The sequence below is a fragment of the Rhodoferax sp. GT1R46 genome (assembly GCF_056521285.1).
Window position 1 is genome coordinate 1 of sequence record NZ_JBWMBC010000005.1, and the last position, 113,133, is coordinate 113,133.

Genomic DNA, 113,133 nt, shown 5'->3' on the forward strand with positions numbered 1-113,133 from the left:
GCCGGCCAGCACCGGGTAATTGAATGACTGAAGTGTGCACGTGTCCACCTTATTGAAGTGGACACCATGCTCCCAACTATTGCCGCCTCCAACAAGATGGGTTTGCCGCGCGCTTACCCAACATCCACGCCCGGGAATACCAGCTCTATCTGCCCAGCAAAGAAGAGTTGCAGCAAAAGCTGGCTGAATGGGCGGGGATTGAGGGCGAAATCGGGCTGTAGCCCCCGTGGAATATGCGCAAGCAGCTATCAAAAATGTAGCAATTTGGCACACCTCTCGAAATCCCAGCGGCCTCTACTCACTCTCAGCCGGGGTCATGGTCCCCGGCAGCTCGGCAATCCCACGATGGCGGCAAAGTTTTGCGGCAATGCGCCAGCTCGATGCGCGTGGCCGACTTGCCCGAAGCCGTCTCTTCATAAATCGTGATGCAGCCGGAACGGGTCAGGGCATCACGTTGCAAGTCCAGATTCTGGTCATCGGTGGAGACACGGGCATATCCAATGCGTTTACTCATACGTTTAACTAACTTTGATTTGTAGATAAGTTAGTTTACACATTTGAGCCAAAAAATGGGCTTTTAAAGCCCATTTTTCAAATGTCAACAAAACGACCGTTTGTGCACCATCCCAAGAGTATTTCGCTTTAGGGATTCCACCGCCCTTGCCATATTACGGGCCAAAGGCTGGTGTGTCAGGTTCACAGCGAAATGTCAAGGTTGCTGAGGTGCAACGAATAGCCGGAATACCCATCACAGTATCAGATGTAATCTCAACAGGCATCTCCTTTCTTCCTGCACAGAATTTGAGTGCTTCATCGCGCAGATGATTTAATACAGAGCTTGGGTTTCCAATCGCGCATGCATCACTCAATTTGGTGAGCTGATATTCATTTTTGCCAACAACTGAAAATTTAGTACTAGCGCAACCAGATAAAATAAAAGCAGTAGCTATTGTTATTAAAAATACTTTTGGCATTATTTATCTCGCGTAGTAATAAAATTGTTAACTTTTAAGTGAATAATTTGCAGACAGCATAAGCAGATTTTAATTTGCACTTAATTCGAGCCAGAAGAGACTGTTTTTAAACCAAACCAGATTTCTGACATCGAGTTCAAGCCATCATTACTTGCTGCACGTACCTGATGTTGCAAGTTCTAGCTTTGCAACTGCAACTTTACCTTGCTCTTCTGGAATCAATTCAAGGCCGGCTCCACCAACTAATAAACCCATCTTGATGTATTGTCTAATAAAGTAGTTCTTACCAGCATCAACCATCAGAGAAAGATTATTTGGAGAGAACTCTGACTCCGTAGAAATCTCATACTCTTTGCCACCCGCAACTTCTGTATAGAAGAAAACATCAGGCGCAGATTCGCCAACACATTTTCCATCTAAAAAAATGTCCTTTTTCAGAGCCTTACCAACAAAACTATCGCGATAAGTATAAAGACCTGAATTGCCAGGTGCCGGTTGTGCAAACTGATGCGCCTTCGCAGAAGCCTCTCTACTTTCCATTTTCACAGATGCACACCCTGTGAATAAAGCAGAAATTAAAATAATAAACGCAATTTTTTCATCATCCATCCCTAAGAAAAATATAAAACAAAAACACTTTTAGTAGCGTTTTTCAAACGCTGGTAACACTTATGACGTTGTTTCGAAATCATCCCCTGTAGATTCAGGCTATGACGGTGTTTCTCGAAATAGAGGTTTTTTTAACCACGCCAAAAATTGTGATTATTAAGCATATTAATATTTAATAGAAAATGAATTTTGCCCTAAAACTGCTGCTTCGCTATATGGTTTTAGTGTGTTGTTTTGGTCAATTATATAGTATTGGCTAGACCGGCCATTTACTGCAGAAACGTTGCTTGATGATATTATCTTAACAAGTGCGGTTGTGGCAGTATCTTTCTCAATGGAGTAAGTTACAGTATTACTGATTGACGGAGAAGAACAGGAAATGCTTACTGAAGGATAGCAGCCATTTTGCGAAAACCAAGTGCCACTATCACCAACTTTTACACTATTAGGCAAATTAAAAAATGCATTGACGTCTGTTAAATACCATGCATCGCCTCCTGTATTACTGTATCCAGTTCCACTGGATTGAAAGTGAGCATATGTATTACTGATGTTATTAGTGGCAAAAATATCACCGGCAAACACCCTTATCGCAGTACCATTAATATTTATATCATAAATAATTTTAATATTGCTATCGTGCGTTGCATTTGCTGTTTGTGTATAGTAGTAAAAATAAGATCCGGCTCCGCTAAATATTTGATCATTATATATTTGAGAGGGATTGCTCTCATTTGTTATTGTATATTGAGCAGTCCCAGTATATTTAACCCCATTTACAGTCGTTGAAACGACACCGTTAAATGTTTGCTGACCTAAAGTTGTGAAATATTTAGAAACGGCTTGATTTAAATTAAACGACAATGTAGAAGCAATAGGGCCTGATGCGGCTGGCGCCTCGCCACCGCCACCGCCACCGCAAGCGGTCAGCACTGCTGCCGTGATTACAGACAAGCTCATAGCTTTGATACGAAAAATCATTCTTATTCCCATTGGTTATGCCATCGAACGTGTTCGCCTCCCCAGGCTACATCGAGTGATACGCAAGGGAATTATCAATCATGAAAATCTAAAGAATATTGAACAATGCAAAACTCAGTCCCGCAATGGATCGGTTGCACGCTTTGTTTAACATAATGCCCTGTTCGATCAAGTACCCGCCAAACGGGTGGATCGCGGCCAACTGTCCACTGTTTGCATTCAGCTTCATGGCTTCACTGACCGTCTGCGGGAGCAAAAATCCCGCTGCCACAGTCCCCGCCTGAGCCAGCAACTTATTGCGCTCATCTTTCCCTAGCTTTTCGGCCAGGTCCAGAGCCGACTGTTTATGGTCGTTGGTCATTTGACCCATAGTGGCCAGGTCCAAGTGACCCTTACCGAGTCCTTGTATCGCCTGGGCTGATATCTGGTCTTTGAGTGCTTCTACCAAAAGGCCATTTTTTGAATTTGAAAGGGTCATGGGGGATTACTGTTTTGCGAGCTTGGGTGCGGAGACGGAATATTGTCAAGTACGCTTACTTTGACACGTTGGAAGAGGCATCAAATCTCCTTGATGACAGTGACCACACTTTTTCCGTCAATGTCCACCAATTGCCTGCGGCCCTCAGGGTATGGTTCTGACTCGTCCATGCCGCCGCGAGCCCGTAAATCGGCGAAAAACTTATCCGCTGTTGGCAATGCAGCACAGTAGCTTTCGGCCAGCCTCTCAAAGTACACCTCCTGTTCTTCGGTACTCAGAGCGTCAGGGCTAATGAGGGCATGAAGTGCCCACTCGACTGAATTGGTGGTCATGGTGCGTCCAGGTTAGTGCAGGATTCTGTTTTCCATGCCTGTTACCTCAGAACAGGGGCAAATTGTCCGATCAGTTGAGTGTTCATTTGAATGTCTCCTTGAGTTATTGTTGGGTTTGGAACATCTCTTGCATGGCCTGTAGCTGCTCAGAAAAGAACGTCCGCATGACACATGACAGGAACTGTTTACGTTCGAGCTGGTAGTAGTCGGCCAGCGGGTTCACGGCACTCAAAGGGAGAACGAATACACCTGATTCAACCTGACCGACAGCCTCACCTGTCACCGCCGGGTGCTGCGAGGACAAAGATCCTCCCGACTCCTGGATTCGTTGGCGTTGCTCCTTCAAAAACGTTGCAAAGGCCGATGGCGTTGAGGTACCGGCGAGATCCGTCTTTGTTTGTCCTGCAAAGACAGTGGGTTTGAAGCCGCGACGCTCCATAAGCCATTTGCGCGCCGACTCGCTGTCCACCGCGCTTGAGTCTTCGGAGCACACCATGTGGCCGGCGCTGACCGCGTTGCGTACTGTGCGGACATCGACATCTGCCAAGAAGGCAATCTTCTCGATCATGATCGGATCGCCAGATTCGAGGCTGTGACGTCCGTCAGCTTGCCAAATAAGACGGTTCCAGGCCGGTGACAACGGGCACGGGCACGTCGTACCAGAGCAGATAGTCGTCGTCGAGTTTTTGTTCAAGCCGCTCGCCCAGGCGTCTTTCGCCCGAGGTCATGCGCGACACACAGGCGCCAAGCGCCGGCATGAGGGTAGCCATCGTGTTTATCCCGTCCCTGAGATTATTTTGTGGGCCATTATGGGCCCCGGCAGCGGGCATCTGGAGCGCCCGCGACTGCATGACGTTTTGGCGCTACAGCGGCTTGAGTACAAAGCCGATGACCAGCCCCTTTTCCGTTACCGTGATGTTGCCGGGCTGCATGCCCAGGCCATCGGCCACCACCAGGTCTTGCGGGCGCAGCTGGTGCAGCACCACCTCTTGTAATGACTGCTTGGCCAGGGCGGGCCCGTAGACGTTGAGCAGCTCGGAGGCTGCAGGTTGCAGGTCGTTGATGTGCAGGTTTTGAAACTTCAGCTGATACGCGCGGATGGTTTGGTCGCTGGGCTCGTAGCGCAGGGCAAAGTCCACATCAAACGTGCCCGCGTGGCTGCGCTGCAGCGCCGGGCCCGTGGCTTCCAGAGCCATCTCGGCACGCACGCGGTTTTCAGCGGGCAGCAGGCGCAAATGCGGCGCGTGCACGTCCAGCACCAGCAGCCCCGCCACCGGGTAGCGCAGCGGAAAACGCTCTGCCACCACCCGCTGCAACTGCTCTGCCGAAACGGTGTAGTTGGGCTGGGCGTGGGCCGCCGACAGCGCCAGCGCACCGAGCAGCAGGCTGAAGAGCACGCGCAGAAACAGCAGGCGGGGCCACTTGGGGGTGATGACAACAGTGACAAGGTGGTTCATGGTCACACTCCAACGAGCTTGCGCCGCAGCGCACGGCCAGCGTCATTGCCAAAGTGGCTCAACAGGGCCCACAGCGGGCTGAAGTTGGGGTTTGGCAGCTTGCCAGCACCCAGGCGCTCAATCTGATGGTAGTACCAACCGGCCTGGCACTGGTTGTTCAGCGCGCGCAGGCTGGCGGATGAGCTGTTGGGCCCCCAATAGCCGCGCCCCAGTACCAGTGTGTCTTCTGGCACCGGCAGGCGCTGCAGCGTGCCGGCAAACATGTGCTGGGGAAAGTCGGGCTGCAGACAAAACGGGCGGGCCAGGCCGATCATGTCGGTGTGGCCACCGGCCAGCGCGTCGTCCATACCCGCCAGGGTGCGAAACCCTCCGGTCACCATGATGGGCATTTTGGCCACGGCTTTGATGAACTTGGCGTACTCCAGAAACATGGCTTCGCGCTCGCGGGTGCTTTCGCGAATTTCACCCTCCTGATGCGACTTGAAAAACTCCAGCTGCTCGTAGGTGCCGCCGGACACTTCCAGCAGGTCAACGCCTGCGTCGTTGAGCCAGCGCACCACCTCCACGCTGTCATCCAGGGTGAAGCCCCCTTTGACAAAGTCGGACGAGTTGAGCTTGACGGAGATGGGAAAGTGCGGGCCCACTTTGGCGCGCACGGCCTGCACCACTTGCAGCAGCAGGCGGGCTCGGTCTGCGAGCGTGCGGCCCCAGTGGTCAGTCCGCTGGTTGGTGCGGCCCGACAAAAACTGTGACAGCAGGTAGCCGTGTGCCGCGTGGATTTGAACGCCATCAAAACCCGCCTCTTGCAACACGCCCGCAGTGGTGGCAAAGCGCTGGATGATGTCCTGAATATCGGCCTCGTTTGCCGCGCGCGGCTTGCCAAAGTTGCCTGCAATGCGCAGTTGCACGGCCGAGGGCGCCAGCGGTGTGAGGTTGACCATGCGCGGGCACTGCCGCCCGGGGTGGCTGATTTGTGCCCATAGCTGGCTGCCACCGTCATGCACCGCCTGCGCCCAGTTGCGCAGTTGCGCGATGCCAGAGGCGTCTTGCACGACCACGTTGCCAGCGCGCTCCAGGTAGCGCGCATCCACCATGATGTTGCCGGTCAACAAGACAGCTGCTCCGCCACGGGCCCAGGTGCCGTACAGCCGGTTGTGGGCCGCAGTGGCGTGGCCCCTGGCGCTTGCAAGGCCTTCGGTCATGGCCGCTTTGCAGATGCGGTTGGCTACATGGTGGCCGCAGGGTAGAACCAGCGCTTGTTTGATCATGCGGCCTATTTAACCAAAAACGCGCCCCTGTGCCAATGCGCCCAACCGTGCGGTGATGGCAAAGAACTCGGCCACCGTCTCGTCAATGATTTGCTGCGCGGTTTTGATGGAGTCAATCAGGCCCACGGTTTGCCCAGCCAGCGCGGGCGCGGCTTCCATGTCGCCACCAAAGTACACGCCCAGAATGCCCTGCAAGGCATCGGCGGGCATGACGCCCTCTTCATAAATGCTCTGGGTGCGTGCCGACTTGAGCGAGCGTATGCACGGCGATGATTTTTTGTTCAGCACCAGCGTGCCAGTTTCTTTGGCTTGCACGATGGCGTTTTTGTAGTTGTCGTGCACCGGGCTTTCGGTGCAGCTCACAAAACGCGTCCCCATTTGCACGGCCTCGGCACCCAGAGCAAAAGCGGCCGCCATGCCACGGCCATCGCAAATGCCGCCTGCGGCAATCAGCGGCACGTCCGTCCGTGCGCGAATGGCCTGCAGCAGCACCAGGGTGGATACCTCTTCGGGGTTCTTGAAACCCCCGCCCTCGGCGCCCTCCACCACCAGGCCATCAATGCCCGCGTCCACACACTTGAGCGCTGCGTCCACAGTGGGCACCGCGTGGTAGACGATGATGCCCGCGTCCTGCAAGGGCTTGACGAACTTGGCGGGGCTGCCCGCAGAGGTGGTGACGAATTTCACACCCGAGTCGCACACGAAGCGGAGCATGGCGTCGTCCTTCAAAAACCGAATCGGCAGGTTGACGCCAAACGGCAGGCCCAGTGCGCTCATCTTGGTGATTTCGGCCTGGCAGTTGGCGGTCTCGCCCGACGAGGTTTCAATAATGCCCAAGCCCCCGGCGCGCGACACGGCCGATGCCAGCTGCGTGCGCGCTATCCAGCCCATGGGGGCCTGGAGGATGGGGTATTTGGCGCCAGTGTGGGCGAGTACGCGGTTCATGGGCATCCTGTCAGTTAGCTTGTTAGGGCCGCAATTATTGCCAACGGGCTGGGGCGCTGTGTGTCGCACGGGTTACGCAGCGCGGCACGTGAACGGCGTGTTGTCACCCGGTCGGACTCTATGATCAATTTTTGAACCGACGGAGAGACTTCGATGCACAGCAATTTTGACGGCAAGGTGGTGTTGGTAACCGGTGGCGGCGGTGGCATTGGGCGCGCCAGCGCGTTGGCGTTTGCCAAGGCCGGCGCACGCGTAGCCGTGGTGGACCGCGATGTGGCAGCGGGCACCGAGACAACCCGGCTCATTGAAACCACCGGGGCACAGGCGCTGTTCATACAGACCGATGTCACGCAGGCCGCACAGGTGGAGGCGATGGTGGCGCAGGTGGTGGCGCACTTTGGCCGGCTGGACTGCGCCTTCAACAATGCTGGCATTGAAGAAGAGCACATGCGGCTGGCCGACTGCGCAGAGGACACCTTTGACCGCATCATGGCGGTCAACGTCAAGGGCGTGTGGCTGTGCCTTAAATACGAGCTGGCGCAAATGCTCAAGCAAGGCGGCGGCTCCATTGTCAACACGGCATCGGTGGCGGGTTTGGTGGGCGCGCCCAAGATGGCGGCCTATAGCGCCAGCAAGCATGCGGTGCTGGGCCTGACCAAATCGGCAGCGGTGGAATACGGGCGCAAGAACATTCGCGTCAACGCGGTGTGCCCCGGCGTCATTCGCACCGCCATGTTTGACCGTGCCATGCAAGCCGACCCCAAGGTGGGACCGGCCGTTGCGCAACTGCACCCCATTGGCCGCATTGGCGAGGCCGATGAAGTGGCGGCTGTGGTGCTTTGGCTGAGCTCGGACGCGGCCTCGTTTGTAACCGGCCATGCCCACACGGTGGATGGCGGCATGACTTCCGTTTAGCGAAGTAGAGCGGGGTTGTTGCATTGCCCGCATTACATTTCTTTACAGGCGATGTTGTAGTTGGCAGTCAACTGGCGCAAGCCGGCCCTCGTTGAGGATGGGTATCAACAACCAACCGAAAGACGACTCCATGAACTTCAAGACTTTGACCACTACTGCTCTGATCGCCGGCATTTTCTCCATGGGCGCTTTTGCCCAGACCGCTGCGCCTGCAGCGCCCGCCACGCCAGCAGCACCCGTCGTCAAGTCCGCTGTTGTAGCTGCCGACAAGGCTGCTGTAAAAGCCGACAAGGAAAAGATGTCTACCGACAAAGCTGCCAACGCAGCGCCAGCCGTCATCAAGGCTGATAAGGAAAAGCTGAAGGCTGACCGCGCACAGGCCAAGAAGGACCGCGCTGCCGCCAAGAAAGCCAAGATGGTGAAGCCAGCTGCCATACCGGCAACGCCTGCTACACCAGCGGTTGCTCCAGCCAAGTAATTACTGGCCACCATGACAAAAGCCCCGCCCGGGCATCCTGGGCGGGGCTTTTGTTCGCAAGGACTTAAGCGCGATGCGCACTCACGGAAATCGGTTCAATAGTGCGGAGGCAGCTCTTCGCTGGCGCGGCTGAAGCCGGCGCTGGCGCCATCCGGCATTTGCTGGCGTAACTGGCCTACCTCGCGAATCAGCATGGCAATTTCTTCTTGCTGGCGCACGATGATCTGGTTGAGTTGATCCAGCAAGTCTTCGGTGAAACTGGCCTTGATTTCCAGATCGGTCAGGCGCTGGTCGGTGTTGTTTGGTTTTTCCATGCGCTCTATTGGACACGATCAGCAGCCGCATTGCTTTGAATCGGCCGCCGCGTAGATTTACACCATCCCGCTTGCGCAATAATGGTTTTCAAAATGAAAGAGGCCATGGACGTTCAGAACACATTGGATCTGGATGAAGCGCATATTGCTGTTGGCGTGGGTTATCCACAGCGCTGCCGGCTCGACAAAGGCCGTCATTTGGGCATGCTTGATCTCCGCCGTTGCGCTGTCCACCGTCGGTATTGGCTACCGCTACCGACTCAGCATCTCCCGCAATCAAGACCCCATTTTCTGGACCTGGGCACAGATCGCCTGCGCAGGCATGCTCGGCCTGACGTGGGGTTCATCGGTCTGGTTCACCTGGGTTGAAGGTCAGTTCCTGTACTACCTGACCGACCTGATTATTCTTGTGGGTGTATCGGGCATCTGCATGATGATCATGTCGCCCGTGCGCTCAGCCACGTTTTTCTTTTCTATGGGCATGCTGCTACCTCCTTTGGTGCAACTGGCCGTCGTCAACAACCCGATTGGGCCGCAGGTCTTCATTGGCTGGATCGTCATGTTTTTCGTGCAGGTATGGTCCGCCCGGACGTTGGAGCAGGAGCTTTTTCGTGAACTCGACCACTCGGTGCGCAATTCCATGCTGGTCACGTTACTGACACGGGCGCGTGGCGACCTCAACCAGACCAATAGAGAGGTCAAGGCGAAGAATGAGGAGCTGAAATCGGCCATGGAGCGCCTGAATGAACTGGTGACCCGGGACCAGCTCACCGGCGCCTTCAGCCGCCGGTATATTTTTGATCAGTTGGCGCATATGGTCTCGATCAAGGCCCGCCACGATGTCCCGGTCTGCCTGGTCATGTTTGATCTGGACCACTTCAAATCAGTGAACGACCACTATGGTCACCCGGTGGGCAGCAGTTTTGCTGGCCGACCGGCTACGGGACGCACTTTCCAAGACTTTTATTACCGAAGGTCTTCACCAAATCTTCCTGCCAGCTTCTTTTGGCGTAGCCGAATTGAGGCACGGTGAAGATGTAGCGGCCTGGTTTCGGCGGGTGGATGCAGCGCTCTACGAGGCAAAAGCACAAGGACGCAACGCGGTTGTGTCGGCGAAATAGCTACAGGTGCGCCTCGCTCACCGAATTTTCCAGCTCGGTAAAAGCCTCTGAAACGTACTCGCCCAGGCGTTCCAGGTGGGGCAGCTCATCGGTGGCAATCAGGCCAAAGAACAGCTCACCGGCATAACTGAACAGCGTGATGTTGAGCAGGTTGCTGGGCGGCAGCGTGCTGATGGGGTGCATTTCTTCCATGCGGGCGCCCTTGATGTACAGGTATTCCTTGGGACCGGGCACGTTGGAGACCAGGGTGTTGCCCATGGGGGGCATCTTGTTGCTCAGCTTCAGAATCTCGGCAATCTGCGCCACCAGCCCGGTGATGATGGTGTACGACTCAATGGCTTCGGGCGGCACGCTGTCCACCATGGTGCGCACATTGCGCAGGGAATACCCGATGTTGCGCAGGCGCACGTAGGGGTCGTCTGTGGGCGGCGACAGTTCTACCTGGATGATGCCGATCTTGTTGCCCGCCGTTTTCTCGCCCTCTTTGCGCAGGTTTACCGGCATCTGGATGGTGATGGGCTTGCGCAGTTCAACCCCCTGGTCTTTCAGGTAACGGCGCAGCGCACCGTCCAGGCAGGTGAGTGCGATGTGGTTGAGAGTAGACCGGGTACTGGCCCGGATTTTGTTCACCCGTTCCATGGACACAGCAGCCGTGGCAAATTGCCGCCCGGAAGTAACCTGGCCTGTCAGCGGTGTTTTGGCGCTGGAGACAAACGGCAGTGCAATGGCATTTTTGGTGAGCTTGATGCTTTCCAGAAACAGCATGGCGCCCAGGCGCCCAATACCCAGAAACCGCCGGCCGTTGCCCGTGATTTCTTTCCACGCGATCTGCATCAACTCCTGGTTGCGTGAGGTACGGTGACTGCCGTGGCCACTGTGCTTGAGCGTCCACACCGGAGTCAGCTCCAGGGCGTCGGGCGACGGGCTCAGGCCATCGGCCGTCCAGCGCGCCATGGTGACGCCGTCGGCATAAGCGTGGTGCATCTTCTGGTAGAGCGCAAAGCGTCCCTCGGTCAGCCCGTCGATCACATGCACTTCCCACAGCGGGCGCGTGCGGTCGAGCATGGGCGTGTGCAGCTTAGAGACAAAGTCGTACAGGGCTTTGCGGTCGTTGTGGCCGGCCTCCAGCTTGTGAAAAAACACGTGCTGTTCCAGATCAACCACCACATCCTGCCATTGCGGTCTGGAGGTCAGCGAGAAATGGATGATGCGGTTGAACGGCGGCTTCACATCGGTGAAGGTCAAATACTCGCGGTACAGGTTTTTGGCAAAGGCGGCCGTTGATTTGGGCGGGCGTTTGCAGATCAGGAGCCCGCCCACGTGCTTGGGGCTGGCTTCGGATTCGGCAATAAAAAAACCGAGATCCAGCAGGGACAATTTGCTCATGAGAAGGGGCGCCTTTCGCAGCACGGGTAGGTGCCGATCGTTGTCAATCCGGATAATTATTTTTTTCTGCAACCTGCAATGTAGGGGATGCAACGCAAATGGTCAAAACAGGGCGCGCCAAATAGATTGCTTGCCGCAACCGGGCTCAGGCATAGAGCCCATGCAAATACCACCGGGCCGTGTTTTGCGCTCCCTGTTTTGCCTGCCCACCCAGCCGCTCCTGGTACACCCACACCAGGCCCGCCTGCGCGCTGCGCGCCACAAAGTAGTCGCGCAGCGCGCAGGCGGCATCGCCGTCCAGCCAGCCGGATTCCAGCCGCTGCGGCCCGGCCAGCAGGGTGAGCGGCCCCTGGTACTGCGGGCTACCTTGGTGCACTGCCAGACGCAGAGGGGTGGCGAGCAGCCAGGTGGGATACAAGGCAAATTCCTGCGCATCCTTCACGTCATTCAGGCCACCAGCCCTCGTGGATAGTGCGCGAGCAGCTCCTGATTTCATAGCATTTTTTACGCCCAGAGTTTCTGCGGCTGCCGTCCAGCGCTGCATGCATTCGGGCCGGTGGTCCGCATGGGGCGTGGCACCCAGCACCTGCTGCACACCCAGACGCGCGCTCAGGCGCTCCAGCAACTGGTGCAGGCTGTCGCCATGGCGCTGGTCATCGTGCAAGAGGCTCAGGCTTTCCCCCGCCAGGGGCTGCGTTTGCACGGTACGCAGCCGCAGATGCAGCACGGGGGCGGGTAGCGTGACGCGCGCCAGCTGCTCGCCCAGCAGGCGCTGCAGGTGCTGCATGTCCTGTGTGGGCTCGGCGGTGCGCAGGATCAGGCGGCCCTGCGCACCACCGGTGTGGTGGGCATCCACATGCTGGGCGTTGGAGCGCCGGGCGTCCAGTTCCCACAACAACTCGAGAGCCAGCACGCCCCGCTGGCGGGCTTGCAGCCATACCTGCAGTTGCGCCAGCAGACGGCGCGCACCAAACAGCAGAGCCGGGGCCGACTCCACGCTGGCCGCCAGCTCCAGCGGTGCGTCAAACACCTGCGGCAGGGTCAGCCACGGATAGACCTCTGGCCGTAGGCCATAGGCCCGGTCCAGCGCATCAATCAACCCCGCGCCAAAGCGGCGCGCCAGACCTCCCCGCGGCAACGCGCGCAGCTGCCCCCAGTTGCGCATGCCCAGGCGCGCCAGCGTGGGCAGGTGCGGGCGGGCGGCGGCCAGGGTGTGCAGGGGCAAGGCATCGGGCGGGATGGCATTTTTGTCACCCTTCGCATCACACCCCAGGCGCCCTATTGCTATCAAAGATGTAGCGCCTTGCGCATATTCCACGGGGGCTAGAAGCCCATTTGTCTTGAACAGGTGCGCCAGCAGCGCAGTACGGCCACCAAACAGGCGCTCGCTGGCAGACACTTCCAGCACCAGTGCCGCGTCCACGCGCGCCACCAGAGGGGTGAACTGCAAAGCCCACCACGCCCAGGCGGTGGGGGCGTCTGCCAGTGCACCGTCTTCAGTTGACGGCTGCAGTGCGATCCAGTGCATGGCGTCCTCCTGCACCGTAGCCGGTGCGCAGGCTGCTGGCCGCCAGCAGCCTTGCAAGGCGCATGGGGCGGGCTGCCATGCGCAGGGGCTGCGCCAGGGGTGGGCCGCGCCGCTTGAGTACCTGCACTTCCAGTGCATCCGGCACCTCTTTGGCAGGTGACACCCACAGGCGCAACACCGCGGGGGATGACTCGTGTTGCGCCTGCTCCGGGCGCAACACAAACAGCAGCTTGGCGTACTCGGCGGCGGCCATTTGCAGGCGACGCAACTGGTCGGGGCGCGTCTGCGGCAGCCAGGCCAGCACAGCATCTACATCGGCACAGCGAAGCGCCTGCTCGGTAGACCACAGGCGCTGGGGCGCATCCTGGGCCATAACCCACAGCAGCCGGTTCAAGTTCAGGCCTTGTGCACCCAAGGCCGGTCCAAAGGGCACATGCGGTGCGCCCACCAGCACCACTGCCCCCGTGCCGCTGCGGGCCAAAGCCGGCAAGAGCAAGCGCCATTCGCTGTGCACCCCGGGCATTTGGAGGATCTCGGTCAGCGCCCCCAGCGGCCAGCCGCCGCCAGGCAACTGCGCGTCCAGCAGGGCGTCCCCCGTGGCCAAAATTCGGCCTGGCGCACCCGCCAGCGCGTCCGCATGCCAGACGTCGGCATGGACGCTTGCCAGGGAGAGAATGCGCGCAGAGGTAGACATGGCAAGGGGTTTTGCAAAATACTGTATTTTTTAACAGTATACGCCTCCATCGTCAATTTCCCTGATGCAATCCTGATACGGCTGGTGGTACGCTGACCGCACCATGAACGCTACCTCCACGTCAAACGACACCCAAACACCCCTGCGGAGTTGGGCCACGGTGGCCTTGCTGCTGACGGCGGCAACCGTTGGCGGATTTCTGCTGGACCACCACGTCTCGCTCACCAGCCAGGCCATGGTGTATGTGCTGGCAGTCGTCCTTGCGTCGTACCGCCTGCGCTGGCTGGCCTCGGTGGTCTGTGCGGTGGGCGCCGTAACGGCATTCAACTTCTTTTTTGTTCCACCACGCTGGACCTTTGAAGTCGACAGCCAAGAGCATCTGATTGCCCTGTTCACGATGCTGCTGGTCGCACTGGTGATCAGTAACCTGGCAGCCTCCCTTCGGCGCGAAACGAAAACAGCACACCGCAACGAGCAACGGGCTCGCCAACTGCAGGCATTGGCCACCGACCTGTCAGGCGCCACCACCGCTCACGAAGTGCAGGCACTGGGGCAGAACGCTCTGGACAGTGCCTTCACCGGGCCTTCCGTTCTGGCCTTGCGTCAACCCGACGGCACGCTGGATCTGGCACCCGGGTTGGCCACCACCCTGGACGACGGCATGCAATGCTGCATGCGTGAAGCCGCTGTGCTCGGCCCCGGAACCGGGCGCTGGCCTGGCCTGAACGCCTGGTATGTACCGCTGGGCGACAAGGGCCAGATGCACGGGGCCGCCTGCATCCAGAATGGTCTGGCGGCCGATGCCGATGGGCGGGAGCACGCCCAGGCGCTGTGCGCTTTGCTGGCACAGGCGCTGTGGCGCCTGCGCCTGACGGCATCGATGCTAGCAGCCGAAAATGAGTCCCACCGACAACAGGTGCAAAGCACGTTTCTGGCCGCTATTTCACACGACTTGCGCACGCCGCTGGCGGCGGTGGTCGGCGCTGCCTCGTCACTGCAAACGCAGCGCGACAAACTCAGCGCCGCCGACCAGGACCGCTTGCTGGGCAGCATCGTCAGCGAGGCGACCTACCTCTCCACCGTGACCGAAAACACCCTGCAGTTGGTGCAGCTGACCAATGCGTCGCAGCCGATCCAACGCGGCTGGGAGTCCATGGAAGAAATCGTGGGAGCCGTTCTGGCCCGTGTGCGGCTGCGGGACTCTGCCCGGCGTATCAAATCCAGAGTACCTGAGGGCTTGCCGCTGATCAAGGCCGACCCGGTTTTGCTGGCGCAGCTGATCGGCAACCTGCTGGACAACGCGCTCAAGTACAGCGCTGACGCAATTGAGCTGGTCGTGAGCACCACCGCCCAGGAGATGCAGGTGTCTGTCAAAGACCGTGGCGAGGCGATTCCCGAAGAAAAATACCAGGCGATATTTGAGCCCTACTCCCGCAATGACCAGTCTGGCCAGCGCGGTGCCGGGCTGGGCTTGGCTCTGTGCCGGGCGATCGCCTGCGCGCATGGCGGCAGCCTGACGGTCAGGCGGCGTACCGGAGGCGGAAACCGCTTCACCGTGACACTACCCATTGATCCCCACCAGCCGCAAGGAGTGCCTCAATGACCTTGCGCATTCTCGTGGTGGAGGACGACCGTGAAATCAGGGCAGTGATGCAATCATCCCTCTCAGTCGAGGGTTTTGAGGTGCAGACTGCCGTGTCATTGAGCGAGGCGCGGGCCATGCTGAAGCATGCGTTGCCCGATGTCATGGTGCTGGACCTGGGTTTGCCCGATGGCGATGGCGTCGAGCTGGTGCAGGAGGTGCGCAAGCACCATGCGCTGCCCATTCTGGTGGTGTCTGCCCGCCACCAGGAAGCCCAAAAGATCCAACTGCTGGATGCAGGGGCCGACGACTATCTGACAAAGCCCTTCAGTGTGAGCGAACTGCTGGCCCGCATCCGGGTGGCGCTTCGCCACCGGGGCACGGCGCTGGCTGCTGCGGTCACGGTGCACGAACTGGACGATTTGAACGTAGACCTGGCCTTGCGGGTGGTGAAACGCAATGGCGAAACCCTGCACCTGACGCCCACTGAATTCAACCTGCTTGCGCGACTGGTGCGCAGTGCAGGCCGCGTGGTCACGCACCGGCAATTGCTGACCGACGTGTGGGGGCCCGAGTTCACCGAGCACACGCATTATTTGCGGCTTTACATGGGGCAGCTGCGCGCCAAGATTGAGCGTGACCCGGCGGAGCCCCGCCATTTGCTGACAGAGACCGGCGTGGGTTACCGCCTGGCAGTTACCTAACCTGCGCGCTGGATGCTGCAGCCCCTTATGCGTTCCTGATACGCGGGCTGCGACAGTGGAGTCCTGTTTACTGCGAATGAAATGCCATGACCAAAGCGTCCAATCGGGAAAGTCTTGCCGCCCTCACACTGGGTGCGCTGGGGGTGGTGTATGGAGATATCGGCACCAGCCCGCTGTACACCATGAAAGAAATTTTCAGCCCCGCGACGGGAATTCCGCTGGACGCCACCCACCTGATTGGCGCGGTGTCCGTCATCTTCTGGGGGCTGATGATGGTGGTCACGCTGAAGTACGTGCTGCTGATCCTGCGGGCCGACAACCGGGGTGAAGGCGGCATCATGGCGCTGACCGCACTGGCCGCTAAAGCCGCGGGCAACACGCCCCAGAAACGGATCATCCTGTTGCTGATTGGCGTGTTTGGCGCGGCCCTTTTTTATGGCGACAGCGTGATTACCCCAGCCATCTCGGTACTCAGCGCAGTCGAGGGTCTGGAGGTGGTAACGCCCGCCTTCAAGCCCTATGTGCTGCCGATCTGTGCCGCCGTGCTGGTGGGACTGTTTGCGATGCAGCGCTTTGGCACAGGGCTGGTGGGCAAGCTGTTTGGCCCCGTGATCGTGTTGTGGTTTGGCGTGCTGGCGGTAACGGGCGTGATGGAGATTGCCCAGCAGCCCGCCATTCTGGCCGCCCTTAACCCGCTGAATGCGATCGCATTTTTAAGCGGCCAGGGCTGGCACATGTTCGTGGCCGTCGGGGCCATCGTGCTGGCGTTTACCGGCGCCGAAGCGCTTTACGCCGACATGGGCCACTTTGGCAAACGCCCCATTCAATACGCGTGGGTCGGCATGGTGCTGCCGGCGCTGGCCATCCACTACATGGGCCAGGGTGCGCTGCTGATGCGGGATCCGGCTGCGCTGGAGAACCCGTTCTACCGCATGTTCCCCTCGGCCTGGCTGATGCCCGCCGTGGTGCTGGCCACGCTGGCCACGGTGATTGCATCGCAGGCGGTTATCTCGGGCGCCTATTCCATGACCAAGCAGGCCATGCAACTCGGGCTGCTGCCGCGCATGCAGGTGCACTACACCTCAGCCAAAGAGGCGGGGCAAATTTACATGCCCGAGGTGAACTGGTTGCTGCTGGGCGCGGTGCTGCTGGCCGTGTTTGGTTTTGGCAGTTCATCGGCCATGGCCTCGGCTTACGGTATTGCGGTGACGGTGACGATGCTCATCACCACACTGCTGACCTTCTTTGTGATTCGCCATGGCTGGCATTACCCGCTGCCCGTGGCGATTGCGGCTACCAGCGTCTTCATGGCGCTGGATCTGTTGCTGGTGGTGTCGTGCTCCATCAAGTTCTTTCAGGGGGGCTGGTTCCCGCTGGTGCTGGGCTTTGGCATCTTCATCACCATGGCGACCTGGCGCCGTGGTCGCGAACTGCTGATCGAGAGCATTCGCCATGACGACCCGCAGCTCTTGCCCTTTGTCGCCGCGCTATCGGGCGACACGGTGCACCGCGTGTCCCGCACGGCGGTGTATGCCGTGGCCAACCCCGACACCGTGCCGCAGGCCTTGATGCACAACCTCAAACACAACCAGGTGCTGCACGAGCGCAATGTGATTCTCACCGTGGTTTTTCACGATGTGCCGTGGATACCCTTTGCCGAGCGCGTAACGGTGCAAGCCCTGGTGCCAGGATTCTGGAAAGTGCAAGTCAACTACGGCTTCAAAAACACGCCGGATATTCCCAAGGCACTGGAGCTGTGCAAGGCCAAAGGCTTGTCGATCAACCTGTTTGAAACCTCGTACTTTTTGAGCCGCGAAATTGTGGTTCCGACCAAAGGGGCTGGCATGGCGCGTTGGCGCGAAGCCCTGTTTGCGCTGATGTCCCGCAACGCTGGGAGCGTGGCGAATTTCTTCAGGCTGCCCAACAACTGCGTCATTGAGCTGGGCACGCGCGTTCAGATATGAGCGCCTGGCACACAGTGCCTGCGCAGCCTCTAAACAGCAACCCTTAAACCGCAGCCAGCGCCTGCTCCAAATCTTCCAGCAGGTCGTCGATGTGCTCGATACCGATCGACAGGCGCACCATGTTTTCGCTCACGCCGGCCTTGGCCAGTTCAGCAGGATTGAGCTGGCGGTGCGTGGTCGATGCCGGGTGCGTCGCGAGCGATTTGGCATCACCAATATTTACCAGGCGCAGGAACAAGTCCAGCGCATCAAGGAAACGCGCACCGGCGGCACGCGGGTCGGCTTCGCTGGTTTTGAGGCCAAACGACAAAATGCCCGAGGCCTTGCCGCCCATCTGGCGCTGCACCAGTGCGTGGTCGGGGTGGTCGGGCAGGCCGGCGTAACGTACCCATTCGACCTTGTCGTGCCCTTGCAAAAATTTCGCCAAAGCCAGCGTGTTTTCACAGATACGGTCCATGCGCAGGGGCAGGGTCTCGATGCCCTGCAGGGTGAGCCACGCGTTGAACGGCGACAGCGCCGCTCCCATGTTGCGCAGCGGCACCACGCGCGCACGGCCAATGTAGGCGGCCGCGCCCAGCGCTTCGGTGTAGACCACGCCGTGGTAGCTCACGTCGGGCTCGTTCAGGCGTTTGAAGCGTGCCTTGTGTTCGGCCCAGGGAAACTTTCCGCTGTCAACAATAATGCCACCCAGGCTGTTGCCGTGGCCGTTCATGTATTTGGTCAGGGCGTGCACCACGATGTCGGCACCGTGCTCGAAAGGGCGGCACAGGTAAGGGCTGGGCACGGTGTTGTCCACGATCAGCGGCACGCCATGGTCGTGCGCCACTTTGGCCAGCGCGGCGATGTCGGTGACGTTGCCCAGCGGGTTGCCAATGGATTCGCAAAACACCGCCTTGGTGCGCGCGTCGATCAGTGCGGCAAAACTGGCCGGGTCGCGCGGGTCGGCAAAGCGCACCTCGATGCCCTGCTGCGGGAAGGTGTGGGCAAACAGGTTGTAGGTGCCGCCATACAGGGTGCTGGCCGAGACGATGTTGTCGCCCGTCTCGGCAATGGTCTGGATGGCAGCCGTGATGGCCGCCATGCCCGAAGCCATGGCCACTGCAGCAATGCCGCCCTCCAATGCCGCCACGCGTTGCTCCAGCACATCGTTGGTCGGGTTGGTGATGCGGGTGTAGATGTTGCCCGCCACCTTCAGGTCGAACAGGTCAGCGCCGTGCTGGGCGCTGTCAAAGGCGTAAGCCGTTGTCTGGTACAGCGGCACAGCGGCGGACTTGGTGGTGGGCTCGGGTTTGTAACCAGCGTGGACGGCAAGGGTTTCGATGCGCATGGGTTTCCTAAGGTGGGTTTAAAAGTCAAAGCGCCAGCGTGTGCTGGCATCGTGCGCATTGTCGCGCGGATGGGTACCGCGCCCAACGACGCTTTCGCTATATCGTTATGAAGAGTAGGCTTGCTTTAATTTTGCTAGCCCCTCACTTCGCCATCGAACAATGCCCCCCGCTAGCGGCTTGGCCGGAGCCAGCGGCGATCAGCGGCGGCTCGTTGCGCAGGTCCACCGGGGAAGATGCTGAAAAATCCCAGGCCAGGAAGGCCAGCAGAATGAGCCAGAAAATGGCTCGCAGACGTTGGGTCGTGGTGGTCATAGCGCGTCTCCTGTCAAAACCCGTAGCGGCGACGCAATCGCACGCCCACCAAGGTGCCGCCAAAGGCCATCGGCATCCAAATCCAGCCGTGCAGGCTGCCGGTAGAAATACCGCTGAGCATGGCGCCCACGTTGCAGCCAAAAGCCAGGCGCGAACTGTAGCCCAACAGGAAACCAGCGATCAGCCCAATCGCCCACTGCTGCGCGGTGAGTGGCTGGCCGGTCGGCGGTGACTTGGCAGACACCCAGAGCGCCCCGGCCAAAATGCCAACGTTGGTGATCGTAGTGACATCCATCAGCACGGTTTGCGTCAGGCGCTGCGCGTTGCCGGCCTGGCTCCAGAAGGCGTTGGCCGTCGGGTCAAAGACACCCAGTGCTACCGAGACCTTGGCAGCCCACAGCCCAAAGCCATAGACCACACCCCAAGGCTGGCCGGCCAGCAGCAGATTGAGCGTGGCCAGCACCGCCAGCGCCACCGCGCCCCACACCCAACGCTTTTCAAGCCACTGCCGCCCCGCACCTACCCAGGCGCGCACTGCCAACAGCGCCAACGCCAGCAACACCAACGTCAGCGCCAGCGCACCACCGGTGCCCAACTGCGCAGGCAGGCTGACCGGCTCGATCTGGCCCAGGGCCAGCCAGCTATCCAGGTGCGCCGAACCCAGAAAACTGCCCAACGCAAACAGCGGCAATATGCCCATATTGAGCGGCACCCCCAGCCCGGCCTTGTACAGCGTGCCCGAGCCACAGCCGTCGGCAATCTGCATCGTCAGGCCAAACACAAAGGCGCCCACCAGCAGGCTCACGCTCGGTGGGCCCAGAGCAGCCTGCAGTTCAGAAAAATGCCCCAGCAGCGGCAGCGCGGCCAGACTGGCCAGCGCCAGTAACAGTACCTGCCCGGTCACGCCGCGCGGGTCGCGCTGCTCGATCAGCTGGCGCCAGCCGGTGGTAAAGCCAAAGCGCGCGCCCGCCAGCGCCGCGCCCATGCCCATGCCCACCAGCAACAGCACCGCTTGGCGCACCGATACGGACAGTACGAGAAAGATAAAAAAGGCGGCCACCAGGGCCGCCAGAGGGAGTCGCTTCATGGCGTCAGTTGAGCGCCTTGGCGGTCCAGATTTTCGCCTCCATCAGCAACTGCTGCGCCCGATTCGGCGCGTTGGCAATCGGAAGGCCATTGGGGTCTTGCGACCAAGCAGTCATCGAGCCGGGGTAGAGCTTGACCTTCTTCTGGCCCAGCACTTCTGACATGGCAAACCAGTTGGTAGCGGCCCAGTGGCCGGTGTTGCAGAACGATACGGTCTCTTTGCCAGGGTCCAACTGGCTTGATGCCGCGACCTGCTTGGCCTGCTCAGCGCCCATAAAGGTGGCGCTGCCGGGGGCAAACCACTTGTCGTGCTGAAGGTTCACCGCATCCGGCAGCGTGCCGGCCACCTTGGCCGTCGGGGCGCGGGTTTCGCCATTGAAGAAGGCTGCGGGTCGGGCGTCTATCAGCACCGCATCTTTGGCTTTCACATGCTGGGCCACTTCTTCGGTGCTGGCGATGAGCGACTCGTCCAGCTGCGGCTGAAAGCTGCTGGCCGCAATTTTCACCGCCTCGTTGTTCTGCGCCAGTTGGGCGTCAGACCACGCTTTCACGCCGCCGTTCAGCACGGACAGGTCTTTGAGGCCCAACACCTTCAGCGTCCAGTACACGCGTGCGCTGGACCCGAAATCAGTGGCATCGGCGCCGCTGGAGACCACCACCGCGTGTGTGGCGGGGGTCAGGCCCAGGGCTTGCACCAACGTCGTCAGCTTGGGCAAGGCAAGTAGCTCGCCCGGGTTGGCAGCCGGCCCACGCCATTGCGCATAGGGTGCGCTGACCGCACCGGGGATGTGGCCTGCGGCGTACGACTTGGGATCGCGGATATCAATCACCCGCAGGTTCGGGTCCGTCAAGCGGGCCTGCAGCTCTTTGGGCGTCAACAGAGGCTGGGCAGCAAAGGCGCTAGCGGTCGTGACGGCGGCGGCTAAGCCCAAACACAGAACGGTGATAAGGGTTTTAAGACGTTGCATGGTCGCTCCAGATAAACAATGGATGCGATTCTGAACGGCCGCTTCATATAAGGAAACGATTCTTTCGTCACATGCTTATACCGAAATCGACACATGCACCGGCGCCAGGATTCTGAAAAGTGCAGGGGGGGGGGTTCCGGCTTCAAACACACCCCGGACATTCCACAAGGTAGCGGCATGGCCCGTTGGCACGAAGCCCTGCTTGCGCTTGTGCACCTTAATGCAGGAACCGTGGCAGGCTTCTTCCGGTTACCGAACAGCCGTCTGGCTGAACGGGGAACGAGGATTCAGATTTGACCACCTGACACAACGCGGCGGCCTGGTGATACACCTTGTAACAATAGTGAAGGTCCGCTTTGCATTCGCAAACCTAGAATGAAATTTCACAAGCCCATGGCTTGCTTCACAAGGATTGCTCCATGTTCTTCAGAACAACCGCCACTGCACTGGCCGTATCTGGTCTCAGTTTTTTCATGAGCGCATCGGGTCAAGCGCAAACTGCCGTGAGCACCGCGCCAGCCACACAAAGCACTGCAACACCCACGTCGTCCCGGCTAACGGCCGACTACACCGTATTTGCGGGCTCAACCAGCAATGCAACCGCACTGGTTAACGGCATGCGCGATGGCACCAGCGTCACTTTGACCGCCAACCCCACCACCACAGGCGCTACCCCACCTCCCGCCACATTCACCCCCGTGACGGGCAAACTGGGCAACGGCGAAATCAATATAGCGTTGTCGCTGGCCAAGGCCGACTTGGCCAAGCAAGGCATCACCAACCCCACGCCAGCCCAGCTCGCGGCGGCGCTCAATGGAGGAACCATGACTACGGCAACCACCACCGTGTCCATGAAAGGCATCCTGGCGCAACGCGAATCGGGCATGGGCTGGGGACAAATTGCCAACGCCATGGGCGTCAAACTGGGATCACTGGTCAGTGCATCCAAGACCGACAAGGCCGGCAAGAAGCCAGACGATGACGCCGGCAGCCAGGCCAGCAACAAAAACAAAGGTCGGGAAGACGCCAATGAATCGCATAACAGCAAGATGACAGGAGCGGGAGAGCACGCAGGCGGCAATGGTTCCGGCTCAGGCGGCGGCGGTAGCCATGGTGGTGGTGGTGGTGGTGGTGGTAAAAAGTAAGCTATGAAATCATCTTCACCAACATCCATCCGGCGCTCTTGGGCGCTGCCATTACTGATCAGCGTGACCTGCGTTTGCAGTGCGGCATGGGCAGAAAAGCCGGAGTGGGCCGGCAACGGACACGGTAACGGCAAGAAAGAGCAACCGCAGGACACGCGCACCGCAGAGATTCAGATTGGTGCCTATTTTGCAGACCACCAGCGCGTGGCGGTATCCAGTTACTACGATACCCAGCGCACGGCTAAAAAATGCCCGCCCGGTCTTGCCAAGAAAAACAACGGCTGCCTCCCTCCTGGCCAGGCCAAAAAATGGCACATGGGCCAAGCTTTGCCGGGCGATGTGGTGTTTTACCCGGTACCCAATGAGGTCATCGTGCGCATTGGCGTGCCGCCGCAGGGCTACCGCTATGTCCGGGTCGCCAATGACATTTTGCTGATGGCCATTGGCTCGCGAATGGTTGTGGACGCCATTGAAGACTTGATGCGCCCCTGAGCCAACGCCCGATCGGATCGGGCGTTTGGTCTTTCAATGGTGCACGATGGTTTGCCCAATTTCGGGCCAGCGGCGGCGGATGTAAACCCAGGCCACCAAGCCTATGCACATCATCAACACGGATGCTGCGGCCAGCGCCACGGTAGAGTGCATGACGAGTGGTGAGATCACACCCGCCACAATGCCGTTGGCCGTGGACCCCACGAACATCTGAAGACTTGATGCCATGCCACGCCGGTCCGGGTGCAGATCCAGCACCAGCAGCGTCACCACGGGCACCATCAGTGCCCAGCCAAACGCAAATACGCAAATGGGCAGCAAGGCCCAGCCCACCTGCGCCTTGAACAACAGATTGGCAACCAGGTTGATGATCCCAATCGTCAGCATAATCATGAAACCATAGCGAATTTGCTGCTTGGGTGCCATTTTGCCTGCCAGGCGACCACTGAGCATGGCGCCTCCCATGATTCCGATGATGGTCAGACAAAAGAACCAGAAAAACTGCTGAGGGACCAGGCCCAGGTGCTCCCCCAGGAATACCGGGGCGCTCAACACGTACAGGAACATGCCGTTGAACGGAATACCGCTGGCCAGCGCGAGCAATAAAAATCGGGGGTCCGACCCCAACTGCCAGTACCCGGCCATGAGGTTTTTAACGTGAAATTGCTGGCGCTGGGTGACATGCAGGGTCTCTGGCAGCAGCCGGTAGTTGGCCACCCACAAGGCCACACCCACCGCAGTGAGAAACCAGAAAATGCCATGCCAGCTGACGTGTACCAGCATCCAGCCGCCCACCATGGGCGCAATGGCAGGAGCCACGCCAAAAAAGATGGTGACCTGGCTCATCACCTTTTGTGCCTGGGAAGGGGGAAACATGTCACGAATCACCGCGCGGGACACCACAATACCGGCTCCCGTGGACAGGCCTTGCACCGCCCTGAAAAAAATCAGTTGCCCGATGCTTTGCGACAGGGCACAGCCAGCGGACGCGACCGTGAACGCGGCCAAGCCCCACAGCACGACAGGGCGGCGGCCAAAGCTGTCGGAAATAGCCCCATGAAAAAGGGCCATGAAGGCAAATCCAAACAGGTAGGCCGACAGCGTTTGCTGCATCTGCACTGGCGTGGCGTTCAGCGACTGGGCAATGCCCGCAAAAGCGGGTAAATACGTGTCAATGGAGAACGGCCCCAACATGCCCAGCAGGGCCAGGAGAATGGCAAAGGCCCACTGCGGGGCGTGCCAGAGTTTGTGTGCGTCCGGGTTCATGAACCTATTGGACCATGGACACGATCCCCATAGCGCGCGCCGGGTCGCCCAAGCGCACGACTCAACCCCTCATTGGCTCTGCCATTTCAGTCGCACAAACAGGCGCGCGCCAAACAAATTGAGTAGCAACCCAGCCATCAGCAACGCGCCACCAGCAAAGTGCACCGGTTTGAGCGCCTCGCCGAAGGCGAACCAGCCCGTGGTGAGCCCCACCAGTGGCACCAGTAAGGTGAAGGGGGCCACCCGGTTGGCCGGGTAGCGCGCGAGCAGGCCGGTCCATACCCCATAGCCAAATAACGTCGCCGCCCACGCCAGGTAGGCGACGGCGGCAAAGGCGTGCCAGCTGAAATGCTGTAGCGCGTTTGCAATGGCTGCAGGACCCTCCAGCCATGCCGACAACAGCAGCAGGGGAATCGGCGGCACCAGACTGGCCCACACCACAAATGCGAGTTGATTCATGGGCCCATATCGGCCTACCGCACGGGTCACGATATTGCCACTGGCCCACATGACCGCCGCCGCTACGGTCAGCATGAAGCCCGCCAATGGCATCGACAGGCCATGTGCACTGCCAATCAACACCAAGCCCACTGCGGCCAGCATCAATCCTGCAAGCTGGTTGGCGTGCCAGCGTTCTTTCAGGAAGAACGCGGCAAACAGCATGGTAAAGACGGCCTGCGACTGCAGCACGAGTGACGCCAGCCCTGTGGGCATACCCACATGAATGGCCGAGAACAACAGGGAAAACTGCCCCACCGAAATCGTCAGCCCATAGATGACATACAGACGCAGCGGCACCTTGGGAGCCCGAAAAAACAGCAGTGCCGGAAATGCAGCCAGCATGAAACGCAAGGCGGCCAACAGCAGCGGCGGAACGTCGGCGACCCCCACTTTGATGACAGCAAAGTTGACGCCCCAAACCAAAATAACAAAAATGGCAAGAAATAGGTCTTTGTTCCGCAAAGCCGCGTTTTGTGTATGCATGTGTTCGATCTTACGGGCAGCCCTATGGAATACTTGCAGCTTCATTTTCAAAGGAGTTACGGCATGAAGAAGCAATCCCTCTCGTTGGCTTGCACCCTGGTTGTTGCGGCACTCACCACACTGGCACCCAGCGCATGGGCCGTGACGGCACCGGCGGCAAAATCCCAGCTTGCGGCGGACAACAAAGCGGCAATGGCGCGTTATGAATCCGACAAGAAACTCTGCAATGACGAGCCCTCATCCAGTGGCCGCCTGCAATGCCGCCGCGATGCCAAAACAGAATATGACAAGGCCATGGCCGAAGCCAAAGCCCGCATGACAGCCGCAAGCAAGCCCGCCCCAGCGCTGGCACCCTGCGCGGACTGCGGCAAGGTCGTCGCGGTATCGATCACTGAAAAAGAAGGTGAAGGCAGCGCGGTTGGCATGATTGCTGGCGGCATTGGCGGCGCCTTGCTGGGCAATCAGGTTGGCGGTGGCCTTGGCAAAGACCTTGCGACCCTGGCTGGTGCGGCTGGCGGTGCTTATGCGGGCAAGATGATTGAAGGCAAGATCAAAACCCACAAAGTGTGGACCGTGAGCATTCAGCGCACCAACGGCGACAAGGAAAATTTTGACTTCGACAAGGACCCAGGCTTCAGCGTGGGTGATGCAGTGAAGAAGTCGGGCGACTCGATCGTTCGCCAGTAACGGGGTGCATCGTTCCCGCTGAATCGTTTTTTGAACCGGATTGGCGATCCGGGGCAGAGCCGTTCCAGGTCGCATCCACCGGACAGACGGCCAACCGATGGGACTCGCGGGACTATGGTCTTGCTGGAAATCACCGAAAGGCGAATGGATTCACAGCTACACGCTGTTGACAATCAATGCCGACGCACACCCTTTGATGCGCCTGTTTCACAAGCCAGACGCCATGTTACGGGCGTCCACGCCGCGGCGCTGCATCATGTCGGCACTCATGGCTCGCAACGCAGTGTCCGAAAGCGTTGCTTGCGCCGCCGGATAGACGATGCCTTCTTCGTCCTGAATGTGCTGGCCGTAGAGCGCCGCAAAACAGCCGAGTGCCGTCGTTTGTTCTGATGACAACGGCACCCACTGTGCCGCTGGCCCATCGGCAATGACCAGCAATACACACCGGGCAAGAGCCCAAGCAGACTCCATCTGCTGATGGTCCCGCATGAGCTTTCGGACCAGCGCATGCACCGTGGTGTCAGACCCCCTGAGCAAGGGAGGGAAAACATGCAATTCTTCATCCTGGTGGTGCAAGGGTGCAGCCAGATCAAAGTAGCGCATGACGTCGCGCGCGGCCTGGCGGGCATCGGCATCCTGACCATGGTCGATCAAGTGCAACTGCAAACGCACCATCAGGTCCAGAGTGCGCTGAACCCGCTCATGGCAGGCCACCAGCATTTCAAAAGGAGATTCAAGGCCGACCGCAGGCGCACGGTGTCCTGGCAGAGTCGGCATCATCACAGCTGCATCAGCCGATGTTGACGGCGTGACCCTGAACGTCAAACGGAATGTAGGCGCCAATGTTGCCCTGCTTGATGGCCTCCACCATGTGCTCCAGCGCCTTACCGGCTTCTTCACTGGTGGGGGGCTCGCCGGGCGCGCCCGACATGGCGGCTGCAAATACCATGCCCCATCGCTGACCCAACAGGCTGGCTTCCTTCACCAGATCGGCAAACGAATCCAGCTCTTGCGGGCTTTTGTCCACACACATGCGGGGGACCAACGCTCCGCCCTCGCCCGCTTCAAAGCCTGCACGCTGCTCAGGGGTGCTGTCCTCGGGCAACTCCACACCGGCAAACACAAACAGCAGGCGCTGGGGCAAAGGCTGGTAGCGGGCGGACTGCAAAAGCTCGTCAAAACTTGAAATGTTCATCGCGGTATTCCAGTAAAAAATTAAACCCCGTCCTGCGCATTCGCAAGGGGCGCGAGAGTGCCAACATAGTCAGCCGTTGCGGGCCGCAATCGTCCGTTCTTGCGTGACTGCACAGTGCCCATACTCACAAAACACAGCGCATGTTCACCTTCAGTCAAATTGAACAGGGTGCGCAGCCGGGCCGACTTCAGGGCCTTGCCACTGGTCAACGCCGAGCCATAGCCCAACGCCGTGGCCATCAGCAACATGTTTTGCACGGCGCAACCGGCGGAGACAATGCGTTCGTGCAGGTCCACATCGGGGTCGCCGCGCTGGCCGTCCACCACCACCAGCATGAGCAGCGGTGCACGGTGGGCTTTTTCCTGCGCCTGCGCAACCTGGTCGGGCGTGGCATCCGCATCACGCTCCAGCAGCGCGGCGCCAAACACATCGGCCAGCCGCACGCGTGCGTCAACAGGCACCAGCACAAAGCGCCAAGGCAAAATTTGCCCGTGGTCGGGCGCCGAAGCGGCCGCGCCGAGAATCAGATGGAGCGCGCTGGCATCGGGGCCGGGCTCCATCAGCCGCTTGGGCAGGATGGTTTGACGCGACCGCATCAGTTCAGCCGCCAGAGTGGCAAGTTCGTTATTGGGCATCACCCCTCCACTTCAGCCAGTTCGCCCCACGCCGGCAGGATGACAACCCACACGGCAGCTACTTCCATGCCAGTGGGTATCCACTGTTACCCGCAAGTCCCGATGTGCCCGCATTGGGTGCAGTAGTCGCAACCGTCCTTGCGGATCACCGCATGGGCACCACATTCGCCACACTTCTTGCCTGCCATCACCGGTGGTGGTGCGGCAGCCAGTGCACTCTCCTGCGCGGGTGCCAAAACACCCTGATTCAGCTGTGCCTCACGCTGACCCTCACCATGGCCCTGCTTCTGACGGTTGGCCCGCTGCAACTGGATATTCTGGATGGCGTAGGCAACAGCCGCCACCTCGGAGTCATGCCACATGGGAACCTGCGTGCCATCAGCCTTCTGGTGCGTGCCAAGCCGCACAGGACCACGGTCCCAGGCGACCTTGCGCATGTCGCTCAGAGCGCGCTCTAGAAAACCGCCGCGCGCCGCCAGCGACAACAAGCGCATGCTCGATGTGATCCACTGTTGCGACTCGCCACTCTGGCCCACAGGCATAAAGAACTCGATGGCGCGGTCAACCGTGCCCACGCCGTTGGCGGCAGGCACTGGCAGGAACGACACCAGCAGGTACAGCGTCTTGTGGCCTTCCTGGGTCCAGTAGTCCACCTTTTCAGCCACTGCAGAAAGCGCGCCCTTGGGCCGGCTCTCAATCACCGTGCGCATGGGATCGATCACCGGCGCGGCGACGGCAACCGGTGCCGCCACAGGCTCTGAATGCACCTCCAGCACCGAGCCCAAAATGGCATTGGGTCGGTAGGTCGCCAAGCCCTTGAGGCGTGCGCGCCAGGCTTGCTGGTACAGGTTTTTGAAGTCGTCGTACGGGTAATCGGCAGGTACGTTCACCGTCTTGGAAATGGCGGTATCCACAAACGGCTGCACCGCTTCCATCATGGCAATGTGGTTGGTGGCCGACATGTCGAGCGCCGAAACAAAGTAGTCGGGCAACTTGTTGACGTCGCCACCCAGCTCGCGGTACATGCGCCAGGCGTGGTCTTCGACCGCATATTCAGACGTGGTGCCGTCTGACTCACGCTTCTTGCGCTTGTACATCCACGAGAACGCCGGCTCAATGCCGTTGGACGCGTTGTCAGCGAAGGCCAGGCTCACGGTGCCCGTGGGTGCAATCGACAACAGGTGGCTGTTGCGAATGCCGTGCTTGCGAATGGACTTTTTCAGCGCGTCTGGCAAACGGCTGGCAAAGGTGCCTTCAGCCAGGTAACCATCGGCGTCAAACTTGGGGAAAGCGCCTTTTTCTTGCGCCAGCGCCACGGAAGCGGTGTAGGCAGCATCGCGCATACTGGTGGCAATGCGGGTCGCCATCTCACGGCCCTCGGCGCTGTCATAGCGCAGGCACATCATCGCAAGCACGTTGCCCATTCCGGTGAAGCCCACGCCGATGCGGCGCTTGGCGGCGGATTCTTCGCGCTGCTGTGGCAGGGGCCAGAAGGTCACTTCCAGCACGTTGTCGAGCGCACGCACCTGCAGAGCGACAGACTTCTCAAAAGCCGCAAAGTCAAAGCCGGGCTTGCCGTCAAACCCGAACGGGTTTTGCACAAAGCGCGGCAGGATAATCGGGCCCAGGTCGCAACAGCCGTAAGAGGGCAAAGGCTGCTCCCCGCACGGATTGGTGGCCTCAATTTTTTCGCAATAACGCAGGTTGTTGTCCTGGTTCATGTTGTCCAGAAACAGGATGCCGGGCTCGGCAAAGTCGTAGGTGGAGCGCATGATCGTGTCCCACAGCTCGCTGGCGGCCAGGGTTTTGTAAACCCACAGACCGTCAGCGCGTTGATACGCGCCTTGCGCCATGATGGTGGCGCCGGGCTTGGCGCGGTGCACCAGCTCCCAGGTGCGGTCGCCGTCCAGCGCCTGCATGAACGCGTCCGACATACCGACCGACACATTGAAGTTGTTCCAGCGGCCCGGCGTGCGCTTGGCGGTGATGAATTCCTGCACGTCCGGGTGATCAATGCGCAGCACGCCCATCTGGGCACCGCGGCGGGCGCCAGCACTCTCGACCGTGGAGCACGACTGGTCAAACACGTTGATGTAGCTGCAAGGACCCGACGCCATCGACGCCGTGGCCTTGACCTCGGCTCCGCGTGGGCGGATGCGCGAAAAGTCGTAACCCACACCGCCACCGCGGCGCATGGTCTCAGCCGCCTCGCGCAATGCTTCGTAAATGCCGGGGTAGCCGTCGTCGTCCACGCCCTGGATGCAATCGCCCACGGGTTGCACAAAACAGTTGATCAGCGTGGCCTGAATGGAGGTGCCTGCGGCGCTCATGATGCGGCCTGCGCCAATGGCGCCCGCGTACAGGTTTTCCAGGAACAGTGCTTCGTATTTGGCGCGCAGGGCTTCGGGCTCGGCCGAGGCCAGTGCACGCGCCACGCGCAAATACACGTCATCAATGCCTGTTTCACCCGCTTTGAGGTATTTTTCCTTCAGCACATCAAAACTGATGGGCTGGGTCGCCACGCCCTCTGGCGGGGGGCTGATTTTTTCGCGTTTCATGGGGATGGTCCTTACGATAAGACGGCTGGGTGCATGCCACCGAGCCGCCATTGCATTAATTCTTGGAAGGGACGAATTTAATCACCAAAAGGCAAGCGCCCGGCCCCTCTCCAGTAAATCCCTTTCCTCGTCTCGCACCAAGGGCCCGCGACTTTGTTCAATCATCCGGCCGTTGAATGCGCAAAGCATTGGGAAATTGCTACGGTATTGATAGCTGCTCAGGCACATTGCACGGGGGCTAAGGTTCAATATGAAAAGATATTTCCGTCGTTCTCGATGTACGGCTGGTAGGGGCCGGTTCCACTGCTGGACGCGATCGACGCCGGAACAAAATTACCTTGACTTACATCAAATATGTGGATTTCCCCCTCTTCGATCACGTAATGCCAGCCATGCAGCGTCAAACGACCGGCCTCCACCTCACGGCGCACCATGGGGTAATCCATCAAGCGCTCCAGTTGCAGCACCACCACACGCTGCTCGGTGCGACGCAGCGCCTCGGGGCTGGACTGAACGGGCAGGAGCGCCTCCTCCGCGAGTTTCAGCCAGGCCTTGAGAGCGACCGCTTCCTCGGGCGCCCCCTCATAGGCGGTTCTGATGGCGCCACAGTGGCTGTGCCCACACACAATAATGCGTTCCACATGCAGCGCCAGGACCGCGTATTCAATGGCGGCGGTTGTACCGTGCAGGCCATGCGATCCGTCGTACGGCGGCACAAAGGCACCCACGTTGCGAACAATGAACAACTCGCCGGGCCCGGCCCCGGTCAGCAGGTAGGGCACCAGACGGGAGTCCAAACACCCAATGAACAGTGTCTTGGGGTGCTGGCCATCGGCCACCAGGTCCTGAAAACGCTGCTGGTGTAGCGGAAAGTAATTGGAATGAAAGCGCCGCAACCGCAACAGCAGGTCATCTGCAGGCGCGGGAGCGGCTGGCTCGCTCATTGAACCAAAGGTGAATCAGACCCTTCCAGTTCGACCCCCTCCACCAGCGCCTGTCCCACCAGAAGGCTCATGTACTGGCGCAAGGCCTTAGACCGCGACTGCAGCGTCAGCTGCGCAGCGATGCGCTCCTGCACTTCGGCGTACGTCTTTTGTTCACCCTCGCGTCGGCCCATCACTTCCATGATGTGGAAGCCAAAGCGCGAATGCATCAGCTTGGTGTGCACGCCATTGCCGCGCTGCGCGTGGTTCTGGTGAAACAGCTCGTTGGCCAACTCAGGCGCGCAATCCTCCGGGCTGACCCAACCCAAGTCACCGCCCTGGGTGCTGGTGGGGCAGTTGGACAACTCCACTGCCAATTGCTCAAAGCGACCCGCCGGGGCGTTTTTGTGCAACAGCTCCAGCAAGGCCTTTTCGGCATGCGTGGCCAGCGCCTGCACATTCACTCCCGGCGTGACGGCAAACAGAATGTGGCGCAAATGCAAAGCCTGGCCCACCACGAACTGGGCCTTGTTGGCTTCGTAGTAGCGCTGGCACTCCTCCTCGGTCGGCTGCGGGGTGACCACCGCGCCGTCCACCATGGCTTCAACGATCTGGCGTTCGCCATCGTTCAGATCCGGCGCCGTCAAGCCCTTGTGGCGCGGTAGCAGGCCGGCCTTGACGGCCTCCTGGCGCAGCAATTCGGCATAGGCCAACTCTTGCACGGCGTCTGCAGGCGGCTGCTGCCCCTGCTCGAACAAGGCGATGCCGTTAATGCTGGGAACCGGACTGGCCAAGGCTGCCGCAGCCGAGGCGCACTGACAAGAGCCGCTGCCGCAGCCAGCGGACGCAGAAGAAGATGTGGTCATACGAGGGCCTCTCTCTTAAACGGATTTATTGCGTTGGCTCAAAGGCGTGCTGGGCGTCATACCCACACGGCGGCTGCGTACCACCTGGTACGGACGCACCAGGTACGCCGCTGCACCGAATCCACTCCACACGTGCACCAGGCGGGTGAACGGGAAGATCAAAAAGATCGACATACCCAGGAACATGTGCATCTTGAAGACGAAGCCCGCCTGTGCCAGCATCTCCGGCGCACCAGCCTGAAAGGTCATGATGTGCTGCGCCCAACCGGCCAGCTTCAGCATCATGCTGCCGTCCAGGTGCTGTGCCGACAAAGGAATGGTGGCCAAGCCCAGCGCCAGCTGCAACCACAAGAGCACCAGCAGAACGATGTCGCTGGTTTTGGAGTTGATGCGGATGCGCTCGTCGCTCAGGCGGCGGTGCAACAGCAGGCTCACGCCGATAAATCCGAACACACCAAAGATGCCGCCCGAGACCATGGCCACGATCTGCTTGTTGCCCGCACTGATAAACGGCTCATACACAAAGTGCGGCGTCAACATGCCAAAGGTGTGACCAAAGAACAGGAACAACACGCCCACGTGGAACAGGTTGCTGCCCCAACGCAACTGGCCCGCGCGCAGCAACTGGGAGGAATCGCTCTTCCAGGTGTACTGGTCGCGATCGAAGCGCAACAGGCTACCCAGCAGAAAAACGCTCAGGCAGATGTAGGGGTAGATACCAAAGAGAAAGTTGTCGAGGGCGTTCATAGTGTTGCTCCTTGCGCAGCGGGTGCTTTGCGAACAAAGTGAATCGGTTGAGGGTCGCCAGGTTTGGCCTGGCCTTTGGTGCTGCAGCCGTCAAAGGCCATGGGCTCGACCCACGCCTCGTCCATGGCTTCATCTGCCACGACGGGCACGGCCTGCACTTTTTGTCCGGCCAACTCCAGGACTGCTGCGATGATCGTGGCGTACGGGCTCTCGCGTTTGCGCAGCGCGCTGAAGATGGCGGTCAGGATGTGCTCCATCTCGCCGAGAAAATCGGCCGCCAGTTTGGGCGGCTGCGTGGAGGCAAACTCCAGCACCACACACAAATGGTCAGGCAACTCATCCGGGCTCATCATCAAGCCGGCTTTCTCATACGTCTGCGCCAAGTCCACCATGGCGGGACCCCGGTCACGCGAGTCACCATGGACATGTTCAAACAGATGCAGCGACGTCGCGCGGCCCCGGTCAAACGTTTCCACGTAGCGCGCTTCCACTTCCATGGGGTCCATGCGCGCCAGTTCAGATGCCAGCGCCCTGAGCTCCAGACGCCGCGCTGCGGGTACGGCGGCCTCCGTATCAATGGCTTCGATCAGTTGGGGCAAATTCGTACGCAGGGCGGCGTCGGGGTAGCCCAACATCATCGCCAACGCACGCAGGGAATAACGGTTGTCTTTCATCGGGGTTCTCCTTGTACCTAGAGCATCGACTTGATCGGAATGGTGCGCGCCTTGGTGCCACCAAACAAACTGGTTTCCGACGCACCGTCGGAGCAACCATTGCCAAACGAGAAGCCACAGCCACCGCGCAAGTCAAACGCGTTTTCGGCGTATTCGCGGTGCGATGTCGGGATGACAAAGCGGTCTTCGTAGTTGGCAATCGCCATGATCTGGTACATCTCTTCCACCTCGGCAACCGACAGTCCGGTTTGCTCCAGCACAGCCAGGTTTTGCACGTTGTCCACGTGTTTGCTGCGCTGGTAGGCACGCATGGCCAGCATGCGTTCCAGGGCGCGCACCACAGGGCCGGTGTCACCGGCGGTGAGCAGGTTGGCCAGGTACTGCACGGGAATGCGCATCTGCGAAATATCAGGAATCTCGCCATTGGCACCAATGTGACCGGCGTTGGCCGCCGAGTTGATGGGCGACAAGGGTGGCACATACCACACCATGGGCAGCGTGCGGTACTCGGGGTGCAAGGGCAAGGCCACTTTCCACTCCACGGCCATTTTGTAGACCGGGCTGTTGCGGGCGCCCGCCATCCAGGCATCGGGAATGCCGTCGATGCGCGCTTGCTTGATCACCTCGGGGTCATTCGGATTCAAGAAGATGTCGAGTTGTGCCTGGTACAGGTCTTTCTCGTTTTCCACGCTGGCGGCATCAAGAATGCGGTCTGCGTCATACAGAACCACGCCCAGGTAGCGGATACGGCCGACGCAGGTCTCGGAGCACACGGTCGGTTGACCGGCTTCGATACGGGGGTAACAGAAGATGCACTTCTCGGCCTTGCCCGATTTCCAGTTGAAGTAAATCTTTTTGTATGGGCAGCCCGAGACGCACATGCGCCAGCCGCGGCACTTGTCCTGGTCGATCAGCACAATGCCGTCGTCTTCGCGCTTGTAGATCGAGCCTGAGGGGCACGATGCCACGCACGCAGGGTTCAGGCAGTGCTCGCACAGGCGCGGCAGGTACATCATGAAGGTGTTTTCAAACTGGCCCATCATGTCTTTCTGGACCTGGTCAAAGTTGTCCAGATTCGCATCCTTGCTGCGCTTGGAGAACTCGCCACCCAAAATTTCTTCCCAGTTCGGGCCCCACTCGATCTTCTCCATGCGCTTGCCGGTGATCAGGCTGCGCGGGCGCGCGGTCGGTGGCGCCTTGACTTCGGGTGCCGACTGCAGGTGGTCGTAGTCGAAAGTGAAGGGCTCGTAGTAGTCGTCAATCGACGGCATGTTGGGGTTGGAGAAGATGCGCATGAGCAACTTCCACTTGCCGCCTTGCTTGGGCTCGATGGAGCCGTCTGCCTTGCGAATCCAGCCGCCATTCCACTTGGTCTGGTTTTCCCACTCCTTGGGGTAACCAATGCCGGGCTTGGTTTCGACGTTATTAAACCAGGCGTACTCCATGCCGGGGCGACTGGTCCACACGTTTTTGCAGGTAACCGAACAGGTGTGGCATCCAATGCACTTGTCCAGGTTCAGCACCATGGCGATTTGCGCGCGTATTTTCATCGTGTTTCTCCTTAGGCCTGGATGGTTGCTGGGGCTTCGCCATCGAGCCAGTCAATCTTGCGCATCTTGCGCACCACCACAAACTCGTCGCGGTTGGTACCGATGGTTCCGTAGTAGTTGAAGCCGTAGCTGAACTGTGCGTAACCACCGATCATGTGCGTGGGCTTGGTCACAATGCGGGTGACCGAGTTGTGAATGCCGCCGCGGGTACCCGAAATCTCAGCACCGGGGGTGTTGATGATCTTCTCCTGCGCGTGGTACATCATCACCATGCCGGGCTTCACGCGCTGGCTCACCACCGCACGGGCCGCAATGGCGCCGTTGGAGTTGAACAACTCGATCCAGTCGTTGTCCACAATGCCGGCCTCTTTGGCATCGTCTTCACTCATCCACACGCACGGGCCACCACGGCTCAGGGTGAGCATGATCAGGTTGTCCGTGTAGGTGGAGTGAATACCCCACTTCTGGTGTGGCGTGATGAAGTTCAGGGAAACTTCCTTGTTGCCATTGGGCTTGCGGTCCTTGATGCCTTCGATGGTCTTCAAGTCCACAGGTGGGCGGTAGCTGGTGAGGCCCTCGCCAAAAGCGGTCATCCACGGATGATCCAGGTAGAAGTGCTGACGACCGGTCAGGGTGCGCCATGGGATCAGCTCATGAACGTTGGTATAGCCAGCGTTGTACGACACGGTTTCACTCTCAATGCCGCTCCAGGTGGGCGAGCTGATGATCTTGCGCGGTTGCGCCTGGATATCGCGAAAACGGATTTTTTCGTCTTCACGGTGGATGGCCAAATGGGTGTGGTCACGCCCCGTGATCTTGGACAACGCCTGCCAGGCCTTGACGGCCACGTGACCATTGGTCTCGGGGGCCAATTGCAAAATGACTTCGGCTGCGTCAATATCGGTGACGATTTTGGCCATGCCTTTGGTCACACCCTCGGCATGCACTTTGCCGTTGAGTTCGCCCAGTTGGCGGACCTCGGTTTTCGTGTCCCAGCCGATGCCTTTGCCGCCGTTGCCGGCTTTTTCCATCAACGGCCCCAGCGCGGTAAAGCGGGCAAAGGTGTTGGGGTAATCCCGCTCAATCACGGCAACAGACGGTGCCGTCTTGCCGGGGATCAGATCGCACTCCCCTTTGTGCCACTCTTTCACGTCAAACGCCTGCGCCAACTCGGACGGGGTGTCGTGCATCAGCGGTGTGAGCACCACTTCTTTTTCCACGCCCAGGTGACCCACGCACACTTTGCTGAAGGCTTCGGCAAAGCCCTTGTAAATCTCCCAGTCCGAGCGTGATTGCCACGCCGGGTCCACTGCGGTGGACAGCGGGTGGATGAAGGGGTGCATGTCGCTGGTGTTGAGATCGTTCTTCTCGTACCAGGTGGCGGTGGGCAACACGATGTCTGAATACAAACAGGTGGTGCTCATGCGGAAGTCCAGCGTGACCAGCAGGTCCAGCTTGCCTTCAGGCGCCTTGTCATGCCATTGCACTTCGGTCGGTTTGGCTTCTTCTGCGCCCAGGTCTTTGCCCTGCACGCCATTGGTGGTGCCCAAGAGGTGCTTCAAAAAGTACTCATGGCCCTTGCCGCTGGAGCCCAGCAGGTTGGAGCGCCACACCAGCATGTTGCGCGGCCAGTTGGCGGGGTGGTCCGGGTCTTCGCAGCTCATCTTCAAGCTGCCATCTTTCAAGGACTTGACCACGTAGTCTTTGGGGTCCATGCCCGCAGCGTTGGCATCCTTCACTACTTGCATGGGGTTGGTTTGCAACTGCGGTGCACTGGGCAACCAGCCCATGCGCTCGGCGCGTACGTTGTAGTCAATCAGGCTGCCGCCAAACTTGGCCTTGTCGGCCAGGGGCGACAAGATTTCGTCCACACCCAGTTTTTCGTAGCGCCACTGGTCGGTGTGCGCGTAGAAGAAGCTGGTACCGTTCATCTGCCGGGGTGGGCGCACCCAGTCCAGAGCAAATGCCAGTGCCGTCCAGCCGGTTTGCGGACGCAGCTTTTCTTGCCCCACGTAGTGGGCCCAGCCGCCGCCGGACTGACCAATGCAGCCGCACATCATCAGCATGTTGATGATGCCGCGGTAGTTCATGTCCGAGTGGTACCAGTGGTTCATGGCCGCACCGATGATGACCATGGACTTGCCACGGGTCTTGTCGGCGTTGTCGGCAAACTGGCGGGCGACTGCAATCACCTGGTCACGCTTGACGCCGGTGATCATTTCTTGCCACGCCGGGGTGTACGGAGTGTTGTCGTCGTAACTGGTGGCAGCGTTCTCACCGGGGATGCCACGGGCCACGCCGTAGTTGGCAACCGTCAAGTCAAACACGGTTGCTACCAGCGCATAGCGCTCTTCGCCGGCCTTGCCGAGCTTGATGCGGCGCACCGGCACCTTGCGCACCAGCACGTCATCAGGCGCCTGGCCCTGCTTGTTGGCGGTGAAATTGGGGGTGTCGATACCGCCAAAATACGGGAAGCCGACTTCGCCAATTTCATAGTCCGCAGCACCGCCGTTGGCAGACGCTTCCATCATGCTCAGCTTGAGCTTGACGTCGCCGTTGTCGCGCGCTTCTTTGCTTTCCAGATTCCACTTGCCGATGTCGGCACGGCCTTCCGCACCCCAGCGAAACCCAATGGAGCCATTGGGCAGAACGATTTTGTCGTTCTCGTCAATCGCCACGGTTTTCCACTCAGGGTTGTTGGCCTGGCCCAGCTTGCCATTGAAATCACTGGCGCGCAGGTAGTGGCCTGGCACCATGACCTTGCGGCCATCGGGCAAGGTGCGCTCTTCCAGTTGCACCAGGTTGGGCATGTCGGTGTAGCGGCGCACGTAATCATCAAAATAACTGCTGCGCTTGTCAAAGTAGAACTCTTTGAGGATGACGTGGCCCATGGCCATGGCAACTGCGGCGTCGGTGCCCTGCTTGGGGTGCATCCACAGGTCGGCCAGTTTGGCGACTTCCGAGTAATCGGGCGTGATAGCGACCGTCTTGGCACCCTTGTAGCGCACCTCGGTGAAGAAGTGGGCGTCGGGCGTGCGGGTCTGGGGCACATTGGAGCCCCAGGCAATGATGAAGTTGGAGTTGTACCAGTCGGCCGACTCGGGCACGTCGGTCTGCTCACCCCACACCTGTGGGCTGCTGGGAGGCAGATCGCAATACCAGTCGTAAAAGCTCAGTGGCACGCCACCGATGAGCGACAGGTAGCGGCTACCGGCGGCATAGCTGACCATGGACATGGCCGGAATGGGCGAGAAACCCACGATCCGGTCCGGGCCGTATTTCTTGGCGGTGTAGACGTTGGCGCTGGCAATCAGCTGGTTCACTTCATCCCAGGTGCTGCGCACAAAGCCGCCCAGGCCGCGTTGCTTTTGCCATTCGCTGCGGGCAGACTGGTTTTCAACCACGGCAGCCCACGCATCGACCGGGCTCTTGGCCACCGCTAGTGCTGCGCGCCAGTGCTCCAGCAGGCGGCCGCGCACCATGGGGTATTTGACGCGGTTGGCGCTGTACAAATACCAGCTGTACGACGCGCCGCGGGCACAACCACGGGGTTCGTGGTTGGGCAGGTCATCGCGGGTGCGGGGGTAATCGGTCTGCTGGGTTTCCCAAGTGACGATGCCGCCTTTGACGTAAATCTTCCACGAGCAGGAGCCCGTGCAGTTCACGCCGTGAGTGGAGCGCACGATCTTGTCGTGGGCCCAGCGGTCGCGATACGCGTCTTCCCACGTGCGGTCTTCACCGGTGGTAACGCCGTGGCCGTCGGAGAAGCTCTCCTTGGGCGCCGAGAAGTGGCTTAGTCGATCAAGGAAGTGGCTCATAGAATGACCTCAGTGGACAAAATTAGTGAACAAATCGGGCTGTAGACCCCGTCAATAGTGAGCAGGCAGCTATTAAATTGATAGTGATTTATGGCAACCCGGCTCAGGGATTCTTGATCTCGGCGCCGGCACGCAGGTAGAACCACCAGTTCAGCACCAGGCACAGCGCGTAGAAGATGGCAAAGCCGTACATGGCGTTTTGGGGTGTGCCCGCTTTGATCTGGGCACCAATCACCACTGGGGCAATGAAGGCGCCGTAAGCCGCCACGGCAGACGTCCAGCCCAGCACGGGGCCGGCTTGCTGGCGATCAAAAATAAAGCCCACGCTGCGGAAGGTGGAGCCGTTGCCCACACCGGTGGCGGCGAACAGCACGATGAATAGCACCATGAACACGAAGAAATATTGCTCGGGTGTGGCCGACTGGTAGGCCAGCATCATCACGTAGCCCACTGCCGCAGAAGCCGCAACCATCACCACCGACACCCACTGGGTGACGATGGAGCCGCCCAGCTTGTCGGAAATCCATCCACCCACCGGGCGCACCGCAGCGCCAATGAAGGGGCCCATCCAGGCATAGGTCAGCGCAGACGGTGCGTTGGGATTTTTCAGCGCGTGCTGCATGACACCGGCCGCATCAGGCATGTGCTGAAAGCCAAAGATCACCGTGATGGCCAAAGGCAGTGCCATCGAGAAGCCGATAAAAGAGCCGAAGGTCACCACGTACAGCGCCGTCATGGACCAGGTGTGCTTGTTACTGAAAATGGCGAACTGCTTGGCAACGTTTTCTTTCATCGAGCCAAAAGCCGCGAGCCGCATGACCGCCAGGGCCGCGATGATGTCCAGCGGAATAGCCACCCACATGTTGAGCAACCCCAAGCCGGTGGGCGCAGGCAAATAGAGGTACAGCATCACGATAGACGGGATGAAGGCCAGCGTGTACAGGTACGTCACCTTGGCAAACGCGGCCAACGGGCTGCCCGTATCCGGCGACACGGTCTTGAGATTGCTCATGCCAAACCAGCACAACACACTCAGCGGCACCAGCGACAGCACCCAGGCGAAACCGGCGTTCTGGATGTAGGTGGGCGTGCCCGCTGCAATCTTTCCAAAAATCCAGCCGCTGGCTTTGATCAGTACGCGGGGCTCGCCGCCGAACTCGCCAAACAGTCCGATGGTCATCACCAGCGGAATGACGATCTGCATGGTGGTCACACCAAAGTTGCCCAAGCCCGCATTCAAACCCAGTGCCGTGCCTTGCAAGCGCTTGGGAAAGAAAGTGGTGATGTTGGCCATGGAGCTGGCAAAGTTGCCGCCGCCCACGCCGGACCACAAGGCCATGAGCTGAAACACCCACAGCGGCCACTCAGGGTGCTGCAAGGCCATGCCGGTGCCAATGGCCGGGGCCAGCAGCATCGCGGTGGTCAGGAAAATGGTATTGCGCCCGCCCGCCAGGCGGATCAGAAAGGATGCCGGGATGCGCATGGTGGCGCCCGAGATACCAGCGATGGCCGTCAGCGTGAACAGCTCGGCCTGGGTAAACGGAAAACCCAGGTTCAGCATCTGCACGGTGATGATGCCCCACATGCCCCAGACGGCAAAGCCGCAGAGCAAGGCCGGGATCGAAATCCACAGATTGCGGTAGGCAATTTTTTTGCCTGTGCTCTCCCAAAACTTCTCGTCCTCAGGACGCCAGTCGGAGATGTCGGCCCCGGAAGTGTTTTTTGTGTTCATAGTCATGACTCCAGTGGAGGGGCCGGTTTAGTTTTGAAGAGAAAAGGGTTTGGCGTCTTTGCCCATGACCGGGGCCTTGCGCACTTCGGTCCAGTACATCCAGATCAAGGAGACCCAGACCACGCCGTACATCAGCATGAAGGCGCTGGAGCGGATACCGGTCAGGTCCATCAATGCGCCAAACATGATGGGCAACACGAAGCCACCCAGACCACCGGCCAGGCCGACGATGCCGCTGATGGTTCCGATGTTCTGCGAGTAGTCATCGCTGATGTACTTGAACACGCTGGCTTTGCCGAAAGCAAAGGCCACACCCAGGACGGCCATCAGTGCCGTGAAGGCGTAGACATTCAAACCAATGTGGTAGGTGCTGGGTCCATTGGCCGTCAGAATGGTGAAGTCGGTTTGTGGGTAGGACAACAGGAACAGGCAGATCCAGCTCACCCACATGACCCACCAGGTCACGCTGTGGGCACCGTATTTGTCGGACATGACACCGCCAATGGCACGCAACACGCCGCCAGGCAGCGAGAAGCATGCCGCCAACAGCGCCGCAATGCGGATGTCGAGCCCGTATTCGCCCACGTAGTACTGCACCATCCACAAGGACAAGGCGACGTAGCCACCAAACACGATGCTGTAGTACTGGCAGTACTTCACCACTTTGGGGTCTTTCAGTGCCTTGAGCTGGTCCCTGAAACTGACGTTGGTGGACACCAGATGCGAGGGGTCGCTGTAGCTGAACATCCAGAACAGAATCAGGGCCCCCAGCATGATGCCGGCGTAGACCTGCGGAACCATGGCCCAGCCAAAGGCCACCAGCAGCACCGGAGCGACGAACTTGTTCACTGCTGCTCCGGAGTTGCCCGCGCCATAGATGCCCATGGCCGTACCCTGCTTGTTCTTGGGAAACCAGCGTGCCACGTAGGGAGTGCCCACCGAGAACGAACCACCAGCCAGACCCACGAACAAGCCAATGGTCAGGAAGTGCCAGTATTCGGTGGCGTAGCTCATCGTCCAGATGGCGGGGACCGTCAATGCCATCAGGCAGGCCATGACAACGCGGCCGCCGTACTTGTCTGTCCAGATGCCCAGGGGCACCCGGATCAGCGAGCCCGTGAGCACCGGTGTGGCCATCAGCAGGCCGAACTGGGTTGCGTTGAGGCCCAGCATCTTCTTGATCGGGATGCCGATGACGCCAAACATCATCCACACCATGAAGCACACGGTAAATGCCAGAGTGCTGACGATCAGCACCGACCACGCTTTTCTTGAGTTGCCCAAATCAGAGGCCATATTTCCTTCTCCTGAGGTATGGCATGACTATCCCGGATAGGGGACAGATTGACAATCCGCCATTCGAACGTGCCGAACCAGAAAATGGAACTATGTCGGGCGGACCCGGCCTAGTTCGAAAGAACTATGCCGCACTCAAACAGAGGGGATGTTGATGAATGTCAAGAAATATTCAGCGCAGCGGCGTACACAGCGGCCTGCACTCGGGAAGAGAGCTGCAACTTGCGCAGGATGTGCTGCACATGGATCTTGACGGTGGTCTCGGCAATCTCCAGGCTGCGGGCGATCACCTTGTTGCTGTCGCCACGGGCAATCAACGACAGCACTTCACGCTCTCTGGCAGACAGCAGCGCAATACCGGCCGCTTCCGTGCCCGCGGTCGAGGCCGCCACCAACGGAGCGCCGGATGCGGGCTTGGCCCTGAACGCGGCGACCAGCTTGGTCATCATTTCGGGACTGACCACCGACTCGCCGCCCAGAACCTTGACGATGGACTCGCACAGCTGGTCCGACTCCACCGTCTTGAGCAAGTAGCCATCGGCCCCCGCCTGCAGGGCCGCCGCCAGATCCTCTTCGTTTTCGCTCACCGTGAGCATGAGAACGCGCGCACCCGGGGCCGCTTCCTTCAGGGCGGCAATACCGTCAACCCCGCGTACGCCGGGCAGGTGGTTATCCAGCAAGATCAGATCGGGCCGGCTGCGCTGGGCGCAGCGCAACGCCTCGCCCATGTCGGCGGCCTCGCAGGTCACGTCAAAGCGCCCGTCCTGCGACAGCAGGGCAATCAGTCCGCGACGAAACAGGTTGTGGTCATCGACCACCAGCAATTGAACAGGTTTCATGGTGAGTGTCATGTTGCGCCCGCCGTCAGCCCGTTGCCCATCACGGGATGGGGTGGCAGCGTCAGTGTCACGGTGGTTCCCTGGCCTTCTGCAGATACGACGCGCACCTCGGCACCGATGCGTGCAGCCCGCTCGCGCATGATATTCATGCCGACATGGGACTCGCCATGGTCCCGGTCCAGATCAAAGCCAATGCCGTTGTCACGCACCACAAAGCGCCAGCACGCACCCTTGAGTATGTCCAGATCAATATGGGTGGCCCCTGCATGCTTGCGGACGTTGGACAAGGCTTCCTGCACCACATGCAGCACCTGCACCTGCACATCCGGCGGTAGCGGCAAGCCGTCGCCCTGAACCTTCAGCAGCGTGGGCAGGCCGGTCTGGTGTTTGAATTTTTGCAGGGTTTCCTGCAACGCCTGCTCAATGTCGTCCGTGTTGGTACGGGTACGGAAATGGACCAGCAACTCCCGCACGTCATTGATGCTCTCTCGCACGCCGGTATCGAGCTCATCCAGTGCGGTTTGCACCTGGGCGGCCTGCTCTTTCTGGGTGGCGGAGCGCAGCAGCTGAACCTGAATTTTCAGAAAGGCCAGTGACTGGGCTATGGAGTCATGCAGCTCCCGCGCCAGCAGCGCGCGCTCCTCCCCCACAGCCGCTTCGCGCTCCAGTGCGGCGGCGCGTAGCCCCTCCAGCGCACTGGCCAAATGGCTGGCCAGCGCGTCCAGCAACTCGACTTCGTCGGTTCGCAAGGTCACACTGCTGCGAAAGAACAGGTCGATCTCGCCAATGAGTCGCTGCTGCAGCCGTATCGGCACGCTGACCAGCGACTCATAACCCGCCCGCGCACAGTGGCGCACGGGTGCGTGCTCATGGCTCACGATGGGGATGACGCGTGTACGGGCATCCGGCTTGAGATTTCCACACGCACAGGCCCCTGCCAGCAGACTGCGTTCGTCTTCCATCATCTCCTGGGGAAAACAGTCAGACGCCAGCATCAGGTAGCGCTGGTTGGCCTCGTCGGACCAGCGCACCGCCACGGCATCGGCCTTCATGACCGTACGTACACGCTTCGCAAATCCTTTGGACAGTTCCTCAATCGTGTTGGCTTCCGCCAAAAAGGCGCTGACTTCGTAGAGTGTTTCGATGCGGGCGCGCTGGGCTTCTATGTGGCGGGTCTTGGCCTCAACCTGGGCTTCCAGCCCTTCATACAGCGACTGCAACCGGGTCGCCATGCCATTGAAACCGGTGGCGACCTGGCCAAATTCGTCCTGGGTATCCACTTCAATGCGGGTGGTGAAGTCACCCGACTCCAGCTTGCGCAGCCCCTGTCGCAGGTTCGCAAGCGGGTTGATCACAAACAGGTAGCCGGTGTAGAGCATCACAACCGCGCCCCCAATGGCCAGCGCCATCATCACGAATTGAAAGAGATTCAGAATGGCGGTGAGGCGGGACAGCTGCTGCTCGATGGCCAATACAAAGGCGTCGATGGCATCCACAAAAACGCCAGCGGTCTGCAATGAATCCTGTGCGGAAAGGGGCTGCTCACGGAGCCACTGCGCCCGTTGCACGCTCCACAGCGACTCCACTACTGCAAACTTGCGGCTGACCAGTGCATCCGACGGAACAAACAGCGGCCGGGCGGGGTCTCCCGCACGCAACAGGCCCAGACTCTCATCAAACTGCCCCACCAGCGCCTGCACCTCGGCATGCGGCAACCCGGACTGCACCGTGCTGGACAGACGCCAGGTTTGCATGCGCATGCGCCCTGCCTCGTTCACCGCAGCGGCGCCACCTTCCAGCTGCCAGGTGACCCACAGCGTCAACCCGATCGACGCCAGAGCGACGACCAGCAGGCTGACGCCAATTCGGATGAGCTTCTTTGAAAGCGAGGACTGGGGATGCATCCCCGTAGGTTAACCGCGGATTACCCTTCCACAAAGACCCGCGCCTTGCGGGGTGTCAGCACCAGCGTTTCACCGTCGCGCAGTGCCAGATCCCTGAACTGCTGCGCGGGCATCTGCGCCTCAATCAACTCATCCTTGACACCGTCCGCCGGATTCACGCGGACCAGTTCCAGCCGTGCGATCGGCCCGATCACGATGGCGCGCTCCAGCTTGGCCACGATGCCGGTGGCCCCCGGGGTGTAGCGCACCACCTCCAGGTCGTGCGGCCGGACATAGGCAAACGCCTTGGCGTTTTGCGCATCGCCGTGTTCGGGCGATGCCAGGCGGATTCCGTGCTGGTCAGGGCCAATCTGCACCTCGCCTTCATGGGCGCGACCATGGAACAGGTTCACATCGCCCAGAAAGCCGTAGACAAACGGACTGGCCGGGTGGTCCCACACCTGTTGCGGCGTGCCCACCTGCTCCACTTTGCCGCTGTTCATCAGCACCACGCGGTCGGCCACCTCCAGCGCCTCTTCCTGGTCGTGGGTCACAAAAATGCTGGTCACGTGCAAGTCGTCGTGCAGGCGGCGCAACCAGCGGCGCAGCTCCTTGCGCACCTTGGCATCCAGCGCACCGAAGGGCTCGTCGAGCAACAACACCTTGGGCTCCACCGCCAGGGCCCTGGCCAATGCGATGCGCTGACGCTGGCCACCGGATAGCTGCGAAGGGTAACGATCGGCCAGCCAGTCCAGTTGCACCAGACCCAGCAGCTCATGCACTTTTTGCTTGATCCTGTCTTCGCTGGGGCGCAGGGCTCGGGGCTTGACGCGCAGGCCGAAGGCCACGTTTTCAAACACCGTCATGTGGCGAAACAGCGCGTAGTGCTGGAACACAAACCCCACCTGGCGCTCGCGCACATGCACCTCGGTGGTATCGGCGCCGCTGAAAAGAATGCTGCCCGCGTCCGCCGTTTCCAGCCCGGCGATGATGCGCAACAGTGTGGTCTTGCCGCAGCCCGAGGGCCCCAGCAGCGCCACCAGTTCACCCGAGTCAATGTCCAGCGATACATCGCGCAGCGCGTGGAAGTCGCCAAACTGTTTGCTGACGTTGCGAATTTCGATACTCATGCGAGGTCCTTGGAAGGCCGCTCTGGCGACAGCGCGGCAATGGCTTTGAGCTCACGCGCATGCAGCCACTCGGCCACTGATTTGATGAACAAGGTAACGAGCGCCAAAATGGCCAGGAGCGAAGCCACGGCAAAGGCCGCCACCGACTGGTACTCGTTGTACAAAATTTCCACATGCAGTGGCAGCGTGTTGGTTTGCCCACGGATGTGGCCCGACACCACCGACACCGCGCCAAACTCGCCCATGGCCCGTGCGTTGCACAGGATCACGCCGTAGATCAGGCCCCACTTGATGTTGGGCAGCGTCACATACCAGAAGGTCTGCCAGCCGGTTGCGCCCAGCACAATGGCGGCCTGCTCTTCGTCGTTGCCCTGCGACTGCATCAGCGGAATGAGTTCGCGGGCGATGAACGGAAAGGTCACAAACACCGTGGCCAGCACGATGCCCGGCACGGCGAAGATGATCTTGATGTCATGCGCCTGCAGCCACGGACCAAACCAGCCTTGCGCGCCAAACATCAGCACGTAGATCAGGCCGGCCACCACGGGCGACACCGAAAACGGTAAATCCACCAGGGTGGTCAGGAAAGCCTTGCCCCGAAACTCGTACTTGGCAATGCACCAGGCGGCGGCCACGCCAAACACCAGGTTCAGCGGCACGGCAATGGCAGCGGTCAGCAGGGTAAGCCGCATGGCAGACCATGCATCGGGCTCCTGCAGTGCCTCCAGATAGGCGCCGAAGCCTTTGCGCAGCGCCTCGGCAAACACCGCGGCCAGCGGCAGCACCAGAAACAGCGCCATGAAGGCGAGCGCGGTGCCAATCAGCGTGTAGCGCACCCAGGCGGCCTCGGTGGTGCCTGCTCTGGCGTTGCGCAGGCTACGGGAGTTAGCAGCGGTACTCATGATGCTGCCCCCGAGCGCTTGCGCTGCCAGCTTTGCAGTGCGTTGATAACCAGCAAGAGCGCAAACGAAATCACCAGCATCACCAGCGCCACGGCGGTGGCACCGGCGTAGTCATATTGCTCCAGCTTGCCGATGATGATGAGCGGCGTGATCTCGGACACCATGGGCATGTTGCCCGCGATAAAAATCACCGAGCCGTATTCCCCAATCGCGCGGGCAAAAGCCATGGCAAAGCCGGTGAGCAAGGCCGGCGCAATCGACGGGAATATCACCCGGGTGAACGTTTGCCAGCGCGTGGCACCCAGGCAGGTCGCGGCTTCTTCCAGCTCTTTCTCGGCGTCTTCCAGCACCGGCTGCACCGTGCGCACAACAAAGGGCAGCCCGATGAAGATCAGTGCGATGACGATGCCCGCCGGTTTGAACGCAACTTGAATTCCCAGGGGCTCCAGGTATTGCCCGATCCAGCCATTGCCCGCCAGCAGCGCGGTGAGCGAGATGCCGGCCACCGCGGTGGGCAGCGCAAACGGCAAATCCACCAGCGCATCAACCCATTTTTTGCCAGGAAAGTTGTAGCGCACCAGCACCCAGGCCACCAGCAGCCCAAACACCACATTCACCATGGCAGCCAACAACGAGGCGCCAAACGTGAGCTGGTAGGACGCCACCACGCGTGGCCCGCTGACGGCGGCCCAGAACTGCTCCCAGGTCAGGGTGAAGGTTTTGAAGACGAGCGCCGAGAGCGGTATCAGCACGATCAGGCTCAGGTACAGGACGGTGTAGCCCAGCGTGAGATTGAAGCCGGGCAGCACACGCCGGGCCGTGCGCTTGCGTGCCAAGCCACCTGGCGCGTGCAGCGGCGCAGAAAGGGAAGCAACTGTCATCTATTTGACCGTGTAGAGCTTGTCGAACTGGCCGCCGTCGTTGAAGTGCACCTTCTGGGCCTCAGCAAACGAGCCAAAGTATTCCTCTACGGTGAACAGCGCAATGGGCTTGAACGTACTGGCGTACTTCTTGAGGATGGCCGTATTGCTGGGGCGAATGGCATGCTGTGCAGCGATTTCCTGCCCTGCGTCTGAGTACAGGAAGTTCAGGTAGGCACGAGCGGCCTCGGTGCTTCCCCTCTTGGCCACGGTGCGCTCTACCAAGGCCACCGGGTTTTCGGCCACGATGGAACTGCTGGGGTAGATGGCATCGACCTTGCCTGCGCCAAACTCCTTGTCCACTGACACCACTTCCGACTCAAAGGTGATCAGCACGTCGCCAATATTGCGCTGCAAAAAGATGCTGGTTGCGTCCCGCCCGCCCTTGGCCAGCACGGGCACGTTCTTGTAGAGCTTGCCCACAAATTCGGCGGCCTGCGCATCGGTGCCGCCCTTTTTGCGCACGGAACCCCAGGCAGCCAGATAGGCCATACGGCCATTGCCACCGGTCTTGGGGTTGACCAACACCACCTGGATGCCGGGTTTGATCAGGTCGTCCCAGTCCTTGATGCCCTTGGGGTTGTTGTTGCGCACCAGAAACAGCATGGTGGAACTGGTGGGCGCGGCGTTGTGCGGAAAGCGCTTGGTCCAGTCTTTGGCCACAACGCCGGTGCTGGCCAGAAAGTCGATGTCGGTGGTGGTGTTCATGGTCACCACGTCGGCCTCCAGGCCGTCGTTCACCGCACGCGCCTGGGCGCTGGAGCCCGCGTGGCTTTGGTCAATCTTGATATCTTTGCCGGTGGATTTTTTGTAGCTGGCCACAAACGCCGCGTTGATGTCCTTGTAAAACTCGCGCGACACGTCGTAGGACACGTTGAGCAAGGTGGTGGGTTGCGCCGTTTGGGCTGCTACAAAATTGCTAGCTGCCAGCGCAATGGCGGCGAGGGCTAACGTCGCTTTTTGTTTGAATTTCATGTGGTCTCCAAGGAGTTGGGGGTAAGGGATAGAGGGGCAGGAACCAAAGGCGCGTAGGGCAGGTGTTGTCCACCCTCTCCGACCAGCGACTGCAGCAAGGCCAGCCCCAGCGGCCAGGGGCCAAAGCCGGATTCAATGTTGATATGCCCGGCGTTTTGAAGCCGGACGAACGCGCTGCCCCAGGCGCGGGCGTAAGCGCCCGACGTGCGAACCGGGCAATAGGGGTCGTTGCTGCTGGCCACCAGAATGCTGCGGTAGGGCAGCGGCTGGTAGGGCACCGGCGCAAAGTCGGCCAGCACGCCCCGGCGCTCCGGGTCTGCCGGAGCGGCCAATAACGCGCCATGAATACGGTCTGTGGCCTCTAGCGGCAAGTGGGTGGTGGCGATGCAGCCCAGGCTATGGGCCACGATGACCACCGGACCCGGTTGCTCCAGAATCGTGCGGGTGATGGAGGCAACCCATGCCGCGCGGGAGGGCGTTATCCAGTCGTCCTGAACCACGCGCACAACATCCTGCAACTGCTCAGACCACAGGCTTTGCCAGTGGCCGGGCCCGGAGTCGCGCCAGCCGGGCACGATGATGATGGTGGGGGAAGCGGTTGCCATGTGGGTGCGTGTCGTGCGAAAAATGCATTGTCTGCAGCAAAGTGTCAAACGCAAACGACTCAGTTTTCATTTGCTAATTCGCATAAGCATATGTAGGCCACCCAACCTCATGCTATGAAATAAGGAGCTGCTTGCGCATGCTCTACGGGAGGTACAGACCGATTTACCTCTTCAAATAGATCTGGTCAAACGAGCCCCCGTCGGCAAAGTGATCCTTGTCCGCCTTGGCCCATCCGCCAAAGGCTTGCTCGATGGTGAACAGGTTCAGCATGGGGAACTGTTTGGCGTACTTGGCCCTGGCTTTTTCTGAAGCAGCCGGGCGGTAGAAGTTCTTGCCGGCAATGTCCTGCCCTTCCTCGGTATAGAGGTACTTCAGGTATTCCTCTGCCACCAAGCGGGTGCCCTTCTTGTCCACGTTCTTGTCCACCACGCTGACGGGCGGCTCGGCCAGAATGCTGAGGGATGGATAGACCACGTCCACCTTGCTGCCAAACTCTTTCTCCAGCAGGTAGGCCTCGTTCTCCCAGGAAATGAACACGTCGCCCTGGTTGCGCTGGGCAAAGGTAATGGAGGAGCCCCGGGCTCCGGTGTCGAGCACCGGCACATTGGCATACAGCTTGGCGACGAACTCTTTGGCTTTGGTATCTCCAGTCGTTTTGTCACCGAACTTGCGTTTCGCGAACTCCCAGGCGGCCAGGTAGTTCCAGCGCGCGCCACCCGATGTTTTGGGGTTGGGGGTGATGACGCTGACGCCCGGTTTGATCAGGTCATCCCAGTCCTTGATGCCCTTGGGATTGCCTTGGCGCACCACCAGGACGATCGTGGAGCTGTAGGGCGCCGAATTGTGTGGCAGGCGTTTTTGCCAGTCTTTGGGAATCCAGCCCCCGTTGTGGGCCAGTGCATCAATGTCACCGGCCAGCCCCAGCGTGACGACATCGGCGTCGAGCCCGTCAATCACTGAGCGCGCCTGCTTGCCGGAGCCACCGTGCGATTGCTTGATGGCGACATCCTGGCCAGATTTGGCTTTCCAGTATTTGGCGAACGCCGCGTTGTATTCGACGTAGAGCTCGCGAGTGGGGTCATACGACACGTTGAGCAGGGTCACGGCTTGCTGGGCCTGAGCCCACAAGCCCGAACCAGCCAATACGGTGGCCAGCGTGATTTGAATGAGTTTGCGACCTTGTGTCATGGTTTGCTTGCGTTTCCAGTGCGGTTGATTGCGATGGAATGGATTCTGAAAGCAAGTCGTTAAAACTGAAAATATTGAATAATCAGTTTTAAATAACCAAAACATCTAACACAACAAAATGGCGAGGGTCGCGGGGCGATTGGTTGTTGTGAACTATCAAGGGAATTGAACTTATCGATTAGCACTCGCTCATACCGAGTGCTAATATTCACGGAATGACAAAAGGAGTTCAGCTATGACACTTCAACTTGGAACCCCGAGCGCCGCACTGGCTGTAGCCAATCCCTGGTCGCTGGTGCCCCCTCTGGGCAATCTGGATGCCTATATTTCGGCAGCCAATCGCTTGCCTATGCTCACCTTGGCGCAAGAGCAGGAGTTCTCACGCAAGTTCAAGAATGACAACGATCTTGAGGCTGCGGGTAAGTTAGTGCTTTCGCACCTGCGTTTGGTGGTATCGGTATCCCGCCAGTATCTGGGTTACGGCCTGCCCCACGGCGACCTGATCCAGGAAGGCAACGTGGGCCTGATGAAGGCCGTCAAACGCTTCGACCCCGATCAGGGCGTGCGTCTGGTGAGCTACGCGCTGCACTGGATCAAGGCTGAGATACATGAGTACATTTTGAAAAACTGGCGCATGGTCAAGGTGGCAACCACCAAGGCCCAGCGCAAGCTGTTCTTCAACCTGCGCTCCATGAAGCAGCGTTATAAAAGTGACGATGCTGCGGCCGACACAGGCACGCACCGCGAGACACTCAGCCCCGATCAGGTGGCATCCATGGCGCGTGACCTAAAGGTCAAACCCGAGGAAGTTCTGGAGATGGAGACGCGCTTGTCGGGCGGCGACGTGATGCTGGATCCGGGTTCCTCTGACGACGGTGAAGATGCCTTTGGTCCCATCGCCTACCTGACGGATAGCAACCATGAGCCGGTTGCCATGATTGAGGCGCGCCAGCGGGATGTTCTGGCGACGGAGGGCATCGCCACTGCACTGGATGCGCTGGACCCCCGCAGCCGTCGTATCGTCGAAGAGCGCTGGCTCAAGGTGAATGACGACAACTCGGGCGGCATGACGCTGCACGATCTGGCCGCCGAATACGGTGTGAGTGCCGAGCGCATTCGCCAGATTGAGGTGGCGGCCATGAAGAAGATGAAAACGGCGCTGGCGGAATACGCCTAGGAAGCCTGTTTCAGCAGGATCTGAATGTCTGAGGTCAGCGCTTGGGCACCGCCTCCGTAGCGGGTGAACAGGCGCAACTGGCCTTTGGTGTCGTAGATGTAGCTGCCCGCTGAGTGGTCCATGGTGTAGCTGGTGGGGGTTTTGCCCTCCACCCGCTTGTAATAGACCTTGTAATCCTTGGCGAGTTCTACCAGCTTTTCTGGCGTGGTGTAGAGCGCCAGGAAGCTCGGATCAAAGTTCGCCATATGGGCTTTCAGCAGTTCGGGCGTATCGCGCTGGGGGTCCACGGTCACGAAGAGCCCCTGCAGGCGCTCGCCATCTTTGCCCAGCGCTTTTTTCACTTCGGCCAGCTCCGCCATGGAGGTGGGGCACACGTCCGGGCATTGGGTGTAGCCAAAAAACATGACTACGATCTTGCCCGAGAAGTCTTGCAGGTGACGAACCTGGCCGTTGTGATCGGTCAACTCAAAGTTCTTCGCGTAGTCAGCACCGGTAAGGTCAATCGACGAAAATGCTGCCTGCTTCGGAGAACAGGCAGAAAACAACACGCTAGCCCCCGCAACCATTGCGCTGGTAGCTATGAATTTGATAGCATTTCTTTTGTTCATCGGGGCCTAAAAAATGTAGTGGTCCAGCAGCAGTGCGGCGAATAGGGCACTCAGATGAATCAGTGAAAAGCGAAAGGTTCGCCGAGCCAACTCATCGGAGTAATTGCGCCACAGTTTCCAGGCGTACAGGCAAAAACCCACACTCAGGACGATGGCGGTTGCCAGGTAGAGCCAGCGGCTCATGCCATACACGAACGGAAGCAGGCAGGCGGCAAACAGCACAATGGTGTAGAGCAGTATCTGCAAACGGGTGAACTCGCTTCCATGCGTCACGGGCAGCATGGGCAGACCGGATTTGCGGTATTCCTCGACCCGGTACAAGGCCAGTGCCCAGAAGTGGGGAGGAGTCCACAGGAAGATGATGAGAAAAAGAATCAGCGCCTCCGGCCCTACGTTCCCCGTCATGGCAGCCCAGCCCAATACCGGTGGCATGGCACCGGATGCGCCACCGATGACGATGTTTTGCGGCGTCAGTGGCTTGAGAATCACGGTGTAAATAACGGCGTAACCCACAAATGTGGCAAAGGTGAGCCACATGGTCAGCGGGTTCACCCAAAAGTACAACACGGCCGAACCACCCACACAAAGAACCGCCGAAAACAGCAAGGTTTGCGCGTCGCCCAGTTCACCGCGGGCCGTTGGGCGCCACGCGGTACGCTTCATCTTGGCATCAATGCCTTTTTCAACGATGCAGTTGAAGGCGGCCGCTGCGCCGGCCACCAGCCAGATCCCGAAACAGGCAATGGCAGCCAACCCGACCTGCGCCAGGGTGGGCGCTCCGGGCACGGCCAGCACCATCCCGATCAGCGCACAAAATACGATCAACTGGATGACGCGCGGTTTGGTCAAGGCATAGAACTGCCGGATCACGGAAGGTGGGGCAAGGGAAACATTCGCGGTCATTCAGTCACTCTCCGTTGAAATACCTGGGTGCGATCGGCTGCGGTCGTTGCCTGCGTCGACGCCAGCATCCAGACCATGACGACCACCATGGCGCCAGCGCCGCCGGTATGCAGCACCGCCGCCAGCAAAGGCCAGCCCAGCACCACGTTGCTGACGCCCGTTGCCAACTGCAACGCAAGCAGCGCACCCAATGCACGGACCGGCAAACGCAGTCCGGAGACTGACCGCAGGTTCCAGGCAACCAGGCCCAACACCAGCAATGTCAGCATCGCCAGTGTTCGGTGCACATAGTGAATCGCCGTCAAGGCTTGGAAGCTGATGGGTTCGCCATCGCGCCCCAATCCAAGGGGTCGCCAAATCTCAAATCCAGCCGAAAAGTCCATCTGCGGCCACCAGGCGCCCTGACACATCGGGAACTCGGAGCACGCCAGTACCGCGTAATTGGTACTGACCCAGGCACCCGACGCGGCCTGAAGCACCAGCAAGCCCAAGGCCAACCCCATCCCCAGGCGCATACCCGCGGATAAGGCTAGGCCGGGATGGCTGCTGCGCTGAAGTTGCCCCGAGAGAACGGCCTGGTACGTCAGCAAGGCGAGCAGGACATAACCACCGAGCAGGTGCAGGCTGACGATGGCAGGAAAAAGCTTCATCGTGACTGTCAGCGCGCCGAAGGCACCCTGAACACACACCCAAATCAAGGTCAGCAGTGGCAGCCAGAGGCTGATGGCAGCCTCCCGTCCGCGGGATTTGCGGGTCAGCCAGTTGGAGACAGCCAGCACGACAATCAACACGCCCACGCTGACGGCCAGATAGCGGTGAATCATTTCCACCCAGGCCTTGCCCTGCGTCACAGGACCTGTCGGCATCGCACTTTGGGCCGCAGTGATGTGGGCGCTGGCCCCCAGAGGGCTGGCGCTGCCGTAACAACCCGGCCAATCGGGACAACCCAGCCCGCTGTCCGTCAGGCGCGTGAACGCACCAAACAGCACCAGATCAAAGGTCAGGAAAAGCGTCACCAGGGTCAACGCATGCAGCCGGCCCAGCGGCGTAGCACGCCGGTTGCGCAGATACACCAGCAGAAGCGGTCCAGCGGCCAGCAACAAGCCCAGCATCAGCATGCGCAGCAAGGGCGACCAATCGTAAAGCGATGTGTGCATGTTAAATCTATCTAACCGGTCTCAACGACCTGCGGTGTCCCATGAGGACGAGGCCCGCAACAACCGCTCGAGATCCCGCTTGGCGTTGGCCGCCCCTGGTGCCCCCTGCGCGGCGAGGTCGGCTGGAAAGCGCATCATCCAGTTCCCCAGTGGATCGACCAGATAAAGATGCTCGGGCAAGGCATGTCCCTGCTGCGCTTGTAGCCACTGCGCAAGGTCTGGCGCTGCCACGCGAATGACCGTGGCATCCTTTAGCGCAGGGCGAATTGCGTCCGGCACAGGCGTCGCATCCGTGACCAGCCACACCCAGTCCACACGATCTTTGTCTTTACCCACCCCTTCGCGCAATTGGCGCTGCAGGTACAAATGATCCGCACAGGCTTTGTCACAGCCCCCTGCTGCAACGCTAATCAACAGCCATTGGCCCTTTAGAGCGCGCAAATTCACGGCCGTGGCATCCAGCTTGGTCCCCGCAAGATCGGGCAATGGCCGCTGCGGATTGATCAGCTCACCGAAATTGCGCCGCCCTTCCGGTCGCACCACGTAGTAGGTAAAGTATGAGGCGACTACGGGGGCTGCACACATCAGGAATACCGCCAGCAACTTCCAGCGCCCACCCCGCGTGCGCCCCTCCTGGGCCGCCGCAATCTGCGCGGGCTCCGGCATGGAATGCACCGTTAAACCCAATGGATGATCATCACGAGGGGAAGCACTAGACATGGCGGAATGGGTCCTTGCGACGTTGAATAAAAGGTCGAATCATTTGAAACCAGAGGAAAAGCACGGCGATCAGCCCGGCCAGGCCGAACCACTGAAACGCATAACCGTAATGTTTGTCGACCCCCAAATTCACAGGAGCCCACTCACGCAACAAACCTTCGCTGAACGCACCGGTCTGCTGGAGGGTCACGGCCAACAGGGGCAAGCCCGTATCCGCGGCCAACTCCTTGAGGTCGAGATTTTGCCGGATCGGGCCGCCGGATGGACGACCTGGCTCGTAAAGCTTGGAAGGCGCCGGGGCTATACGGCCCTCAATTTCCACCACCCCGCCGGGCGTCTCGACCGACGGCAGATGTGCACGGTCCTCAAAATTACGGGGCACCCAACCGCGCTGTACAAGAATGGCTGCACGCCTACCTTCGAGCAGCAGCGGAGTCATTGCAAAAAATCCCACCCGGTCCTTCATCTGCCGGTTGTCGAGAAAGACCGTTGCCTCACGCACCCAGGTCCCCCGCAGGCGGGCCCTTTGATACAGAAATGGGGTCAGGTCACCGCCGGAGAGCAATGCGGTGGAATCAAGAAAAGACTTGGCATTCTGGCCGTCCATTGCGGCCTGCAGTGTCAGCTTCTGATCGGCTCGCGACAATTGCCATCGACCCAGCGAAATTGTTGCTGCCAGCGCAAACAGTGCGGATATGGCAATCAGGGCAAACTTCCATCGGACATTCACAAGATAATCTCCGTCATGACATATCTCGTAATCATCGCTTTTCTGGTCATTCTCGGCAGTCTCGGTGTCGCTTTGGTTTTCATGATGCGTGGCGGACGCAGTGGGCCTAATGCATCCAGGAACATGGCGCGCGCGCTCGCCATGCGGGTCGGGTTTTCCATTCTGCTGTTTGCCTGCATTCTCATTGCATGGAAGTTGGGCTATATCCACCCGACGGGCATACCCGAAGGTCAATAATTTCCAAGCGAGTCGGATAAGCGGGCCGACCAATCAAAAAGGCACCGCTAGCGGTGCCTTTTTCCTGGACGCCGTAAGGTTTAGAGCCAGTACACCAGTACATATAACCCCAACCAGACCACGTCCACAAAGTGCCAGTACCAGGCCGCACCCTCGAAGCCAAAATGGCGATCGGCAGTGAAGTGGCCTTTTTGAAGACGCAGTGTGATGAACAGCAGCATCAGCATGCCCACGAAAACGTGGAAGCCGTGGAAACCGGTCAACATAAAGAACGTTGAGCCAAAGACGCCCGAATTCAACTTCAGGTTGTAAATCGTGTACGCATGGTAGTACTCGTACCCTTGCACGCAAAGGAACGTGACACCGAGCAGCACCGTGATCCACATGAAGCCGATGGTTTTGGCGCGATTACCTGCCACCAGTGCATGGTGCGCAATGGTCAGTGTGACGCCAGAGGTCAACAGCAAAGCGGTGTTGATGGTTGGCAGCCAGAAGGGCCCCATGGTGGTAAAGGGCTCCACGATGCCAGCCGGAGAGGCCGTCGCACCGGCCGAAAGACTAGGCCAAACCGCTTTGAAGTCAGGCCACAGCAAAGAGTTCTCTAGGCTACCTAAAGCCGGGACTGAGTGCGAGCGGGCCCACCACAAGGCTGTGAAGAAAGCGCCGAAAAACATGACTTCCGAGAAAATGAACCAGCTCATGCTCCAGCGGAAGGACATGTCAATTTTGTGCCCATATTGCCCGCCTTGGCTTTCGGATATGGCTTCTCCAAACCATTGGTACAACACGCCGAGCCACCATGCCATACCGAACATCAGGGAATACTTGCCCCAGTCGGCTCCGTTAACCCATTGGCCAGCGCCCAGAATGACAAAAAACAATCCCAAGGCCGCCATCGCGGGGTGGCGCGAGGGACCAGGAATAAAGTAATGCGGGGTTCCGCCGTGTGTCGTCGAACTCATTTCAGCTCCATTCCTTCGAAATACTTATCTATTCATACCCTGGAAAATCAGGGTCTTATTTTGAGACCACCCAATTGACCAGGGTGATCAGCCCCACTACCAGGAGCAGTGCGCCAGCGATGCCGACGCCCACTACGTGCATGGGGTTAACCTTTGCGAGGTCATCCCGGTACCCGCTGTTGCTGCGAATTCCCAGAAATGACCAAGCCACCAGCTTGACACTGCGCCACAATGAAGGGCGGGCGGGTGCCGGGTCCGTGTTCTTGTCCATCAAGAACCCACTCCAGAGACGGCATCACGCACACTGGCAACCGGCGCCGGCGGCGTCTTGCCACCGACCTCGAAAAAAGTGTACGACAGCGTGATCGTGTTCACATCCTTGGACAACTTGGGATCAATCACGAACACGACAGGCCAGGACTTCTTTTCACCAGCCTCCAGCGTGTACTGATTGAAACAAAAACACTCCAGCTTGTTGAAATGCGCCGAGGCCTGCTGCGGTGCATAGCTGGGAATAGCCTGAGCCGACATACGTCGATTCTGGGTATTCTGAAATTCGTACATCACGGTAGCCAACTCACCCGGGTGCACCTGCAGCGATCGTGTCGCCGGCTTGAATTCCCACGGCCCACGGGAGTTGGCATCAAATTCGACGGTGATCGTACGGCTCGTATCCACCTGCGTATTGGCCGGCAGCGCCGTCGCAGCACCGGGAACCAGACGCTCACCCAGCGCGAGAATGTTAATGCCGGTCATCTCACAGATGGACTTGTACAGCGGCACCAACGCATAGCCGAAGATAAACATGACCGCCGTGATCACGACCAGCTTGCCTACCATCCGGATGTTTTCGCGCTGCAGATTCATCGCTTATTGACTCAGCAGAATCACCCGGGCCATGAAGCCCACAAAGAAAACCACGGCAATAGTGGCCAGAATCAAGCCCATCTTGGCATTGGCTTTCTTTTGTTCGGGTGTCATCACATTCAACCTATGACGCGGGTCGCCGTGGCATCGAGCTTGGGCGGTGTTTCAAAGGTATGGAAGGGCGCGGGTGACGGCACTTCCCACTCCAGACCCTCGGCAGCTTCCCATGGCTTTTGGGGTGCCTTGGCGCCCTTGCCCATCATGGTCGGCAAGACAATAGCCACAAAGAAATAGACTTGGGCAAAGCCGAAGAAGAACGCGCCAACCGTGGCCAGGGCATTGAAGTCCGCGAACTGCATGGGGTAATCGGCGTAACGACGGGGCATACCAGCTAGTCCCAGAAAGTGCATCGGGAAGAAGGTCACGTTAAAGGAAATGAGCGATACCCAGAAGTGAATCTTGCCGCGCGTTTCGTTGTACATCACACCCGTCCACTTCGGGCTCCAGTAGTAGAAGCCGGAGAACATGGCGAACAGGGAACCGGCCACCAACACATAGTGGAAGTGAGCCACTACGTAATAGGTGTCATGCAACTGGATATCGATCGGCGCCATGGCCAGAATCAAGCCAGTAAAGCCGCCCATGGTGAACACGAAGATGAACCCCACCGCGAAAAGCATGGGCGTCTCGAAGGTCATGGAGCCCTGCCACATGGTGGCAATCCAGTTGAAAATCTTCACGGCGGTGGGCACCGCAATCAGCATGGTGGCATACATGAAGAACAACTGGCCGGTGACCGGCATTCCTGACGTGAACATGTGGTGCGCCCACACAATGAAGGACAGGATCGCGATCGACGAGGTCGCATACACCATGGAAGCGTAGCCAAACAAGCGTTTGCGGGCAAAGGCAGGCACCACTTGGCTGATGATGCCGAAGGCCGGCAAGATCATGATGTACACCTCGGGGTGGCCGAAGAACCAGAAGATATGCTGGTACATCACCGGGTCACCGCCACCTGCGGGGTTGAAGAAACTCGTGCCGAAGTGGCGATCGGTCAGTGTCATGGTGATGGCACCGGCCAACACAGGCATGACCGCGATCAGCAGGTAGGCGGTAATCAGCCAAGTCCAGGCAAACATCGGCATCTTCATCAGGGTCATGCCAGGCGCGCGCATGTTCAGAATGGTCACGATGATGTTGATCGAACCCATGATGGAGGAGGCACCCAGAATGTGCATGGCAAAAATGCCGGCATCCATGCTAGGACCCATCTGCAGAGTCAGCGGCGCGTACAGCGTCCAACCCGTGGCAGGTGCGCCGCCCGGCATGAAAAAGCTGCTGACCAGCATCAGGCCTGCAGGAATCATCAACCAGAAGCTGAAGTTATTCATGCGGGCAAAGGCCATGTCCGCCGCGCCGATCTGCAAGGGGATCATCCAGTTCGCGAACCCCACAAACGCCGGCATGATGGCACCAAACACCATGATCAAGCCATGCATGGTGGTGAGCTGATTGAACAGCTCGGGATTGACCAGTTGCAAGCCAGGCTGAAACAGCTCAGCGCGAATGATGAGCGCCAGAATGCCGCCAATCATCAACATCGTGAAGCTGAACAGCAGATACAAGGTGCCAATGTCCTTGTGATTGGTGGCATAAACCCATCGCTGCCAACCCGTGGGGGCATGGTGATGGTCGTCATGGGCGTGATCGTGGTGGTTTAGAACGGCACTCATCCTGGTTTCCTTCTCAATACTCGTATTTCAGTCAGTCGACGTTTCGGTCGGCGTCACATTTACTTACGCAAAGCCAGCACCTCGGAAGGCTGCACGAGTTGACCAGTCTTGTTGGACCAGTTGTTTTTGGTGAAACTAATCACCGCAGCAATATCGGTGTCGCTCAGCGCCTTCCAGGAAGGCATGGTCAAGTTGTTCTGTCCATTCAAGAGCACCATGATCTGCTTGCTCTTGTCAGCATCCAGCACTACAGCCGCTCCATCCAGCGGCTTGATAGGTCCTGCGCCCTTGCCGTTGGCCTGGTGGCAGGCAGCACAATTGGTTGCGTAGACTTTTTCACCGCGCTTGAGTATCTCAGCCAGGTCCCACACTTTGGCAGGATCGTCCGCCTTGGCCGCGAGCTTCCTGTTTTCCAATGCCACCCATTGGCTGTAGTCTTCTGCGCTCACAACTTTTACATGGATAGGCATATAGGAGTGCTCCTTGCCGCACAGCTTGGCGCACTGACCGTAGTAGTCACCAATCTTCTCTGCACGGAACCAGGTGTCGCGGACAAATCCGGGAATCGCGTCTTGCTGGATGCCGAAGGCCGGCACTGCGAACGCATGAATCACATCGTTGGCCGTGGTGATGACGCGAACCTTCTTGCCCACCGGCACCACCAGGGGATTGTCGACTTTCAGCAGGTAGTCATCAATGGGCTGGTCCTTCTTGGGCCCCCCCGCATCGGACAACGCACGCTGGCCGCTGTCCAGGGTTGAGATGAATCCAATCCCCTGACCTTCACCCGTAAGGTAGTCATAGCCCCACTTCCACTGCATGCCCGTGGCTTTGATGGTCAAGTCGGCGTTGGTGGTGTCCTTCATGGCGACCACTGCTTTGGTGGCTGGCAGCGCCATCAGTATCACGATGATGAAAGGAACAACAGTCCACACAATTTCAACGGTGACCGACTCATGAAACGTGGCCGGCTTGTGACCTACTGACTTGCGGTGTTTCCAGATGGAATAAAACATCACCGCGAACACGGCCAGAAAAATGACCGTGCACAAGATCATCATGAACCAATGCAGCCATTGCTGTTCTTCCGCAATTTTGGTCACGGCAGGGTGCAAATTCAACTGATTCACCGCAGGGCCACCAGGAAGGTCATTGACCGCATGCGCCACCGTGAATGCCGCAGTGCCCGCCCACGCGCTGGCTGCCAGCAGCAGTGAAGTCAATCTATTGAAAATGCTCTTCGTCATGGTCATATCTTCATCGCATCAAATTAAACAGTACCCACACTGGCCAACTACGCGCGTCGGGCGGCAGGCAGGCGAATGCATCCAAAATTCAGTTGTCACTTATTGTAGCCCACCCATCCCAAAGGGAATCAGAGACCGACCCGCATGTCAAGCCCAGAAGTCAAACGCAACGCTACGCTTTCTTGCTCTGGCGCAAACTGGTCCGCATTTCATCCAGCGACACCGTGGTTTGCGGGAGTACCGTCAGCCGGCTCTGCGGTTTGAAGGCGTGTCCATAAATAATTTCGAATGTGAGCTGCAAGCCCCTATCCCCGTCCGGCTTGGCCAAAGACGCCAACCCACTCAGCAAGTCAGCATGCCAGGCGCGGCCTCTGAGTGAAGCAAACCGCTTCGGATTCAAATTACGCCCCAATTCGCGCAACTCGGTCAACAAACGCTCGGGTGTCGCGAAGCTGAGGGTGATGCGCTCCATATCCATCACCGGCTCGGCAAAGCCGGCCTGCACCAGCATGTCGCCCCAGTCATGCATGTCCGTAAAAACGTGCGAAGCAGGGGGCCATCCCCTGGCTGCGTAAACTTGGCGCACCTCCCGCAGGGTATCGGGCCCCAGGCAGGAAAACATCAAAAAGCCATCGACGGCGACCAGCTTGCTCCACTGACCAATCAGAGCCTGCGGATCCGCAGCCATATGCAGTGCCATATTGGCCCACAGCATCTCGGCGGGCCGCTCAGGCGGCCCGAAATGAACACGAGGGCCGGACCAGCGAACGGGATTCCACCATGCAGGCGCTATTAATTTGCTAGCTGTCTGCGCATGTTCTGCGGTGTCTTCCACCACATAACACTCGGATTTTGGATACCGCGTGCTCAATAGAGCCTGCGCCTGCAAGCCACCCCGCACTGGCTCCCAGTGCACCCAGGTTTTCGGTTTGAGCGTCATCCACTGCAAACGCTCTTCCATGCGCCGTGCCACCTCCTCATGCAACCACGGGGAAGAATTCGGCAACAGGTGCGCCCATCGGGCAGCGGCGCGCGGGTCAATGCTGGGAGGAAGCTCGGTAATCATGGCTTGGAGGGTTGGGGCGTGGCGAGTATATTGGCTCGGTGTTTCGCAAACTGATTCAAGGGATATCCCGGCGCCTACCCAGCCAGTGCGCCGTGTGCCACGCATGGCCCGCACAGCCCGTCTGCGAGGCCTGTGTTGGGGAGTTTGCCCAGCCGGCTACCCGATGCCGGACTTGCGCGCTGATGGTGCCCGCCGGCATGCGCCAGTGTGGCGCCTGCATCGTGGCGCCGCCACCGCTGGACGCCTGTCTTGCTGCCGTACCTTATGCCTACCCCTGGTCCCGCCTGGTGGTGGACTACAAGTTTCACAAGCACCCCGGATGGGCCTCCAGTTTTGCGCTGCTGATGCGCAGCGCACCGTGGGTAGAGCCGGCATTGGAGTCTGCCGACTTGCTGGTGCCCCTGCCCCTGTCCAAAGAACGCCTACAGGAGCGCGGCTACAACCAGGCGCACGAACTGGCCTGCGCACTGGATGCATCCAAAGTAGCGCATGGATTGCTGTTACGCATTTTGCACACCGCGCCGCAAAGCGCCCTGCCGCGCACCCAGCGCCTGCACAGCGTGCAAGACGCCTTTGCCATCGACCCCCTTCACGCCAGCCGACTCAAAAACAAGCGCGTTGTGCTGGTGGACGATGTCATGACGAGTGGCGCATCGCTGCATGCGGCAGCCCATGCCTTGAGACACGCGGGCGCTGCGCACATCACCGCACTGGTTTTTGCACGCACCGAATAAGAGAACATCCACAGCGACAATACGGGCCATGTTCCATATTGTTCTGGTCGAGCCTGAAATCCCCCCCAATACGGGCAACGTCATCCGGTTGGCGGCCAACACCGGTTGCGCGCTGCACCTGATCGAGCCGCTTGGGTTTTCAATGGACGACAAGCACATGCGCCGCGCCGGGCTGGACTACCACGAGTACGCCACCCTGCGCAAGCACGCCAGCTGGCAGGCTTTTCTGGAGACCGAACACCCCGCGCCGGAGCGCCTCTTTGCACTGACCACGCGGGGTACCGGAAGGGTGCACGAAACCCGGTTTGCGCCGGGCGACTGGCTGGTATTCGGGTCTGAGACCAAAGGCTTGTCAAATGCCGTTCGCGCCAGTTTTGCGCCAGAGCGCTGCCTGAAGCTCCCCATGCGGGAAGGCCAGCGCAGCCTCAATCTGTCCAACGCCGTGGCGGTGACCGTGTTCGAGGCCTGGCGGCAGAACGGGTTTAGTCAGGGGTAATGCCGCGCAATCGATTCGGCAATGCACACAGGCTTGGGCGCGCCCTCGCGCTCCACGGTCACTTCCCATGTCATTTGCATGCCGTCTTTATCGATCGGATCGCACGCCAGCAACTTCATGCGTGCACGCAATCGGCTGCCCACGGGCACCGGCGCGATGAAGCGCACTTTATTCAAGCCGTAATTCACGCCCATGCGCGTTTGCACGATGGCGAGGGACGACTCAAAAAATCGGGGCAACAAGGAAAGCGTCAAAAACCCATGGGCAATCGGGGCGCCAAACGGGCCGGCTTTGGCCCGCTCCACATCCACGTGAATCCACTGGTGATCGCCCGTCGCCTGGGCAAACAGGTTGACTTGCTCCTGGGTAATGGTGATCCAGTCGCTGACGACGACCTCTTGGCCAACCAGGGGCACCAGTTCCGATAAAAGTTGAAATGTTTTCATGCCCGCACTGTAGGGCGTGGCGGCCGGCTCAGGTGTCAAGCCAGCGACAAAGGGTTTCCCACTGTTCCAGATCCCTGGTAACCCGCCCGGGCGCCACATCAAACAGCGTCAGGCCGCGCGCAGCCAGATGAATGTAGTTTTGCGTGTCGCGCAAATAGCCCAGCACCGGCATATCCAGCAGCTCCACGAACTCCTGCAGCTTGTCGGCGGCAATGGTGCGGGCATCGACGCGCATGCCCACCAGCGCAATCTTCGCCTTCAAGGCATGTTTGTTTTGGGCCAATTGGTCCAGAAATGCCCGCGTGGCAAAAATGTCAAACACGCTGGGCTGCAGGGGAACCACGATGCGGTCGGCCATCTTCATCACATCATTGAAACGCCAGCCATGCAACCCGGCGGGCGTGTCCAGCACTACATGGGTCGTTCCCTTGGGAGGTTTCACAATGGCATCGGCACTCGCATCCCAACTCGCAATCGGGCGTGCTGCCGTCGGGCGCAAACCCAGCCAGAGCCGGGACGACTGCTGCCGGTCCACATCGCCCAGCATCACAGCATGCCCCTGCGATGCGTAGTAGCCCGCAATATTGGTGGCCAGCGTGGACTTGCCGACGCCGCCTTTGGGATTGGCCACAACCACTACCGGCATGATGCGCTCCTTGGGGGTTTCCAGAATTTGCTATGTTAGCGCCATGGAACACACCCCTGCCTGGCTGATCAACAGCCTCATCTACCTCAGTGCCGCCGTGATCGCGGTGCCGTTGAGCCGCGCCCTGGGGCTGGGCTCCATCATCGGATACCTCGCCGCAGGCATCGCCATCGGCCCCTGGGGGCTGGGGCTGGTCACCAATGTGGAGGACATCCTGCATTTCGCCGAATTTGGCGTGGTGCTGATGCTGTTTCTGGTGGGCCTGGAACTGGAGCCCCGACGCCTGTGGAGCCTGCGCCGCCCCATCTTTGGCTGGGGCACGACCCAGGTGCTGGTCTGCGCTGCGGCACTCTTTGCAGCCGCGCTGGTGGCCGGGTTCGACTGGAAAACCGCACTGGTGGCCGGACTGGGTCTGGCGCTCTCCAGCACGGCCATTGCGTTACAAGTCATGGGTGAGCGCAACCTGATGTCCACGGGCAGCGGGCAGGCGGGCTTTTCCATTCTGCTATTTCAGGATGTGGCCGCCATTCCCATCCTGGCACTGCTGCCCCTGTTGGCCGGCTCTTTAGCAACAAATCAGGCCGTAGCCCCCGTGGAACATGCCCAGGAAGCTATAAAAATAATAGCAGTTATCGCCGGCATTGTGCTGGGTGGGCGCCTGGCCCTGCGCCCTTTGTTTCGCTGGATTGCGCGCAGCAAGACGCCCGAGATCTTTACCGCCGCGTCCCTGTTGCTGGTGGTGGGCATTGCGGCGCTGATGCAGCGGGTCGGCCTGTCCATGGCGCTGGGCGCGTTTCTGGCGGGTGTACTGCTGGCCGAGAGCGAATACCGCCGCGAACTGGAAACCAACATCGAGCCGTTCAAGGGCCTGCTGCTGGGGCTGTTTTTCATCGCCGTGGGCATGGGCGTGGACTTTGGCGTGCTCGCGCAGTTTCCGCTGCAGATGGTTGCCATCGTGCTGGGGTTTCTGGCCATCAAGGGGGCGGTCATTTACGCCCTGGCACGCAGTATGGCCTTGCCTTTTCAGGAGCGGCCTGTATTCACCCTGCTATTGGCCCAGGGCGGCGAGTTTGCGTTTGTCGTGTTTCAGACCGCTGCCGGCGCCAACGTGCTGCCAGCACAGACCACCTCGTTGCTGATCGGCGCGGTCGCCGTGTCCATGCTGGTGAGCCCCCTGATTCTGGTGGCCGTCGACAAGTTGCTGTTGCCGCGTTATGCCCACTGCGGCGTCACACCCATGGAGGAGATTTCCGAACCGCAGGACGCCCCCATTCTGATTGCCGGCTTTGGGCGCTATGGGCAAATTGTGTCGCGCGTGCTGCTGGCTCAGGGTCAGCCGTGCACCGTGCTGGACCACGACGCCGAGATGATAGAAGTGGCACGCCAGTTTGGCTACCGCGTGTTTTATGGCGATGCAACCCGGCTGGACTTGCTGCGCACTGCGGGCGCGGCCACCGCCAGAATTCTGGTGGTGGCAGTCGACGACGTGGACCAGTCGCTGAAAATTGTGGATCTGGTGCGCGCGCACTTCCCACAGCTGGAAATCGTCGCCCGTGCGCACGACGTGACCCACTGGAACCAGCTCCGCGACCGCAAGGTCATGCGCGTAGAGCGTGAGCTGTTTGAATCGAGTCTGCTCAGTGCGCGCAGCGTGCTGGAGCTGATGGGCCAGCCGGCAGAAGCAGCCCTCCAGACCACGCTGCGTTTTCGTCAGCACAACCTGGAGTTGTTTGAAAAACTGCACCCGCATTACAAGGACAACGCCAAGCTGATATCCGTCGTCAAACAGGGGCGCAAGCAACTGGAGGAGCAAATGGCGCAGGAGCGTGAAGAAAAGGCACACCGCGATGCGGGATGACCGCGTCAGGCCAGCCCATCCCACAGCAGCTTGACGCCGGTGAGCAGCATGCCCGCGTACAAAAACCGGTAGAACAGCACTTGACCAATACGCCGGGCCATCCGCACACCGATCCAGACGCCGATGGGCGCAAGCGGCAGCAACACCAGCGATGTCGCCATATTGCGGCCATCCAGCAGGCCCAGCCAGGCATAGGGAATCCACTTGGAAAGGTTCACCACAAAGAAAAAGAAGGCCATGGTGGCGGTGAACTTCATGGGCGAGAGGCGCAGCGGAATCACATAGGCCGTGATGGGCGGACCGCCCGCGTGCGCAATGAAGCTGGTGAAGCCCGAGGTGGTGGTGAGCAGCGCACCCAGCCATTTGGGTGGTGGCGCACTGTCGGGCTTGGGCGGAAACAGCAGGCGCTGCGCCAGAAACAGCAGGGTGAACGCCCCGACGATAGCGGCCACGGTGTGGGCATTGAGCACCTTGAACAGCAATGCGCCAATCACGATGCCGAGTACCCCGAACGGAATCAGGAACTTGAGCAGCGCCAGGTCAAAGTCCTTGCGAAACGCCGCCATGCCCAGCACATCCATCAGGAAGAGTACGGGCATCAGGATCGCTGCGGCCTCGGGCACCGTGACGGCCAGCGCCATCATGGGGACGGCCAGCGAGCCAAAGCCTGCACCAAAGCCGCTTTTGCTGACACCCAGCAGCAGGACCGCGGGGATGGAAACCGCGTAGAAATACGGATCGGTGATGAGGGGAAAGTTCAAAAGTACTCCAGCGAAACGACAGATGCGGCCTCCACCGTGGGGCGACACGTCAGCAGGGAGGCATGTTAACCTTGTTGGATGTTCAGCCCCTCCCAAGCCGATGTTCGCCGTTTTTTTTGCTCAACCTATGCCAAGGCCCGCGCAGGTGTTGCGTTGGAAGCTATCGAAACCATAGCAAGCCAATGGATGGATGAGCACCCCGAATACACTGCGGACTTCGCGGACGTAGACGCCGCGCTCAAGGCCATGACCGAGGTGCCGGACGGCCGCACCAATCCTTTTTTGCATCTGTCCATGCACCTGTCCATCAGCGAGCAATGCAGCATCGACCAGCCCCGCGGCATCCGCCAGGCGGTAGAACTACTCACCCACAAACGCAACTCCCTGCACGACGCCCACCACGACACCATGGAATGTCTGGGAACGATGTTGTGGGAGAGCCAGCGCGCAGGTCGACCGCCGGATGGCAACGCCTACATTGCCTGCGTGCAGAGTCACGCCACGCGGGACTAATTGACTCCGGTCCCACTAAAATGCATGCCGGCGGCATTCCCCGCCGACCTTCATTCCTGCGAATTCCTATTAGGAGAACACAGCATGTCCTTTCCACTGAAGCAAAGCATCGTCAGTCTTTCCGTTCTGGTATTGAACAGCGCGTTTGCACAGACAGCGAACCCGCTGGACACCATTCCGGAAAAGATGCCATTCAACATTCCTTATGGTGCACCCATTTCCATTGAACGCGCAGACGGCGTTCTCAATGCAGCACTCGCCGAATCAAAGGCAAAAGGATGGAATCTGGCCTGTGCCGTAGTCGACTCGGGCAGCAATTTGGTGTCGTTCAAACGCATGGACGACAGCCCTGTATCTGCCGTCGATATCTCCCAGCACAAGGCCAAGGCATCGGCCAAATTCCGCCGTGAAACCAAGTTGTTTGAGACAGGCATCCAAGGCGGCAACCATTACCTGCTGACGCTGGACGGCCTCATTGGTTCGCGTGGCGGCATTCCCATTGTTGACAATGGCAAGATCATTGGCGCCATTGGATGCTCAGGGGGCACCGGATCCCAGGACGAGGTCGCGTCAAAAGCCGGATTGGCGGCCTTCAAATAAGCGACAAAAAAGCCACCCGAAGGTGGCTTTTTTGAGAATGCCGCTGCAGCTTACTTGAAGCGGTTTTGCGGCACCGTTTTCAACTCGCCGGGCAAGCCACCCACATAGTTGGCCAGTTCTTTGAGCTCTGCATTCGAGAACTGCTTGGCAACGCCGCCCATGATGGCGTTTCCGCGCCCCACTTGCGGGTTGTTCTCAATCTTGTATGACTTCAGGGCCACATACAGATAGTCACTGTGCTGTCCGGCAATTTTTGGATAAGACGGGTCGATCGGTTTGCTGAAGCTGTCACCATGGCAGGACGCGCAGGCACCTTTGGTGACCAGATCCATGGCCTTCGTTGATCCGTCAGCCGCTTTGGCAGGCGCTGCGGCCCCGGCCACCACACCACTAACCTCGTAATAAGCCGAAACGTCCGCAATGTCCTGGTCGCTCAGCGAGGCTGCAATGCCACGCATGGTAGGGTGCTTGCGTTCGCCTTTTTTGTAGGCATTCAAAGCCGACGTGATGTACTTTGCACCCTGGCCGGAAATCTTGGGGACTTTGTGAATTTCGGGGAAGCTGGCTTGGTAGCCCACAATGCCGTGGCATCCGATACAAAGAGATATTTTGCCCTCGCCGGCTTTGATATCACCTTTGACTTCTTGTGCGTAGGCGGAAAAAGCGGTCACAGAAGCGACAAGCACAGCGGACACGGATAGCAGCAATTTGTTCATTTTGCGAGGACAATCAGACGTTCATTGATATAAATCTACATTTCATTATATAGACCAGCGCAACCTGCGCCGGGCGGCTACAAGCCGCTTCTGCCCCACTTCCTATTTGCCCAGCAGGCCCAGAACCATGAAATTCCACGGAACCAAGAACTACGTCGCCACCCAGGACCTGATGCTGTCCGTCAATGCGGCCATCACCCTGCAGCGCCCGCTGCTGGTCAAAGGTGAGCCCGGCACGGGCAAAACCATGCTGGCCGAAGAGGTGGCCCAGGCTCTGGACATGCCACTGTTGCAATGGCATATCAAGTCGACCACCAAGGCACAGCAGGGCCTGTATGAGTACGACGCCGTGAGTCGCCTGCGGGATTCGCAGCTGGCCGATCTGGACGGCGGCGAGCGCGTCAAGGACATCAACAACTACATCGTCAAAGGCGTGTTGTGGCAAGCCTTCACCGCCGACAAGCAGGTCGCCCTGCTGATTGACGAAATCGACAAGGCCGACATCGAGTTCCCCAACGACTTGCTGCGCGAAATCGACCGCATGGAGTTTTATTGCTACGAGACGCGCCAGCTGATCAAGGCCAAGCACCGCCCGCTGGTGTTCATCACCTCCAACAACGAAAAAGAGCTGCCCGACGCCTTTTTGCGCCGCTGCTTTTTCCACTACATCAAGTTCCCCGATGCCGTCACCATGCAGAGCATCGTCGACGTGCACTTTCCCGGCCTCAAGAAAGAGCTGCTCACCGCCGCCATGAAAACGTTTTACGACGTGCGTAACCTGCCCGGCCTGAAGAAAAAGCCCTCTACCAGCGAACTGCTGGACTGGCTGAAGCTCTTGCTCGCAGAGGACATTCCGCTGGAAGCCCTGCAAAGCAAGGACGACAAGATGGCCGTGCCGCCACTGGTGGGCGCCCTGCTCAAGAACGAGCAGGACTCCACCCTGTTCGAAAAACTGATGTTCATGCAACGCCACAACCGTTAGGCCACCATGAAGAATTCGCTGTGGGTTGAAGGTCTGTCCGACGCCATTGGCTTCGTAGGCGGTGCGCTGTTGGGTTTCTGGATCGGACGCCTGCTCGGTCTGGATATTTTTGCGCCCGGGTACGGCAATGCCAGCATCGGCGGCATAGTGATTGTGGGCCTGGGAGGCGGCTTGGGTCTGCAGATTGCCCGCCGATGGCGTGCCCGGCAGGCACAAAAGAAGGATTGAGCATGGCTTTTGTGGAACCTGTGACCCTGGCAGCGCGTGGTGTTCAGCTGGTACCCCTGGAACTGGGACATGAGGCGGGCTTGCGCGCAGCGGCTGCCGATGGTTCGCTGTGGACTATCCGCGTGACCTCCGTCCCCGAGCCAGAGCAAACCCGCGCCTACATTGAGGTCGCACTCTCCATGCGCGAAGCCGGAAACCGATTTGCCTTTGCCGTGGTGGAGAGCGCCACCGGCACCGTGCTGGGCTGCACCAGTTACCACGACATCGTTCCTGCGGTTAAGCGCGTGGAAATTGGCTGGACCTGGTACGCCCGCAGCGTGCAGCGCACGCACGTCAACACGACCTGCAAGTTGCTGATGCTGGCCCACGCTTTTGAGACCCTGGGCTGCCAGGTGGTGGGCTGGCGCACAGACAATTTCAACTTTGCATCGCAAGCTGCCATTGAGCGACTGGGAGCCAGACGAGACGGCGTCATCCGCGGCCATGCCTTGCGCCGCGACGGCACCATTCGCGATACCGTGATGTACAGCCTGCGGACTGGCGAATGGCCAGAAGTCAAGGCCCAACTGCTGTACTTGCTGGACAAACCGCGCAACGCAGGAGGCCCCGATGCTGCTTGATTTTTTCTACACCTTGCGATCGGCCAAGCTGCCCGTCTCGGTCAAGGAGTATCTGATGCTGCTCGAAGCCCTGCAAAAGGGCGTTGTGGGGCCGAATGTGCCGCAATCTGACGATTCAAGCGACGATGACAGCGAGCCCAGCGGCTACAAGATTGATGATTTCTATTACCTGAGCCGCACCACGCTAGTCAAAGACGAAAAGCACTACGACAAGTTCGACCGTGCGTTTGCCGCCTACTTCAAGGGCGTGGAGATGATTGCGGACTTCACCAAGGAAGTGCCACTGGAGTGGTTGCGCAAGAACCTGGAACTGCAACTCAGCCCCGAAGAGCTCGCCAAAATCCAGAAAATGGGCTGGGACGAGCTGATGGAAACGCTCAAAAAGCGTTTTGAAGAGCAGAAAGAACGCCACGAAGGCGGCAGCAAGTGGATTGGCACCGGCGGCACGTCGCCCTTTGGCGCCTACGGCCAGAACCCGCAGGGCATCCGTATCGGGCAGGACAAAAGCCGTAACAAGAGCGCCGTCAAGGTCTGGGACCAGCGCGCCTACAAAGACTACGACGACACCCAGGAACTGGGCACCCGCAACATCAAGGTGGCGCTGCGCCGCCTGCGCAAGTTTGCCCGGGAAGGCAATGAGTTTGAACTGGACCTGGACGACACCATCAAGTCCACGGCGGCGAATGCCGGGTATCTGGACATCAAGATGATTCCCGAGCGCCACAACAACGTCAAAGTGCTGCTCTTGATGGACGTGGGCGGCACCATGGACGAGCACATTGCCCGCGTGGAAGAGTTGTTCAGCGCCACCAAGACCGAATTCAAGCACCTGGAGTTTTATTACTTCCACAACTGCGTGTACGACTTCATGTGGAAGAACAACCGCCGGCGTTTTGCAGAAAAATTTGACACCTGGGACATCATCCGCAAGTACAACAAGGATTACAAGCTGATCTTTGTCGGTGATGCCACCATGAGCCCGTATGAGATTCTGCAGCCAGGCGGCAGCGTGGAATACAACAACGCAGAGCCGGGCGCCGAGTGGCTGCAGCGCCTGATCCAGGCCTTCCCAAAATTCGCCTGGGTCAACCCCGAACCGCAAGGTGTGTGGCAGTACCGCCAGAGCATCAGCGTGGTGCAGCAGATCATGCACCAGCGCATGTACCCGCTGACCATCAAGGGCTTGGAGGAGGCCATGCGGCATTTAACAAAATGAAAGCCTTGCTGGCCGGGTTGATGATCACCATCGCCCCCGGCCTCCTGCTGGCGCAAGACCTGTCCGCCAGCCCAGCCGCATCAGTCGCAGCAGCGCCCGTGGCATTCGAACTCCAGATAGAAGCCCCCGACGAGATTCGCACGCTGTTGGCCAGCCATCTGGAATTGCTGCGTTACCGCGCGCTCACGGACCTGAGCGACAGCGAGCTGGCGCGGCTGCTGACAACAGCTGAGCAGGACGCCCGTGAGCTGGTCGGCACGCTGGGCTATTTCTCCCCCTCCATTCGGTTTGACCAAGCTGCGCCCCGCGACAGCGCAGCCACGCGCTTGCTGACGCTGACCGTGGTAGCCGGTGAACCCACGGTGGTGGCCGATGTGCATGTGGGATTCAGCGGCCCCATCCTTACCCAGCCGGCGGCGGCGCTGCAGCGCCAGCAGATTGAAGACAGCTGGTCGTTGCAGACGGGCATGCGTTTCACCCAGGTGCGCTGGGACAGCGCGAAGCAACAGGCGCTGCGCCAACTCACCGCGCAGCGCTACCCCACCGGCCAGCTGGTTTCCACGCTGGCGGATATCGACCCCGTTACCCGCCAGGCACACCTGGCTGTCACGCTGGATTCTGGACCCGCTTACCAGCTGGGCGGCATGGTCATCGAGGGCCTGAAGCGTTATGACGAACAGTTGGTCACCCGGCTGGCGCGCCTGGCGCCGGGTGCCAGCTACGACCAGACACAAATGCTCGACGCACAGCAGCGCCTGGCGGACAGCGGCTACTTCGACTCGGCCTTTGTCTCACTCGACACCGCGGGCGATCCCACCGCCGCACCGGTACGGGTGCAATTGCGCGAGGCGCGCCTGCAAAAACTGGTGCTCGGTCTGGGCGCCAGCACCGACGGGGGCGCCCGCCTCTCTGCCGAACATACCCACCACAAAGTACCGGGCATCGGTTGGCGCGCGGTCAGCAAATTGATGCTGGACCGCGAGACCCGCACCCTCGGTACCGAGCTCACCTCACCGCCCGACGCCGACAGCTGGCGCTGGGTCACAGCGGCACAATTCCAGAACCAGGCGCTGGGCAGCTTTGACGTCAACAGCCAGAGCCTGCGGGTCGGGCGCGGCCAGATCGGGGACCGCATTGACCGCAATTACTACCTGCAGTATGAACGGGCGGACACCGCCACCAGCGACCCTGACAAGCCGTCGGTGGCCCAGGCATTGAGTGCCAACTACGCCTGGACATTGCGCAATTTCGACAGCGTGGCCTTCCCCACCAAAGGTTGGGGGCTGGGTGTGGCGGTGGGCGGCGGCACCACGCTGGGTAACCAGCACGACCCGTATGGCCGCGTGTTGGCGCGCTGGCTGGGCATTGCGCCACTGGGCTCTCAGGCCGACAGCACCCAGACCGCGCTGCGCGCCGGACGCGTGGCGCTGCGCGCCGAGACAGGGGCCGTACTTGCCAAAGAGGGCATCACCCTGCCCAGCACCCAGCTGTTTCTGGCGGGCGGCGACAACAGTGTGCGCGGCTACGGTTACCGTGACCTGGGCATCACCCTGCCCGACGGACAAACCACCGCCGGGCGTTACGTGGCCACGGGCAGCCTGGAGTGGCAACGCCCCATCACGTCCAACGGCCGCCTGACGGACTGGGAAAGCACCGTGTTCATAGACGCAGGCGCCGTGGCGGACAAGCCCGCCGACCTGCGCGCCAAGGTGGGCGTTGGCGTCGGGGCGCGCTGGAAGAGTCCGGTGGGCCCCCTGCAAATTGACCTGGCGTATGGCGTCGCAGTCGAGCGCTTGCGCCTGCATGTGACCGTGGGTTTCAATTTCTGATGAAAGCCCTGCGCGTCTTCCTGTACCTGATGGCCGCGGCGCTGGCGCTGGCTCTGACGCTGGCAGGGGCCCTGTGGACGTGGACCGGCACGGGCACCTCGCTCGCCACTGCGCTGGGACAGCTGCAGCGTTGGCTGCCCGCAGGCCAGACCCTGGAAGCCCAAGAGGTCACCGGGTCGGTACGCGACGGCGGAACCATTGGCTGGTTGCGCTGGCAACAGGGAGAGCTACGCATCGAGGTGCGTGATGTGACGATTGCCTGGTCGTTGCGCCCGCTGCTGGGCGGAGAATTCCGGCTGGGCCAGGTACATGCCAAATATCTCCAGGTTGACGACCGTCGCGCGCCTGTAGAGCCCGGGGCCCGCGTGCCGTTCACCGACCTGGGCCTGCCTTTGAAGGTGGATGTGCCGTTCACCGTGGACGCCGTGGAATGGACCGGATCCGCCTCACTGAAAGCCACCGGGCTCGCCGGTCACTATGTTTTTGATAGCACCTCGCATAGACTTGACGGGGGCCAGGTGCGTATTTCATCCGGAAGCTACCAAATCAAGGGCAGCCTGCAGGCACACGCACCCATGGCACTGGCGGTCCAGGTGGACGGCACCGTAGAAGCCACCCTGCCCTCCACGCAGAAGCCCGTGCGGGTGCAGGCGCACGCCACCCTCACCGGCCCGCTGGCCGGGCGCGACGCCGCACTGGCGCTGCAGGCCACGCTGGCCCCTGCGCCACTGCAACAACCTCAGCCATCGCCCGGCAACGCGCAGGCCATGCAGGCCGACGTCAGCGCGCGCATCCAGCCCTGGCAAGCGCAGCCCATTGCGGAGGCCCGGGCCCGCTGGCAGGCACTGGACCTGGCTGCGCTGTGGCCGCAAGCACCACAGACGCGCTTGGCGGGCGCGGCTACCGTCACCCCGGCGGACGCAGGCTGGCTGGCCGGCATCCAGCTCAGCAACACACTTAGCGGCCCCTGGAACCAGCAGCGCCTGCCGCTGGAGAGTCTGGTTACCAAGGTCACGTACGCCAAGAAACAGTGGAGCATCGAGTCGCTGCAAGCCACCGGTGCGGGTGGCCGTATCGAAGCCCTAGGACAACTTAGCGCCAACACTGACGCCAACCCCAGCGCAACGGGCACCCCGGCAACCGCCCAATGGCAGGGCAGCGCCCGCGTGTACCGCATCAACCCGGCTGCGCTGGACTCACGGCTGGGCGCGGCGGTTCTGGACGGTCAGTTAACTGCGCAGCAGGCGCCTTCGGGCATCACTTTCGAAGCCTCCCTGCAGCCCGCCAAAGGCAAAGTCACTGCAAACAAGGCGGGCACCAGCGCAGCGCAGCGCACGCTGGACGGCCTGCGGCTGAAGACGGTTCATGCAAAGGGTCTGTGGGCAGCTCCGCTGCTGAAACTGGACGCGCTGACCGTGCAGACCGATGACGCACAGCTGCAAGGTCAGCTGTCCTTTCACACCGTCAGCCAAGCCATGGAAGGCCAGCTCACGCTGGTCGTGCCTGGCGCTGAGGCGACCCTGAAAGGACACCTGGCCAGCACCCGGGGCGAGGGCGATGTGCGCCTGACCGTGATCGACGCGGCACAGGCCTCGCGCTGGCTCACCCGCCTGCCGGGCGCGCCCACCACGCTGGGTCAGACGTCCATTCAGGGCAACGCGGAGTTCACGGGTCACTGGCAAGGCGGCTGGCAGAACCAGGGCCAGGCACTGCAAATGCAAGCTCGCCTGCGTGTGCCCAAGCTCGATTTGCGCGCCACCGGGCCGCCCGTTACGCAAGCCTGGCAACTGCGTGACTGGCAGGCGGATGCATCGGGCAACCTGCGCGCACTGAGCCTGACCACCCGGGGCCAGGCCGAGACCGGCACCCAACGCTTCACCTTGCAGGCGCAGGCACACGGCGGGCGCCTGGGCGAAGGCGTCTGGCAAGGGCTGCTGGACACCGCCCAACTGACTGCGCAGGACCACCTGAAGCCAGGCATCTGGACCCTGCAATTGGGCGACCCCGTGACAGTCGACTGGAAGCAAGGTGGCACAACCCACACACTGCAGACCTCGGCGGGATCTGCACGCCTGAGCGGACCGGTTGCGGGCTCAGCCCTGTTGAGCTGGCAACCCGCCCGCTGGTCCCAGCAAGCGGCCAGTGGACGTCTGGCCGCGCGCACGGAATGGCGCACCCAGGGCCGCGTTGCGGACCTGCCGCTGGCCTGGCTGGACCTGCTCGGTCAAACCCGGATGGCCAACCTGGGCCTGCGCGGCGACGTGTTGTTCGGCGGGGCATGGGACGCCACCAGCGCCGATACCTTGCGCCTGCGGGCCACGCTGGAACGCACCAGCGGGGACCTGCTGCTGCAGACCGAAGCGGCTGCCACCACCTTGCGCGCCGGCGTGCGCGAAGCACGCTTGCTGGTCACCGCCGAAGGCGACCAGCTGGCCGCCAGCCTGCGCTGGGACAGCGAACGGGCCGGCCAGGCCCAGGCTGATTTCAACACCCGCCTGCAGCGCCAGGACGGCTCCTGGAACTGGCCCGCAGACGCGGCCGTGCGTGGCACGGTCAAGGCGCAGTTGCCCCCTTTGGGGATCTGGTCCCTGCTGGCGCCGCCGGGTTGGCGACTGCGCGGCTCACTCGACGCCAACGCCGTGCTGTCAGGCACGCGCAGCGCACCCCAATGGCGCGGCAATCTGGTAGCGCAGGATCTGGCCGTGCGCTCGGTGGTGGATGGACTGGATTTCAGCCAAGGGTCGCTGCGCGCCACGCTGGAGGGGCAGCGCCTGGACATTCAGGACTTCACCTTGCGCGGTGCGGGCGGTGCCAGCGGTGGCCTGCTGCGCGTCAAGGGCTCGGTCGTATGGCTGCCACCCGCCGGTGTGGACGCTGCCAACGCCAGCGTGCTTGCGCGTGTGCGCATGGAGCTGGATGCCACCGCCGAGGCTTTGCGCGTCAGTGCCCGGGCCGACCGCAACCTGGTGGTATCCGGTGCGCTGACGGCGCGCCTGAGTGGCACCCAACTTGCCATTCGCGGCACGCTCAAGGCCGATCAGGCCCTCTTTATCCTGCCGGAGGACACGGCACCCCGGCTGGGCGACGATGTGGTGGTGCGGGCGCCCGTCGGCCCGCAGGGGCCTGCGGCAGCGCCCAAAGTGACCGCAGCGGCATCAGCAACCCAGGGACCGCGCGTGATACCCGATGTGGCCATTACCCTGGACCTGGGGCCCAACTTCCAGGTGCGCGGCAACGGGCTTGTCACCCGGCTGGCGGGCAGCCTGGAATTGCGCAGCGGCGGAACCGACCTCACGCCCCGTCTCACCGGTGAGCTGGCCACGGTGGGTGGCACGTACCGGGCCTATGGCCAGCAGCTCAGCATTGAACAGGGCGTGCTGCGGTTTGCCGGCCCTTACAACAACCCATCTCTCGACATCCTGGCGATTCGCCCCAACCTGCAGCAGCGCGTCGGTGTTCAGATCAGGGGGACGGCACGCTCGCCAGTGGCCCGGCTGTACGCCGAACCCGACCTGCCTGATGCCGAAAAACTCTCGTGGTTGATTCTGGGTCGGGCCGCCGGAAACGGTGGTGCAGAGACCGCTATGCTGCAACAGGCCGCGCTGGCACTGCTGCGGGGCAATGGCAAGCCCCTGTCAGGGAGTCTGGGGGACGCCGTTGGGCTCGATGAACTGTCGGTGCGCGGCGGCGCCACCAGCGCCGACGCTTCTACTGTTCTGCTGGGCAAGCGCCTGTCGCGTGATTTCTACGTGGCCTACGAACGCAGCCTGGCCGGCATACTGGGCACGCTTTATATCTTTTTTGACCTGTCGCGCCGTGTCACGGTCCGCGCCCAGACGGGCGAGCAAAGCGCCATCGACCTGATTTTCACGCTCCCCTACGATTGAGGCGGTGGCCCTTACAATGCCGCCAGTCTCGCTGTAGTTCAATGGATAGAACGAGTGCCTCCTAAGTGCTAGATCCTGGTTCGATTCCGGGCAGCGGGACCATCTGGGAATTTCAGGCCCTCCTAGAACCGACAAAACCCGCGATGCCGAACAGGCATGCGGGTTTTTTGTTGTCTCACGTCATTTCAGACGCAACAACTAGCCAGTTAGAACTTGTAGCCGACGCCCAGGGACAGTGCGGTTGAGCTCATGCCCGTGTTGTTCACGTCGTTGTAGCGGTTGGAGTTCACTTCAGCCTGCACAAACAAGTTCTTGTCGATCAGGTGACGCACGCCAACGCCGTAGCCGACGCCGCTCAGGCTGGACGTTGTCTCCGCACCGGTTGCATCAGCCGCAACAGCGGTTCCAGACAGTGCAGACAGTTTGCCGTATGCCAGCGTGGTATTTGAAATGGCATAGCCAGGCATGAAATCAATGGACGCACGGTTCTTGGTGCTGAAATTGGTTCCGTTGACAGAACCGGCGTTCAGGCTGGTAGGCCCATACGAGGCGCCGACGCCCATGGTGTACTGCGGGGCCAGTGCCCAGGTGTATTGCGCCTGCAATCCCAAACCGGTTGCGGTGCTGGAATCAGACCCGCTGCCAATCAATGTCGTGCTGGAAGAGGTGATGTCGGCGTTTGCGCCGACGCTGAAGCCCTCGAATTCTTTGGCTTGAGCAAATACTTGTGGAGCTGCGATAGCAATGGATGCAGCGATGAGAAGGGTGCGTTTCATGTGGAAATCCTTTGATATGAGTCAATAAACTGACCTCATGAACTGTAGGAGGCACATGTAAATGACCCGTCTTCGTTTCGTCAAGACCGGGTAAAGACTGTGTTTAACGTACGGGCGCACGAAGCGTCCGGCTCAGCAGAATGACCGGAATCAGCCCGACCAGCACCAGCGCCAGACTCGGCAATGCCGCCTCGCCCAGGCGCTCGTCACGCGCCAGTTGGTAGGCCACCACGGCGAGCGTGTCGCTGTTGAATGGTCGAAGCACCAGCGTGGCGGGCAACTCTTTCATCACGTCCACAAACACCAGCAAAGCGGCTGCAGCGACCGAGCGCTGTAGCAAGGGCCAATGCACTCTGCGCAGGAGGCCCGCATCCGTGGTGCCCAGCATGCGGGCGGAATCGTCCAGGCTGGAGGGCAGGCGCGCATAGCCGCTTTGCACCGCCTGCAAGGCCACGGCACAAAATCGCACCAGATACGCCCACACAATCCCGATAGCGGTGGCGGTGACGTAATAGCCCACCTGTAGGTCAGGAAACGACGCCTGCAGCCAGCCGACCGGGAGCAACAGCCCCACCACCACGACCGCACCTGGTATAGCGTAGCCCAGGCTCGCCAACTGCGCAGCCGCGCGCGGTGCCCAGTGGTGGCTGCGTCGCACACTGAAAGCCAGTAACAGGGCAACACCAACTGCGAGCACGGCGGTGATGCTGCCCAGCCGGATGCTGTTGAGCGCCCACTGACCAAAGCGCGACCAGGGAAGGTCGGTCCACTCGGCCATCAGCGGCCGGAGCATGAACAGCACGGGCAATACAAACCCCATCAAAATCGGCATGGCGCAGCCCGCCCACGCCCAGGCGGCGCGCCGGCCTCGCAGCACCACGGCCTGCGCGTCCGCCGAGCCGGCGCGAGCGCCCTTGGTAACGGAAAACCGCATGCGGCTTTGCGCCCGACGCTCCAGCCCCAGCAACAGGGCCACCAGTGCCAGCAGCATGGTGGCCAATTGGGCTGCAGCAATGCGGTTGTCCATGGACAGCCAGGCCTTGTAGATACCGGCGGTAAAGGTTTGAATCCCAAAATAGCTCGACACCCCAAAATCCGCCAGGGTTTCCATCAGGGCCAAGGCCACACCCGCGGCCACTGCAGGCCGGGCCAATGGCAACGCGACCTCGCGCAGGCGTCGCCCCAGTGGTGCCCCCATCAGGCGGGCCGCCTCCATCAAATGGGCAGTGCGCTCACCGAGCGCAGCCCGCGCCAGCAGGTAGACATACGGGTACAACGCAAAGGTAAAAACCCAGGCGGCGCCGACCACATTGCGCACCTCCGGGAACACGCGCCCCTCGACCCCCAGCAGGCTGCGCAAGCCGTTCTGCAAAGGGCCACTGAACTGCAAGAAATCGGTGTAGGCGTAGGCCACCACATAGGCGGGCATGGCCAGCGGCAGCAGCAAAGCCCATTCAAAGAAACGACGGCCCGGAAAATCAAACAGCGTGACTGCTACTGCGGCAGAGAGCCCCACCACCAGCACGCCCAGCGCCACCATGAAGCACAGTTGAAGGGTGGTGGCGATGTACTGCGGCAGTACCGTCTGGGCCATCTCCCGCAAAATCGGCATGGATTGCCCCGCAGAGCCCCCTACCGGGAGCCAGGCCCCCATGATGGCGAGCACAGGCGCCATCAGCACGGCCATCAGCAGCAACAGGAGCCAGCGGGAAAAGTGAAACGAAGTCAAAGGATGTGCCATAAAGGCCTGCGGCCGTTGCCAAATGAGAATTGTAATCATCTAAAATTGGCGCCATGTTTCTTGAAGTCTCCCATTTGCAGGTGCGTTACCCGGGGCGCAGCCAAGCGGCAGTACAGGATGTTTCCTTTGGACTGCGTGCGGGAGACATTGGCGTTTTGATCGGGCCATCCGGCTGCGGCAAGACCACCCTGCTGCGTGCCGTAGCCGGCCTGGAGAGCGCCAGTGCCGGGCACGTCACGCTGGCAGGGCACATGGTCAGCGGAGCGCAGGCGAATGTACCGGCAGAGAAGCGACGCATCGGCATGGTGTTTCAGGACTACGCGCTGTTCCCGCATCTGGACGTGGGGCGCAATGTGGCCTTTGGCATTCATGACTGGTCCAGGGCCGAACGCGAAGCCCGTGTATCCGAAGTGCTGGAATGGGTGGGTCTGCCAGGCACACAGGCGCGCTATCCGCATGAACTCTCCGGCGGTCAACAGCAGCGTGTGGCCTTGGCGCGGGCGCTAGCGCCCAAACCCCAGCTCTTGTTACTGGACGAACCCTTTTCCAACCTGGATGTGGACCTGCGTGAGAGGCTGGCCCATGAGGTACGCGGTATCCTCAAGGCCGCCGGTGCGACCGCCCTGTTTGTGACCCACGACCAGTTGGAAGCGTTTGCGATCGGCGACATGATCGGCGTGATGCACGAGGGCGCTCTGCACCAGTGGGACGACGCCTACACGCTCTACCACCGCCCCGCGACCCGCTTTGTTGCCGAGTTCATCGGCCATGGCGTTTTTGCCCCGGCCACCCTCACGGAAGTGAATGGCCATGTCGTCGTGCAAACCCCTGTGGGCGATCTCAACGACATCGCGGAATGCCCACTGCCTTCAGCCTTTGCTTCGGGTCAATGTGATGTGCTGCTGCGTGCCGACGACATCGTGCACGATGACCACGCCCCCATCAAGGCCGAGATCGTTCGCAAGGCGTTTCGCGGTTCGGAGTTTCTATACACCCTGCGATTGGCCAGTGGTCAGACGGTTCAGGCCCATGTGCCCAGTCACCACGACCACCGGCTGGGTGAGTGGATTGGCATACGGGCCCAGGTGGACCATGTGGTGACATTTAACCGCGAGGGGTAAGGTCCACGCGCACGTCGCCACGCATCTCGGCGATGGTGTTGCGCACATCAGCAGCCCATGTCCTGCGGTCACGGCCCGACGCCTGCTGGGGCTCCCCGAAATGCACGACCGCCAGAAGGTTCTCGGCACACAGCGTCCGCCACAGCGACTGCATGAGCGTGTCTTCCCCGATGTAGCAAGGGGCAAAACTGACGGCGCCGGTTGCGGCATCCGAAAAATGCAGGGCTACCGGCTGCACAGGTGCGTCCGCAGCAATGGCTGCCTGCAGCAGATTGGCATGAAAAGGCAGAAGCCGGGTTCCATCACCCGTCGTGCCCTCGGGGAACACAGCCAGTACGTCGCCCTGGGCCAGACACTCGGCCATGTGGTGCACGACCCGCATGGCATCGCGGCGGGAATCACGTGCGACATACAAGGTGCCTGCACCGGACGCCAAGGTGCCGACGATGGGCCATCGCTTCACATCGTCCTTGGAAACAAATCGGCAGTGGCGCGCGGCGTGCATGACCACAATGTCCAGCCAGGAAATGTGGTTGGCCACCAGCAGCACGGGGCCTGTCAGAGGCGGCTGGCCATCTACTATCAATTTAATAGCTAGCCGCGCAAGCATCTCCAGGGCCCAAGCCTGAACCCGCATCTCTCTTTTGGCTTGCGTCAGACGGGGAAAGACCACGCCAATGGTCAATGCACCCACCAAGATATGGCTCGCAACCCGCAGCAGTCGCCAGGCCGCCCCCAGTTGCCTAGGCCACATAGGCCAGGTGTCCACCCACCAGCGTTGCCCGCACCCGACCCGGCAACTCATAGCCACTAAAGGGCGTGTGGTGGCCCTGGCTGCGCAGCGCAGCGGGCTCTACGGTCCAGGCGGCCTGCGGATCAAACACACAAATATCCGCCTGCCCCCCCACCACCAGGCGACCGGCACTGCTCGCAAATGCACCCAGTGCCGACCCGATGACAACCGCGGGCTGGCTGGTCACCACCGCCAGCGCACGACCCAGTGCAACACCGCTGTCCTGCGCCCACTTGCACGTGAGGCTCAACAGCAGCTCCAGTCCGGTCGCACCAGGCTCGCTTTGCGCAAACGGAAGAGCCTTGGCATCTTCGTCTACCGGGGTATGGTCAGACACCAGTGCATCAATCGTTCCATCAGCCAGACCCGCGCGCAGGGCATCGCGGTCGCGCTGCTGGCGCAGCGGTGGGTTCACCCGCATGCGGCTGTCAAAGTAGCCGATATCGACATCGGTCAGGTGCAGGGAGTTGATGCTGACATCGCAGGTGATGGGCAGGCCATCCGCTTTGGCCTGACGCACCAGCGCCACACCGGCAGCGCTGCTCAGGCGGCACAGGTGTACCCGTGCGCCCGTGGCACGCACGAGCTCAAAAATAGTGTGCAGGGCGATGGTTTCTGCTGCGACTGGCACACCGCTCAGGCCCATGCGGGTGGCCAGCGGCCCACTGGCGGCCACGCCTTTGCCCAAATGCAACTCCTGCGGGCGCAGCCACACGGCGTAGCCAAAGGTGCTGGCGTATTGCAGCGCGCGCTGCATGACCTGGGTGTTGGCCAGAGGCACTTCGGCCTGGCTGAACGCCACGCAGCCGGCGTGGGTCAATTGCAGCATCTCGGTGAGCGTTTCACCCTCCAGATTGCGGGTGAGCGCACCCAGCGGGAAAACGCGTGCCTGGTGCAAGCGCTCTGCGCGGTGGCGCAGCATCTCCACCAGACCCGGCTCATCCAGCACTGGCTCGGTGTCGGGTGGGCACACGACACTGGTCACGCCACCGGCCACTGCCGCCGCCATTTCGGAGGCCAGCATGCCCTCGTGCTCATGCCCCGGCTCGCGCAGGCGCACCGACAAGTCCACCAGACCGGGCATCACGATGCAGCCGGTGGCGTCGATCACGCTATCAGGAAAAAAATCAGTTGCTATATTTTTTATAGCTACAACCGCAGTACCGGCAAGGGCTACATCGGCTTTTTCATCAAAACCACTGGCGGGATCGATCACCCGGCCACCCTTGATCAGTATCTTCATGTCAGGCCTCTTCTCACTTTTGCACTTTGGATCACGCTTCATTCCCGGCAACAATGCTCATCACCGCCATGCGCACGGCAATGCCAAAGGTGACCTGCGGCAAGATGACGCTTTGGCGACCATCGACCACCGCCGAATCAATCTCGACACCGCGGTTGATGGGGCCGGGGTGCATCACGATGGCATCAGGCTTGGCTAGTTGCAGCTTCTCGGGCGTCAGGCCATAGCTCTTGAAAAACTCATGGCTCGATGGCAGCAGCGCGCCGCTCATGCGCTCGTTTTGAAGGCGCAGCATGATGATCACGTCGCAACCCCGAATGCCCTCCTCCAGCGTGTGGCATACCCGCACGCCCATTTGCGCCATGTCCGATGGCACCAGGGTTTTAGGGCCAACCACACGCACCTCGGCACAGCCCAATGTGGTGAGCGCATGGATATCCGAGCGGGCCACACGCGAGTGCAGCACGTCACCCACGATGGCCACAGTGAGATTGGCAAAATCTTTTTTGTAATGCCGGATCGTGAACATGTCCAGCAGGCCCTGCGTGGGGTGCGCATGGCGGCCGTCCCCGGCGTTGATGACGTGCACATGCGGCGCCACATGCTGGGCAATCAGGTAGGGCGCGCCCGATTCGCTGTGGCGCACCACAAACATGTCTGCCGCCATGGCGCTCAAATTGGCGATGGTGTCCAGCAGCGACTCACCTTTCGAGGCACTGGAGCGCGAAATATCCAGGTTGATCACATCCGCAGAGAGTCGCTTGGCGGCAATTTCGAAGGTAGTGCGGGTGCGGGTCGAGTTTTCGAAGAACAGGTTGAACACGCTCTTGCCACGCAGCAAGGGGACCTTTTTGACTTCGCGGTCGTTGACTGATACAAAGTTGGCCGCTGTATCCAGAATGTGGGTGAGTATGGCTTTGGGCAGCCCCTCGGTGGACAACAGATGCACCAGTTCACCGTGCTTGTTGAGTTGCGGATTGCGTTTGTAGAGCATGCCTACGCCCCTTCGACATTGAAACTGAACACGCCGGCATCGCTGCGCGCCAGGGCCAGCGACTGCTTGTCCCCCAACGCCACACGGGCTGCCGCAAAGTCGGCCTGCACAGGTAGCTCGCGCCCGCCGCGGTCCACCAGCACAGCCAGTTTCACGCTGGCCGGACGGCCGTAGTCAAACAACTCATTGATCACCGCGCGAATGGTTCGGCCGGTGTAGAGCACATCGTCCAGCACCAGAATGTGGGCGCCATTGACATCAAACGGCAGCACCGTCTGGCCTCCCGCAGACAACCCCCGCTGCGCAAAATCATCGCGGTGCATGGCCGACGAAATGGTGCCGGCCTGACCCGGCAGCTTCAAATCGCGCTGTAGCCGATCCGCCAGCCAGGCGCCACCCGACGTGATGCCCACCAGGTGGGTGTCCACCTGCATGATGGCAGGCACCCCGCGCAACAACTCGCGGTACAGCGCCTCCGCATCCAGGGCCAATAAGCTCACGGCAAACTCCTCAAAAATTGTTCCAGAATAATGCAGGCCGAAGCCGCGTCGGCATCCCGCGCGCCCGAGGCCAGAGCCTCTGTGGTGCTGTATCGCTCGTCCACTTCAAACACGGGCAGACCAAACCGGCCGTGCAATTGGCGACCAAATTTCTTCGCACGCTTGGTGTTTTCGTGCGCAGCCCCATCCGGGTGGTAGGGCACGCCAATCACCAGCGCATCGGGATGCCACTCTTTCAGGCGCTGCGCGATATGGGTGAACCGCGCATCGCCTTCTGCATGGACCGACCCGGCTGGTTGGGCGGTGCGCATCAGGCGGTTGCCCACGGCAATGCCGGTTCGCTTCATGCCAAAGTCAATCGCCAGAAACGTATTCAAACCAGGGGGCACAGGCACGGTCTCGGACGCAAGGGGGGCTTGGCTCATGCATGGCCCGCTTGCGAAGAAATCATCCAGGCTTCCAGACCCAGCAGGGCAAGGGCCTTGTCATAGCGCTGCTCTACGGGAATATCAAAAATGACGGCTTGATCCGCATCCACCGTGAGCCAGCTGTTTTCACCCAATTCGGTTTCCAGCTGGCCCTCGCCCCAAGCCGAATAGCCCAAAGACACCAGGACCTTGCGCGGCCCCGACCCTGTCGAGAGCGCCTCCAGCACGTCTCTGGAGGTTGTCATCTCCAGCCCGCCCGGTATGCTCATCGTGGACGCGTACAGGGATTCGGCTGGTTTATCAGCGGCCGCAAAGATCGACTCATGCAGCACAAAGCCGCGATCCACCTGCACGGGCCCGCCCTGAAAAACAAGATTGTCGGTCAGGTCATGGCGCAGCAAGGGCAAATCCACTTTGCCAAACAGGGTCGCCATTTTGATGTCGGCCGGCTTGTTGATCACCAGGCCCAGTGCGCCGCGCGGGGTGTGCTCGCACACATACACCACACTTTTGGAGAACATCGCATCCTCCAGTCCGGGCATTGCGATCAGAAAGTGGTTCGTGAGGTTGATGGGTGCAGAATCGCCGGACATATTTTGATTTTAACGGCTGTCATGCAAAAAGAATTCCAAACGGGTCTGGTGTGGTTCCGACGCGATCTGCGGGTGCAGGACAACGCAGCGCTTTGCGATGCCCTGCAACGTTGCGAGCGGGTGCATTGTGTCTTCGTATTTGACCGCGACATCCTGGACGCGCTACCCAGAGCCGACCGGCGGGTGGAGTTTATTCGTGAGTCACTGGTCGAACTGGATGCGCGCTTACGCGAACTCGCAGGCCATCCCCAGGCGGGCCTCATGGTTCAACACGATTTTCCCGTGGCATCGATCCCCCGGCTGGCGTCCGAACTGGGCGCACAAGCGGTCTTTGCAGCGCACGACTACGAGCCCTACTCACAGACCCGTGACGCACAGGTTCAGGCACAACTCGATGCACTGAATATCGCGCTGATCACCTTGAAAGACCACGTGATTTTTGAGCGCAAGGACGTGCTGACCCAAGTTGGCAAACCCTACGGCGTCTTTACGCCCTACATGCGGGCGTGGCTGGCCCGCTTGGGTGATGCACCTCCGCCCGAGCATGCGTGCGAGCCCCACGCACGCATGCTCTGTGAGCGCCCATTGGCGCATGTGAAGCCGGTTCCCACCCTGGAAGCTCTGGGATTTTTGCCCACCCATCTGAGCGAACTGGGCATTCCCGCTGGCATGACCGGTGCATGCAAATTACTGGATGATTTTTGGGAGCGTATGGATGAATACGACCAAACCCGCAACTTTCCGTCGATCAAAGGCCCCAGTTACCTCGGAGTGCATTTGCGCTTTGGGACCATTTCGATCCGGCAACTGGTGGCACTGGCCATGCAACGGCGTCTGCAGGGCAGTGCTGGCGCGTCGGTGTGGCTGGGTGAACTGATCTGGCGGGATTTCTACTTCCAGATACTGGCAAACTTTCCACACGTGGCGCACGGGGCCTTCAAGCCCGAGTACGAACGCATTAAATGGGAGCACGGCGAACGGGCCCAAGCCCTGTTTTCGGCATGGTGCGAAGGTGCAACGGGCTACCCCCTGGTCGACGCAGCGATGGCCCAGATCAACAAGACCGGCTACATGCACAACCGGCTTCGCATGGTGGCGGGGAGTTTTCTGGTCAAGCACCTGGGGATCGACTGGCGCTGGGGCGAACGGTATTTCGCTGAAAAGCTCAATGACTTTGACCTGTCCGCCAACAATGGCGGATGGCAGTGGGTGAGCTCCAGTGGATGCGATGCGCAGCCCTACTTCCGGATATTCAATCCGGTGACACAAAGCGAAAAGTTTGATGCGCAGGGAAAATTCATCCGGCGCTACCTGCCCCAACTGGCCGGACTGAGCGACAAACTCATCCATGCGCCATGGGAGGCGAAAGCGGCGGACCTTGCGGCAGCCAAGGTCGTGCTCGGGGAGAACTATCCGCGACCTATCGTGGACCATGCGCAGGCCCGTGCGTTGACCCTGCAACGCTACGGGGTCGTTCGCAAGGCCGCCTAGACTTCTACGGGTTTGTCGCAGTAGCTCCGAACCAGCCCGAGCAACTCGTCTTCCGAGTAGGGCTTACCGAGGTAATGATCCACACCCAGTTCCATCGCATGCTCACGGTGCTTCGAGGCAATGCGGGAGGTGATCATGATGATGGGGAGATCTCGCAGGTGCGCATCGCCACGGATGTTGCGTGCCAAGTCGAATCCGTCCATGCGGGGCATCTCGATATCGGACAGCACCACCGACGGCTTTTCTTCCTGGAGCCTTTCAAGCGCCTGAAGCCCATCGTTGGCGAGCGCCACGCGGTAGCCTTCACGTTTGAGCAAGCGTTGCGTCACCCGTCTGACCGTGATGGAGTCATCGACAACCAGCACCAATGGCACCTTGTTGACGCCACCCATCAGCGTGTGCGTGGGCATTTCCACGTTTTCACCGGCATCGCGGGCAAGGGCCGCAGCCATTGCCGAAGCGCGCAATTGCCGCGCCAGATCGCCGTACACGGAAGCGAGCGCCACCGGGTTGTAAATGAGGGCTACGGCACCCGAAGCCAGCACGGACACGCCCGCAAGCCCCGGCAGTCGCGCCAGTTGTGGGCCCAGATTCTTGACCACCACCTCGCGGTTGCCCAGCACTTCGTCCACATGCATCGCGAGACGTTGCCCCGCGCTGCGGCACACCACCACCGAAAGGGTTTTGGTCTGCGTTTCTTCGCTATGGGAGGAAACCTGCAGCAGGGCACCCGCCCAAAAGAACGGAATGATCTGGCCAGCCATGTCAAAACCGTCGCGCTGGTAAGCCTGCTCCAGCACCGCTGCCGGGGGGCGCAAAACGGTCTCAACGAGGCTGGACGGAACGCCAATCGTGAACTCCCCCATGCGCAACATCACCACCTGGGTTACCGCAGTCGTCAGTGGCAAAACCAGCTTGAATGTAGTCCCCTGACCGTCTACGGTCGATGTTTCGATTCGTCCACCCAACGCGTTGACTTCTGAACGGACAACGTCCATTCCGATCCCACGGCCCGCCAATTCAGTGATCTGGTCAGCCGTCGAAAACCCGGGTGTAAATATCAGGTTCGCCGCATCGTTCTCTGAAAGCACGTCATCCGCGTTGATCGCACCGTTGGCAATGGCTTTCGCACGGATCTTGTCCAGATGCAAGCCACCTCCATCGTCGCTGAAGGACACGGACACGTCATTGCTTTCATGGTTGACATGAATGGTGATCGTGCCCGCGGCGGGCTTGCCCGCGTTTGTCCGCACGGAGGTTTCTTCAATCCCGTGAGCGACTGCATTGCGCAACATGTGCTCAAACGCCGGGGCCATACGCTCCAGAACGCCACGATCCATTTCAATCGACCCGCCGGTAATGTCCAGCTTGACTTGTTTGCCTGTGTCTTTTCCGGCCTGTCGGACCACCCCATAAAGACGCTCCGAAATACTTTCAAACTCCACCATGCGCGTACGCAGCAAATCACGTTGAAGTTCACGCGCCTGCCGGCCCTGCGCAATCAAATCATCCTCGGCCCCTTCGACGGACCGTTGCAGATTACGCTGCACGGTCGCCACGTCGTTCACCGACTCTGCCATCATGCGGGTAAGCTCTTGCACCCGGGTAAAACGGTCGAACTCCAGCGGATCAAACGCCTGGGCGGAGTCCTTGGCTTGCGCCAATCGTGACTGGACCTGCGACTCAGCCTGGAGTTCCACATCCCTTAACTGTTGGCGCAGGCGCTCCAGATTTCCACTCAACTCGCCCAGCGACGAGCGCAACTGAATTAAACGCGCATCCATGCGGGCGCGGGAAATCATGACCTCTCCGGCCTGATTCACCAACCGATCCAATAGTTGTGAACGCACCCGCACCGATTGATTCACCACCGGTCGCGGTGGCACCAGGACCACGCTTCGTGGCGCTGGCTGAATGGTCAGGGCAGCAACCGGAAGTGCGACGGCTTCCGCCGGCGTCGCGACCGGAAGCTCTTCCACCTGCGGCGCGGCACCAAGCGCCGCAAAGGACGCCTGCAATGCATCGAATCGGGTCAGCAATGGCTCCAACTGAATGGCTTGCAAGGCTTCCGAGCCAATTTGCTCGATGCTCGATTCCATCCGATGCGCCATTTCGCCCAATCGCATTGCGCCCGCCAGACGCGCACTGCCCTTGAGCGTGTGCAGTACCCGCAAAACTTCATTGCGGGCACCCAGATTGTCCGGGCGCGCCACCCATTGACGCAGGGCAGCCCCCATTTGTGGCAACAACTCCAACGCCTCTTCTTCAAAGAAGGGGAACAAATCTTCATCCAGCGCGTCAACGGCATCAATGTCGTCGTCAATGGCTTCGGCCACGTTGAGCGGAGCGGCGGCCATGAGCGGGAAGGCTGGCATGGCAGGAACCGTCGCTGGAGCGGCCAGCACATCGGCTTCTGCTTCTGCTTCGTCCTCTTCCTCTACTTCCGGCTCGACCTCTGGCAATATCTCGACTTCATCGAGATAGCCAGGCGCAGACTCCATGGTAGGAGCAGGAAATTGGGTGTCAATGATGGCCTGCAATGCGGCCAACACGCTAGCATCGGACTCCTTGAGGAAGCCGGCTGCAAACTGGTGCAGCAGCCGTCGAATGTCCTCCGCCGCATTGGTGAACACCTGGGCCTGCTCGGGCGTTCCCTGACGATGCAATTGGACATGCTGCAAAGCCTGCTCGAGCGCGCGGGCCATATCGGAAAGGGCAGTAAAACCGACGGTTGCAGAACTTCCCAGCAAGGAATGCGCCAAGGCAACCAACGAGTCCGGCAATGGGCGCTCCAGCTCCATCGCCCACTCACTCACCTCGGTTTGCAGACGCCTGGACCACTCGTCTGCCTCGTTGAGGTACACGTTGTACAGCGGAATGCCGAGACGCAGGTGCCCGATGACCTTCGTCTGATCATCCAAAGCGGCCTCCATCTCCGCAGATGGAAACTCCAGGTGGTGCAAGGTTGCCCCCACTGGAACTTCGTCCAGCGTCGCCCGCTCATTCACCACCGGGATGCTCACGACAGGCTCTGGAACCAACTCTTCATCCGCCACGATTTCAACGGCTACTTCTGAAACAACCCCTTCCGGCGCAAAAACCGGCTCCAGATCACCGAAATCAAAATCGCCAAAATCGTCGTCCGTATCCGGAACTTTGTCAGACTTCACTTCACCGGGGACGAGAGCATCAACCCCGGGCTCAGAGTCAAAACTGAAGGTTATCGTCTCGGAAAAGTCAACTGGCGCCTCTTCTTCAGGCTGTGGAGACAAGCCATCGAACATCTCGGTCGCTGAAAATTCCAGTGGTGCAGAAATCACCTCTTCGCGTTGGTCTGTTTCCGCAACAGGTGCGAGATCTTGGTCTGGCGCAACGATCTGTTCGCCAGGCGTTTGCAAGGGAACCAGCTGATCGTCCAGACGCAATCCGTCAGATGACCGCCGAAAGTCCAGTGCGCTCCACTTCTCATCGGAATGGCTTCCAATATCCTCAACCCAACGGCCAAATGCCTGCATTGCACTGCTGGTCACGTTGATCAATGCATCGCTAGCCGGCCTTTGATCCGCCAGCCAGGTGTTGAGCAACTGCTCGAACGACCATGCGGCCTCACCAAACTCGTTGAGACCGACCATGCGCGAGCTGCCTTTGAGCGTGTGAAATGCACGCCGTAGGGTGGTTTGCTCGGAGAGATCCGAGGGGTCCACCGCCAAGGCGCGCACCGCTATCAGTCCGTTTTGCACGACTTCACGCGCTTCTTCCAGGAAGATATCCTGCAACTCAATGTCGTCATCCGAGTCATCGATTGCGGCAACCGGCGCGGACACAGTCGCCGCTACCGCGACAGGGGCCATCGACGGTGCAAGGTTGAAAGCAGGTTCTAAAACCTGATCAGCCAAGGGCGCTGGCACGCCCAGCGAGGTGGCAACCTCGCTCAAGGGCTCCTCCACCGACACCCGTTCACGGCCCATCAGGGGTTTGAACTCACCCAACTCCTCGTCGTAGACAAACAGCTTTTTCGCGAGTGCCCGCTGGTAGCTCAGCATGTCGATCAGAAAGCCCATCGCCCCCAAACTATTGCCCAGCTTCTCGAAGATGCCGATGCGCGCTGCCGCTTCGTCTATGTCGTCAACCAGAAACTGCTCGACGCTGGCGCGCATGCGCAGTGCCGCAATCGAGGGTTGATCCAGCCCCAAAACCGAAAACACCCCACGCATTTGCGCCAGTTGGCTAGGTACCTCGTGCAAAGGAGCCTTGTCCTGCGGATTTCGGAAAAACTGGTCAAGAGACTTTTCCACCTCAGCCAATGTCGTGCGCAGTTCATCGACCACGCTGCCCATGGTCTGCCTGTCGCTGACGCGGCGGTATAACTCTTCCATCCAGGCTTCGAGCGGCTCGGGCTGCCCCCCTGCGATGACATGATCAAGACGCGATGCCAACCGTGCCCCACGCTCAGCCATTCTGGACTCCGTCGGATCCAGATCTTCATAGGCTGCTTCAAGGTACAGCACGGCCGTGGCCACTTCCATTGCAACGGCAGGCGCAGGGGCAGCACCGGAACGAATCGTTACATCAATGGCTCGCGCAAGTGCCCTGGCCAACTCTGCACTTTCAGGATGCAGTTTTACGACCGCATCTGACACTGCCGCAAATTGATCGCCCACAACTTTCAGGCGATTGGTATCTCCCCCCGCCAAAGCGGACCATGTTTCCGCAGCTGCACCAATACGCTTTCGGGCCAACACCATCAAAGCCGGATCAAAACGCCCGAACTGCTCAGTTTCGTAGTCCACGGGCTTATTCCGAACCAACCCGTAGGCCGTGCGGACCGCGTTCAATGCGGGGGTGTGCTGTCCAGCCGCAGGGACCGCCAGGGAGCAAAAGAAGACCAGATCGCGAGCGAGGCGCTCCGATATATTGGCATCACCTTGTGCCAGAGTCGCGTACTGTCGAAGAATGCGCGAAGCCGCACGCTTGGAATACACATCATCGGGACAAAGCCCCGAGGCCACAGCCTCGAAGTAAGCGGCACAAATTACCCAGAAGGTACGCGCCTCAAGGGCGGCCTGGGCCGCGGCGAGACCTTCACAAAGGTCGACCATCTTTTTAGCGGCCTTCGAGTCTCCCGACTTCATGACCTTCAGGACCGCATGGTCCATCTGCGCCCTCAACGAAGGTGCATATTTCAGTGGATCTGCTTCGAGCTGAAGACCGACGTCAAGCCAACGCCAAGGCACTGGCCAAAGGTCAGCCGGATGCGCCGCCTCACCTCCAACCAATTCAAGTACTGCCCGGTATTGCGGGAATAGCGCGACCGAAGAAGCAGCCTTTCCCTTCAGTACGCCTTCCAGATATTCTGTCAAGGCGAAGCTGGCCCGCTCCACCTTGTTGGCGGCATCATCGCTGCATAACTCAGGTCGTTGTACGAACTTCTGCGCCAATGCCTCCATCGCACGAAGCACCTTGGCAGGAGCTTCAAGGCCGACCATTTCAAGCGCGCCGACCGCCTGGTGGAGCTGCTGGCGAGCTATGCGAAGATGACTCGCGTCCAGTTCAGTGAGGTCTGAGCCTCTGGCAAGTTCAGCATCGCGCACAAAGCGCCGCAACGCCTTGGTCGCACCGTCCAGGGATTTGCGAAGCTCATCCAGCACCCAAGCCAACGGGCCGAGATCACTAATCGCCAGCTCATTGTCGCCAGGCGCTACAGAATTCGATGACATGGGTTCAAGGCTCCTGGGGATCACATTTCAAGAAAACTGCTACGGGCTAACCATCAAACAATCTTGAAACGCGAAACTGATTGACGCAACTCTTCGGCCATTCGGGACAATTCGCGCACCTGGTTCGAGGTTGCACGGGTACCTTCCCCGGTTTGCTCCGTCACGGCAAAAATGTGCTGGATGTTCTCTGCGACCACGTTGGCGAGACCTGCTTCACGGGAGGCAGAACTGGAGATTTCCTCAATGAGTCCGGCCACCCGACGCGACACGCGATCAATCTCGGTCAGTGCAGTACCGGCATTGTCGGATAGCTTCGCACCCTCAACCACCCCTTGTGTCGAGCGCTCCATGGCGCCAATCGCATCCTGTGTATCCGTCTGAATTGCCTTGACCAACGCGGAGATTTGTCGCGTTGCATCTGCTGAGCGCTCGGCCAGTCGCTGCACCTCCTCAGCAACCACAGAGAAACCGCGTCCCGCTTCGCCAGCGGATGCCGCCTGGATGGCTGCGTTGAGCGCCAACACGTTAGTCTGCTCGGTAATATCAGAAATCAGCTCGGTAATTTCACCAATTTCCTGTGAAGATTCACCCAGTCGCTTGATGCGCTTGGATGTCTCCTGAATCTGATCCCGAATGGAGTTCATACCGCCGATAGCATCCTGCACTGCCTTCAGGCCAGACTCCGCTGCCAACAAGGATTGGCGCGCAACGGTCGCAGATTCCTGTGCTTGGGTTGACACCTCGTTAATGCGTCCCGCCATATCCACAACAGACTTACCTGTTTCGCGAATTTCGTGCAACTGCTCATTCGACGCTGCAAGCAACTCGGTTGATGTGGCATCCACATCAGCCGTCGTCTGAGCGACGCGCGCCGCTGTATTTTGGACGTTGGACACCAACGACCGCAATTCTTCCACGGTGTAGTTCACCGAATCGGCGATGGCTCCCGTGATGTCCTCGGTCACTGTGGCTTCCTGCGTAAGGTCACCTTCAGCAACGGTCTGCAACTCGTTCATCAACCGCAAAATTGCAGCCTGATTGGCGTCGTTTACCCGCTTGGCCTCATGCTCCTGACGCTCGGCGTCAAGACGCTGGTCTTCAGCGACCACTTGACGCCTGCGGCTGTCCTGCAATTGAACGTAGGACAATCCGCCAGCGCAAACCAAGGCAAGCACCGCAGCTGCGATCAGTGTTGCAAGGGCTCCACCACCGATACCGGCCTGACCTGACAATTCCGCCTGCACTTCTTCGAGGTTGCGGCGCAACGGCTCGCTATCCGAAATAATGGCATCCTGTGCTTCACGCGCTGACACGAGGCCCTGCAAGTTACCCAAAATAGCGCTCGCCTGCACACGAGTTTCTTCATACATCTTGATCAATGCTTCAAGCTGTTCACGTGTCCCGGCGTCCTTGGAAGCCGACAACCGCAACTCGGCGCTTCCCGAAAGAAGGCCTTCTGAAATTTCCTTGAAGGTGTTCAGGTCCTTACCCAGCAGGAAGACAGCCTCGGGGCTCACGCCCTCAGCCGTCAGGAACTCGTTGGAAGACTTGCCGATGCGCTGGGTCAGCATCACCAGCTGGCCTACGGAAGATATCTCCACGGCGGGGGCATTCTGCTGCAGCTTCAGTGCAAGAATGTTTTCAGCAATCTCCAGCAAGTCGGACGATTGCCGGTTGATTAATCGCAGCGCGGATCCAATTTGAGTCAGCACTTTTTCTTGGCCCATCACCGCTTTGGCATTTTTCTCGGCGCGATCAACAAGCGGCATCGCTTTAACCAATTCAGGACGATAGGAGTCATCCAGCGCTTTCAGGCGCAACTCGTCATCACCATCTTGCAGGCCGCGCGCTGTTTTGACCAAAATACCGACGCTTTCAGACACATCACGAAACGACTGCGTGCTGCCTACCAATGCCTGCGAAACCGATTTGGCAAGGCGTTGCGACTGCATCAAAGCCTGACCAGTCGCACTCAATTGCTGCGCCACTTTGTTCGACTGACTCAAGGCATAAAAGGTTGCCCCCGCAAGCAATAGCAATGCCGCACCCAACAGCATGGAAAGCGTACGCTGGTGTTGAACCACCGTGCGGGCGCCCAGGCCCGGAATGGAAATCAAATCGCCCTCACTGCCGAGCACAACTGGCGAATCAATCGGGGCCCTGGCCGTTTCAGCTGCAATTGCAGTCTGTGGCTCCTGCACTGTTTCAACTTCAGCCAAATTCACAGAATCATCCGGTGTAGAAAGACTCAACCGGGAGTCCATCTCGGACTCTGTGGGTTTACTGGAAAACAGGTTCTTCAATTTATCGACAACAGACATGGTGAGGCCTTACGGATGGTCTAAGCGCTGATACTCAGAAATTGAGGGGTTTGGGACAAAGTACGCAAATTGATTTCCTGCCAGTCGACACCAGCAGCATCCACAAAACGATTGCCAAAGTAATGTGGACAGTCGGGGGCAGGCGGCGCCGTGGACACAAAGGCGTCCGCACCTCGCAGACCCAGCAGCGTATCCACTTGCAATGCGCAATTCACATCCAGCATGGTGTTGAGCGTCACTACGCTGGGCTCCTGTGCTGCAGGCTCGCCGCGGGCACTGCCTCCGTCATCGGCGACAAAGCCAGCCAGATCGACTACGCCGTACAGACCACCCCGAATATTGAGCACCCCACGGAACCAATTCCGCGCATAGGGAACTGATTGCAAGCTGGTCAATGGAAAGATTTCCCCCGACTGACCCAGCGGAAAAAGGAAATTTCGCCCCCCCGCGCGAACTGCGAGCCAGGCAACGGACATACCCTCTGTTCGGGCCGCCTTCAAACGACTAGCCAGTCGGGTTTGGAGTTCTCTGAGTGCTTCTCTGTTGGCCATGGGATCAGCGAATCAACCCAAAGCCTTGATTTTGGCGAACAGCTCGGCGGCATCTACCGGCTTGGTGATGTAGTCCCGCGCACCCTGACGCATTCCCCACACGCGATCCGTCTCCAGACTTTTGCTGGTACAGATGAAGATAGGGACGTCCGTGTATTCCGGCGTTCTGTTGATCGCACGCGTCAACTGGAAGCCGTTTTGTCCCGGCATCACCACATCCATCAGGATCAGGTCCGGCTTGGCCTCAGCCAGACGCTTGAATGCCTCATCCGCATTTTCTGCCGTCCGAACTGAATAGCCATTTTTTTGCAACAAGTCCGTCAGGAACATGAGCTCGGTTTTTGAATCGTCAACGATTAGTACTTTATTTATTGCCATCAAGAAACTCCTTGCATATCCACGCCGAACTGTTGCACTGCTTTCAGCAGCTGGTCTTTGGTAAAAGGTTTAGTCAAATAGTCTTGCGCCCCAACCATGCGCCCCCGTGCCTTGTCAAAAACACCGTCTTTGGAAGACAGCATCACCACGGGTACGGACGCGTACTTTGCATTGCGCTTGATAATTGCACACGTCTGGTATCCATCCAGCCGGGGCATCAAGATGTCGCAAAAAATGAGGTGTGGCTGGTAATCGTTTACCTTGGCCAGTGCATCGAAACCATCTTCAGCCAGCATCACCTCGTGACCGCCCTGCTTGAGAAAGATCTCGGCACTTCTACGTATGGTGTTGCTGTCATCGATGACCAGCACTCTGAATGTAGGTGCAGCGTTACTCACAAGTCTTTACTCCTGAATAGGCAATGAATGTTCATGGACACGCTGCGCCGTCCACACGCTGCCCGCTCAAATCTGCACCATCTCAAAATCTTCTTTGCGCGCACCGCATTCGGGGCAGGTCCAGTTCATGGGCACGTCCGCCCAACGAGTTCCCGAAACGATGCCGTGATCGGGGTCCCCCGTTGCCTCGTCATAGATCCAGCCACAAATCAGACACATCCAAGTTTTGGTATCGCTCACAGCTTATAGGGCCTTCGAATAGAATGCAATGATTGTATAGACGCAGTGCGAGCAAAATGTGCTGCGACCGCCACAAGATCGCCATTCTGCCTGATGACAAACCCTAAGACAGGCCCTCAGATGCCGGCTTCAATCTCCTCCCCCATCGAAGAAATATCCGACGACGACGGACCCTCCGCATGCGTAATGGTGTTCAATGCAAATGACCCCAGTGGTGCCGGCGGCATCACCGCTGACATTACTGCCATCGCGTCCGTTGGCGCACATGCATTACCCGTGGTCACTGGCGTGTATGCCCGCGACACGGCTGAGGTATATGACTATTTCCCTCTGGACGACGAAGCCGTTACCGAACAAGCAAGAGCGATCTTGGAGGATGTTCCGGTGGAGGTTTTCAAGGTCGGATTTCTCGGTACTCCGGAGAATGTGAGCGCAGTTGCAGAGCTGGCTTCTGACTACGCCGATGTACCACTGGTGACCTACATGCCCGACCTGTCCTGGTGGCAGGAAGACCAGATTGATTTGTACCTGGATGCTTGTAACGAGTTGTTACTACCTCTGACCACCGTGTTGGTTGGAAACCACAGCACCTTGTCAAGGTGGTTGTTGCCCGACTGGAGCGCCGAGCGAAGCCCCTCCGCGCGCGACATTGCGAAGGCGGCCAACGAGTTTGGCGTGCCCTACACACTGGTGACGGGAATTCCATTGCCCGACCAATTTATAGACAACGTACTGTGCACACCGGCTGCCGTACTATGCAGCGACAAGGTTGAACGCTTCGAGGCGGTTTTTTCCGGCGCCGGAGACACCCTGTCTGCCGCCTTGGCGGCTTTAATAGCCAGTGGCAGTGAACTCTCCGAAGCCGCAACCGAAGCATTGAGCTACTTGGACCGCTGCCTGGAAAGCGGCTTTCGCCCCGGCATGGGCAATGTGCTGCCGGATCGTCTGTTCTGGGCACACCCGGAAGCGGACGACGAATTGCATGAATCCACCTTTGAAATCTCACCCAATGACACTCGCCACTGATCGCAACCAGCAACTCTTCCAACGCGCCCAAAAAGTTATTCCGGGCGGCGTGAACTCACCCGTGCGCGCCTTCAAGGCGGTGGGCGGAACCCCCCGGTTTGTAACCCGTGCACAAGGCGCCCATTTTTGGGATGCCAACGACACGCGTTACATCGACTACATCGGTTCCTGGGGCCCCATGATCCTGGGCCATGGCCACCCCGCCGTTATCAAGGCGGTGCAAAGCGCCGTGCTGGAAGGTTTGTCGTTTGGCGCCCCCACCGAGCGCGAGGTGGAGTTGGTTGAGGCCATCCTCAAACTTGTGCCATCCATGGACATGGTGCGCCTCGTGAGCTCGGGCACCGAAGCCGCCATGAGCGCCATTCGCCTGGCGCGCGGTGCAACCGGTCGCACCAAGATTTTGAAGTTCGAAGGCTGCTACCACGGCCATGCGGATGCGCTTCTGGTCAAGGCTGGCTCGGGCCTGGCCACGTTTGGCAACCCCACCAGCTCTGGCGTGCCACCCGAAGTGGTGCAGCACACGCTGGTGCTGGAGTACAACAATGTCGCGCAACTCGAAGAAGCCTTTGTGCTGCACGGCAAGGATATGGCCTGCCTGATCATCGAGCCCATTGCAGGCAACATGAATTTCGTTCGCGCCTCGGTGCCTTTTATGAAGCGTTGCCGCGAGCTGTGCACCGAGTACGGCGCATTGCTTTTATTTGATGAAGTGATGACGGGCTTTCGCGTCGCCCCTGGCAGCGCCCAGGGCCTGTATGCCCAGAGCATCCCCGGCTTCGAGCCCGACATGACAGTCATGGGCAAGGTCATTGGCGGCGGCATGCCGCTCGCGGCCTTTGGTGCCAAGCGCGCGGTCATGGAACACCTGGCGCCGTTGGGCACCGTCTACCAGGCGGGTACTTTGTCCGGCAATCCGGTGGCTACTGCTTGCGGACTGGCCACCTTGGCCGAGATCAGCAAGCCCGGCTTTTATGAAGCCTTGAGCAGCAAGACGCAGGCACTGGTCAGCGGCCTGAGCAGTGCCGCCGAGCAGGCAGGCATTCCGTTTTGCGGCGACAGTGAAGGCGGAATGTTCGGTTTCTTCTTCTTTGACGCCCTGCCGCAGAACTACGCCAAAGTGATGACGACCGACAACACGCGGTTCAACACCTTCTTCCACGGCATGCTGGACCGCGGCGTGTACTTTGCACCGGCCCTGTATGAAGCCGGGTTCATGAGCGCGGCGCACTCCAATGCGGACATTGCAGAGACGGTTGCGGCGGCGGCTGAAGTCTTCAAGTTGCTATAGAAATAATAGCTACTTGCGCATATTGCACGGGGGCTAGCGGGGTATTTGGCTTGTAACTATGGTGCAAACTGTCGTGCAAGCTACCGTGCGTAAGGCGGGCGGCGTGGCTTGCGTTCTCCGGCTCACGCTCGCGGGCGGCTGACTCTGGATGGTCTACATTTTTGCGTCAACGCTTTGACTGGTGCGCATGGTCTGCGGCAACCGCGAATGGAGCCTGCGAACGCAAGCCCCACCACCCACCTTTAGTGCAGCGCTGGAGCGCCAATAATCTCAGGGTTTTTGTCCCTTTTCGCTTAACCACCCGCATCTGGGGTAGGCGGTTCGGGTATCCGGGCGCAGGCCCCATTCGTGGTTGCCACAGATCAGGCACCCCCGCCACGGCGTTAAGGCGGAAACCGGTGTACACCCAAAGCCGCCGCCCACGCGCGTGGGCCGGAGCCCGGATACACGAGCCACCTGCCCCGCCCACACAGCGCCACGAAAAAGTACTTAGTGGCGGAAGTGGCGCACGCCACTGAACACCATGGCCACGCCACGCTCGTTGGCAGCCGCAATCACTTCGTCATCGCGCATCGAGCCGCCGGGCTGGATGATGCAAGTGGCACCTGCGTCGACCACCACGTCCAGACCGTCGCGGAACGGGAAGAAGGCGTCACTGGCCACCACGGTGCCCGCCAGTGACAGATTCGCGTGACTCGCCTTGATACTGGCAATACGGGCCGAGTCCAGACGGCTCATCTGGCCGGCGCCCACACCCATGGTCATGCCGCCCTTGCAGAAGACGATGGCGTTGGACTTGACGAACTTGGCCACGTTCCAGGCGAACAACAGGTCGTTCAGCTCGTCCTGGGTGGGCTGCTTGGTGGTCACCACTTTCAGGTCAGTCAAGGTCAACTCGTGGGTGTCGGCCGTCTGAATCAGGATGCCGGAGCCGATGCGCTTCATGTCCATGGCGTTGCGGCCATTGTCCCAATCGGATGTGCCGCCCTTGGGCAAGTCGATTTGCAGGATGCGCACATTCACCTTGGTCTTGAAGACGGCCAGCGCGGCGGGCGTGAAGCTGGGCGCCATCAGCACTTCCACAAACTGCTTGGAGATTTGCTGCGCCGCCGCTTCGTCCAGCTCGGTGTTCAGGGCAATGATGCCGCCAAAGGCTGAAGTGGGGTCGGTCTGGAAGGCCTTGCTGTAGGTCTCCAGTGCATCCTTGCCCACGGCCACGCCGCAGGGGTTGGCGTGCTTGACGATGACGCAGGCGGGCGCATCAAAGCTCTTGACGCATTCCCATGCGGCATCGGCATCGGCAATGTTGTTGTAGCTCAGCTCTTTGCCTTGCAACTGCTTGGCGGTGACCAGCGAACCGGGCGCGGGGAACAGGTCCCGGTACAGCGCGGCTTGCTGGTGCGAGTTTTCGCCGTAGCGCAGGTCTTGCAGCTTGACAAAGCGTCCATTGCTTTGCGCGGGGAACAGGTCCAGCTTGGGTGCTGCATCATCGGCCACGCCGTCGCCGAACTGCACTGCCGACAGATAGTCACTGATGGCACCGTCGTACTGGCTGATGCGGTTGAATGCAGCCACGCTGAGTGAAAACTTGGTCTTCTGGCTGACTTTTCCGTCGGCCTTGAGCTCGGCAATCACGGTGGCGTATTGCGACGCGTCAGTCAGCACGGCCACGTCTTTCCAGTTTTTGGCTGCGCTGCGCACCATGGCGGGGCCGCCGATGTCGATGTTCTCGATGGCATCTTCCAGCGTGCAACCGGGCTTGGCCACGGTCGATTCAAACGGGTACAGATTCACCACCAGCACATCGATGGTGTCAATCTGGTGCTCGGCCAAAGCCGCCATGTGCGCCGGCACATCGCGACGGGCCAGCAGGCCCCCATGCACGCGGGGGTGCAGGGTTTTGACGCGGCCATCCAGCATCTCGGGGAAACCGGTCATCCCGGCCACCTCGGTCACGGGCAATCCGTTGTCGGCCAGCAATTTGGCGGTGCCGCCAGTGGACAGCAGCTTGATGCCTTGGGCGTGCAGGGCTTGCGCCAGTTCGAGGATGCCGGTTTTGTCGGAGACGGAGAGCAGTGCGTTCATAAGGGGGGCGAAGTAATAAGGAAGAGGGTGCCCTGGTCGGCAGGGCGGAAATAGCAGCCAGCCGGCTAGGGAATGAGTTTGTGCTCCAGCAATTTCTTGCGCAGCGTGTTGCGGTTGAGGCCCAGCCATTGCGCCGCCTTGGACTGGTTGTTGTCTGCTTGTTCCATGACGACTTCCAGCAAGGGCTTCTCGAACGCGCGTACCAGCATCTCGTGCATGCCACCGGGCTCGGTGCCGTCCAAATCGCGGAAGTAGGCATCAAGACTGGAGCGCACACAGTCTTCGATTATTTTTTTGCTCATGTGGCGGCTTCCATGCTCTTGTCTTCTCTTGGTTCGACCACCCCCCGGCAAGCGGGAATGCGGTCCATTTTTTCATTCAAATCATCAAAAAACTGCTCCACCGCCGCCACCTGCGCGGCGCTGTCTTCCAGCGTGTTCATCTGGGCGCGAAAAAATTCACCGCCCGGCAACTCGTGTACATACCAGCCGATATGCTTGCGCGCCGAGCGCACGCCAATGAATTCATCGTAGAGGCTGTAGTGGTCGTGCAAGTGCTCCACCAGCAGGCGCTTGACTTCGCTGACCAAAGGCGGAGCAAGATGCGTACCCGTGGCCAGAAAATGAGCGACTTCGCGAAAAATCCAGGGCCGTCCCTGGGCCGCGCGGCCAATCATGATGGCGTCGGCACCGGTGGCCTGCAGCACCTCGCGGGCCTTCTCGGGCGTAGTGATGTCGCCATTGGCCACCACGGGAACCCGCACCGCGGCCTTGACGGACGCGATGGTGTCGTACTCGGCCTGGCCCTTGTAACCCTGTTCACGGGTGCGCCCGTGTACGGCCAGCATCTGCACCCCGGCCTGCTCGAACGCCCGCGCAAGCACCACGGCATTTTTATGACTCTGGCACCAGCCGGTGCGCATCTTCAAAGTGACAGGGACCTGGCGCGGTGCACAGGCGGCCACCACCGCTTCGACAATGGAAAGTGCCAGCGCTTCGTCCTGCATCAGGGCCGAGCCGGCCCATTTATTGCAGACCTTCTTGGCCGGGCAACCCATATTGATGTCGATGATCTGTGCCCCCCGCTCGATGTTGTAGACCGCCGCGTCGGCCATCATTTGCGCCTCGGTACCCGCAATCTGCACTGCAATGGGGCCGGGCTCGCCCGCGTGGTTGGCGCGGCGCGACGTTTTCAGGGTGTTCCACAGGTCGGGGCGGGACGTCACCATTTCACTGACCGCGTAGCCTGCCCCCAGCCGTTTGCACAATTGGCGAAACGGGCGATCCGTCACACCCGCCATGGGTGCAACAAAAAGGGAATTCGCCAAAGCGAACTGGCCAATGTGCATGCGATGAATCTATGGAAATGGGGGTGGAATTGGACACCATGGCGAAAGCCGGCGTTCATTCTAACTGCCCAAAATTTCAGCAATTGAAATACTGTCACCCAGGTTCGCAAACCTTTGAGTTGCCTATACTGGAAATCATATGCCCGTCTGGATTGAACACCTCATCGCGCTGCTGGCGCTTCCCCAGTACAGCCTCGGCACGGTGTTTGTGGTGTCCTTCATTTCCGCAACACTGCTGCCGCTGGGGTCAGAACCGGTGGTGTTTGGCCTGATCCAGCTAAATCCGGAGTTGTTCTGGCCCGTCGTATGGGTCGCCACCGCAGGCAACACCCTGGGCGGCGCAGTGGACTGGTGGATGGGTTTTGGTGCCCACCGCGTGGCCGACAAATACCACCGCTCATCCACCCACACCCGGGCGTTGGCATGGCTGGAAAAACTGGGCCCCAAAGCTTGCCTGCTGGCTTGGCTGCCGGTCGTGGGCGACCCGCTGTGCGCTGTAGCGGGCTGGCTCAAACTGCCATTCTGGCCGTGTCTTATTTACATGGCCATTGGCAAGTTTGCCCGCTACGTAATGATGACGGGTGCCCTGATCGGGCTTTTTGCTTAGGAGCTAAACAGGAAGTTCATCACGTCGCCGTCCTTGACGACATATTCCTTGCCTTCAGCACGCATTTTTCCAGCGTCCTTGGCTCCCTGCTCACCCTTGAAGGTAATGAAATCTTCATATGCAATGGTCTGGGCGCGGATGTAGCCCTTCTCAAAGTCGGTATGGATCACGCCAGCGGCCTGCGGCCCGGTGTCGCCCACGTGAATGGTCCAGGCGCGCACTTCCTTCACTCCAGCGGTGAAGTAGGTTTGCAAACCCAGCAGCTTGTAGGCCGAGCGAATCAGGCGATTCAGGCCCGGCTCGGTCTGCCCCAGTTCTTCGAGGAACATCTGGCGGTCTTCATCGCTCATCTCCGACATTTCGGCTTCGAGCTTGGCGCAGATCGCCACAACCGGCGCCTTTTGCTTATCGGCAAACGCCGTCAGACGGTCCAGAAACGGGTTGTTCTCGAAACCGTCTTCGGCCACGTTGGCCACAAACATGGCAGGCTTGGCGGTAATCAGGAAGAACTGCTGCAGCAACGGGGTCTCTTCCTTGGTGAAATCCAGCGCGCGCACCGGCTTGGCTTCATTGAGTGCAGCCTGGCATTTCTCCAAAATCGCCACCAGCTTGATGGACTCCTTGTCGCCCGAGCGTGCCAGCTTGGTCACCCGGTGCAGGGCCTTTTCCACCGCAGCCAGATCGGCCAGACACAGCTCGGTCTGGATCACTTCGATGTCTGAGATCGGGTCCACCTTGCCGGCCACGTGGATCACGTTGTCGTCTTCAAAACAGCGCACCACATTGATGATGGCATCGGTCTCGCGGATGTGCGCCAGAAACTTGTTTCCCAGACCTTCGCCCGTGCTGGCACCGGCCACCAGACCGGCAATGTCCACAAACTCCACCACCGCCGGAACCATACGCTCTGGCTTGACGATAACGGCAAGCTGGTCCATGCGGGGGTCGGGTACTTCCACGATGCCCACATTGGGCTCGATGGTGCAAAAGGGGTAGTTTTCAGCGGCAATACCCGCCTTGGTCAGCGCGTTGAACAACGTGGATTTTCCGACGTTGGGCAAGCCTACGATTCCGCATTTGAGAGACATGAAAAAGTCCTTATGAATCAACATCCCTGTTGCCCCATTGGGCCCAATGTGGGCATCGTGGAAGTGCCCGAACCGCTACACGAACGGGGCTTATGTGCAAAAGGGAAAAGTGGCGAAAAACCGCGCAAAGGCACAAAGTTTTGTCCTTGTTTTGCCTGGGTTTTATCGTGCCAATTGTAACAATCACTGAATCCCTGCTAAACCGGCTTACCGCTATCCTGCATTTGCGGAGCATTGCCATGACTCTGCTCAGGTTGCAGGGTCATTGAAAATGTTTTGTTACCCATCGAACAGACGGGGTGCACGCTTGCCTGTACTCTTATCTTTTTGACAGGCAAGGAGCAAGCAACATGCAAATTCAAGTTCACACAGACAAAAACATCGAAGGCGGCGAACGTCTTGCCGATTACGTCAAGATCGCCGTCAATGCCAAGTTAAGCCGTTTCAGCTCACAGATCACCCGTGTCGAAGCGCACCTCAGCGATGAAAATGGACACAAGTCTCACGGTGACGACAAAAAGTGCGTCATGGAGGCTCGCCCTTCCGGTCACCAACCGATTGCTGTGACGCATATTGCTCCCACATTGGATCAAGCCATTAGTGGCGCTACTGAAAAACTCGAGCGAGTCTTGGAAAGCACCTTCTCAAAGCTCAATGACAACCGAGCAGTGCCCCCGCCGAAGGTCGAATAGCCGTTGCGTCGGGGCACAAGAGAAGCGTTAAAGGACAGTTCCATCAACGAGTCTTGATTCCTGTCAGGCCCGACGATGTCGCAAAATTCTGGCTCAAACGAGTTCAGCGGTACCGCCATCACACCTCGACCAGTCTTCAATCCAACTGTATGCATTGGAGAACCGCTCAAGGTTGATATCTGGTGGGGCGTTGGTGCCGATTCAGACTGAACTTGAACGGTCGGTCGCTGTGCGGGTCGGACCAAACGTCGCTGGAGAGATTGAAGCGGGTTTTTCCCAGGCCAGAATTAGAAACATCTTGAAGGCGGCCAGATGCTCTCTTGGCGCATCCTTGCGGTCTTTCAGCTTTGCTGTGAAAGCGGGTGCCCAATTTGGCAATGCGAACACTCACACTATTGACCAGGACCAGCGCACAGACGGGTGAACCCACAATGGGGGCGTGGCCCAACGCGTACGCGCTGGGTCGTCAGTTAGACTGGGGCAAAGGAGTCATCACTATGGCAGGCGTTTTTGGTAAAGATCCCAACATGAAGAAGAGCGGCGGTCAGGCAGAACTGGATCGGATCAGCGACGAGCGCAAGCGCAAGCTGGCGGAAGCTGCAGCCAAGTTCCGTCAAAAGAAGCCGGCCGCAACCACCGATAGAACGGTGCCTGCTGCGAAGAAGTGAACCCAGCAGCCAACGCCACATGGACACAGTGCCTATGACGATGGCGCTGGCACATTGAATGGCCGGATGCCTGCTATGAAAATAGCATCAAATTTGTCCTGGCTTTGGCGGGCCAGGCCCCCTGGAAACCCGGAAGTTATTGATCCTTCAGGATCTCCTGATTTGTTCAGCCTCAGGGACAATTTTCAGCGGCGATGCCCGCCTTGGTCAGGGCGTTGAACAACTGGGATTTTCCGACGCGGGGCGAGCCTACAATGCCACACTTCAAACCCACAAATATCTCTGGAAACAGGGTGCCAAGTGTATGCATTACCCGCTGCTGCGCCTCCTGTTCGCAGTATTTTGTCTGTCGGTCAGCCTTCTCTGGATAGCAAACCCAGCGTACGCCCAAGCCACTGTGGTTGGAGATGGCACGCCATCCATTGAAATCCAGGGCAACGTTCAGACCTGGCTGGAGCCCGGCTCAAACGCCACGATCCAGATCGCCGCCAGCTCCCCACTCAAATTCCAATCGGTGTCCGGCCAGGCACGCCATCACATGACCGGACGCGATACCTTGTGGATCAAGCTGCGCGTGGTACGGGCCGCGGGCAACACGTGGGATTGGTCCCTGAACATCCCCCTGCCATACCTCCAGGAGGTGCATCTGTACGAACGGGATTTAACAGGCAAGTGGCTCATGCAAACCTCTGGCAACGCCATTGCCAAAACAGAATGGAGCACGAAGAGCCTCTACCCGGAGTTTGACCTCCATTTGACCAGCGGCGTGCCACAAGACATCTATCTTCAAGTACGCAACTTCAAGCCGATGGGAGTGCCCATACGACTCGTGGCTACACCGTTGCGCGACTACCGTCGCAATTTCGAAATGGTGGCAATTGGGCTGATGCTGGGGGCTTTGCTGACCTTATCCGCTCTTTCGGCGATCCGATACTTTGAACATCGCTATGCCATTGATGGCTGGGCAGCGCTGTATGGCTTGTTGATCCTCGCAACGCTTGCGCAGATCAATGGCGTCCTGGGCGCCTTCCTGTGGGTGGATATTCCCTGGCTGGATGACTACGGCTACAGCGTGCTGCCAACGCTAGGCGTGGGCAGTGCCCTGTTGTTTGTGCGGGAGCTGTACTCCCTTTCAACGCAATACCGTCGGTACGACGCCTTTCTTGCAGGCACTGCTTGGCTCTGCATTGCATCGATCCTGAGCTACCTACTGCTGGACCGGCTTATTGCTGACTGGGTCAGTGGCATCGTCCTGCTTTTTGGGACCTCCGTGGGATTGGTCTCCACAATTCTGAGTTGGCGTGGTGGATCTCCGATTGGGCGCTGGCTGATGGCGGCCTATACCCCTCAATTCCTGGGTGCCATGTATCTCAGTGCCGAGTCCTTCGGAATGGCGCCGCCGCTTTGGGAAATGCGCTATGTGACGTCGCTGAGTATTGCCATTTCGGTGCCCCTCCTTGTCTATGCGCTGAGCCGCATTACCCACGACCGAAAGGAGCTGGTAGTTCGGGCAAGGCATCTTCCGACGCAGGATGCATTGACGGGACTTCTGACCCCTGAGGTTTTTCAAACCCATCTGGATGACGCCATTCAACGCGCCATTGCCGACCGTCAACCCATTGCCCTGGTGATGGTTCAGGTGGTCAACCACGAGTTCATTCGGGACTCCTATGGCGACACGACTGCAGAACAGTGTCTGCTAAGGGCGGTGGTCAAGCTCCAGCGTATTCTGCGCGATGTAGACCCGGCTGGACGGGTCGATACTGCGCACTTTGCACTGCTGATGGAGGGCGTCAGCACCCGTCAGGCGCTGACCGAGCGCATGGTTCAACTGATAGGCTCGGGGCTGATTCCCTTGCCCGGACTGAAGCCGGAAGTGACCCTGCAGTTTCATATCGCCTGCGTACTGCTCCACGAAAACCCGGTTCCCTCTGAACGCGTGCTAAGCGACCTCCGAGGCGTCCTCGCAGACATGCCGGGCCGCACCCGCCGACCCATCCGGTTCCTGGAAGCCGCATCAACGCAGCCCGCTCCCTTGCAAACGGATATGCAGCCGGTCGCAACGACGGGTCGGTAAAAGTAAGGGTTATGCCCGGCCTTTTACAATCCGTCCATGACTAGACCCTTTGACATCTGCATCCGTGGCGCTGGCATTGTGGGGCGTTCGCTGGCGCTGCATCTGGCCGCCAGGCAACTGCGGGTGGCACTCGTTGCAGACGATGGCCACACGCCCCCTCCTTCCAGCAGCAATGCGGCAAACCCCGATGTCAGGGCATACGCGCTGAACCAGGCGTCTCGCCAACTGCTGGAATCGGTTCGCTGCTGGCCCGGCGAGCAGGATGCGACACCGGTTCTGGGCATGCAAGTACAGGGCGATGACGGCGGACAAGTCGCATTCACCGCCACGGATCAGGGGACAGACGCCCTGAACTGGATCGTGGACGTGCCCGCCCTGCAGGCCCGCTTGACGGAGGCCGTGGGCTTTCAACCGTTGATTGAGTTGTTTGACGTGCCCCCGCCTGCCGCGTTGACGGTCATATGTGAGGGCAAAGCCAGTAGCACCCGTGAAGAGTGGGGTGTGGAATGGGATGTCACCCGCTACGACCAGTGGGCCCTGGCTGCGCGCGTGCAATGTGAGCAACCGCATGCGCAAATTGCCCGTCAGTGGTTTAGTCAAAGTGGAATTCTGGCTTTTTTGCCTTTAGGCGGCCCACAAGGGAACTTGTGTGCGCTGGTTTGGTCAGTCAGTCCGGAGCGTGCGCAGTTTCTGCAAGCCGCTCCAGAAGAAGACTTTTGCCGGGAGCTGGAGGCTGCCAGCCAAGGCGTTCTGGGCGCAATAACTTTGACCAGTACCCGCGGGGTATGGCCATTGCAACAGGCGCTGGCGCAACGCTGGAGTGGCGTATCGTCGCAAGGCGCATGGGTGCTGGCGGGGGATGCGGCGCACAACGTGCATCCGCTGGCTGGGCAGGGTTTGAATCTGGGGCTGGCCGATGTGGCCGAGCTGGTGCGCGTTCTGAATGCGCGTCCGTATTGGCGCAGTGTGGGAGACCCCCGGCTGCTGCGCCAGTATGAGCGGGCGCGCAAGGCCGATTTTGCGGTGATAGGACAGGCGGGCGATGCGCTGCAACAGCTTTTTGCCAACCCCCATCCGGCACTGCAGGCCCTGCGCAACTGGGGCATGAATCAATTCGAACAGAGCGGACCGATTAAACAATGGGTTGCCAGGCGTGCCATGGGCGCTGCTGGCAAACCCGCAACACCACGAAAAAATACGCCATGAAGCTTGTTTCCAAAACCATTCTGACCTGCGCCATCGCGCTGCTTTCCCTGGGGGCTGTGGCCCAGGAAGCCGTGATTCGCAAGAACATGGCGGAGCGCATTCCCCAGCTCAAGGCGATTGATGAAGTTACCAAAACTGCCATCCCCGGCGTGTTTGAAATCCGCGTCAACGGCACGGAGATTTACTACACCGATGCGCAGGCCAACTACCTGATACAGGGCAATCTGATTGATACCAAGCAGCGCCGCAACCTGACGGAAGAGCGGGTGGAAAAACTCAGCGCCGTCAGTTTTGACGCGCTGCCATTCAAGGACGCTTTCACCATTGTGCGCGGCAACGGCAAACGCAAGCTGGCCGTTTTTGAGGACCCCAACTGCGGCTACTGCAAGCGCTTTGAGCGCGACCTGCAGAAGGTAGACAACGTCACCGTCTACCTGTTTCTGTACCCCATTCTGGGTGCCGACTCGGTTGACAAATCCAAGGCCATCTGGTGTGCCCCCGACCGCGCCGTGGCGTGGCACGACTGGATGGCGCGTGACCAGCAAGCCGCGGCACCCGCCGCCACCTGCGACACCTCCGCGCTGGCCCGCAACGTCGAGTTGGGTAGGGTCCACAAGATTCAGGGAACCCCTACTTTGATCTTCACCAATGGTTCGCGTGTTCCCGGTGCTGTGGACGCGAAACAGGTCGAAAAGCTGCTGGCTGAATCCAAGGGCTAGCTATCAAAACAGTAGCTACCCGCGCAATATGCACGGGGGCTACACTGGGTTTTTATGAAAATATTGCGCTCCAAGGCGTCTTCGGTCGCCCGCTCCGCCGCATCCGGCGCCATTCACTACCGCGTGGAATTGGTCGACCTGCACAGCCACCTGTTCGGCATCACCCTGACCATTGCCCGCCCCGCTGCAGTGCAGCGGCTGGCGCTGCCGGTGTGGATTCCGGGCAGTTACCTGGTGCGCGAATTTTCCAAGAACCTGCAGCAGCTGGAGGCCAAACAGGGCGCGCGCCGCGTGCCCTTGCGCCAGCTTGACAAGCACACCTGGGAGCTTGACGCCAACCCGGACCAGCCGCTGGTGCTGCATTACCAGGTTTACGCATTTGACGCCTCGGTGCGCACCGCCTGGCTGGACGCCACACGCGGCTTTTTCAATGGCACCAGCCTGTGCCTGCAAGTCATGGGTCAAGAAGACCAGCCCCACGCGCTAGAGATTGTTGCTACTAATTCGATAGCTGGCTGGGCAGTCGCTACGGGGGCTACAGCCCAAAAGATCACTAAAAATGGTTTTGGCACCTATGCCGCACCCGACTACGACACCCTGGTGGACTGCCCGTTTGAAATGGGCCCGTTCTGGAGTGGCTGCTTCACCGCCTGCGGCATACCGCACCGCTTTGTAGTGTCCGGCGCCACCGACAGCTTTGATGGCGACAAGCTGCTGGCCGACACCCGTGCCATCTGCGAGGCGGAGATCAGCTTTTGGCATGGTGACGACAACGGCAAGGTCATCAAAAAAGATAGCAGTTCAGGCAAGCAGCACGCGGGCCAGGGGCCGATTCCGTTCAAAGAATACGTCTTCATGCTCAACGCCGTGGGCGACGGCTATGGCGGGCTGGAGCACCGCAACTCCACCGCGCTGATCTGCACCCGCAAAGACTTGCCGCGCCTGCCGCGCACCACGCTGGCACCCACCACCCACAAGCAGCCCGAGGGCTACACCACGTTGCTGGGCCTGATCAGCCACGAGTACTTTCACACCTGGAATGTCAAGCGCCTGCGCCCTGCCGAACTGGCGCGCTACGACTACGCCCAGGAAAACTACACCGAACTGCTGTGGTTCTTTGAAGGCTTCACCAGCTACTACGACGACCTGTTTTTACGGCGCTCGTCGCTGCTCGACAACACCGCCTACCTCAAGCTGCTGGCCAAAACCATCAACCAGGTCGCGCAAACCCCGGGACGCAAAGTGCAGACGGTGGCCCAAGCCAGCTATGACGCGTGGGTCAAGTACTACCGGCAAGACGAAAACACCCCCAACGCCACGGTGAGCTACTACACCAAGGGCTCACTGGTAGCCCTGTGCCTGGATTTGGCGCTGCGCGCCGAGGGTAAAACCACACTGGACTCCGTGATGCGGGCCTTGTGGTCACGCTGCCAGGGCGGCCCCATGACCGAGCAGGACCTGCTGGCGGTTCTGGCCCAGCTGGGCGGACGCTCTTTTGCACCCGAAATCGCCCACTGGGTGCACAGCACGACGGATCTGCCAGTAGCCGACCTGCTTGTGCGCCACGGCATTCAGATACACCAAGAGCCCGACCAGATTGCCCAGCAGCTGGGCTTGCGCGTGAAGGAAAGCAACGGCCTGCATATCCACCAGGTGCTGCGCGGCGGTGCCGCCGAGAAAGCCGGCTTTGCCAGCGGCGACGAGTGGCTGGCGGTGGAAACAGCGTCCGGCGCGGCGCGCGGCCCCTGGCGTATGCAGACGTTGGACGACCTCACCCTGTATGCCGGTAACGCCAAGAAGGTCAGCGCCCTCATCTCCCGCGACAAACAGCTGATGACACTGTTACTCATCTTGCCAAAGGCCACGCAGGCCGTGCGTCTGTCGGTACGCGATGCAGCAGTCGCAGACGCATGGCTGAACGGCGTCCCAGCCGCGCAAACCAAGCCCCCAAACTAACTTCCTGTAAAGCGCGGCACCCGCTTCTCGCGAAACGCCAGCACCCCTTCCACGTAGTCGTGGGTGCGCCCCATGGCCGATTGGGTATCCCGCTCCGCATCCAGTTGCTGATTCAGCGTGCGGCTGCAGCCATCGCGCAGCAGATGGCGGGACGCCACCAGCGCCTGCGTTGGCAGGGTGGCCAGCCGCTGCGCCATTGCCATTGCGGCAGCCACACAGTCGTCGGCCACCTCCCAGATCAGCCCCCACTCTTTGGCCTGCGCAGCGTCCAGCGCATCACCCGTCATGGTCAGGGCCAGTGCGCGCGCCATGCCCAGACGCTGCGGCATGAACCAGCTGCTGCCCGCGTCGGGTATCAACCCGATTTTGCTAAAGGCCTGAATGAAGCGCGCTGAGGGCGCAGCGATGGTGATGTCACATGCCAGCGCAAACGAAGCCCCTGCGCCCGCCGCCACCCCGTTCACGGCGGCAAGCACGGGCATGCGCAGGTTTTGCAGGCGCCGCGTGGTGGGGTTGAAGGCCTTCTCGATGGATTCGCCCGGGTCTGGGCGCTGCGCCGCGTTCGCCGCGGGGCTACCCGCCCCCATTTCCGCCACATTCAAGTCCGCACCGGCGCAAAAGCCACGCCCGGCACCGGTAATCACCACCGCGCGGATCTCCGGATTGGCCTCGGCCTGGTCTAGAGCCGCCCACAGGTCGTGGTGCATTTGCCGGGTAAAGGCATTGAGCGCTGCCGGGCGGTTCAGGGTTACCAGGGCGACGTTGCCGTGGTCGGCAAACAAAACATTCGGGGCGGTGGTGGAGTCAGTCATTGTCAAGGCCTCTTCGCTATAGTGTGAAGTCAACACGCAATTTCAAATCGAACGGTTTTCATCATGAACTACGAATGCATCACCACCCGTCTTGAGGGCGACAAGGTTGCCATCATTACCCTGAACCGGCCCAAGGCCCTCAATGCGCTCAACGACCAGCTCATGGACGAGCTGGGCCATGCCCTCAAGGGTTTTGACGCCGATCCGGCCATTGGCTGCATGGTCATCACCGGCAGCGAGAAAGCCTTTGCCGCCGGTGCCGACATCAGCGCCATGGCCAAGTTCACCTTTGCCGAGGCCTACAAAGGCGACTTCATCACCCGCAACTGGGAAACCATTCGCACGATCCGCAAACCCGTCATCGCCGCCGTCAGCGGCTTTGCACTGGGCGGCGGCTGCGAGCTGGCCATGATGTGCGACTTCATCATCGCGTCTGAGAGCGCCAAATTCGGCCAACCCGAAATCAAGATCGGCATCATCCCCGGCGCCGGTGGCACGCAGCGCCTGCCCCGCGCCGTGGGCAAGTCCAAAGCCATGGACATGGCCCTCACGGGGCGCATGATGGACGCGGTGGAAGCCGAACGCGCCGGGCTGGTGAGCCGCGTGGTGCCGCAAGACAAGCTCATGGACGAAACACTGGGTGCGGCCCTGATGATTTGCAGCTTCTCGCAAATGGCCACTGTGGCAGCCAAGGAAAGCGTCAACCGCTCGTTTGAAGGCACCCTGGCAGACGGCATCATGTTTGAGCGCCGCCTGTTCCACAGCCTGTTTGCAACCGCGGACCAAAAGGAAGGCATGGATGCCTTTCTGACCAAACGCGCGCCAAAATTTACACACCAGTAACGACTGGATGGCGTCAATCCGAATGGGCGCCTGAATTTTGGATATAATTGTTGGCT

Annotated in this window: 111 protein-coding genes, 1 tRNA gene and 2 pseudogenes; 37 read left to right on the forward strand and 77 right to left on the reverse strand. The window is 59.9% G+C overall.

What is annotated here, in order from left to right; translation table 11 throughout:
- Window positions 1-304 precede the first annotated feature (304 nt).
- From AC097W_RS12010 to AC097W_RS12060, 11 genes are all read right to left on the reverse strand, one after another.
- Window positions 305-514, reverse strand: a complete 210-nt coding sequence (locus AC097W_RS12010; protein ID WP_479602798.1) for a recombinase family protein — start codon at window positions 512-514, stop codon at window positions 305-307.
- Between the two features lie 154 nt (window positions 515-668).
- A complete protein-coding gene (locus AC097W_RS12015) occupies window positions 669-974 on the reverse strand; it encodes a hypothetical protein (protein WP_479602799.1) in 306 nt (101 codons plus the stop codon).
- Window positions 975-1,121: 147 nt separating this feature from the next.
- Entirely contained in the window at window positions 1,122-1,583 is a 462-nt protein-coding gene (locus AC097W_RS12020; RefSeq protein ID WP_479602800.1) for a DUF2846 domain-containing protein, read from the reverse strand.
- A 165-nt stretch (window positions 1,584-1,748) separates the two neighbouring features.
- Window positions 1,749-2,564: a hypothetical protein gene (locus AC097W_RS12025; protein WP_479602801.1), complete on the reverse strand. Its 816-nt coding sequence runs from the start codon at window positions 2,562-2,564 to the stop codon at window positions 1,749-1,751.
- An 88-nt stretch (window positions 2,565-2,652) separates the two neighbouring features.
- Window positions 2,653-3,042: a hypothetical protein gene (locus AC097W_RS12030; RefSeq protein WP_479602802.1), complete on the reverse strand. Its 390-nt coding sequence runs from the start codon at window positions 3,040-3,042 to the stop codon at window positions 2,653-2,655.
- Between the two features lie 80 nt (window positions 3,043-3,122).
- Window positions 3,123-3,374, reverse strand: coding sequence for a hypothetical protein (locus AC097W_RS12035; RefSeq protein WP_479602803.1), 252 nt, complete (start codon window positions 3,372-3,374; stop codon window positions 3,123-3,125).
- A 103-nt stretch (window positions 3,375-3,477) separates the two neighbouring features.
- Entirely contained in the window at window positions 3,478-3,942 is a 465-nt protein-coding gene (locus tag AC097W_RS12040; protein WP_479602804.1) for a hypothetical protein, read from the reverse strand.
- Between the two features lie 34 nt (window positions 3,943-3,976).
- Window positions 3,977-4,144 (reverse strand): nuclease-related domain-containing protein, encoded by a 168-nt coding sequence (locus AC097W_RS12045; RefSeq protein WP_479602805.1) that lies wholly within the window; start codon window positions 4,142-4,144, stop codon window positions 3,977-3,979.
- Between the two features lie 93 nt (window positions 4,145-4,237).
- A complete protein-coding gene (locus tag AC097W_RS12050) occupies window positions 4,238-4,831 on the reverse strand; it encodes a DUF1439 domain-containing protein (RefSeq protein ID WP_479602806.1) in 594 nt (197 codons plus the stop codon).
- A gap of 2 nt (window positions 4,832-4,833) precedes the next feature.
- Complete coding sequence (locus tag AC097W_RS12055) at window positions 4,834-6,099, reverse strand: NADH:flavin oxidoreductase/NADH oxidase family protein (protein WP_479602807.1); 1,266 nt, start codon at window positions 6,097-6,099, stop codon at window positions 4,834-4,836.
- 9 nt (window positions 6,100-6,108) lie between these two features.
- Window positions 6,109-7,044, reverse strand: a complete 936-nt coding sequence (locus tag AC097W_RS12060) for an NAD(P)H-dependent flavin oxidoreductase (RefSeq protein ID WP_479602808.1) — start codon at window positions 7,042-7,044, stop codon at window positions 6,109-6,111.
- Window positions 7,045-7,197: 153 nt separating this feature from the next.
- On the opposite strand from AC097W_RS12060, the gene AC097W_RS12065 reads away from it, so the two are divergent.
- Together AC097W_RS12065 and AC097W_RS12070 are read left to right on the forward strand one after the other, a co-directional pair.
- Window positions 7,198-7,959 (forward strand): SDR family oxidoreductase, encoded by a 762-nt coding sequence (locus tag AC097W_RS12065; RefSeq protein ID WP_479602809.1) that lies wholly within the window; start codon window positions 7,198-7,200, stop codon window positions 7,957-7,959.
- A gap of 130 nt (window positions 7,960-8,089) precedes the next feature.
- Complete coding sequence (locus AC097W_RS12070) at window positions 8,090-8,437, forward strand: hypothetical protein (protein ID WP_479602810.1); 348 nt, start codon at window positions 8,090-8,092, stop codon at window positions 8,435-8,437.
- 95 nt (window positions 8,438-8,532) lie between these two features.
- On the opposite strand, the gene AC097W_RS12075 is transcribed toward AC097W_RS12070, so the two are convergent.
- Window positions 8,533-8,751, reverse strand: coding sequence for a SlyX family protein (locus AC097W_RS12075; RefSeq protein WP_479602811.1), 219 nt, complete (start codon window positions 8,749-8,751; stop codon window positions 8,533-8,535).
- 133 nt (window positions 8,752-8,884) lie between these two features.
- Between AC097W_RS12075 and AC097W_RS12080 the strand changes: the two genes are divergently transcribed.
- Window positions 8,885-9,784, forward strand: coding sequence for a GGDEF domain-containing protein (locus AC097W_RS12080; RefSeq protein ID WP_479602812.1), 900 nt, complete (start codon window positions 8,885-8,887; stop codon window positions 9,782-9,784).
- Entirely contained in the window at window positions 9,738-9,872 is a 135-nt protein-coding gene (locus AC097W_RS12085; RefSeq protein ID WP_479603088.1) for a diguanylate cyclase domain-containing protein, read from the forward strand. Before AC097W_RS12080 ends, AC097W_RS12085 begins: the two co-directional genes overlap by 47 nt.
- Here the strand turns inward: AC097W_RS12085 and AC097W_RS12090 are convergent, their stop codons facing one another.
- The 3 genes from AC097W_RS12090 to imuA form a co-directional block, all read right to left on the reverse strand.
- Window positions 9,873-11,258 (reverse strand): wax ester/triacylglycerol synthase domain-containing protein, encoded by a 1,386-nt coding sequence (locus AC097W_RS12090; RefSeq protein WP_479602813.1) that lies wholly within the window; start codon window positions 11,256-11,258, stop codon window positions 9,873-9,875.
- A 145-nt stretch (window positions 11,259-11,403) separates the two neighbouring features.
- Window positions 11,404-12,786: a Y-family DNA polymerase gene (locus AC097W_RS12095; RefSeq protein ID WP_479602814.1), complete on the reverse strand. Its 1,383-nt coding sequence runs from the start codon at window positions 12,784-12,786 to the stop codon at window positions 11,404-11,406.
- On the reverse strand, window positions 12,755-13,480 hold the full coding sequence (gene imuA, locus AC097W_RS12100) for a translesion DNA synthesis-associated protein ImuA (RefSeq protein WP_479602815.1): 726 nt from the start codon (window positions 13,478-13,480) through the stop codon (window positions 12,755-12,757). The genes AC097W_RS12095 and imuA overlap by 32 nt, the downstream gene beginning before the upstream one ends.
- Window positions 13,481-13,583: 103 nt before the next feature.
- Between imuA and AC097W_RS12105 the strand changes: the two genes are divergently transcribed.
- From AC097W_RS12105 to AC097W_RS12115, 3 genes are all read left to right on the forward strand, one after another.
- The gene (locus tag AC097W_RS12105) at window positions 13,584-15,083 is read left to right on the forward strand and encodes a DUF4118 domain-containing protein (protein ID WP_479602816.1); all 1,500 of its coding nucleotides are present in this window, start codon (window positions 13,584-13,586) and stop codon (window positions 15,081-15,083) included.
- Window positions 15,080-15,766, forward strand: coding sequence for a response regulator (locus AC097W_RS12110; protein ID WP_479602817.1), 687 nt, complete (start codon window positions 15,080-15,082; stop codon window positions 15,764-15,766). The genes AC097W_RS12105 and AC097W_RS12110 overlap by 4 nt, the downstream gene beginning before the upstream one ends.
- Before the next feature lie 86 nt (window positions 15,767-15,852).
- Window positions 15,853-17,730, forward strand: a complete 1,878-nt coding sequence (locus AC097W_RS12115) for a potassium transporter Kup (protein ID WP_479602818.1) — start codon at window positions 15,853-15,855, stop codon at window positions 17,728-17,730.
- A 43-nt stretch (window positions 17,731-17,773) separates the two neighbouring features.
- On the opposite strand, the gene AC097W_RS12120 is transcribed toward AC097W_RS12115, so the two are convergent.
- The 4 genes from AC097W_RS12120 to AC097W_RS12135 all read right to left on the reverse strand — a co-directional run bounded on the left by AC097W_RS12120 (window position 17,774) and on the right by AC097W_RS12135 (window position 21,424).
- Window positions 17,774-19,057 carry an O-acetylhomoserine aminocarboxypropyltransferase/cysteine synthase family protein gene (locus AC097W_RS12120; protein ID WP_479602819.1) on the reverse strand — a complete coding sequence of 428 codons (1,284 nt, stop codon included), beginning with the start codon at window positions 19,055-19,057 and terminating at the stop codon, window positions 17,774-17,776.
- 142 nt (window positions 19,058-19,199) lie between these two features.
- Complete coding sequence (locus tag AC097W_RS12125) at window positions 19,200-19,370, reverse strand: hypothetical protein (RefSeq protein ID WP_479602820.1); 171 nt, start codon at window positions 19,368-19,370, stop codon at window positions 19,200-19,202.
- 13 nt (window positions 19,371-19,383) lie between these two features.
- Window positions 19,384-20,457, reverse strand: a complete 1,074-nt coding sequence (locus AC097W_RS12130; protein ID WP_479602821.1) for a YeeE/YedE thiosulfate transporter family protein — start codon at window positions 20,455-20,457, stop codon at window positions 19,384-19,386.
- Between the two features lie 4 nt (window positions 20,458-20,461).
- On the reverse strand, window positions 20,462-21,424 hold the full coding sequence (locus AC097W_RS12135) for a sulfurtransferase (RefSeq protein ID WP_479602822.1): 963 nt from the start codon (window positions 21,422-21,424) through the stop codon (window positions 20,462-20,464).
- 419 nt (window positions 21,425-21,843) lie between these two features.
- Between AC097W_RS12135 and AC097W_RS12140 the strand changes: the two genes are divergently transcribed.
- Together AC097W_RS12140 and AC097W_RS12145 are read left to right on the forward strand one after the other, a co-directional pair.
- Complete coding sequence (locus tag AC097W_RS12140; RefSeq protein WP_479602823.1) at window positions 21,844-22,569, forward strand: hypothetical protein; 726 nt, start codon at window positions 21,844-21,846, stop codon at window positions 22,567-22,569.
- Window positions 22,570-22,572: 3 nt separating this feature from the next.
- Window positions 22,573-23,061, forward strand: coding sequence for a hypothetical protein (locus AC097W_RS12145; protein WP_479602824.1), 489 nt, complete (start codon window positions 22,573-22,575; stop codon window positions 23,059-23,061).
- 33 nt (window positions 23,062-23,094) lie between these two features.
- On the opposite strand, the gene AC097W_RS12150 is transcribed toward AC097W_RS12145, so the two are convergent.
- On the reverse strand, window positions 23,095-24,327 hold the full coding sequence (locus tag AC097W_RS12150) for a multidrug effflux MFS transporter (RefSeq protein ID WP_479602825.1): 1,233 nt from the start codon (window positions 24,325-24,327) through the stop codon (window positions 23,095-23,097).
- A gap of 69 nt (window positions 24,328-24,396) precedes the next feature.
- A complete protein-coding gene (locus tag AC097W_RS12155) occupies window positions 24,397-25,290 on the reverse strand; it encodes an EamA family transporter (protein ID WP_479603089.1) in 894 nt (297 codons plus the stop codon).
- A gap of 84 nt (window positions 25,291-25,374) precedes the next feature.
- Here AC097W_RS12155 and AC097W_RS12160 point away from each other — a divergent pair, with 84 nt between their 5' ends.
- Both AC097W_RS12160 and AC097W_RS12165 read left to right on the forward strand, forming a co-directional pair.
- Window positions 25,375-25,998, forward strand: coding sequence for a glycine zipper 2TM domain-containing protein (locus tag AC097W_RS12160; RefSeq protein ID WP_479602826.1), 624 nt, complete (start codon window positions 25,375-25,377; stop codon window positions 25,996-25,998).
- 97 nt (window positions 25,999-26,095) lie between these two features.
- Window positions 26,096-26,149, forward strand: a pseudogene (locus tag AC097W_RS12165) (hypothetical protein); the annotation flags it as partial.
- 56 nt (window positions 26,150-26,205) lie between these two features.
- Here the strand turns inward: AC097W_RS12165 and AC097W_RS12170 are convergent.
- From AC097W_RS12170 to AC097W_RS12265, 20 genes are all read right to left on the reverse strand, one after another.
- Entirely contained in the window at window positions 26,206-26,778 is a 573-nt protein-coding gene (locus AC097W_RS12170) for a hemerythrin domain-containing protein (RefSeq protein WP_479602827.1), read from the reverse strand.
- Window positions 26,779-26,788: 10 nt separating this feature from the next.
- A complete protein-coding gene (locus AC097W_RS12175) occupies window positions 26,789-27,193 on the reverse strand; it encodes a ribonucleotide reductase subunit alpha (protein WP_479602828.1) in 405 nt (134 codons plus the stop codon).
- Window positions 27,194-27,213: 20 nt separating this feature from the next.
- Entirely contained in the window at window positions 27,214-27,828 is a 615-nt protein-coding gene (locus AC097W_RS12180) for a nitroreductase family protein (RefSeq protein ID WP_479602829.1), read from the reverse strand.
- A gap of 86 nt (window positions 27,829-27,914) precedes the next feature.
- A complete protein-coding gene (locus AC097W_RS12185; RefSeq protein ID WP_479602830.1) occupies window positions 27,915-30,386 on the reverse strand; it encodes an adenosylcobalamin-dependent ribonucleoside-diphosphate reductase in 2,472 nt (823 codons plus the stop codon).
- A gap of 245 nt (window positions 30,387-30,631) precedes the next feature.
- A complete protein-coding gene (locus AC097W_RS12190; RefSeq protein ID WP_479602831.1) occupies window positions 30,632-31,330 on the reverse strand; it encodes a carbonic anhydrase in 699 nt (232 codons plus the stop codon).
- Window positions 31,327-32,175: a peptidylprolyl isomerase gene (locus AC097W_RS12195; RefSeq protein WP_479602832.1), complete on the reverse strand. Its 849-nt coding sequence runs from the start codon at window positions 32,173-32,175 to the stop codon at window positions 31,327-31,329. The genes AC097W_RS12190 and AC097W_RS12195 overlap by 4 nt, the downstream gene beginning before the upstream one ends.
- Before the next feature lie 15 nt (window positions 32,176-32,190).
- Window positions 32,191-32,922: a respiratory nitrate reductase subunit gamma gene (gene narI, locus AC097W_RS12200; protein WP_479602833.1), complete on the reverse strand. Its 732-nt coding sequence runs from the start codon at window positions 32,920-32,922 to the stop codon at window positions 32,191-32,193.
- Window positions 32,919-33,596, reverse strand: coding sequence for a nitrate reductase molybdenum cofactor assembly chaperone (narJ, locus tag AC097W_RS12205; RefSeq protein WP_479602834.1), 678 nt, complete (start codon window positions 33,594-33,596; stop codon window positions 32,919-32,921). The genes narI and narJ overlap by 4 nt, the downstream gene beginning before the upstream one ends.
- Before the next feature lie 17 nt (window positions 33,597-33,613).
- The gene (gene narH, locus AC097W_RS12210) at window positions 33,614-35,146 is read right to left on the reverse strand and encodes a nitrate reductase subunit beta (protein WP_479602835.1); all 1,533 of its coding nucleotides are present in this window, start codon (window positions 35,144-35,146) and stop codon (window positions 33,614-33,616) included.
- An 11-nt stretch (window positions 35,147-35,157) separates the two neighbouring features.
- Window positions 35,158-38,964 carry a nitrate reductase subunit alpha gene (locus tag AC097W_RS12215; protein ID WP_479602836.1) on the reverse strand — a complete coding sequence of 1,269 codons (3,807 nt, stop codon included), beginning with the start codon at window positions 38,962-38,964 and terminating at the stop codon, window positions 35,158-35,160.
- 103 nt (window positions 38,965-39,067) lie between these two features.
- A complete protein-coding gene (locus AC097W_RS12220; RefSeq protein WP_479602837.1) occupies window positions 39,068-40,696 on the reverse strand; it encodes an MFS transporter in 1,629 nt (542 codons plus the stop codon).
- 27 nt (window positions 40,697-40,723) lie between these two features.
- On the reverse strand, window positions 40,724-41,992 hold the full coding sequence (locus AC097W_RS12225) for an MFS transporter (protein WP_479602838.1): 1,269 nt from the start codon (window positions 41,990-41,992) through the stop codon (window positions 40,724-40,726).
- Window positions 41,993-42,153: 161 nt separating this feature from the next.
- Window positions 42,154-42,831: a response regulator gene (locus AC097W_RS12230; protein ID WP_479602839.1), complete on the reverse strand. Its 678-nt coding sequence runs from the start codon at window positions 42,829-42,831 to the stop codon at window positions 42,154-42,156.
- A gap of 8 nt (window positions 42,832-42,839) precedes the next feature.
- Window positions 42,840-44,735 (reverse strand): type IV pili methyl-accepting chemotaxis transducer N-terminal domain-containing protein, encoded by a 1,896-nt coding sequence (locus AC097W_RS12235; RefSeq protein WP_479602840.1) that lies wholly within the window; start codon window positions 44,733-44,735, stop codon window positions 42,840-42,842.
- Window positions 44,736-44,755: 20 nt separating this feature from the next.
- Complete coding sequence (locus AC097W_RS12240) at window positions 44,756-45,844, reverse strand: sulfate/molybdate ABC transporter ATP-binding protein (protein ID WP_479602841.1); 1,089 nt, start codon at window positions 45,842-45,844, stop codon at window positions 44,756-44,758.
- Entirely contained in the window at window positions 45,841-46,746 is a 906-nt protein-coding gene (gene cysW, locus AC097W_RS12245; RefSeq protein WP_479602842.1) for a sulfate ABC transporter permease subunit CysW, read from the reverse strand. The genes AC097W_RS12240 and cysW overlap by 4 nt, the downstream gene beginning before the upstream one ends.
- Window positions 46,743-47,627, reverse strand: coding sequence for a sulfate ABC transporter permease subunit CysT (cysT, locus tag AC097W_RS12250; RefSeq protein ID WP_479602843.1), 885 nt, complete (start codon window positions 47,625-47,627; stop codon window positions 46,743-46,745). Before cysT ends, cysW begins: the two co-directional genes overlap by 4 nt.
- Window positions 47,628-48,641 carry a sulfate ABC transporter substrate-binding protein gene (locus AC097W_RS12255; protein ID WP_479602844.1) on the reverse strand — a complete coding sequence of 338 codons (1,014 nt, stop codon included), beginning with the start codon at window positions 48,639-48,641 and terminating at the stop codon, window positions 47,628-47,630.
- The gene (locus AC097W_RS12260; RefSeq protein ID WP_479602845.1) at window positions 48,638-49,246 is read right to left on the reverse strand and encodes an RBBP9/YdeN family alpha/beta hydrolase; all 609 of its coding nucleotides are present in this window, start codon (window positions 49,244-49,246) and stop codon (window positions 48,638-48,640) included. Before AC097W_RS12260 ends, AC097W_RS12255 begins: the two co-directional genes overlap by 4 nt.
- 163 nt (window positions 49,247-49,409) lie before the next feature.
- Window positions 49,410-50,435 (reverse strand): sulfate ABC transporter substrate-binding protein, encoded by a 1,026-nt coding sequence (locus tag AC097W_RS12265; protein ID WP_479602846.1) that lies wholly within the window; start codon window positions 50,433-50,435, stop codon window positions 49,410-49,412.
- 235 nt (window positions 50,436-50,670) lie between these two features.
- Between AC097W_RS12265 and rpoH the strand changes: the two genes are divergently transcribed.
- On the forward strand, window positions 50,671-51,612 hold the full coding sequence (rpoH, locus tag AC097W_RS12270; protein WP_479602847.1) for an RNA polymerase sigma factor RpoH: 942 nt from the start codon (window positions 50,671-50,673) through the stop codon (window positions 51,610-51,612).
- On the opposite strand, the gene AC097W_RS12275 is transcribed toward rpoH, so the two are convergent.
- From AC097W_RS12275 to AC097W_RS12295, 5 genes are read right to left on the reverse strand one after another with little or no spacing between them, the layout of a single operon-like run.
- Window positions 51,609-52,220: an SCO family protein gene (locus AC097W_RS12275; protein ID WP_479602848.1), complete on the reverse strand. Its 612-nt coding sequence runs from the start codon at window positions 52,218-52,220 to the stop codon at window positions 51,609-51,611. The genes rpoH and AC097W_RS12275 overlap by 4 nt on opposite strands.
- Window positions 52,221-52,226: 6 nt before the next feature.
- Entirely contained in the window at window positions 52,227-53,123 is an 897-nt protein-coding gene (gene cyoE, locus AC097W_RS12280) for a heme o synthase (RefSeq protein WP_479602849.1), read from the reverse strand.
- Window positions 53,120-54,280, reverse strand: coding sequence for a COX15/CtaA family protein (locus AC097W_RS12285; protein ID WP_479602850.1), 1,161 nt, complete (start codon window positions 54,278-54,280; stop codon window positions 53,120-53,122). Before AC097W_RS12285 ends, cyoE begins: the two co-directional genes overlap by 4 nt.
- Before the next feature lie 21 nt (window positions 54,281-54,301).
- On the reverse strand, window positions 54,302-55,000 hold the full coding sequence (locus AC097W_RS12290; RefSeq protein ID WP_479602851.1) for a hypothetical protein: 699 nt from the start codon (window positions 54,998-55,000) through the stop codon (window positions 54,302-54,304).
- Entirely contained in the window at window positions 54,993-55,730 is a 738-nt protein-coding gene (locus tag AC097W_RS12295) for an SURF1 family protein (RefSeq protein ID WP_479602852.1), read from the reverse strand. The genes AC097W_RS12290 and AC097W_RS12295 overlap by 8 nt, the downstream gene beginning before the upstream one ends.
- A 15-nt stretch (window positions 55,731-55,745) precedes the next feature.
- Between AC097W_RS12295 and AC097W_RS12300 the strand changes: the two genes are divergently transcribed.
- Window positions 55,746-55,967 (forward strand): twin transmembrane helix small protein, encoded by a 222-nt coding sequence (locus AC097W_RS12300; protein ID WP_479602853.1) that lies wholly within the window; start codon window positions 55,746-55,748, stop codon window positions 55,965-55,967.
- An 80-nt stretch (window positions 55,968-56,047) separates the two neighbouring features.
- On the opposite strand, the gene AC097W_RS12305 is transcribed toward AC097W_RS12300, so the two are convergent.
- The 7 genes from AC097W_RS12305 to AC097W_RS12335 all read right to left on the reverse strand — a co-directional run bounded on the left by AC097W_RS12305 (window position 56,048) and on the right by AC097W_RS12335 (window position 61,845).
- Window positions 56,048-56,929: a cytochrome c oxidase subunit 3 gene (locus AC097W_RS12305; RefSeq protein ID WP_479602854.1), complete on the reverse strand. Its 882-nt coding sequence runs from the start codon at window positions 56,927-56,929 to the stop codon at window positions 56,048-56,050.
- Between the two features lie 55 nt (window positions 56,930-56,984).
- Window positions 56,985-57,200, reverse strand: a complete 216-nt coding sequence (locus AC097W_RS12310; protein WP_479602855.1) for a DUF2970 domain-containing protein — start codon at window positions 57,198-57,200, stop codon at window positions 56,985-56,987.
- Window positions 57,200-57,796 (reverse strand): cytochrome c oxidase assembly protein, encoded by a 597-nt coding sequence (locus AC097W_RS12315; RefSeq protein ID WP_479602856.1) that lies wholly within the window; start codon window positions 57,794-57,796, stop codon window positions 57,200-57,202. The genes AC097W_RS12310 and AC097W_RS12315 overlap by 1 nt, the downstream gene beginning before the upstream one ends.
- A 3-nt stretch (window positions 57,797-57,799) precedes the next feature.
- Entirely contained in the window at window positions 57,800-57,910 is a 111-nt protein-coding gene (locus tag AC097W_RS12320) for a cytochrome oxidase small assembly protein (protein WP_479602857.1), read from the reverse strand.
- 5 nt (window positions 57,911-57,915) lie between these two features.
- Window positions 57,916-59,532, reverse strand: coding sequence for a cytochrome c oxidase subunit I (ctaD, locus tag AC097W_RS12325; RefSeq protein ID WP_479602858.1), 1,617 nt, complete (start codon window positions 59,530-59,532; stop codon window positions 57,916-57,918).
- A gap of 59 nt (window positions 59,533-59,591) precedes the next feature.
- Complete coding sequence (gene coxB, locus AC097W_RS12330; protein ID WP_479602859.1) at window positions 59,592-60,779, reverse strand: cytochrome c oxidase subunit II; 1,188 nt, start codon at window positions 60,777-60,779, stop codon at window positions 59,592-59,594.
- A gap of 172 nt (window positions 60,780-60,951) precedes the next feature.
- Window positions 60,952-61,845, reverse strand: a complete 894-nt coding sequence (locus tag AC097W_RS12335; protein WP_479602860.1) for a class I SAM-dependent methyltransferase — start codon at window positions 61,843-61,845, stop codon at window positions 60,952-60,954.
- Between the two features lie 92 nt (window positions 61,846-61,937).
- Here AC097W_RS12335 and AC097W_RS12340 point away from each other — a divergent pair, with 92 nt between their 5' ends.
- Together AC097W_RS12340 and trmL are read left to right on the forward strand one after the other, a co-directional pair.
- The gene (locus AC097W_RS12340) at window positions 61,938-62,579 is read left to right on the forward strand and encodes a ComF family protein (protein ID WP_479602861.1); all 642 of its coding nucleotides are present in this window, start codon (window positions 61,938-61,940) and stop codon (window positions 62,577-62,579) included.
- Window positions 62,580-62,607: 28 nt separating this feature from the next.
- The gene (gene trmL, locus AC097W_RS12345) at window positions 62,608-63,075 is read left to right on the forward strand and encodes a tRNA (uridine(34)/cytosine(34)/5-carboxymethylaminomethyluridine(34)-2'-O)-methyltransferase TrmL (RefSeq protein WP_479602862.1); all 468 of its coding nucleotides are present in this window, start codon (window positions 62,608-62,610) and stop codon (window positions 63,073-63,075) included.
- On the opposite strand, the gene AC097W_RS12350 is transcribed toward trmL, so the two are convergent.
- Window positions 63,066-63,521, reverse strand: coding sequence for a MaoC family dehydratase (locus tag AC097W_RS12350; RefSeq protein WP_479602863.1), 456 nt, complete (start codon window positions 63,519-63,521; stop codon window positions 63,066-63,068). The genes trmL and AC097W_RS12350 overlap by 10 nt on opposite strands.
- A gap of 28 nt (window positions 63,522-63,549) precedes the next feature.
- Window positions 63,550-64,167 (reverse strand): nucleotide-binding protein, encoded by a 618-nt coding sequence (locus AC097W_RS12355; protein WP_479602864.1) that lies wholly within the window; start codon window positions 64,165-64,167, stop codon window positions 63,550-63,552.
- A gap of 43 nt (window positions 64,168-64,210) precedes the next feature.
- Here AC097W_RS12355 and kefC point away from each other — a divergent pair, with 43 nt between their 5' ends.
- Entirely contained in the window at window positions 64,211-66,025 is a 1,815-nt protein-coding gene (gene kefC / locus AC097W_RS12360; RefSeq protein WP_479602865.1) for a glutathione-regulated potassium-efflux system protein KefC, read from the forward strand.
- A 5-nt stretch (window positions 66,026-66,030) separates the two neighbouring features.
- Here the strand turns inward: kefC and AC097W_RS12365 are convergent, their stop codons facing one another.
- Window positions 66,031-66,786: a sulfite exporter TauE/SafE family protein gene (locus tag AC097W_RS12365; protein ID WP_479602866.1), complete on the reverse strand. Its 756-nt coding sequence runs from the start codon at window positions 66,784-66,786 to the stop codon at window positions 66,031-66,033.
- Between the two features lie 78 nt (window positions 66,787-66,864).
- Here AC097W_RS12365 and AC097W_RS12370 point away from each other — a divergent pair, with 78 nt between their 5' ends.
- Window positions 66,865-67,299 (forward strand): DUF1841 family protein, encoded by a 435-nt coding sequence (locus tag AC097W_RS12370; RefSeq protein ID WP_479602867.1) that lies wholly within the window; start codon window positions 66,865-66,867, stop codon window positions 67,297-67,299.
- Between the two features lie 84 nt (window positions 67,300-67,383).
- The gene (locus tag AC097W_RS12375) at window positions 67,384-67,899 is read left to right on the forward strand and encodes a GlcG/HbpS family heme-binding protein (RefSeq protein WP_479602868.1); all 516 of its coding nucleotides are present in this window, start codon (window positions 67,384-67,386) and stop codon (window positions 67,897-67,899) included.
- A 50-nt stretch (window positions 67,900-67,949) separates the two neighbouring features.
- On the opposite strand, the gene AC097W_RS12380 is transcribed toward AC097W_RS12375, so the two are convergent.
- On the reverse strand, window positions 67,950-68,615 hold the full coding sequence (locus AC097W_RS12380) for a c-type cytochrome (RefSeq protein ID WP_479602869.1): 666 nt from the start codon (window positions 68,613-68,615) through the stop codon (window positions 67,950-67,952).
- Window positions 68,616-68,742: 127 nt separating this feature from the next.
- Between AC097W_RS12380 and AC097W_RS12385 the strand changes: the two genes are divergently transcribed.
- The 7 genes from AC097W_RS12385 (at window position 68,743) to AC097W_RS12415 (ending at window position 77,479) form a co-directional block, all read left to right on the forward strand.
- The gene (locus tag AC097W_RS12385; protein ID WP_479602870.1) at window positions 68,743-69,597 is read left to right on the forward strand and encodes an AAA family ATPase; all 855 of its coding nucleotides are present in this window, start codon (window positions 68,743-68,745) and stop codon (window positions 69,595-69,597) included.
- Between the two features lie 6 nt (window positions 69,598-69,603).
- Entirely contained in the window at window positions 69,604-69,825 is a 222-nt protein-coding gene (locus AC097W_RS12390) for a hypothetical protein (protein WP_479602871.1), read from the forward strand.
- A 2-nt stretch (window positions 69,826-69,827) separates the two neighbouring features.
- Window positions 69,828-70,445, forward strand: a complete 618-nt coding sequence (locus tag AC097W_RS12395) for a GNAT family N-acetyltransferase (protein WP_479602872.1) — start codon at window positions 69,828-69,830, stop codon at window positions 70,443-70,445.
- The gene (locus AC097W_RS12400) at window positions 70,435-71,661 is read left to right on the forward strand and encodes a vWA domain-containing protein (protein ID WP_479602873.1); all 1,227 of its coding nucleotides are present in this window, start codon (window positions 70,435-70,437) and stop codon (window positions 71,659-71,661) included. Before AC097W_RS12395 ends, AC097W_RS12400 begins: the two co-directional genes overlap by 11 nt.
- On the forward strand, window positions 71,658-73,490 hold the full coding sequence (locus AC097W_RS12405) for an autotransporter assembly complex protein TamA (RefSeq protein WP_479602874.1): 1,833 nt from the start codon (window positions 71,658-71,660) through the stop codon (window positions 73,488-73,490). Before AC097W_RS12400 ends, AC097W_RS12405 begins: the two co-directional genes overlap by 4 nt.
- Complete coding sequence (locus AC097W_RS12410; protein WP_479602875.1) at window positions 73,490-77,377, forward strand: translocation/assembly module TamB domain-containing protein; 3,888 nt, start codon at window positions 73,490-73,492, stop codon at window positions 77,375-77,377. Before AC097W_RS12405 ends, AC097W_RS12410 begins: the two co-directional genes overlap by 1 nt.
- Window positions 77,378-77,404: 27 nt before the next feature.
- Window positions 77,405-77,479, forward strand: a tRNA-Arg gene (locus AC097W_RS12415).
- 104 nt (window positions 77,480-77,583) lie between these two features.
- Here the strand turns inward: AC097W_RS12415 and AC097W_RS12420 are convergent.
- Complete coding sequence (locus AC097W_RS12420; RefSeq protein WP_479602876.1) at window positions 77,584-78,153, reverse strand: outer membrane beta-barrel protein; 570 nt, start codon at window positions 78,151-78,153, stop codon at window positions 77,584-77,586.
- A 103-nt stretch (window positions 78,154-78,256) separates the two neighbouring features.
- Window positions 78,257-79,840: an ABC transporter permease gene (locus tag AC097W_RS12425; protein WP_479603090.1), complete on the reverse strand. Its 1,584-nt coding sequence runs from the start codon at window positions 79,838-79,840 to the stop codon at window positions 78,257-78,259.
- Window positions 79,841-79,947: 107 nt separating this feature from the next.
- On the opposite strand from AC097W_RS12425, the gene AC097W_RS12430 reads away from it, so the two are divergent.
- A complete protein-coding gene (locus AC097W_RS12430) occupies window positions 79,948-81,015 on the forward strand; it encodes an ABC transporter ATP-binding protein (protein ID WP_479602877.1) in 1,068 nt (355 codons plus the stop codon).
- Here the strand turns inward: AC097W_RS12430 and AC097W_RS12435 are convergent.
- The 6 genes from AC097W_RS12435 to AC097W_RS12460 are packed head-to-tail and all read right to left on the reverse strand — an operon-like array spanning window position 80,999 to window position 85,566.
- Window positions 80,999-81,769, reverse strand: coding sequence for a lysophospholipid acyltransferase family protein (locus AC097W_RS12435; RefSeq protein ID WP_479602878.1), 771 nt, complete (start codon window positions 81,767-81,769; stop codon window positions 80,999-81,001). The genes AC097W_RS12430 and AC097W_RS12435 overlap by 17 nt on opposite strands.
- Window positions 81,759-83,051: a dihydroorotase gene (locus tag AC097W_RS12440; RefSeq protein WP_479602879.1), complete on the reverse strand. Its 1,293-nt coding sequence runs from the start codon at window positions 83,049-83,051 to the stop codon at window positions 81,759-81,761. The genes AC097W_RS12435 and AC097W_RS12440 overlap by 11 nt, the downstream gene beginning before the upstream one ends.
- Window positions 83,052-83,082: 31 nt before the next feature.
- The gene (locus AC097W_RS12445) at window positions 83,083-84,045 is read right to left on the reverse strand and encodes an aspartate carbamoyltransferase catalytic subunit (protein WP_479602880.1); all 963 of its coding nucleotides are present in this window, start codon (window positions 84,043-84,045) and stop codon (window positions 83,083-83,085) included.
- Window positions 84,046-84,047: 2 nt separating this feature from the next.
- Window positions 84,048-84,545 carry a bifunctional pyr operon transcriptional regulator/uracil phosphoribosyltransferase PyrR gene (pyrR, locus tag AC097W_RS12450; RefSeq protein WP_479602881.1) on the reverse strand — a complete coding sequence of 166 codons (498 nt, stop codon included), beginning with the start codon at window positions 84,543-84,545 and terminating at the stop codon, window positions 84,048-84,050.
- A complete protein-coding gene (gene ruvX / locus AC097W_RS12455) occupies window positions 84,542-84,970 on the reverse strand; it encodes a Holliday junction resolvase RuvX (RefSeq protein ID WP_479602882.1) in 429 nt (142 codons plus the stop codon). The genes pyrR and ruvX overlap by 4 nt, the downstream gene beginning before the upstream one ends.
- On the reverse strand, window positions 84,967-85,566 hold the full coding sequence (locus tag AC097W_RS12460; RefSeq protein ID WP_479602883.1) for a YqgE/AlgH family protein: 600 nt from the start codon (window positions 85,564-85,566) through the stop codon (window positions 84,967-84,969). The genes ruvX and AC097W_RS12460 overlap by 4 nt, the downstream gene beginning before the upstream one ends.
- 21 nt (window positions 85,567-85,587) lie before the next feature.
- On the opposite strand from AC097W_RS12460, the gene AC097W_RS12465 reads away from it, so the two are divergent.
- Window positions 85,588-87,057: a cryptochrome/photolyase family protein gene (locus AC097W_RS12465; protein ID WP_479602884.1), complete on the forward strand. Its 1,470-nt coding sequence runs from the start codon at window positions 85,588-85,590 to the stop codon at window positions 87,055-87,057.
- On the opposite strand, the gene AC097W_RS12470 is transcribed toward AC097W_RS12465, so the two are convergent.
- The 6 genes from AC097W_RS12470 to AC097W_RS12495 all read right to left on the reverse strand — a co-directional run bounded on the left by AC097W_RS12470 (window position 87,054) and on the right by AC097W_RS12495 (window position 96,662).
- On the reverse strand, window positions 87,054-92,774 hold the full coding sequence (locus AC097W_RS12470) for a hybrid sensor histidine kinase/response regulator (protein ID WP_479602885.1): 5,721 nt from the start codon (window positions 92,772-92,774) through the stop codon (window positions 87,054-87,056). The two genes, AC097W_RS12465 and AC097W_RS12470, sit on opposite strands and share 4 nt — an antisense overlap.
- A gap of 53 nt (window positions 92,775-92,827) precedes the next feature.
- Complete coding sequence (locus AC097W_RS12475) at window positions 92,828-95,095, reverse strand: methyl-accepting chemotaxis protein (RefSeq protein ID WP_479602886.1); 2,268 nt, start codon at window positions 95,093-95,095, stop codon at window positions 92,828-92,830.
- 20 nt (window positions 95,096-95,115) lie between these two features.
- The gene (locus AC097W_RS12480) at window positions 95,116-95,646 is read right to left on the reverse strand and encodes a chemotaxis protein CheW (protein WP_479602887.1); all 531 of its coding nucleotides are present in this window, start codon (window positions 95,644-95,646) and stop codon (window positions 95,116-95,118) included.
- A 12-nt stretch (window positions 95,647-95,658) separates the two neighbouring features.
- Window positions 95,659-96,024, reverse strand: a complete 366-nt coding sequence (locus AC097W_RS12485; RefSeq protein ID WP_479602888.1) for a response regulator — start codon at window positions 96,022-96,024, stop codon at window positions 95,659-95,661.
- Window positions 96,024-96,422, reverse strand: a complete 399-nt coding sequence (locus AC097W_RS12490) for a response regulator (protein ID WP_479602889.1) — start codon at window positions 96,420-96,422, stop codon at window positions 96,024-96,026. The genes AC097W_RS12485 and AC097W_RS12490 overlap by 1 nt, the downstream gene beginning before the upstream one ends.
- Window positions 96,423-96,488: 66 nt before the next feature.
- On the reverse strand, window positions 96,489-96,662 hold the full coding sequence (locus AC097W_RS12495) for a rubredoxin (RefSeq protein ID WP_479602890.1): 174 nt from the start codon (window positions 96,660-96,662) through the stop codon (window positions 96,489-96,491).
- 120 nt (window positions 96,663-96,782) lie between these two features.
- Between AC097W_RS12495 and thiD the strand changes: the two genes are divergently transcribed.
- Entirely contained in the window at window positions 96,783-97,688 is a 906-nt protein-coding gene (gene thiD, locus AC097W_RS12500) for a bifunctional hydroxymethylpyrimidine kinase/phosphomethylpyrimidine kinase (protein ID WP_479602891.1), read from the forward strand.
- Window positions 97,672-98,976 carry a glutamate-1-semialdehyde 2,1-aminomutase gene (gene hemL / locus AC097W_RS12505; RefSeq protein ID WP_479602892.1) on the forward strand — a complete coding sequence of 435 codons (1,305 nt, stop codon included), beginning with the start codon at window positions 97,672-97,674 and terminating at the stop codon, window positions 98,974-98,976. Before thiD ends, hemL begins: the two co-directional genes overlap by 17 nt.
- A gap of 489 nt (window positions 98,977-99,465) precedes the next feature.
- Here the strand turns inward: hemL and purH are convergent, their stop codons facing one another.
- The 3 genes from purH to dusB form a co-directional block, all read right to left on the reverse strand.
- Entirely contained in the window at window positions 99,466-101,061 is a 1,596-nt protein-coding gene (purH, locus tag AC097W_RS12510; RefSeq protein ID WP_479602893.1) for a bifunctional phosphoribosylaminoimidazolecarboxamide formyltransferase/IMP cyclohydrolase, read from the reverse strand.
- A 65-nt stretch (window positions 101,062-101,126) separates the two neighbouring features.
- A complete protein-coding gene (locus tag AC097W_RS12515) occupies window positions 101,127-101,363 on the reverse strand; it encodes a Fis family transcriptional regulator (RefSeq protein WP_479602894.1) in 237 nt (78 codons plus the stop codon).
- The gene (gene dusB / locus AC097W_RS12520) at window positions 101,360-102,409 is read right to left on the reverse strand and encodes a tRNA dihydrouridine synthase DusB (RefSeq protein WP_479602895.1); all 1,050 of its coding nucleotides are present in this window, start codon (window positions 102,407-102,409) and stop codon (window positions 101,360-101,362) included. The genes AC097W_RS12515 and dusB overlap by 4 nt, the downstream gene beginning before the upstream one ends.
- Window positions 102,410-102,548: 139 nt before the next feature.
- Here dusB and AC097W_RS12525 point away from each other — a divergent pair, with 139 nt between their 5' ends.
- Complete coding sequence (locus AC097W_RS12525; protein ID WP_479602896.1) at window positions 102,549-103,016, forward strand: YqaA family protein; 468 nt, start codon at window positions 102,549-102,551, stop codon at window positions 103,014-103,016.
- On the opposite strand, the gene ychF is transcribed toward AC097W_RS12525, so the two are convergent.
- Window positions 103,013-104,104 carry a redox-regulated ATPase YchF gene (gene ychF / locus AC097W_RS12530; RefSeq protein ID WP_479602897.1) on the reverse strand — a complete coding sequence of 364 codons (1,092 nt, stop codon included), beginning with the start codon at window positions 104,102-104,104 and terminating at the stop codon, window positions 103,013-103,015. The two genes, AC097W_RS12525 and ychF, sit on opposite strands and share 4 nt — an antisense overlap.
- Before the next feature lie 350 nt (window positions 104,105-104,454).
- Here ychF and AC097W_RS12535 point away from each other — a divergent pair, with 350 nt between their 5' ends.
- Together AC097W_RS12535 and AC097W_RS12540 are read left to right on the forward strand one after the other, a co-directional pair.
- Entirely contained in the window at window positions 104,455-104,796 is a 342-nt protein-coding gene (locus AC097W_RS12535) for an HPF/RaiA family ribosome-associated protein (protein WP_479602898.1), read from the forward strand.
- A 497-nt stretch (window positions 104,797-105,293) separates the two neighbouring features.
- Window positions 105,294-105,464, forward strand: coding sequence for a hypothetical protein (locus AC097W_RS12540; RefSeq protein WP_479602899.1), 171 nt, complete (start codon window positions 105,294-105,296; stop codon window positions 105,462-105,464).
- A gap of 175 nt (window positions 105,465-105,639) precedes the next feature.
- Here AC097W_RS12540 and AC097W_RS12545 read toward each other — a convergent pair.
- Window positions 105,640-105,738 (reverse strand): annotated as a pseudogene (locus AC097W_RS12545) (GTPase); the annotation flags it as partial.
- Between the two features lie 30 nt (window positions 105,739-105,768).
- Here AC097W_RS12545 and AC097W_RS12550 point away from each other — a divergent pair.
- Genes AC097W_RS12550 through AC097W_RS12565 form a run of 4 tightly spaced genes read left to right on the forward strand, consistent with a single transcriptional unit; the run spans window position 105,769 to window position 111,422 of the window.
- Window positions 105,769-107,541 carry a sensor domain-containing diguanylate cyclase gene (locus tag AC097W_RS12550; protein WP_479602900.1) on the forward strand — a complete coding sequence of 591 codons (1,773 nt, stop codon included), beginning with the start codon at window positions 105,769-105,771 and terminating at the stop codon, window positions 107,539-107,541.
- Window positions 107,542-107,577: 36 nt separating this feature from the next.
- On the forward strand, window positions 107,578-108,747 hold the full coding sequence (locus AC097W_RS12555) for an FAD-dependent monooxygenase (RefSeq protein ID WP_479602901.1): 1,170 nt from the start codon (window positions 107,578-107,580) through the stop codon (window positions 108,745-108,747).
- Window positions 108,744-109,466 carry a DsbC family protein gene (locus AC097W_RS12560; protein WP_479602902.1) on the forward strand — a complete coding sequence of 241 codons (723 nt, stop codon included), beginning with the start codon at window positions 108,744-108,746 and terminating at the stop codon, window positions 109,464-109,466. Before AC097W_RS12555 ends, AC097W_RS12560 begins: the two co-directional genes overlap by 4 nt.
- A 54-nt stretch (window positions 109,467-109,520) precedes the next feature.
- A complete protein-coding gene (locus AC097W_RS12565) occupies window positions 109,521-111,422 on the forward strand; it encodes a M61 family metallopeptidase (RefSeq protein WP_479602903.1) in 1,902 nt (633 codons plus the stop codon).
- Here the strand turns inward: AC097W_RS12565 and AC097W_RS12570 are convergent.
- Window positions 111,419-112,234 (reverse strand): enoyl-CoA hydratase-related protein, encoded by an 816-nt coding sequence (locus AC097W_RS12570; RefSeq protein ID WP_479602904.1) that lies wholly within the window; start codon window positions 112,232-112,234, stop codon window positions 111,419-111,421. The two genes, AC097W_RS12565 and AC097W_RS12570, sit on opposite strands and share 4 nt — an antisense overlap.
- A 63-nt stretch (window positions 112,235-112,297) precedes the next feature.
- Between AC097W_RS12570 and AC097W_RS12575 the strand changes: the two genes are divergently transcribed.
- Entirely contained in the window at window positions 112,298-113,077 is a 780-nt protein-coding gene (locus AC097W_RS12575) for an enoyl-CoA hydratase (protein WP_479602905.1), read from the forward strand.
- Window positions 113,078-113,133 lie beyond the last annotated feature (56 nt).

Bases quoted from the DNA above. Each gene is read 5' to 3' on its own strand.
- AC097W_RS12170 (WP_479602827.1), bottom strand. From the start codon at position 26,778: ATGATGCCGACTCTGCCAGGACACCGTGCGCCTGCGGTCGGCCTTGAA.
- AC097W_RS12235 (WP_479602840.1), bottom strand. From the start codon at position 44,735: ATGCATCCCCAGTCCTCGCTTTCAAAGAAGCTCATCCGAATTGGCGTC.
- AC097W_RS12115 (WP_479602818.1), top strand. From the start codon at position 15,853: ATGACCAAAGCGTCCAATCGGGAAAGTCTTGCCGCCCTCACACTGGGT.
- AC097W_RS12135 (WP_479602822.1), bottom strand. From the start codon at position 21,424: ATGCAACGTCTTAAAACCCTTATCACCGTTCTGTGTTTGGGCTTAGCC.
- AC097W_RS12445 (WP_479602880.1), bottom strand. From the start codon at position 84,045: ATGCTCTACAAACGCAATCCGCAACTCAACAAGCACGGTGAACTGGTG.
- ychF (WP_479602897.1), bottom strand. From the start codon at position 104,104: ATGTCTCTCAAATGCGGAATCGTAGGCTTGCCCAACGTCGGAAAATCC.
- AC097W_RS12055 (WP_479602807.1), bottom strand. From the start codon at position 6,099: ATGATCAAACAAGCGCTGGTTCTACCCTGCGGCCACCATGTAGCCAAC.
- AC097W_RS12430 (WP_479602877.1), top strand. From the start codon at position 79,948: ATGTTTCTTGAAGTCTCCCATTTGCAGGTGCGTTACCCGGGGCGCAGC.
- AC097W_RS12260 (WP_479602845.1), bottom strand. From the start codon at position 49,246: ATGGCAACCGCTTCCCCCACCATCATCATCGTGCCCGGCTGGCGCGAC.
- AC097W_RS12240 (WP_479602841.1), bottom strand. From the start codon at position 45,844: ATGAGTATCGAAATTCGCAACGTCAGCAAACAGTTTGGCGACTTCCAC.
- AC097W_RS12060 (WP_479602808.1), bottom strand. From the start codon at position 7,044: ATGAACCGCGTACTCGCCCACACTGGCGCCAAATACCCCATCCTCCAG.
- AC097W_RS12035 (WP_479602803.1), bottom strand. From the start codon at position 3,374: ATGACCACCAATTCAGTCGAGTGGGCACTTCATGCCCTCATTAGCCCT.
- cysT (WP_479602843.1), bottom strand. From the start codon at position 47,627: ATGACAGTTGCTTCCCTTTCTGCGCCGCTGCACGCGCCAGGTGGCTTG.
- AC097W_RS12105 (WP_479602816.1), top strand. From the start codon at position 13,584: ATGAACGCTACCTCCACGTCAAACGACACCCAAACACCCCTGCGGAGT.
- AC097W_RS12535 (WP_479602898.1), top strand. From the start codon at position 104,455: ATGCAAATTCAAGTTCACACAGACAAAAACATCGAAGGCGGCGAACGT.
- AC097W_RS12040 (WP_479602804.1), bottom strand. From the start codon at position 3,942: ATGATCGAGAAGATTGCCTTCTTGGCAGATGTCGATGTCCGCACAGTA.
- AC097W_RS12395 (WP_479602872.1), top strand. From the start codon at position 69,828: ATGGCTTTTGTGGAACCTGTGACCCTGGCAGCGCGTGGTGTTCAGCTG.
- hemL (WP_479602892.1), top strand. From the start codon at position 97,672: ATGACACTCGCCACTGATCGCAACCAGCAACTCTTCCAACGCGCCCAA.
- AC097W_RS12410 (WP_479602875.1), top strand. From the start codon at position 73,490: ATGAAAGCCCTGCGCGTCTTCCTGTACCTGATGGCCGCGGCGCTGGCG.
- AC097W_RS12555 (WP_479602901.1), top strand. From the start codon at position 107,578: ATGACTAGACCCTTTGACATCTGCATCCGTGGCGCTGGCATTGTGGGG.
- AC097W_RS12140 (WP_479602823.1), top strand. From the start codon at position 21,844: ATGTTCTTCAGAACAACCGCCACTGCACTGGCCGTATCTGGTCTCAGT.
- AC097W_RS12275 (WP_479602848.1), bottom strand. From the start codon at position 52,220: ATGAACAAAAGAAATGCTATCAAATTCATAGCTACCAGCGCAATGGTT.
- AC097W_RS12550 (WP_479602900.1), top strand. From the start codon at position 105,769: ATGCATTACCCGCTGCTGCGCCTCCTGTTCGCAGTATTTTGTCTGTCG.
- AC097W_RS12255 (WP_479602844.1), bottom strand. From the start codon at position 48,641: ATGAAATTCAAACAAAAAGCGACGTTAGCCCTCGCCGCCATTGCGCTG.
- AC097W_RS12145 (WP_479602824.1), top strand. From the start codon at position 22,573: ATGAAATCATCTTCACCAACATCCATCCGGCGCTCTTGGGCGCTGCCA.
- AC097W_RS12070 (WP_479602810.1), top strand. From the start codon at position 8,090: ATGAACTTCAAGACTTTGACCACTACTGCTCTGATCGCCGGCATTTTC.
- AC097W_RS12315 (WP_479602856.1), bottom strand. From the start codon at position 57,796: ATGAATCTGCAGCGCGAAAACATCCGGATGGTAGGCAAGCTGGTCGTG.
- AC097W_RS12150 (WP_479602825.1), bottom strand. From the start codon at position 24,327: ATGAACCCGGACGCACACAAACTCTGGCACGCCCCGCAGTGGGCCTTT.
- AC097W_RS12120 (WP_479602819.1), bottom strand. From the start codon at position 19,057: ATGCGCATCGAAACCCTTGCCGTCCACGCTGGTTACAAACCCGAGCCC.
- AC097W_RS12515 (WP_479602894.1), bottom strand. From the start codon at position 101,363: ATGAGCAAAAAAATAATCGAAGACTGTGTGCGCTCCAGTCTTGATGCC.
- coxB (WP_479602859.1), bottom strand. From the start codon at position 60,779: ATGACGAAGAGCATTTTCAATAGATTGACTTCACTGCTGCTGGCAGCC.
- narI (WP_479602833.1), bottom strand. From the start codon at position 32,922: ATGAACGCCCTCGACAACTTTCTCTTTGGTATCTACCCCTACATCTGC.
- AC097W_RS12220 (WP_479602837.1), bottom strand. From the start codon at position 40,696: ATGAACACAAAAAACACTTCCGGGGCCGACATCTCCGACTGGCGTCCT.
- AC097W_RS12285 (WP_479602850.1), bottom strand. From the start codon at position 54,280: ATGCACACATCGCTTTACGATTGGTCGCCCTTGCTGCGCATGCTGATG.
- AC097W_RS12010 (WP_479602798.1), bottom strand. From the start codon at position 514: ATGAGTAAACGCATTGGATATGCCCGTGTCTCCACCGATGACCAGAAT.
- AC097W_RS12045 (WP_479602805.1), bottom strand. From the start codon at position 4,144: ATGGCTACCCTCATGCCGGCGCTTGGCGCCTGTGTGTCGCGCATGACC.
- trmL (WP_479602862.1), top strand. From the start codon at position 62,608: ATGTTCCATATTGTTCTGGTCGAGCCTGAAATCCCCCCCAATACGGGC.
- AC097W_RS12405 (WP_479602874.1), top strand. From the start codon at position 71,658: ATGAAAGCCTTGCTGGCCGGGTTGATGATCACCATCGCCCCCGGCCTC.
- imuA (WP_479602815.1), bottom strand. From the start codon at position 13,480: ATGTCTACCTCTGCGCGCATTCTCTCCCTGGCAAGCGTCCATGCCGAC.
- ctaD (WP_479602858.1), bottom strand. From the start codon at position 59,532: ATGAGTGCCGTTCTAAACCACCACGATCACGCCCATGACGACCATCAC.
- AC097W_RS12050 (WP_479602806.1), bottom strand. From the start codon at position 4,831: ATGAACCACCTTGTCACTGTTGTCATCACCCCCAAGTGGCCCCGCCTG.
- AC097W_RS12095 (WP_479602814.1), bottom strand. From the start codon at position 12,786: ATGCACTGGATCGCACTGCAGCCGTCAACTGAAGACGGTGCACTGGCA.
- AC097W_RS12420 (WP_479602876.1), bottom strand. From the start codon at position 78,153: ATGAAACGCACCCTTCTCATCGCTGCATCCATTGCTATCGCAGCTCCA.
- AC097W_RS12030 (WP_479602802.1), bottom strand. From the start codon at position 3,042: ATGACCCTTTCAAATTCAAAAAATGGCCTTTTGGTAGAAGCACTCAAA.
- AC097W_RS12465 (WP_479602884.1), top strand. From the start codon at position 85,588: ATGCAAAAAGAATTCCAAACGGGTCTGGTGTGGTTCCGACGCGATCTG.
- AC097W_RS12225 (WP_479602838.1), bottom strand. From the start codon at position 41,992: ATGGCCTCTGATTTGGGCAACTCAAGAAAAGCGTGGTCGGTGCTGATC.
- AC097W_RS12475 (WP_479602886.1), bottom strand. From the start codon at position 95,095: ATGTCTGTTGTCGATAAATTGAAGAACCTGTTTTCCAGTAAACCCACA.
- cysW (WP_479602842.1), bottom strand. From the start codon at position 46,746: ATGAGTACCGCTGCTAACTCCCGTAGCCTGCGCAACGCCAGAGCAGGC.
- AC097W_RS12125 (WP_479602820.1), bottom strand. From the start codon at position 19,370: ATGACCACCACGACCCAACGTCTGCGAGCCATTTTCTGGCTCATTCTG.
- AC097W_RS12130 (WP_479602821.1), bottom strand. From the start codon at position 20,457: ATGAAGCGACTCCCTCTGGCGGCCCTGGTGGCCGCCTTTTTTATCTTT.
- AC097W_RS12110 (WP_479602817.1), top strand. From the start codon at position 15,080: ATGACCTTGCGCATTCTCGTGGTGGAGGACGACCGTGAAATCAGGGCA.
- AC097W_RS12425 (WP_479603090.1), bottom strand. From the start codon at position 79,840: ATGGCCGTGCTGATGGCGCCTGTGCTCGCCATCATGGGGGCCTGGCTC.
- AC097W_RS12355 (WP_479602864.1), bottom strand. From the start codon at position 64,167: ATGCCGGTAGTGGTTGTGGCCAATCCCAAAGGCGGCGTCGGCAAGTCC.
- AC097W_RS12025 (WP_479602801.1), bottom strand. From the start codon at position 2,564: ATGATTTTTCGTATCAAAGCTATGAGCTTGTCTGTAATCACGGCAGCA.
- AC097W_RS12305 (WP_479602854.1), bottom strand. From the start codon at position 56,929: ATGAGTTCGACGACACACGGCGGAACCCCGCATTACTTTATTCCTGGT.
- AC097W_RS12175 (WP_479602828.1), bottom strand. From the start codon at position 27,193: ATGAACATTTCAAGTTTTGACGAGCTTTTGCAGTCCGCCCGCTACCAG.
- AC097W_RS12350 (WP_479602863.1), bottom strand. From the start codon at position 63,521: ATGAAAACATTTCAACTTTTATCGGAACTGGTGCCCCTGGTTGGCCAA.
- purH (WP_479602893.1), bottom strand. From the start codon at position 101,061: ATGAACGCACTGCTCTCCGTCTCCGACAAAACCGGCATCCTCGAACTG.
- AC097W_RS12400 (WP_479602873.1), top strand. From the start codon at position 70,435: ATGCTGCTTGATTTTTTCTACACCTTGCGATCGGCCAAGCTGCCCGTC.
- AC097W_RS12335 (WP_479602860.1), bottom strand. From the start codon at position 61,845: ATGATTACCGAGCTTCCTCCCAGCATTGACCCGCGCGCCGCTGCCCGA.
- AC097W_RS12190 (WP_479602831.1), bottom strand. From the start codon at position 31,330: ATGAGCGAGCCAGCCGCTCCCGCGCCTGCAGATGACCTGCTGTTGCGG.
- AC097W_RS12460 (WP_479602883.1), bottom strand. From the start codon at position 85,566: ATGTCCGGCGATTCTGCACCCATCAACCTCACGAACCACTTTCTGATC.
- AC097W_RS12180 (WP_479602829.1), bottom strand. From the start codon at position 27,828: ATGCCCAATAACGAACTTGCCACTCTGGCGGCTGAACTGATGCGGTCG.
- AC097W_RS12090 (WP_479602813.1), bottom strand. From the start codon at position 11,258: ATGAGCAAATTGTCCCTGCTGGATCTCGGTTTTTTTATTGCCGAATCC.
- AC097W_RS12015 (WP_479602799.1), bottom strand. From the start codon at position 974: ATGCCAAAAGTATTTTTAATAACAATAGCTACTGCTTTTATTTTATCT.
- AC097W_RS12540 (WP_479602899.1), top strand. From the start codon at position 105,294: ATGGCAGGCGTTTTTGGTAAAGATCCCAACATGAAGAAGAGCGGCGGT.
- AC097W_RS12310 (WP_479602855.1), bottom strand. From the start codon at position 57,200: ATGGACAAGAACACGGACCCGGCACCCGCCCGCCCTTCATTGTGGCGC.
- AC097W_RS12380 (WP_479602869.1), bottom strand. From the start codon at position 68,615: ATGAACAAATTGCTGCTATCCGTGTCCGCTGTGCTTGTCGCTTCTGTG.
- AC097W_RS12525 (WP_479602896.1), top strand. From the start codon at position 102,549: ATGCCCGTCTGGATTGAACACCTCATCGCGCTGCTGGCGCTTCCCCAG.
- AC097W_RS12375 (WP_479602868.1), top strand. From the start codon at position 67,384: ATGTCCTTTCCACTGAAGCAAAGCATCGTCAGTCTTTCCGTTCTGGTA.
- AC097W_RS12570 (WP_479602904.1), bottom strand. From the start codon at position 112,234: ATGACTGACTCCACCACCGCCCCGAATGTTTTGTTTGCCGACCACGGC.
- AC097W_RS12020 (WP_479602800.1), bottom strand. From the start codon at position 1,583: ATGGATGATGAAAAAATTGCGTTTATTATTTTAATTTCTGCTTTATTC.
- kefC (WP_479602865.1), top strand. From the start codon at position 64,211: ATGGAACACACCCCTGCCTGGCTGATCAACAGCCTCATCTACCTCAGT.
- AC097W_RS12435 (WP_479602878.1), bottom strand. From the start codon at position 81,769: ATGTGGCCTAGGCAACTGGGGGCGGCCTGGCGACTGCTGCGGGTTGCG.
- AC097W_RS12390 (WP_479602871.1), top strand. From the start codon at position 69,604: ATGAAGAATTCGCTGTGGGTTGAAGGTCTGTCCGACGCCATTGGCTTC.
- AC097W_RS12290 (WP_479602851.1), bottom strand. From the start codon at position 55,000: ATGTCTAGTGCTTCCCCTCGTGATGATCATCCATTGGGTTTAACGGTG.
- AC097W_RS12075 (WP_479602811.1), bottom strand. From the start codon at position 8,751: ATGGAAAAACCAAACAACACCGACCAGCGCCTGACCGATCTGGAAATC.
- AC097W_RS12575 (WP_479602905.1), top strand. From the start codon at position 112,298: ATGAACTACGAATGCATCACCACCCGTCTTGAGGGCGACAAGGTTGCC.
- narH (WP_479602835.1), bottom strand. From the start codon at position 35,146: ATGAAAATACGCGCGCAAATCGCCATGGTGCTGAACCTGGACAAGTGC.
- ruvX (WP_479602882.1), bottom strand. From the start codon at position 84,970: ATGAGCCAAGCCCCCCTTGCGTCCGAGACCGTGCCTGTGCCCCCTGGT.
- dusB (WP_479602895.1), bottom strand. From the start codon at position 102,409: ATGCACATTGGCCAGTTCGCTTTGGCGAATTCCCTTTTTGTTGCACCC.
- AC097W_RS12385 (WP_479602870.1), top strand. From the start codon at position 68,743: ATGAAATTCCACGGAACCAAGAACTACGTCGCCACCCAGGACCTGATG.
- AC097W_RS12195 (WP_479602832.1), bottom strand. From the start codon at position 32,175: ATGACCACATCTTCTTCTGCGTCCGCTGGCTGCGGCAGCGGCTCTTGT.
- AC097W_RS12370 (WP_479602867.1), top strand. From the start codon at position 66,865: ATGTTCAGCCCCTCCCAAGCCGATGTTCGCCGTTTTTTTTGCTCAACC.
- AC097W_RS12440 (WP_479602879.1), bottom strand. From the start codon at position 83,051: ATGAAGATACTGATCAAGGGTGGCCGGGTGATCGATCCCGCCAGTGGT.
- rpoH (WP_479602847.1), top strand. From the start codon at position 50,671: ATGACACTTCAACTTGGAACCCCGAGCGCCGCACTGGCTGTAGCCAAT.
- cyoE (WP_479602849.1), bottom strand. From the start codon at position 53,123: ATGACCGCGAATGTTTCCCTTGCCCCACCTTCCGTGATCCGGCAGTTC.
- AC097W_RS12320 (WP_479602857.1), bottom strand. From the start codon at position 57,910: ATGACACCCGAACAAAAGAAAGCCAATGCCAAGATGGGCTTGATTCTG.
- thiD (WP_479602891.1), top strand. From the start codon at position 96,783: ATGCCGGCTTCAATCTCCTCCCCCATCGAAGAAATATCCGACGACGAC.
- AC097W_RS12485 (WP_479602888.1), bottom strand. From the start codon at position 96,024: ATGGCAATAAATAAAGTACTAATCGTTGACGATTCAAAAACCGAGCTC.
- AC097W_RS12470 (WP_479602885.1), bottom strand. From the start codon at position 92,774: ATGTCATCGAATTCTGTAGCGCCTGGCGACAATGAGCTGGCGATTAGT.
- AC097W_RS12265 (WP_479602846.1), bottom strand. From the start codon at position 50,435: ATGACACAAGGTCGCAAACTCATTCAAATCACGCTGGCCACCGTATTG.
- AC097W_RS12565 (WP_479602903.1), top strand. From the start codon at position 109,521: ATGAAAATATTGCGCTCCAAGGCGTCTTCGGTCGCCCGCTCCGCCGCA.
- AC097W_RS12080 (WP_479602812.1), top strand. From the start codon at position 8,885: ATGAAGCGCATATTGCTGTTGGCGTGGGTTATCCACAGCGCTGCCGGC.
- AC097W_RS12480 (WP_479602887.1), bottom strand. From the start codon at position 95,646: ATGGCCAACAGAGAAGCACTCAGAGAACTCCAAACCCGACTGGCTAGT.
- AC097W_RS12300 (WP_479602853.1), top strand. From the start codon at position 55,746: ATGACATATCTCGTAATCATCGCTTTTCTGGTCATTCTCGGCAGTCTC.
- AC097W_RS12560 (WP_479602902.1), top strand. From the start codon at position 108,744: ATGAAGCTTGTTTCCAAAACCATTCTGACCTGCGCCATCGCGCTGCTT.
- narJ (WP_479602834.1), bottom strand. From the start codon at position 33,596: ATGAAAGACAACCGTTATTCCCTGCGTGCGTTGGCGATGATGTTGGGC.
- AC097W_RS12160 (WP_479602826.1), top strand. From the start codon at position 25,375: ATGAAGAAGCAATCCCTCTCGTTGGCTTGCACCCTGGTTGTTGCGGCA.
- AC097W_RS12215 (WP_479602836.1), bottom strand. From the start codon at position 38,964: ATGAGCCACTTCCTTGATCGACTAAGCCACTTCTCGGCGCCCAAGGAG.
- AC097W_RS12065 (WP_479602809.1), top strand. From the start codon at position 7,198: ATGCACAGCAATTTTGACGGCAAGGTGGTGTTGGTAACCGGTGGCGGC.
- AC097W_RS12230 (WP_479602839.1), bottom strand. From the start codon at position 42,831: ATGAAACCTGTTCAATTGCTGGTGGTCGATGACCACAACCTGTTTCGT.
- AC097W_RS12185 (WP_479602830.1), bottom strand. From the start codon at position 30,386: ATGAAACGCGAAAAAATCAGCCCCCCGCCAGAGGGCGTGGCGACCCAG.